Raw genomic sequence first — 115,343 nt, 5'->3', positions numbered from 1 at the left:
AGGGTCAGCCCGCCGCCCGGAGTGTCCTCGGCGGAGAGCTCGCCCTGCATCACCTCGGTCAGTCCGCGGGCCACGGCGAGCCCCAGCCCGACGCCGTCACCGCGCGGCACGTCACCGAGCCGCTGGAACGGCGCGAACAGCTTCTCCTTGCCCTCGCCCGGAACCCCGGGACCATGATCAACAATCCGCAACGACACCCACTCCCGCCCCGACTCGTCCTGGAACGGCGCGGCCGTGACGTCGATGGACGCCTCGGCCGGCGTGTAACGCAAGGCATTCTCCACGATGTTGGCCAGCACCCGGTCCAACAGCCCGGCGTCCGCCTCCGCCAGCGGCAGGTCGTCGCCGATCTTGACCGCGATCCGCTGCGCCTCCGGCAGCGACCGGGTCACCTGGTCCACTGCCGCGCCGAGATCGATCTCGGCCAGCAGCGGCTTGACCGTACCCATCTGCAGCCGGCTCATGTCGAGCAGGTTCCCGACCAGCGCGTCCAGCCGGTCCGCCGACTCCTCGATCGTCGCCAGCAGTTCGGCCTCGTCCTCGGGCGACCACTCGATGGTGCCGCGCAGGCTGCTGATCGACGCCTTGATCGCGGCCAGCGGGCTGCGCAGGTCGTGCGACACCGCGGCCAGCAGCGCGGTCCGGGTCCGGTTGCCCTCGGCCAGCCGGGCCCGCTGCCGGGAGCCCTCGGCGGCCCGCTGCCGTTCCCGGATCACGCCGAAGTGCGCGGCGTAGGCGGTCAGCAGGGTCCGGTCCGACGCGTCCAGCGGCCGGCCCGCCATGGCCAGGTCGACCTCGTCGTCGATCCGTACCGAGACGTCGGCCTGATCCAGCGACTCCGGGCCCTGGCCGCACTGGGCCGCGACCTGTTCGACCCCGCCGTCCCGCCGGATCAGCGACGCGCCGGTCATCCCGAACACCTCGCTGGCCTGCCGCAGCAGTTGATCTTGGTCCTCCCCGATGTGCATCAGCCGGTGGGACAGGACGGCGAGCGCGTTCGCCTCGGACCGGGCCCTGGTGGCCTCCTCGGTCCGCCGGCCGGCCAGGTCGACCACCGAGGCGACCGCGATCCCGGTGATCAAGAACATCAACAGGGCGAACGCGTTCTCCGGATCCGCGATGGTCACGGTCAGGGTCGGCGGTACGAAGAACACGTTCAGGCACATCCCGCTGACCAGCGCGCCGACGACGGCCGGCCACAGTCCGCCGACCAGGGCGGTGGCGACGACCAGCGCCATCATCAGCATCGCCTCGGTGGGAAGGCCGTGCAGCCACGTCGTCGCGTACAGCACCGCGGTCATGATCGCGGAACCGACGGTGGCCATCAGATAGCCGGCGACGACCCGGCGCCGATCAAGGTTGGTCCGGCGCCGGCGGAGCAGCGAGCGGGCCCGGGCGTAGTCGTGGGTGACGACGTGGATGTCGATGTCACCCGACTCCGCGATCACCACCTCCCCGATGCCGGGTCGCAGCGCGGTGGCCAGCCGGCTGCGGCGGCTGGCACCGACCAGGATCTGGCTCGCGTTGACGCCGCGGGCGAACTCCAGCAACCCTTCGGCCGTGTCGGTGGCGACCACAGCGTGGAAGCTGCCGGACAGCTCGGTCGCCTTCTGCCGCAGGCGTTCCAGCTGTTCGGCCGACACGCCCTTGAGGCCGTCGCTGCGGCTGACGTACACGGCGAGCCACTCGGCGCCGGCGGTCCGGGACGCGATCCGGGCCGCCCGCCGCATCAGCGCCGCCGACTCCTTGCCGCCGGACACCGCGACGACGATCCGCTCCCGGGTGGTCCAGGTCGTGGCGATGCCGTGCGCCTCGCGGTACCGCTCCAGGCCCTCGTCCACCCGGTCGGCCAGCCAGAGCAGCGCCAGCTCGCGCAACGCGGCCAGGTTGCCCTCGCGGAAGTAGCGCGACAGCGCGGTGTCGATCTTGGTCGCCGGATAGATGTTGCCGTGCGCCATCCGGCGGCGCAGCGCCTGCGGGCTCATGTCGACCAGCTCGACCGCGTCGGCCGCGCGGACCACCGCGTCCGGCACGGTCTCCTGCTGCCGGACCCCGGTGATCGACTCCACCACGTCGTTCAGCGACTCCAGGTGCTGCACGTTGAGCGTGGTGATCACGTCGATGCCGTGGTCGAGCAGCACCTCGACGTCCTGCCAGCGCTTCTCGTGCGCCGACGGGTCGTCCGGGTCGCGCACGTTGGTGTGCGCCAGCTCGTCGATCAGGGCGACCTGGGGCGCCCGGCGCAGCACCGCTGCAAGATCGAACTCGGACGCCTCCAGGCCGCGATAGCGCAGGTGCCGACGCGGGACCACCTCCAGGTCGCCGAGCTGGGCCTCGGTCCGCTCCCGGCCGTGGGTCTCGACCAGGCCCACCACCACGTCGGTACCGCGGTCGCGGCGCCGGCGGCCCTCGTTGAGCATGGCGAAGGTCTTGCCGACGCCCGGCGCCGCGCCGAGGTACACCCGGAGCTTCCCGCGATCCATGGGCCTAGTCTGCTCCCAGCGCCTGGTTCAGGGTGACCACGTTGACCCGCGGTTCGCCGAGAAAGCCCAGCATCCGCCCCTCGGTGTGCTCCGCGACCAGGCCTTCCACGTCGGCCACCGGCAGGTTCCGGGCCGTCGCGACCCGGCTCACCTGGATCGCCGCGTACGCCGGGGAGATGTATGGCTCCAGGCCCGATCCGCTGGCCGTGACCGCGTCCGGCGGCACCGCGGACTCGGGCACGCCGTTGGCCTTGGCCACCGCGGCCCGCCGCTCCTGGATCGCCGCCACCAGATCGGTGTCGTTCGGACCGGCGTTCGAACCGCCGCTGGCCTGTGCGTCGTAGTCACCGGCCGACGGGCGCGGCTGGAACCACTGGTCGCCCTCGAAGGTCTGGCCGATCAGGGCGGACCCGACCACCTGGCCGTTCACCGTCACCGGCGAGCCTGCGGCCCGGTTCGGCATCGTGAAGCCGAGCAGCCAGACCGCCACCGGGTAGGCGATGCCGAGGATCACGGTCAGCACCACGATGGTGCGCAGACCGGTCAGCAGCTGCCGGACGAAGTTGGGGAAATGTGCATCCATGATCTTCAGCCGATTCCTGGGATGAGAGAGACGAGCAGGTCGATGATCTTGATCCCGAGGAACGGCACGATGATGCCGCCGAGACCGTAGATCAACAGGTTGCGGCGCAGCGTCGCCGACGCGGTCGACGGCCGCGCCTTCACGCCGCGCAGGGCCAGCGGGATCAGCGCCACGATGATCAGGGCGTTGAAGATCACCGCGGACAGGATCGCCGAGGACGGCGACGAGAGCTGCATGATGTTCAGCGCCTGCAGCCCCGGGTAGGCGACCGCGAACATCGCGGGGATGATCGCGAAGTACTTCGCGATGTCGTTGGCGATCGAGAACGTGGTCAGCGCGCCGCGGGTGATCAACAACTGCTTGCCGATCTCCACGATGGAGATCAACTTCGTCGGGTCGGAGTCCAGGTCGACCATGTTGCCGGCCTCCTTCGCCGCCGCGGTGCCACTGTTCATGGCGACCCCGACGTCGGCCGCGGCCAGGGCCGGGGCGTCGTTCGTCCCGTCGCCGGTCATCGCGACCATCCGACCGCCGGCCTGCTCCGACTTGATCAAGGCCATCTTGTCCTCGGGCGTCGCCTCGGCCAGGTAGTCGTCCACCCCGGCCTCGTCGGCGATCGCCTTCGCGGTGCGCGGGTTGTCGCCGGTGATCATCACCGTCCGGATGCCCATCGCCCGGAGCTGGTCGAACCGCTCCCGCATGCCGGGCTTGACGATGTCCTTGAGGTAGACCACACCGAGGATCCGGGCCCGGTCGCCGATCTTGGTCGCCACCACCAGCGGCGTGCCGCCGGCCGAGGAGATCTCGTCGACAATCTCGGCCAGTCCGGGCGCGTCGGTCCCGGCCCAGGCCAGGATCGCCGAACCGGCGCCCTTGCGGATCTGTTCCCCGCCGTCTGGACCGGCCAGGTCGATCCCCGACATCCTGGTCTGGGCGGTGAACTCGACGAACGTCGCACCGTTCGGCAGGTCGTCGTCGCGGGACCCCTGACGCAGAGCCAACTCGACGATCGAGCGGCCCTCCGGCGTCTGGTCGGCCAGACTGGACCAGCGGGCCGCGTCACGCAGCTCCGCGTCGCCGACCCCGGCCAGCGGCCGGAACTCGGCCGCCTGCCGGTTGCCGTACGTGATCGTGCCGGTCTTGTCGAGCAGCAGGGTGCTGACGTCGCCCGCGGCCTCGACGGCCCGGCCCGACATCGCGAGCACGTTCGCCTGCACCAGCCGGTCCATCCCGGCGATGCCGATCGCGCTGAGCAGCGCGCCGATCGTGGTCGGGATCAGGCAGACCAGCAACGCCACCAGCACGGCCACCTGTTGCGGTGCGCCGGCGTACGTCGCCATCGGCTGCAGTGTCGCCACCGCCAGCACGAAGATGATCGTCAGGCTGGACAGCAGGATCGACAGCGAGATCTCGTTCGGCGTCTTGCGCCGGGTCGCACCCTCGACCAGCGCGATCATCTTGTCCAGAAAGGATTCCCCGGGCGCGGCGGTGATCTTGACCACGATCTCGTCGGACAGCACGGTGGTGCCGCCGGTCACCGCGGACCGGTCGCCGCCGGCCTCCCGGATCACCGGGGCGGACTCGCCGGTGATCGCCGACTCGTCCACGCTCGCGACACCCTCGACCACGTCGCCGTCGCCGGGAATGACCTGCCCGGCCACGACCCGGACCCGGTCGCCGATCTTGAGCTGGGTGCTCCGTACCTCGGTCACGGTGCCGTCGGCATCCAGCCGGTGCGCGACGGTATCGCTCCGGGTCGCACGCAGCGTGTCGGCCTGGGCCTTGCCGCGACTCTCCGCCACGGCCTCGGCCAGGTTGCCGAAGATCACCGTCAGCCAGAGCCAGATCGCGATGCCGGCGTTGAACAGGCTCGGCTGCACGATCGCCAGGATCGTGGTCAGGATCGAGCCCAGCCAGACGATGAACATCACCGGGGACCGGAACAGGTGCCGCGGGTCCATCTTGCGCAGCGCGTCCGGGAAGGCTTCCGCCAGTTGCCGGCCGAGGCTCGCGTGCACCACCTGCCGGCGTTTCTGCGGCGCCGGAGCCGGGGTTTCCAGGTCCGGCACCGCCTTCAGGGATGTCTTGTTCACAGCAGTGCCTCCGCGATGGGTCCGAGCGCGAGCGTCGGGAAGAAGGTGAGGCCGGTGATCAACAGCACTTCGCCGATCAGCAGGCCGATGAAGAGAGGGGTGTGGGTGGGCAGCGTCCCGGACGTCTTCGGTACGGTTCCGGCCCGGGCCACCGACCCGGCCAGCGCCAGCACCAGCACGATCGGCACGAACCGGCCGATCAGCATCGCCAGCCCGAGCGTGACCTGGAAGAACGTCGAGGTCACCGTGATGCCGGCGAACGCGCTGCCGTTGTTGTTACCGGCCGACGCGTAGGCGTACACCACCTCGGAGAAGCCGTGGATGCCGGAGTTCGCCATCGCGTCCGGGGTGCTCGGCAGCGACATCGCCACCGCCGTGCCGACCAGTACGCAGACCGGCATGATCAACACGAACAGGGCGACGTAGGTCATCTCCCGGGCGCCGATCTTCTTGCCCAGGAACTCCGGCGTCCGGCCGACCATCAGGCCGGCGATGAAGGTGGCCAGCACGGCCATCACCAGCATGCTGTACGCGCCACTGCCGACCCCGCCCGGCGACACCTCGCCGAGCAGCATGTTGAGCATCACCACGCCGCCGCCGGGGGCCGTGAAGGAGTCGTGCATCGAGTTGACCGCGCCGGTCGAGGTGCCGGTGGTGCTGGCGGCGAACAGGGCGCTGGCCCAGGTGCCGAAGCGGACCTCCTTGCCCTCCATCGCGGCTCCGGCCAGCTGCGGCGCGGCACCGATCCGGGACACCTCGGACCAGACGGTCAGAACGACCGAGGTCAGCCACAGGATGGCCATCGCGGCCAGGATCGCCAGGCCCTGCTTCTGGTTCCGCAGCATGGTGCCGAGGGTGCGCGGCAGGCTGAACGGGATGACCAGCAGCAGGAAGATCTCGAACAGATTGCTGAGCCCGTTCGGGTTCTCGAACGGATGCGACGAGTTGGCGTTGAAGAACCCGCCGCCGTTGGTGCCGAGTTCCTTGATCACCTCCTGGCTGGCCACCGGCCCGCCGGGCAGAGTCTGCTGACCGCCGGCGATCGTGGTGATCGTCTGGTCCGGCGCGAAGTTCTGCACCACGCCGGTGGCGATCAAGATCACCGCACCGACCACGGAGATCGGCAGCAGCAGCCGGAAGCAGATCCGGATCAGGTCGACCCAGAAGTTGCCGAGGATGTCGGACCGGACCGCGAGGAAGCCGCGGACCACGGCCGCGAAGACGGCGATGCCGGTCGCGGCGGAGACGAAGTTCTGCACCGCGAGCCCGGCCATCTGGGCGGTGTAGCCGAGGGTGGACTCCCCCGCGTACGACTGCCAGTTGGTGTTCGAGACGAACGAAGCCGCTGTGTTGAACGCCATGTCCCACGGCATTCCCGGCAGCTCGCGGCTGAACGGCAGCGCGCCCTGCCCGACCAGGATCAGGAACAGCACGACCAGGCCGGCCAGCGAGAAGCCCAGGACCGCCAGCAGGTAGCTTGCGGTGCTCTGCTGGTTGTCCGGGTTCACCCCGAGCAGCCGGTAGGTGGCCCGCTCGGCCCGGTTGTGCCGGGTCGGCGTGAGCACCGCGGCCAGGTAATCACCGAGCGGTACGTGGACCAGCGCGAGCAGGCCGATCAGCGCGACGATCGTCAAGACCCCCGAAAGTTCCGCCGTCATCAGAAGCGCTCCGGCAGGACCAGGGTGACGATCAGGTAGATGATCAGGCCGGCGACCAGAACGATCAAGCCGGCGGATTCAAGACTCATGATCACGATTCAACGCGCGCCCGGCCGGGACCGGTCACCCGTTGACGGCGTCCTCATCGATCTTGACGCCGTCTTAACTCCGGCTGGTCAGAGAAGGTTCAACGCGCCACCGGCAGCCGGTTGATCTTGCGGATCTGATGATCGAAGGTCGCTGCCGGGATGTACCGGCGCAGCAGCGAGACCTGTCGGGCCGAGGGACCGGCCGGGTTCCGCAGCCGCGGGCGGTTGCTGGTCGCCGCGGCGACGATGGCGGCGGCGACCAGGGCCGGGGCATCGCCGTTCGCCACTCCGTCGGCCGCGAGGCCGCGCGCCGCGACCCGGCGATCCTCGTACAGGGCCAGGGGTCGGTCCGGTTCCACGGCGTTGGCCTCGAAGGCCGTCCGGGTGTAGAACGGCTCGACCAGCAGGACCCGGACCCCGTGCTCCCGGACCTCGTGGTCGAGCGACTCGCTGTAGCCCTCGAGCGCATGCTTCGTCGCCGCGTACAACGCCATGAACGGGGCCGGCATCAGGCCGAGCACGGACGAGACGTTGATCACCCGCCCGGAGCCCTGCCGGCGCAGGTGCGGCAGCACGGCGTTGATCATCCGCATCGTGCCGAAGACGTTGACGTCGAAGATGTGCTGGGCCTGCTCGATCGAACTCTCCTCCGCCGCCCCGGCCGAGCCGATGCCGGCGTTGTTGACGAGGACGTCGATCCGGCCGTGGTCGGCGATGACGCCTTCGACGACTCGAGCCACGGACTCGTCGCTGGCGACATCGAGGTCGACCATGGTGACCCCCTCGACCGGGGTCGCTCGCGCGGCGTTGCGGCTCGTGCCGACGACCAGGAAGCCCTTCTCGGCGAGGGCCGCGGCGGTGGCCGCGCCGATCCCCGCGGCGGCTCCGGTGACGATGGCGACCGGTTGAACACTCATGATGGGCTCCTGGATCCGATTAGATTATGATCGTAATATAAAGTTAGCACGGCTTGGCGGAAGGGACGGCAGCGCGATGGCTCGGTATGACAGGGAACACAAGCAGCAGACTCGGCAACGCATCGTCGAGGCCGCCGGCCGGCGACTGAAGGCGGACGGCATCGACGGCTCGGGCGTCTCGACCCTGATGGCCGACGCCGGGCTGACCAACGGCGCCTTCTACGCCCACTTCGCCTCCAAGGAGGACCTCGTCGGCGAGGCTGTGACGGCCGAGTTGCGGCGCCAGACGGAGGACGTCCTGGGGAACGTCAACAATCGGGAGGAGCTGGAGCAGTTCGTCCGGAACTACCTCTCCCCCGAGCATCGGGACCATCGCGCCGACGGCTGCCCCTCGGCCGCCCTGCTCGACGAGCTGGGCCGCTGCGGCGACGCGACCCGACAGGCCTACACGGCGGCCGTCGTGGAGCTGCTCGGCCGGCTCGCGGCCGTGCTCGGCGAGGTCGGTCCCGAGACCCGGGTCCGCGTGTCCAGCGCGTACGCGCTGATGATCGGGACGATCCAGCTGTCCCGTTCGCTGACCGACACCGAACTCGCGGACGCCGTCCTCGAGGAGGGCGTCCGCAACGTCCTCGGCATCCTCGAGCTCCGTTAACCGGGCGCCACCGTGGGTACCTGACGGGCGTCAGCGAAAGGAGTTCCGATGAGTGACACCCTGCCCGGACCCCGTACCGTCGCCCACGCCGCCAGCCCGAGCTTTCGGGCGTCCCGGCCGCTGGCGGACCACCTGCAGCAGCTGCACGTGGACCTGATCGACCTGCACCTGCAGGGCAAGCAGGCGCACTGGAACGTCGTCGGCAAGAACTTCCGCGACCTGCACCTGCAGCTCGACGAGGTGGTCGCCGCGGCGCGTGACTTCTCCGACGACCTGGCCGAGCGGATGCGGGCGATCTACGTGACGCCGGACGGCCGCGCCGCGACGGTGGCCGACCGGTCCAGCCTCGGCGAGTTCCCCGCCGACGAGGTGGACACGGCCGAGACGGTCGACCTGATCACGACCGCGCTCTACGCGGTCGCCGCGACGGCCCGCCGGATCCACGACGCGGTCGACGCCGAGGACCCGACCACCGCGGATCTGCTGCACTCCATCCTGGAGCGGATCGAGCAGCTGGCCTGGATGACCGACGCCGAGAACCGGATCGCCAACCGCAGCATCCCGCGCCCGATCAACGAGTAGCCGGCACCCGGCTTGCCGCCCGTCCCGGCCGGACCGGGTCCTGCCAGGATGGGCGCCATGGTCGAGCCAGGAGGTGCCCAGCCGCCCGAGCAGCGTCCCGACGAGTGGCTTCCGCCCGGGAGCAGCCGACAGCCCGCGAACCCCCGGCCACCCGAACCTCGCCGGCCACCCGAACCCCGCCGGCCTGCCGAACCCGGCGGGATCACCGGCCGCTGGCCCGACCCGCCGACCTGGCCGGCCTGGCAGCCGCCCCGGACCGCCTCCGCGCCGTCCCGCACGCCCTGGTACGTGCCCGCCGTCGTGATCACGGTCGTCGTGGTGTTGCTGATCGCCTTCGCCGTCGTCGCCGGCCGGAGTGTCGCCGGACTGCTGGAACGCCCGCGGTACGTGGAGCGTCCGGAGCGCCCCGAGTTCCCGTCGCCGCGGCCCACCGCCCCCGGGGTCCCGGAGCGGCCGGTCACCGTCCCGTGGCGGCTCGAGCCCGCCGCGTTGCGGCCGGACCTGGGCGGCGCCGAGTTCGTCGGGCCGATCGACGGCGACTTCTCCGGCCCGTACGTGTCCGCCGTCGACCCGAAGGTCGCCGACGTCTGGGTGACCCTGACCGGCGACCGCGAGGAACGGTCGATGGCCGCGCACGGCATCGACCCGGCCACCGGACAGAAGCTCTGGGACCGCCCGATGGAGGGCGGCCTGTGCGCCGCCGAGGCGGACCGGCACGGGGTGGCCTGCGCCGAACTGCTGGATCGGGACCGGGATACCGGGCTCGGCCGGAAGTGGCGGCTGCACCTGCTCGACCCGCGTACCGGCGAGCCGCGGATCAGTCGCGACGTGGACGGCTGGTTCAGTGCCCTGCACCGGTCCGGCGACACCCTGGTGGTGCTGGAGCAACGGGAGCCGTACCCGCACGCCGCGCTCCGCGGGTTCGACCTCGCCACCCTGAAGCCGCTCTGGGAACTCGACCTCAGCAAGGTGCCCGGCCACGAGCACCTGTTCAGCGGGAACCGCATCATCGCGCGCAAGGACCCGGACCGGGAGGGCGTCGTCATGGACCGGCCGCGGTTCCGCGACGTCGGCTACGGGCCGAAGGCGGACCGGACCGGGGGCGACGGGCTGGTGGCGTTGTGGGCCGGCCAGCGGACCGCGTTCGTCCAGCCGCGCACCGGGAAGTTGATCATGATGCCGCAGTGTTCCCGGCTGGTCGACGACGGCCACCGGCTCTGGTGCAACGAGCCCGACGGTGCGCAGTCGTACTCCTATGCCGGCAAGGCGCTGCGCCGGGTCAGCGGGCCGCGGCTGGCCTTCCCGGGCGACGACGGCGTCGGGGTGGACCGGAACCGGCCGATCTTCATCGACCACAACGGCGCGCCGGTCGCGGTCGATCCGGACACCGGCAAGGTCGGCAAGCCGTACAGCGTCCCGGGCGCGGGTTCCGCCTTCGGCGAGACGACGATGCCCGGTGCCGAGAGCGTCGGCGAGCACACCTTCCTGGTCGGCGACGGCGGCGCGATGCTCGTCCATCCCGAGCAGGACAAGATCACCTGGATCAACAAGTACATCACCCACACCGACACCCCGATCCTGATCAAGGACGAGTTGCTGCTCGGCAGCTACCGGGCCGACGTGGTCGACCTGGCCACCGGCGAGCGGCGCGGCACGGCCAAGCTGGAAGGCCTCTACACGGTCGCCGTCGGCTCCCGGATCGCCGGAGTCGGCCCCGACCTGCTCTGCCTGCAGCAATTCGGCTGACCCTTGCTCTACCTTCGGACGGGGATTGCCAACAGATCACCAAGGAAAGGCCGGGTATGGGCGAGCCAGGGACCGTCGAGCGTGCCGTGGGGTCCGCGGACGGACTGACGGCCGCCGAGGTGGCCGAACGGGTCGCCGCCGGGGCGGTCAACCACGCACGGCGCCGCACCTCGCGCCCGTTCTCGCAGATCCTGCACGCCAACCTGGTCACGCCGCTGAACGCCGTGATCGGGGTGCTGGCCGTCATCGCCGTAACGTTCGGCGGCTGGAAGCAGGCGCTGTTCGCGCTGGTGATCGTGGCCAACATCCTGATCGGCACGCTGCAGGAGGTCCGGGCGAAACGGACGCTGGACAAGCTGTCCCTGCTCAACGCGACCACCGTGAAGGTGCGCCGCGACGGGCAGGTCGCCGAGCTGCCACCGGACCAACTGGTACGAGATGATCTTGTGCTGGTCGAGCCCGGTGACCGGATCGTGGTGGACGGACCGGTGATCGAGTCCCGCAACCTGGAGATCGACGAGTCCCTGCTGACCGGTGAGGCCGACCCGGTGCCGAAGGTCGCCGGCGACGGACTGCGGTCGGGTTCGTTCGTGGTCGCGGGGTCCGGGGTGTTCCGGGCCGAGCAGGTCGGCGCCGAGTCCTACGCCGCCAAGCTGGTCGAGGAGGCGAGCCGGTTCGCCCTGGCCCACTCCGATCTCCGCGAGGGCATCAACCGGTTCATCAAGTTGATCACCTGGCTGATCGTCCCGATCGCGATCCTGCTCGTGATCAGCCAGCTCGCCTACACCGCGGACTGGCGGGCGATCATCGTGTCCACCGTGGCCGGGATCGTGCCGATGATCCCCGAGGGCCTGGTGCTGCTGACCTCCGTCGCGTTCGCGGTCGGCGTGGTCCGGCTCGGCGCCCGCCGCTGCCTGGTCCAGGAACTGCCGGCGATCGAGGGGCTGGCCCGGACCGACGTGCTGTGCCTGGACAAGACCGGCACCCTCACCGAGGGCGGCATGGACGTCGACGAGCTTCGGCCGGTCGGTGACACGGACGAGCAGCGGGTACGGGAGGCGCTGGCCGCACTCGCCGCCGCCGACGAGACCCCGAACCCGACCATGCGGGCGGTCGCGGAGCATCTGGACGCCGCCGGGGTCACGAACTCCGGCTGGCTGGCGGAGGACGTGCTGCCGTTCTCCTCGGCGCGCAAGTGGAGCGGCGCCGCCTTCGCCGATCACGGCACCTGGCTGCTCGGCGCACCGGAGGTGCTACTGGACTCCGGCGACCCGGTCGGCACCGAGGCGGACCGGCTGGCCTCCAGGGGCCTCCGGGTGCTGGTGCTGGTGACCGCGGACTCGGCATCCACCGCCGGCGGCGCGGCCGGCGTCGTGCCCCGGGCGTTGGTGATCGTCCGGCAGCGGCTGCGATCGACCGCCGCCGCGACGCTGGCGTACTTCAAGGATCAGGGTGTCGCCGTCAAGATCATCTCCGGCGACGCCGCGATCTCCGTCGGCGCGGTGGCCCGCCAGCTCGGCATCGACGGTGCCGACGAGCCGGTGGACGCCCGGCACCTTCCGGCCGACCCCGACGAGTTGGCCGACCTGCTGGAACGGACCACGGTCTTCGGCCGGGTCCAGCCGCATCAGAAGCAGGCCTTCGTCAAGGCGTTGCAGTCCCGCGGTCACACGGTGGCGATGACCGGCGACGGCGTGAACGACGTGCTGGCGCTCAAGGATGCCGACCTGGGCATCGCCATGGGATCGGGCTCGGCGGCGTCCCGGTCGGTGGCCCAGGTGGTGCTGCTCGACGACGAGTTCGCGACGCTGCCGCACGTGGTCGCGGAGGGCCGGCGGGTGATCGGCAACATCGGCCGGGTCGCGGACCTGTTCCTCACCAAGACGACGTACGCGATCGGGCTGGCCCTGTTCATCGCGCTCGGCGCGACGTTCGCCTGGATCACCGGCCGGTCGCCGCTGCCGTACCCGTTCCTGCCGATCCACCAGTCCTTGATCAACGCGTTCACGATCGGGATCCCGGCGTTCCTGCTGGCGCTGGCGCCGACCTTCGACCGGGCCAAGCCGGACTTCGTCAAGCACGTCCTCCGGTTCGCCGTCCCGGCCGGGATCTGCTGCGCCGTACCGACCGGGATCGTCTATCTGGTGGCGCTGAACCACCACGGGACCGGCACCGTGCTGCCGCAGGTGACCGCCACGATCACGCTGTTCGGTCTCGCGGTCGTCGCGCTGGCGTTGGCGGCGAGGCCGTACGTGTGGTGGAAGTTGATCTTGGTCGGCGCCTGCGCGGCCGCGCTCGCGGTGGTGCTGGCAACCCCGCCGCTGGCCGACTTCTTCGAGCTCGAGGGCCCGACCCCGTGGAACCTCGCCGCCGCCGCGATCGCGATCGGCGCCGGCATGGCCGGTTACGCGGGCTTCTGGTTCGTCCGCCGCCGGGTCGGCGCGGCTCCCTTGAGGAACTGAGTCACCGCCGTCTCGATCAGGTCGTCCAGGCGGCCGGGCTCGACGAGCCCGTTGTTGACCAGGGTGGCCAGGCCGTTGACGGTCGCGTAGAGGATGAGGCCGATCCCCTCGACGGATCCCGCCTGCAGCACGCGGCTCTGCTGCCCTTCCTTGATCAACTCCACGAGCGGGGCGAAGGCGGCCTCGGCCGATCGCGTGACGGCGGACCGGCCCGACTGGTGCTTGGTCGCGTTCATCAACTCGAGCAGCGCCGGGTTCGCCACGGCGAAGTGGGCGAAGGCAGCCGTGGCCCGCCTGATCCGGGCGGCGAAGTCCGCGTCACCGTCGGCGACGGCGTCTCGGATCTCACCGCCGAGCCGGCTGAAGCCCGCCTCCGCCAGCGCGTCCAGCAGGTCCTGGCGTTCGGGGAAGTGCCGCCGCGGCGCGGCGTGACTGACGCCGACCTCGCGGGCGAGATCGCGCAGCGACAACTGCGCCGGCCCGCGTTCGCGCAGACTCTGCTCCGCAGCCGCCAGGAGTGCGCCGCGCAGTTCCCCGTGGTGGTAGCGGCGCGGCTCGGTCCGTTCGGTCATGGCTCCAGGATAGGTGCGACATGTAGCCGTTGACTACTTTTGTAGTCAGTGACTACATTGGCCTTCATTCACCACGACGGAGGATCACCACCATGACTCTCGAGAGCGACCGCGCCGACATCATCGAACTGTTCGGCCGCTACGCCGACATCGCCGACTCCAAGAACTTCGACGAGCTGCCCCCGCTGGTCCACACCGACCCGTTCACCCTGGACTTCGAATCGGTGAACGGGATGCCGCCCCTCACCACCCCGTTGGCCGACTACGGCCAGGCGCTGAGCGGCGCCTTCGCGGCGTTCGTCGCGACCCATCACGTGATCACCGGGCACGTGATCACGATCGACGGTGATCACGCGACCGCCCACGCCCACGTACGGGCCGAGCACTGGGTGCCGGACGAGGTCGCCGGCGACGGGCCGAACCGCTGGCTGGTCGTAGGCCGGTACGACAACGAGGCCGTCCGCACCGAACGCGGGTGGCGCTTCAGCAAGATCAAACTCACCGCCGGCTACCAGGAGAACACCCACCTCGTCGCCGCGGCACCGCGCTGATTCGACGCCGTACAAGACAAACGCCCTGCCCCCCTTTCGGGGACAGGGCGCTCGTCGAGGTCGATCAGGAACCGGCAAGCGAACGGAGCACGTACTGCATGATGCCGCCGTTGCGGTAGTAGTCCGCCTCGCCCGGGGTGTCGATCCGGACCACTGCGTCGAAGCTGACCGGATCGCCGGAGCCGGACGCGGTGACCCTGACCGTCTTCGGGGTCCGGCCCTCGTTCAGCTCGGTGATCCCGGTGATCTCGAAGGTCTCCTCACCGGTCAGGCCGAGGCTCTCCGCGTTCTGGCCCTCCGGGAACTGCAGCGGCAGCACCCCCATGCCGATCAGGTTGGACCGGTGGATCCGCTCGTACGATTCCGCGATCACGGCCCGGGCGCCGAGCAGGGCGGTGCCCTTCGCCGCCCAGTCCCGGGACGAGCCGGAGCCGTACTCCTTGCCGGCCAGGATCACCAGCGGCGTCCCGGCGGCCAGGTAGTGCTCGGACGCCTCGTAGACCGTCGTCACCGGGCCGTCGGCGACGGTGAAGTCGCGGGTGAAGCCACCCTCGGTGCCCGGCGCCAGCTGGTTGCGCAGCCGGATGTTGGCGAAGGTCCCCCGGATCATCACCTCGTGGTTGCCGCGCCGGGAACCGTAGGAGTTGAAGTCCCGCCGCTCGATCCCGTTCTCGGTCAGGTACGCACCGGCCGGGCTGTCCGCCTTGATCGAACCGGCCGGCGAGATGTGGTCGGTGGTGATCGAATCGCCCAGCTTGAGCAGCACCCGGGCACCGGCGATGTCGGTCACCGGCACCGGCTCGGCCGGCATGCCGTCGAAGTACGGCGGCTTCCGGACGTAGGTCGAGTCGGCGTCCCACTCGAAGGTCTGGCCCTCCGGCGTCGGCAGCGACTGCCACTGTTGATCACCGGCGAACACGTCCGAGTACGACTCGGTGAACATCTCGGCCCCGATCGAACTCGCGACGATCTCGTCGATCTCCGCCTCGGTCGGCCAGATGTCCTTCAGGTACACGGGATTCCCGGCCTCGTCGGTGCCGAGCGCGTCGTTCTGCAGGTCGATGTCCATCGTGCCGGCGAGGGCGTACGCGACCACCAGCGGCGGCGAGGCCAGGTAGTTCATCTTCACGTCCGGGTTGATCCGGCCCTCGAAGTTCCGGTTGCCCGACAGCACCGACACCACGGCAAGATCATTTTCGTTCACCGCCTCGCTGACCTCGGGGATCAGCGGGCCGGAGTTGCCGATGCAGGTGGTGCAGCCGTAGCCGACCAGGTTGAAGCCGAGCTTGTCCAGGTAGGAGGTGAGCCCAGACCGGTCGTAGTAGTCACTGACCACCTTGGAGCCCGGCGCCAGCGTGGTCTTCACCCACGGCTTGCGGTTCAGGCCCTTCTCCACGGCCTTCTTGGCCACCAGCGCGGCGCCGATCATGACGCTCGGGTTGGACGTGTTGGTGCAGGAGGTGATCGCGGCGATCACCACCGCACCATGATCGAGTTCGAAGCTGGAACCGTCGGCCAGGGTGACCGGCACCTTCTTGGCCGGCCGGCCGCCGTCGCCGTGCTCGCCGTACTCCTTCGGGGCGGCCGCGCCGTTGCCGCTGGCGTGGGACGGTGCGTCGGAGGCCGGGAACGACTCGGCGACGGCCTCGTCGTAGCCCTGCTCCTCCTCGCTCACGTAGTCCCGCAGCGCCTCCCGGAATCCCTCCCGGGCATGGGAGATCGAGACCCGGTCCTGCGGCCGCTTCGGCCCGGCGATGCTGGGCACCACGGTGCCGAGATCCAGTTCCAGGTATTCCGAGTAGGCGGCCTCGCGGTCATCGTCGTGCCAGATGCCCTGCTCCTTGGCGTACGCCTCGACCAGCGCCAGTTGATCTTCGTCGCGGCCGGTCAGCTTGAGGTAGTCGATCGTCTTGTCGTCGATCGGGAAGACCGCGATGGTGGAGCCGTACTCGGGGCTCATGTTGCCGATCGTGGCCCGGTTGGCCAGCGGCACCTCGGAGACGCCCGGCCCGTAGAACTCGACGAACTTGCCGACCGCGCCGTGCTTGCGCAGCATCTCGGTGATCGTCAGCACCAGGTCGGTCGCGGTGGCACCCTCGGGCAGCTTGCCGGACAGCTTGAAGCCGACCACCCGCGGGATCAGCATCGAGACGGGCTGGCCGAGCATGGCCGCCTCGGCCTCGATGCCGCCGACGCCCCAGCCCACCACGCCCAGGCCGTTGACCATGGTGGTGTGCGAATCCGTACCCACACAGGTATCGGGGTACGCGTAGGTCTTGCCGTCGATCTCCCGCGGGAAGATCACCCGGGCCAGGTGCTCGATGTTGACCTGGTGCACGATGCCGGTGCCGGGCGGCACCACCTTGAAGTCGTCGAACGCGGTTTGGCCCCAGCGCAGGAACTGGTAGCGCTCCTTGTTCCGGCCGTACTCGATCTCGACGTTACGGGTGAACGCGTCAGCGGTGCCGAACACGTCGGCGATCACCGAGTGGTCGATCACCAGCTCAGCCGGCGCCAGCGGATTGATCTTGGTCGGGTCGCCGCCGAGATCGGCCATCGCCTCCCGCATGGTGGCGAGGTCGACGATCGCGGGGACACCGGTGAAGTCCTGCATCACGACGCGGGCCGGGCTGAACTGGATCTCCTTGCTGGGCTCGGCCTTCGGGTCCCAGCCGGCCAGCGCGCGGATGTCGTCGGCCGTGATGTTGGCGCCGTCCTCGGTCCGCAGCAGGTTCTCCAGCAGGATCTTCAGGCTGTACGGCAGCTTGTCGGCACCATCGACGGCGGACAACCGGAAGATCTGGTACGAGCGGTCGCCGACCTCGAGGTCGCCGAGGGCCCCGAAGCTGTCGACGGGACGGAAGCTGTTGACGCTCATGAACACTCCGTGGGGGTCTAGTTGTCTTGATGTCAAGATATCATCTCCGCTGCAGCGCGGAGACGGTCCCCCTGGCGGGTGAGGGAAACCCGCTGGTCAGGGGATCTGCTCGGTGGTCGGCCGGCGCGAGGCTGGCCTCATGACAGCATCGCATGCCGTGGCCGAGGAGCCACGCAGGACCCGACGGGCCCTGATCGCCACCGGCGTCTGGTCCATCGCGTCCGTCGCGGTCGCCGCGACCTGGGCGATCGGAATGCCGTACTTCTTCCCGCTGCTCGACGACGACGGCGTGCCGCGCGTCGGCCCGGCGGCCGTGGCGCTGCTCGGCGGCATCGTCGTCGCCCTGTCGGTGCTCGCGGCCGGCGCCGTCTTCTCCGGCTTCGGGCTGCGCTCCCGGCAGCGGCCGCGTCCGGTGGCCCTGGCCGGCCTGACCGCCGGGCTGATCGCGGCCGTCGTCCAGGTGAGCACCCTGCCGCTCGGGCTGGTCGGAATCGTCGCGACCGGCCGGCTCGGCTCGCCCTTCGCGCTGCTCTGGCAGGCGGTCACCGTGGTCGTCGTGCTCGGCTTCGTCCGGTTGATCCGGATCGAGGCGCGCCGGGTCCGGGGACGCTGCCTGCACTGCGGCGGCCGGCACCGCTCCCCCGCCCGCCCGGTGCTGGACCGGCCGGAACCCGTGATGGCTCCGGCCGCCGTCTGTGTCGCCGCCGCGGTCAGCCTGGTCGCCGTGTTCCCGTGGGCGGTGGTGAAGCTCGGCTGGGGCTTCGGTGCGACCGTGCTCGGCGTCACCGCCGAGGAATGGCGCCGGGCCGGCGAGCTCACGGCGATGTCGCCGCCGGCCCGGTGGCTGGCCGCGACCGGAATCGACATCACGGTGCTGGCCGCCGGGGTCGGCATGATCATCGCCGTCCTGTTGCTGGCCCGGCTGCCGCGTTGGCTGCCGCCCGCGGTGCTGGTGCTGCCGGCCGGGCTGGCCGCGATCCCGTTGATCAGCTACGGCTACACGCTGTTGATCACCGGGCTGCTCGGCCTCTTCGGGGTGATCAGCCTGCCGGTCGATCCGGCGCTGCCCGGGCTCGACCTCCCGCTGATGGTGATCTTCGGCGGGCTCGCGTTCGGCGGCGTCGGCACCGCGCTCGCCGTCGGCGCCATCTCGCTGGTCCGGCGCAGCCGCCCGGTGTGCCGGCCCGGAACGTACGATCCGGCGACCCGGGTCGCGGTGATCGGCGGCGGGTTCGCCGGGCTGGCTGCGGTCAAGGAGCTGGCCCGGTCCGGTGCCGACGTGACCCTGATCGACCAGCGCACGTACGCCACCTTCCAGCCACTGCTGTATCAGGTCGCCACCGGCGGGCTCAACGCCGGCGACATCACGTACCCGATCCGCAACGTGCTGGCCCGGCGCGCCGGCGTCCGGTTCGTCTGCGACCGGGTCACCGGGATCGATCACGACGCGACCATGATCACGACGGCCGGCGGTGCGCAGCTCCGCTACGACTACCTGATCGTCGCCGGCGGCGCGGTTGCCAACGACTTCGGTGTTCCGGGCGTGGCCGAGAACGCGATCGGGATCTACACCCGGCCCGACGCGCTGGCCGTGCGGGACCGGTTGTTCGGGATCCTGGAGGACGCCGCCCGGTCCGGTGACGGCAGTGCCCGCTCGGTGATCATCGTCGGCGGCGGCGCGACCGGGATCGAATTGGCCGGCAATCTGGCCGAGCTGCGTGATCATGGTCTGGCCCGCAGTTATCCCGAGCTGGACCGGGACCAGGTCAAGATCATTCTTCTCGAGGCCGGTCCGCGGCTGCTCGGTCCGTTCGCGCCCGGGCTGCAGGACTACACGCTGGCCCAGCTGCGCCGGCGCGGCGTCGACGTCCGGCTGAACACGCCCATCGTCGAGGTCGGCCCGGAGGCGGTACGGCTGGCCGACGGCGGTGAGCTCGAGGCATCCCTGGTGGTCTGGACCGCCGGGGTCCGCGGCGCCGCCGAGCCGACCTGGGGCCTGGACCGGAACCGGGCCGGGCGGGTGCTGCTGGACCGCGAGCTCCGGGTGCCGGGCCGGCCCGAGGTGTTCGGCGCCGGCGATGCCGCGGTGATCCAGTCCTACCCGCTGCCCCAGCTGGCGCAGCCGGCCCTGCAGACCGGGAAGCACGCGGCCCGGCAGATCCTCCGGCTGGAACGGGATCAGCCGCTGCGCCCGTTCCGCTACTTCGACAAGGGCATCATGGCGACGATCGGCGAGGGGTCGGCCGTGGTCGAGCTGCCGATCGGCCCCAAGATCACCGGACCGCTCGCCTGGCTGACCTGGCTGGCGATCCACATCGTCTACCTGCTCGGCGGGCGGAACCGGCTGGTCACGGCCGCGAACCTCGCGGTCCGCTATCTGCGGCCGGGCTCGTTCGGGGTGATCGTGGGTGATCCGGTGCGAGCCACACCGGCAGCCGCCGCTCGGCAGCCGCAGTCAGCAGTCCGGTGACGATCATGGCGACCGCGATCAGCACGGCGGCGATCGCGACCGGCCCGGCTCCCTGGCTGCCGACGTCCAGGAACGGGTACGGATACCAGCCGCTGACCGCGCCCTGGACCAGGATCAGCACCATCCAGGCGACCGGCCAGATCAGGGCCAGCAGGCCGGTCCGCAGGTCGATCCGCGGCCGCGGGCCGAACGCGATCCAGCACAGCACCACCAGGATCGGCGTCACGACGTGGAGCAGATTGTCCGTCGCGTACGACCAGCCCTGCAGGTCGAGCAGCGGCCGGAGGAAGAACCAGTGCACCAGCCCAGTGATGATCATCCCGACCACGGCGTCCAGCCGGAGCACCCGCCAGAAGGCGCCGTTCCAATCCGGCTTGATCATCAACGAGACCGCGGCAACCGCGGCGAGCAGGTTGCACTGGATGGTGAAGTAGAGCACGAACCGGCGCAGCCGCTCGGCGAGCGAAGGCGGGTCGTCGGTGATCAACACCGATGCGCCCTCGATCACCAGCACCAACTGGGCGATCAGGGCGAAGATCCCGACCGCGGCGGTGAGGCCGTGCCCGATCCGGGCGATCAGCGGGTTCATTTCGTGATCACCGCCATCACGCCGGCCCGCCGCTGGAACCTGAAGTCGACCTCGCGCTGCTGCCAGGTGTGGCCCGCGGCCCGTACCGCTTCGGCGAGATCATCGAGATACGGGACCGGGTCGCCGGCGCCGCGCCGGACCAGCGGGTAGAGCCGGACCTCGCCGCGGCTGACCCGGATCAGTTCGGTGATCGCGGCCGTGTGCCAGTCCTGGTCCAGCGGCCCGTCCCAGGTGAACAGCAGATGCGAGCAGAGCACCAGGTCGAAGCTGTCGTCCGGGAACGGCAGCTCCGGCAGCGACGCCGCTCGGTAGCGGTCCGGCCGGGCCGCCCGGTCGGACAGGAACCGTTCCGCGGCGGCGATCCGCATCAGGTCCCGGCGCTCCGGCGAGCCGTACCAGTCCCAGACGAACTCGTCGTCGTGGTCGGCGGTCAGCTGGAAGCACTGCTCGCGGTCCGCGGACAGCACCGCGGCGAGCTCGCCCTGGGTCTGCGCGTAGGCGGGGTCGGTCGCGATCGCATCCGCCGCAGGGCCCAGTTCCGCGACGAAGCTCGACCCGCCGGCCGCGCAGTCGAGGATGGCGCCCGTCAGGTCGGCGTCGGTGAGGGCGAACATGGCCCGGTACTCCGCCAGTGACCGGGTGGAGATCAACATGGCGGAGACGCTACCGGTCCGGGCCCCTCAGCGATAGGAACGCGCCTGGAGCTCGTACATGTCGGCATAGTGCCCGCCGAGCTTGATCAGCGTGTCGTGATCGCCGACCTCGGTCACCCGGCCCCGGTCGCAGACGATCACCAGGTCCGCCATCCGTACCGTCGAGAAGCGGTGCGAGACCAGCACGGTGACGCCGCCGTTGATCTTGGCCGCCCGCCGCGCCGCCAGCGCCCAGCGCCGGAACAGCTCGTGCTCGACCTCCGCGTCCAGCGCCGACGCGGGTTCGTCGAGCAGGAGCAGCAGCGGCTCGGTGCGCATCATCGCCCGGGCCAGGGCGAGCCTCTGCCACTGGCCGCCGGACAGGTCGACGCCGCCGGGCCAGGCCGGGCCGAGCTGGGTGTCCGGCCCGGCCGGCAGCCCGGCCACGACGTCGGCGGCGCCGGCCCGCTCGATCGCGTCCCGGATCGCCGGGTCGGCCCGCTCCGGTACGGCGAGCGCGTCAAGATCACCGAGCCCGACCGCGGTCCGGACGGTGAACTCGAACCGGGCGTGATCTTGGAAGCAGGCCGAGGTGCGCCGCCGGAACGCGGCCGGGTCGACCGTGGCGAGATCGGTGCCGTCGAGCAGGATCCGCCCGCTGCTCGGCCGGTACAGCCCGGCCAGCAGCTTCACCAGGGTCGACTTCCCCGCCCCGTTGTCGCCGACCACGGCGACCGTGGTCCCGGCCGGCAGGGTCAGGTCGACCTCGGCCAGCGCGGCCCGGTCGGTGCCCGGGTAGCGGTAGGTCACCCGGTCGAGCCGGATCCCCTGCTCCAGCCGGTCCGGCACCGTGCCGGTTCCGGTCCCCCGGGCGCCGGCCTCGACGTCGGCCAGGTGGACCAGCCGGCCGGCCGCGACCAGGCTCTGGAAGGTGAGTTGCAGGGCGTCGGCGGCGCCGGTGACCAGGCCGAGCACCTGGCCCGCGAGGACGGCCGTCAGGACGGCATCGCCGAGGCTGGCCCGGCCGGCTGCCGCGAGCTGGACCACCAGCACCACCGCGCCGAGGTAGCCGGCCAGGAAGGTGAGCCGGCAGACCAGCCCGATCCCGACCGCGCGTAGCTGGAGCCGGTGGTGGATCCGGCGGACGCTGCGCTGCTCAGCGTCGAACCGGTCCAGCAGCACCCGGCCGATCCGGTACAGCCGGATCTCCTTGGCCGCGCCGGCGGTCGCGGTCAGCTCCAGCACGTGCTCGGCCCGCCGGGCCGGTTCCGCGGCTCGTTCCTGGCCCTCCCGGAACAGGCCGCCGGTCCACGGACTGACCGCGACCGCAGGCAGGCCGAACAGCGGCAGCAGCAGGAGGGCCGGATGCACGCCGGCCAGCAGGACGCCCATCGCGACCAGCCGGATCACCAGCGCCAGCAGCTCGACCAGCCGCGGCAGCACCGAGTACAGCTGATACTGCTCACGGCGCACCCCTTCCAGCTGGGTCAGGTGTTCCGGGGTCTCGTGCAGGTCGAGGGTCGGCACCCCGGCCGTGACCCTGAGCAGCCGGAGGTTGAGCCCGTACCGGAGTTCGCCGCTCAGTGTCGCCAGCACCCGCCCGCCGGCGTGCGACAGGGCACCCGTACCGGCGATCGAGGCGACCACGCCGGCCGCCCCGATGATCATGGCCGCCGGGTCGCCCGCGGCCGCCCCGTCCAGGACCAGCTTCAGCCAGAGGGCGAACAGGGTCTGCACCACGGCCTGGCCGCCCAGCAGCAGCACCGCGAGCAGGGTGCGCCGGCGGTCGGCCGACCAGGCGATCTTGATCACCATCGCGGCCGAACGTCGCCAGGTCGGGGTCGGTCGGTCACTCGGCATCGGCTGCTCCTTGCTGGTAGGCGGCCGCCTGGGTGGCGAACAGCCGGGCATAGCTGCCGCCGGCGGCGACCAGTTCGTCATGGCTGCCCTGCTCGGTGATCCGGCCGCCGTCCAGGACCACGATCCGGTCGGCCCGGCGGACCGTCGAGAAACGGTGACTGATCACGATCGTGGTGAGATCCCGGGTCAGGTCCAGGAACCGGTCGTACACGTCGGCCTCGGCGCGGACGTCGAGCTGGGCGGTCGGTTCGTCCAAGATCAACACCCGGGCGCCGTTCTCGACGGCGGCCAGCGCCCGGGCCAGCGCGATCCGCTGCCACTGGCCGCCGGAGAGGTCGACCCCGCCGCTGAACCGGCGGGACAGCGGCGTGTCCAGGCCGTGCGGCAGCGCGGCCAGCACCTCGTCGGCGCCGGTCCGGCCCGCCGACCGGCGGACCAGGTCGTCCAGCGCGGCCGGGTCCGCCAGCCGCTCGACGGCGCCGAACGCGATGTTGTCCCGGGCCGACAGCTGATAGTGCACGTAGTCCTGGAAGATGGCCGCGATCGTCCGCCGCCACTCGTCGTCGGGCAGCTCCGCGAGGTCGCGTCCGTCGACGGTGATCCGGCCCCGGTCCGGCCGCTCCAGGCCGGCCAGGAGTTTGATCAAGGTCGTCTTGCCGGCTCCGTTCAGGCCGACGATGCCGAGCGAGGTGCCGGCGCGGATGGTCAACGACAGCCGCTCGAACACCGGCCGGTCCGTCCCGGGATAGCCGAACGCCACGTCCTCGAACCGGATCTCCCGGACCGGTCCCCGACCCGGCGGCCGGCCGGCACCGGGCGACCGGATCGGCTCGACGGTGCCGGCGGCCCGCTCGAGTTCGATCATGGTCCGGACCTTCGGCGTCCCGAAGTCGATCAGTTGGTCGGCCATCGGATCGGCCAGGGCGGCCATGCCGAGCAGCCCGAGCAGCAGGACCGTCAGCTGAGCCGGGGTGAGCCCGCCGCCGACGCCGGTGGCCACCGCGCCGAGCACGACCGCGTGGCCGACGATGATCAACAACAACGCACCGATCGCGCGGCCGCGGCCGACCCGGCGGACCTTCGCGAGGCCCGCCAGGACACTCGCCCAGTGCCCGCCGAACCGGTCCGCGAGCCAGTCGATCAGGCCGAAGATCCGGACCTCCTTGGCCCACTCGGTCCGCTCCGCGATCCGGCCCAGATAGGACGCGCTACGCAGCTCCGAGGTCCACAGGTCGAAGTTGAGCCGGCGCATCGCCGCCATCAGCGTGAGCCCGGCGACCAGCCAGATCACGGCGAGCGGAACCGCCGCCAGCGGCCAGACCGTGGCCACCAGGACCGTGGCCGCAAGGCCCTCGGCCAGCCGTTGCCAGCGACAGCACCAGCCGTCGACCAGATCGCCCGGCTCGTCGCCGGCCATCCGGACGGCGCGGTCGGCGAGCTGGGCCAGCCGCGGGTTCTCGAACAGTTCGAGGCGCCGGGTGCCGACCGTCGCGTTGATCACGCGGGCCAGCAGGTAGTGCTCGTAGCGTCGGTAGAAGGCCCACTTCGCGAGCTCGTACGTGCTCGAGGCCAGGTCCTGGGCGACGAGCACCAGCGCGACCGCGGCCAGTAGGAGGATCAGCCGGTCACCGGCCGGGGTGCCGAGCCCACCGCCCCGGATCACCTCCGGCAGCAGACCGACCAGGAGTCCCAGCAGGGCTGAGAAGATCGCCGGCAGGGTGCCGGAGAGGGCAGCCAGGAACAGCTGCAGCGCGACCCGGCCGGGCAGTGCCCGGACCAGGAACCACAAGGCGACCCAGCGGCCGCCGGTCCGTTTCGGACTCTCAATTAACCCGCACTGTTAGAGCCTGAAGGACCCTTACCCTTCTGTCAAACCCTTCCCCGTAAGGGTTTCCGCCGGCTTGCGGGTCCGCGCCGCGGCGATCAGGGTCAGCACGCCGACGGCCAGCGGGATCCAGCCGCCGTCCAGCGGGCGGAGCAGGACGATGAAGACGCCGATCGCGACCAGGCCCCAGCCCGCCTCGGCCGGCACCCGGCCGGTCAGCCGGACCATCCGCAGGGTGACCAGGCCGAGGCAGAGGAAGGCCAGGCCGGCGCTCATGAACCAGAGCGTCGCCACCCGGTCGATGCTCTGGGCGGAGTTGATCACGCCGTCGGCCAGGATGCCGGGCCAGGGCGGGTCGAACAGTCCGAGGACGAGGTGCAGGATCGAGCAGCCGATCATCAGCCAGGGAATCCAACGGTGCATGGGACCTCACCTTCCGTACAGTCATGTATGGAAGACCCTACGCTACTGTACGGAAGGTGGCGCAACGTGATGGCAAACCCCTGCTCGGCCGAGACGACTGGACCGCGGCTGCGCTGCAGGCGCTGGCCGACGGCGGCCCGGCCGGGATCGCGGTCGACCGGCTGGCCAAGCAGCTCGGCGTCACCCGGGGCAGCTTCTACTGGCACTTCGCCGACCGGAACGAATTGATCACCGCGACCCTGGAGCGCTGGGAGCGGGAGAACACCACCGACCAGGTCGGCGAGGCGTTCGCCGTCGCCGATCCGGTCGAACGGCTGCGGCTGATCATCCGCCGCGTCTACCAGGGCCGGACCGATCCGGTCGAGCTGGCCCTGGCCGCACGCGCCGGCGACCCGGTCGTCGCCGGCGCCGTCGCCCGGGTCACCGAGACCCGGCTCGACCTGCTCCGCTCCGTCTTCCGCGACCTCGGCTTCACCCCGGCCGTCGCCCGCGACCGGGCCTGGCTGGCGTACGGGTTCTACGTCGGGCACCACCAGCTCGGCCAGAACGAGGCGATCCGGCAACGCCGCCCGCCCCGCCTCGACTACCTCGTCACCCTCCTCACCGCCTGACCCAACCCCGCCGACCGGGCACAAAAGCAGCCGTGGCGCCTGTCCTGAGCCTGTCGAAGGGGCGGCGTGTCGCTGCCGAACTGCCGAGTCGGCGAGAAGTTCCGATGGGGTGAGCGAGGTCCGGCGGCGCTCGCCGGTCAGTCGGTCTGGATTTCCGCCGCCTGCAACAGGTCCCGCAGCAGGTCGTCGTCGTACCGGGTGTTCTTGCGCGGGTTCGACTGCAGCCCGGCGAAGAAGTCGTTCATGAACTCGATCACCGGACGATGGCGGACCACCGCCTCGACCAGGGCCGGGTGGGCCAGCCCGTCGAGTCGCTCCGCGTGCCGGACCAGGTTCCGCCGCAGCATCGGCCCGGCGTCGGCGTCGGCCTCGATCACGGTGCCCGCCTGCTCCTGTTCGTCCGGCGGGAGCGCGCGGAACCAGCGTTCCAGCTGCGCCCCGAAGGCGGTCAGCAGCTCGCCGACGTCGTACAGCCGATGCCGGGCCAGGAACTCCCGCTCCCGTACGGACAGGGCGAACCGCGAGTCCAGCAACAGGCCGTAGTCGGCGAGATAGGCGGTCTCGCCGTCGGTCAGCAGATTGCCGAGATGAGCGTCGAAGTGGACGATTCCCTGCCCACGCAGGAATCCGACAGTTTCGATCAACTGGCCGATCAGGCGCGGCGCGTCCTCCGGCCGGCGGGCCAGCCAGTCCGTCAGCGAGTGCGGCAGCAACTCCAGGAAGATCAACGCCTCGTGCGTGCCGCCGGCCCGTTCGGCCAGGTAGCGCCCGATGCTCCGGCTCGAGTTCCAGTACCGGACATAGCCGTCGAGGTCGGGCGGGCCGGCGGTCCGCCCGGTCCGCCGGACGACCCGGGCGTGGTACGTGAGCGGGAACGCGGCGCTCGCGTCCGCGAGGACCCAGTTCGTCGTCGTCAGACAGGCGACGATCTCGCGCCAGGCGCCGAAGCCGGCGGACCCGACCCCGTACTGGTAGAAGGACGGCAGCCGGTAGTGGTTGCTGGTCGAGTGGGGCCGGGTCAGTTCCAGGTCGGTCAGCGGAATGATCTTGACGAAGACCCGCTCCCCCGCCAGCTCGACCGTCCGGACATCGCCCCAGCCGGTCGCTCCCGCCGAACCACCGACCAGCTCGCGCAGCCCGGCGTCGTCGAGGTGGGCGAGTTCGGTGCTGAGCTTCGCGTACCGGGCACGCCGGCGGGCCGGATCCATGCCCGTACCGTAATCGCGATCACGCCGCGGCAGGTCAGAATTCGCCGCGACAATGGCGTTCCCGGGCGTCCAGGGCCGCCCGGGTCGGGATCGCCGGCTGCAGCAGGTCGGGCCCGTGGTCGGACGCCGCCTCGCCCCGCCGGAACGCGGACCGCGCCCCGGTGACCACCGACCCGACCCGGCGCCCGGTTCGAGTCACGACGACGGTCTGGCCCAGGCTCAGGAAGCGGCGGTCCACCTCGATCGCGGCAACCTCGGACCACGGGATCCGGACCGTGCGGAACCAGCCGCGCACGGCAAGGCCCGCGGTCGAGACGACGAAGGACTGGCCGGTGCCGCGCCAGATGATCATGAGCAGGATCACCAGCGCCACCCCCGAGAAGATCGGTACCCAGTCCGGTCCGCGGTCGTTGACCAGCCAGTTCCGGATCGGAGCGCCGAACCCGACGACCGTCATCACGGCCAGGGCGCCGGCCAGGACACGCAGCCACGGGGCGAACGACGCCCGGTAGAGAATCCTCTCGTCGCGCCGGCTCTGCGGTTTCACGCTCCGGATCCTGCCATCCTCGCCTGGCCCACCCCGAATCCGGTGATCAGGTCAGCAGCGTCAGCAGCGCGGTGATCTTCGTGTCGACGGCCTCGGTTCCGCCGAGCCGGAGGTCGGGGTCGCGGGGCAGTTCGGCCAACCCCTGCCGGAAGGTCGCGGCGAGATGATCATGGCGGTCGGCGACGGCCGTACCCCAGCGGCGGTCACGGTCGGCGAGCCGACGGCGCTGCTCCTCCGGTTCCAGGTCCAACAGCACCAGTCGGTCGCAACGCGGGTGCGGCCGCATCCCGTCCAGCACCGCGACCGGAGCCGGAGCGATCGGCAGGCCGCCGTACGGGGCACGCCGGAGCATCGCCGGGAAGTCGCAGTCCGGCGTGCTCCGCTCCGGACCGGTCGCGGCCAGGGCCCGGTCGACGGCGTTCCAGTCGTACCCGAACGGCCGGGCCAGGTAGTCCGCCATCGACTCACCGGCGGGACGAGGCACGAAGAAGTAGTCGACCGGCACCCGGGCGAACCGATCCGGCCGGACCCGCTGCAACTCCTTGGCGAGCGTCGACTTCCCCGACCCGGCCGGCCCCATCAGGCAGATGATCACGGACCCACCTCACCAGCCCGCCGGCCACGGGGCACGCGATCCTGCCGCGTGTCCTCAAGACCGATCAGGCCTGCGCCGATCGAGACGTCAGTTCCGCAGCGACACGCCGCCCAGACGCCTGCTTTTGTGCCGGGTCGGCGGGGTTCTTTTACGGGTGCAGGATGGCGACGCACTCGATGTGGTGCGTCATCGGGAACAGGTCGAACGCGCGGAGGGACTTCAGCTGGAAGCCCTCCTTGGCGAGGTACCCGAGGTCGCGGGCCAGGGCCGCCGGATCGCAGGCGACGTAGGCGATCGCGCGCGGTCGGCGGCGGGCCAGGCCGGTGATCGCCTTGCGGCCGGCGCCGGTCCGGGGCGGGTCGAGGACGATCAGGTCGGTCCGGTCCGCGAGGCCGCCGCGGCGGGCGGGGCGGTCCAGCACGCGGTCGACCGAGCCGGCGACGAAGCGGACCCGGGAGCCCGCGTCGGCGAGGTTGCGGCGGGCGAGCTCGACGGCCGGCTTGTTGCCCTCGACGCCGGTGACCGCGCAGCCGCGGTCGTACAGTGCCGCCGCGAACAGGCCGACGCCACAGTAGAGGTCGAAGGCGGTCTCGCCCGCTTCCGGCGCCAGCCCGTCCAGGACCGCATCGGCGAGCACCCGGGGCGCGGCCGCGTGGGCCTGCCAGAACCCGCCGACGGCGACGGTGAACTCGCGACTGACCGCCCGCTCCCGTACGGTCCCGGCCGGATGATCACCGCCCGCCCAGACCACCTGATCGCCGGCGGCCACGCCGACCAGCTCGTCCTCCGGCACCGGCGGCGGCACCCGCAGCGGCGGCGCGGCGATCCGGCAACCGTCCGGCGGGAGTTCGATCACCCGGTCCGACCGGTGCGCGCGCAGGCCGACCCGGCCCGTACCCCCGTGTTGATCATGGACCGCGTGGTAGCGCATCCGGGTCCGCCAGCCCAGCCCGTCGCCGTCACCGACCGGCTCGACGACCCCGTCCCAGGTGAGGCCGGCCAGCCGTTCCAGTTGCTCGGCGACGACCCGCCGCTTCAGGTCCCGCTGGGTGGCAAGATCAACATGCTGGAAGTCACAGCCGCCACAGAGCCCCGGCCCGGCGATCGGGCACGGAGGCGTCACCCGGCCGGCCGCCGGTTCGATCACCTGGACCGCGTCGCCGCGCCAGAACCGGTCGTGGCTGCGGTCGGTGATCTCGATCATGACCCGCTCCCCCGGCAGCGTGTGCCGGACGAAGATCACCCGGCCCTCGTGCCGGGCCACGCAGTGCCCGCCGTGGGCGACCGGCCCGACGTCGACCGGGCCGACCAGGTCCGTGGGCATCAGCGCCGCCGTCGCGCGCCCTGCAGGTCGGACCGGGCGAGCCGCCGCTCGGCGACGTCCGACGAGGCCAGCAGGTACGGCACCGAGGTCACCATCACGCCCGGCGTGAACAGGAGCCGGGCCTTCAGCCGCAGCGCGCTCTGGTTGTGCAGGACCTGCTCCCACCAGTGCCCGACGACGTACTCGGGAATGAAGACGGTGACCACGTCCCGCGGGCTCTCCGACCTGATCGTCTTCACGTAGTCGAGGATCGGATTCGTCACCTCGCGGTACGGCGACGCGACCACCTTCAGCGGGATCTCGATGCCGGCCTCGTCCCAGGCCTGAACCAGCCGCTTGGTCTCGTCCTCGTCGACGTCGACGGTGATCGCCTCCAGCTGGCTCGGCCGGGAGGCCTTGGCGAACGCCAGCGCCCGCGCGGTCGGCTTGTGCAGCTTGCTGACCAGCACGATCGCGTGCACCCGGCTGGGCAGGGTCTTCGCCTCGCCCGGCACCAGCGTCGTCTCCCGGGCCACCGTGTCGTAGTGCCGCTTGATCAACTTCATCAGCACGAACAGCACCGCCATCGCGATGATCGCGATGTAGGCCCCCTGCAGGAACTTCGACAGCAGGACGATGATCAACACCGTGCCGGTCATGGTCAGGCCGATGCAGTTGATCACCCGGGACCGCTGCATCCGGGCCCGCACGTCCGGCCGGGTCTCCGACTTCAGCTCCCGGGTCCAGTGCCGGACCATGCCGGTCTGGCTGACCGTGAACGAGACGAACACACCGACCACGTACAACTGGATCAGAGCTGTCACGTTCGCGTCGAAGGCGAGGATCAGGATGATCGCCAGTGCGGCCAGCACGATGATCCCGTTGCTGTACGCGAGCCGGTCGCCCCGGGTGTGCAGCTGCCGCGGCAGGTAGCCGTCCCGGGCCAGGATCGAGCCCAGCACCGGGAAGCCGTTGAAGGCCGTGTTCGCGGCCAGGAACAGGATGACCATGGTCGCCGCGACGACGAAGTAGAAGCCGACCGGGAAGCCGGAGAAGATCGCCCGGGCCAGCTGGCCGATCGCCGTCTCCTCGGTGATGTCGACGCGCTGCCCGTTCAGCGTGTAGAAGGAGTGACCGGGATCGATCAGCCGCAGGCCGGTCAGGTTGGCCAGCGTGATCACGCCGATCAGCATGCTCACCGCGACGGTGCCCAGCAGCAGCAGCGTGGTCGCCGCGTTCTTGCTCTTCGGCTTGCGGAACGCCGGCACCCCGTTGGAGATCGCCTCGACCCCGGTCAGCGCCGCCGAACCGGACGAGAAGGCGCGCGCTATCAAGATCACGAACATCAGCCCGGTGAGCGAGGTGAAGGCGGGATCGCCCTCCACCTCGTACTGCGCGCTGTGGGCCCGGATCGGTTCCTGCATGACCAGGATCCGGAACAGTCCGACAGCCACCATGCCGATGATCCCGATCATGAAGCAGTAGGTCGGGATCGCGAACAGGGTGCCGGACTCCTTGACACCGCGCAGGTTCATCGCCATCAGCAGCGCCACCGCGGCGGCCGCGATCCAGCCCTCGTGGCCGTCGATGAACGGCAGCGCCGACTTCGCGTTCTGGACGCCGGAGCTGACCGACACCGCGACCGTCAGCACGTAGTCGACCAGCAGCGCGCTGGCCACCGTGGTGCCCGCGTTGCGGCCCAGGTTGACGGTCGCCACCTCGTAGTCGCCGCCACCGGACGGATAGGCGTGCACGTTCTGCCGGTACGAGGTGACCACGACGAGCATCACCACGGCGACCGCGATCGCGATCGGCCAGGAGAACGCGAAGCCGGCCATCCCGGCCAACGACAGCGTCAGCAGGATCTCGTCGGGTGCGTACGCCACCGAGGACAGCGCGTCCGAGGCGAAGACGGGGAGGGCGATGCGCTTCGGCAGCAGGGTCTCGCCGAGCTGCGTACTGCGTAATTTGCGCCCAACCAGCAGGCGCTTGCCGAGGTCGGACAAACTCACGTCCCGACACTCTAGACCCACGACTGGGTCCCGGGCCCAACCCGCGGTGGTCGTGTAGCGTCTTCGCTGTGCACATCGTGATCATGGGCTGCGGTCGCGTCGGGTCGACGCTCGCCAGGGCCCTGGAACGTCGCGGCCATACGGTCGCGGTGATCGACATGCAGCCGGACGCGTTCCGCCGGCTCGGCCCGGACTTCACCGGAACGACGGTGAAGGGGGTCGGCTTCGACCGCGAAGTGCTCACCGAGGCCCGGATCGGCGACGCGAGCGGGTTCGCCGCCGTGTCCAGCGGCGACAACTCCAACATCCTGGCCGCGCGGGTGGTCCGGGAGACGTTCGGGGTGGAGAACGTGGTCGCGCGGATCTACGATCCCGGCCGCGCCGAGGTGTACGAACGGCTCGGCATCCCCACCGTCGCGACCGTCCGCTGGACCGCGGACCAGGTGATCCGGCGGCTGCTGCCGGCCGGGTCGGAGCCGCAGTGGCGGGACCCGTCGGGCAGTGTGCGGCTGATGGAGGTGCACGTCGATCCGGCCTGGGTCGGCCACACGATCAGCCAGCTCGAACAGGCCAGCGGTGCCCGGATCCCCTTCCTGGCCAGGCTCGGCACCGGGCACATCCCGAAGCCGACGTCGGTGTTCCAGGACGGCGACCTGGTCTATGCGGCCGTCCAGGACTCCCGGCTGGCCGAGGTCGAGGCGATCTTCGCCGCGCCTCCGAAAGAGGACTGATCATGCGTGTTGCCATCGCCGGGGCCGGGAACGTCGGCCGTTCGATCGCGGCGGAGCTGGTCGAGAACGGGCACCAGGTGCTGCTGATCGACCGCGATCCCCGCTCGATCAAGACCGAGACCGTACCGGAGGCGGAGTGGCTGCTGGCCGACGCCTGCGAGTTGTCCTCTCTGGAGGAGGCGGAGATCGACAGCTGCGACGTCGCGATCGCTGCCACCGGTGACGACAAGGTCAACCTGGTCGTGTCGCTGCTGGCCAAGACCGAGTTCGGCGTGCCCCGTACGGTCGCGCGGGTGAACCACCCGAAGAACGAGTGGCTGTTCAACGAGGTCTGGGGCGTCGACGTCGCCGTGTCCACGCCGCGGCTGATGAGCGCCCTGGTCGAGGAGGCGGTCAGCGTCGGCGACCTGGTCCGGCTGCTCACCTTCCACGAGGGCGAGGCCAACCTGGTCGAGATGACGCTGCCGGACAGCAGCCCGCAGGTCGGGGTCCGGGTCGGCGACATCGACTGGCCGGGCGATGTGGTGCTGGTCGCCGTGATCCGGGACGGCCATGCGCGCCCGCCGGACCCGGACGGCACGCTCGAGACCGGCGACGAGTTGCTCTTCGTGACCGCGCAGGACTACGAGCAGGAGCTGGCCGAGGTGCTGTCCCCGCGCGGCGAGATCCGCAGCGCGCCCGGAGCAGGCGCCGTCCGCAGCTAGCCAGCCGGCTAGCGCTGCTGCTCTTCGACCGTCGGCTCGCCCTCGTCCTGCTTCCGCAGGGCGGCCTGGGCGAGCGGCGAGTCCTCGATCGGGGTCCGGCCGCGGGACAGCAGCAGGCCGATCACGGCGAGCGCGGCGATCAGCAGCGGCCAGCCGAGGGCGACCTTGGCGATGCCGAGCAGCAGCACCTGGTCGGCCAGGTAGAGCGGCAGCTGGACCACCACCCGGATCGTGTACGAGGCCGCCATCACCGCCGTCAGCTTGCTCATCATCCGGACCAGGCCCTTGTCACCGGCCCAGCTCAGCGCGTCGCCGAGGGCGGCGCCGATGACGAACCCGAACAGCGGCCGGCGGACCGCGATCGTGATGATCGCCACCGCCGCCAGAGCCGCGTTGTAGAGGATGCCGGGGACGAACGCGTCCTCGGCGCGGCCGGTCCGGGCGGCGACCACGACCGCGACCACGGTCGGCACCACGGCCTGCAGGACGTACCGGATCGGCTGGCGCTGGACCAGCCGGGCCACGGCCAGCACGACGGCGACCGCGACGGCCGCGATGATCGCCCGCAGCAGGTCCTGGCCGAACACCCAGGTCAGCGTGAACGCGACGAACGGGAGAGCGCCCTCGATCATGCCGCGCGGGCCGCCGAGTGCCTGGCCGACCTCGTGCCGGACCCACTCCTCGACGTAGCGGAACTGTCTCGGGCCCGTGGCCACGGAGGCGGTCGGGTCCGTCATCCGGCGTGCGAGCTCTGGATCAGTTCGTACCGCGGGTTGTACATGATCCGGCCTTCGCCGCCACAGCTGATCCGGCCGCTCACCTTGACCGACCGGCCGGCGTCGATACCGGCGATCTGCCGGCGGCCGAGCCAGACCAGGGTGACCGCTCCGGACCCGTCGCGCAGTTCCGCCTCGAGGGCCGGGTGCCCGCCGCGCGGGTTGATCGTCACGGCCGCGATGGTGCCGGCCAGATCGACGACCTCGCGGTCCTTGCACTGCTTGATCGGCCGTGCGCCGGAGTCGCGAACGGTCTGCTGCAGCTCCGCCGACTCGAGGTCCTCATTCGAGGACGTCAGCCGCTGCAACACCCGGGAGAAGAACTCGCCGGCCTTGCCCATGATCACCACATCCGATGTGAGGCGTGTACGACTCCATTATCCCGCACCTTCAACCTCCCCGGCATCGTCGTCACCGGGTTGTTGTACGGCTTCAGTACGGGGCAGCGTCAGCGGCAGCAGGTCGCCCGGGGCCCGGGCCTCGTCACCGCGCCGCACGATGGTGGCACGGAAGCAGGCCAGCAGCTCGGCGACCGGCGATTCCAGGCCGTCGACCAGCGCAGCCTGGCCGTAGACGATGCCGCGGAGCAGCCAGCGCGGCCCCTCGGCGACCCACATCCGGGACGGCTGGTAGCCCTGCTCGCCGTCCGGAGTCTGCACCGGCAACAGCCGCCGCAGCTCGACGCCGAACGGGCCCTCGACCACCGCGGCCGATCCGCCGGCGGCACCGGCTGCCTCGATCAGTTCCTCGCGCAGCTCGGACCACAGGCCGCCGCTGCGGGGCGCCGCGAACGCGCCCAGCTCCAGCGCCGAGTCCTTGCTGATCAACATCGCGGAGACGATCTGCTGGGTCTCGTCGGCCACCTGCAGCCGCAGCTCGGCATCCTCGATGCCGGTGATGATCATGCTGCCCAGGTCGATCCGGGGGCCCGCCTCCGGCTCGGTCTCGAGGTCGACCTCGGCCACGTCGTACGGGCCCTCGTCGCGCCATTCCCGGCCGTCGAGATCGTCGACGTCGAGGTCCGTACCGTCGGAATCCTCGGCCGCCTCGGTGTCCTCGGCGTCCGGGTCCTCGGAATCCTGCTCGCCGTCGGCCGCATCATCGTCCGCCGTGTCGTCGGCAGCCGCGTCGTCGGTGGCATCGTCGCCCGCGTCGCCGGAGTCCGGGGCCTCGGCGTCTTCGGAGTCGTCGTGATCCTCGGTCACCGCAGCGGCTTCGGCCTTCCCGGACTCGACATCGTCGGACTCGGGGGCCTCATCGTCAGCGGTGGTTTCGGGGGCCTCGTCGGCCGTCGCCGCTTCCGGTTCCTGATCGCGGCGCTTCCTCCGTCGAAAGATCACCTGCCGCACCTTAGCGTCATCGGGTCTGATCCGTATGCCCCGTGTCCACCAGGCTCGCGTGGCCTCCGGTGGAGCCGTACCCGCCGGCACCACGGACCGACTCCGGAAGCTCTTCCACCGCAACGAATTCGGCCCGGCTGACCCGCTGCACGACCAGCTGCGCGATCCGGTCGCCGCGGTTGATCGTGACCGAGGCGGACCGGTCGGTGTTGATCAAGCAGACCTTGATCTCGCCCCGGTAGCCGGCATCCACCGTGCCCGGCGCGTTGACGACGGTGATCCCGTGCTTGGCCGCCAGCCCGGACCGCGGATGGACGAACGCCGCGTACCCGTCCGGCAGGGCGATCGCGACTCCGGTGCCGAACACCCGCCGCTCCCCCGGCTCCAGCACGGCGGTCTCGCTGGACCGCAGGTCGGCGCCGGCGTCGCCGGGCCGGGCGTAGTCGGGAGGCTCCAGGCCGGGGTCGATCCGGAGCAGTTCGACGCGAACGGTCTCGGCCGCGGCCATCAGCGCGGCATGATCGAGCGGAGGCATCGGGTCAGGCTAGCCGCGTGCACCGGGCCGGGGCGCGACGGCGCGCAGCGCGTCGGCCAGGCGTTCCGGATGCCGGGAGGACACCAGCCAGTACGGCACCGGGTCGGCCGGATCGGCCAGCTCGATCTCCACGGCCTCGCGCAGGTACGGCCGCAGCACCAGATAGGCCCGGGCGTCGGCGGTCGGCCCGCGCCGGGACCTGGTCCGGTCCGCGTCCAGGGCCTGGCAGCCGGCCAGGTAGCGATGCTCGATCCAGGCCCGGCCCACCCGCAGCCCGTCGGCGTCGACGGTGATCATGATCGAACCGGCCAGCAGCATCCCGCCGATCACCGCGAACACGGCCACGGCGACGGCGAGCCCCCACCAGAACCCGACCGCGATCCCGACCACCGGCCACAGCACCACGGCGCCGAGCAGCGTGATCAACCACCACGACAGCGGCGGCAGCAGACGCTCCGAATACCCCACGCCGGTCACCCTATAGAGGGCGCCGAGGACGCTAGGGTGGCGGTGTGGAGCAGAAGCTGCTGTGGAAGGTGTACATCGGCGTGGTCGGCGCCGTCACGACGATCGCCGCGCAGAAGATCGTGACGACTGCCTGGAAGGTGGCCACCGGCGACGCGCCGCCAAGCCCGACCGACCCGGACACTCCGGTCAAGGTCGCGGTCAGCTGGGCGATCGCCAGCGGAGTCGGGGTCGGCGTCACGCAGTTGCTGGTGACGCGGCTCGCCGCCCGCCGCTGGTCCAACCAGACCGGCGCCGCGCCGAGCGCGATCCCCGGCATCAAGCTCAAGATCTAGCGCTTTCGCGTCGATCCCCGGACAAGCCGAGGCGCCGTCTCCAACTTCGGAGACGGCGCCTCGATTCTTCTGTGATTCTTGGTGAGCGGCTCTCGTTGAGTGAGTTACGCCCCCGTCGACCGATCTAGCACCGATCAATCTGGCAAGTGGCTCAGCCGGCGCAGTCGAAGCAGTAGGCGTCCCCGTTCGCCTTCTGCTCCGCGATCTGGCTGCGGTGTCGAACCAGGAAGCACCCGGCACAGGTGAATTCGTCGGACTGCCGTGGCAGCACCCGTACCGTCAGTTCCTCGTGCGACAGGTCCGCCCCCGGCAATTCGAAGCTCTCGGCAGCCTCCGCCTCGTCTTCGTCTACCGTCCCCGAGTTCTTGTCGTTGCGGCGGGTCTTGAGCTCCTCGATGCTGTCTTCGCTGAGTTCTTCTTCGGTCTTACGTGGGGCGTCGTAATCGGTCGCCATCGTTCCCTTCCTGGGGTTGTTCGCCCAGCCTGACTGCTGAAGTCGTGCGCATACTTATCACATCGTTCAAGTCGCTGTTCCCTCCCAACCCTCGTGTCGGGACCTTCAACGTATTCACCGCGGGAAAATTCCGGCTCCGAACCTCTTGTTCCGACATCTGCCGAGCACGCGTTGAGGGTCCGCACTCGACGGTCACGATCTGGTGTACGCTCCCTGACCGTTCGCCGAAGGAGGAAACGTAGCTGATGCCCCCAACCGTCCCGGACGCGGTCAAGACCTACTGGCAGCGGAAGTCTCCGCCCGTGCTCCGGAAGGCGGTTCGCACCGTACGGCAGGTCGTCCAAGATCGACCCAGCGCCCTGGTGACGGTGATCGTCCCCTTCTATCGCGTGGAACAGTACTTCGACGCGTGCCTGCGGTCGATCGAGCGGCAGACGCACCAGGACCTGCAGGTGCTCCTGATCGACGACGGCTCGCCGGACGGCTCGATCGACATCGCGAAGGCGTACGCACGGAAGGACCGGCGGTTCCGGGTCATCCGGCAGCACAACCAGGGCCTCGGCGCCGCCCGTAACACCGGGCTGCGACACGCCCGGGGCGCCTTCCTCACCTTCGCCGATTCCGACGACGAACTGCCGCCGGACGCGATCGAGACGCTGGTCAAGGCCTTGCGCCGGAGCGGCTCCGACTTCGCCATCGGCACCCCGCGCCGGATGACCGAGCAGCGTCGCTGGGTGCCGGACTGGGCCGGTCAGGTGCACGCCCGGGACAGGTACGGCGTCCGGGTCGGCGACTTCCCGGCGGTCCTCAAGGACGTCTTCGTCTGCAACAAGTTGTTCCGCACCGAGTTCTTCCAGCGGGTCGTGCAGCGGTTCCCGGTCGGCATCCGGTACGAGGACCAGGAGCCGACCGCCCGCGCCTTCACCGCCGGCACCTTCGACGTGCTCGCCGCCGTGACGTACGACTGGCGGGTCCGCGAGGACGGCTCCTCGATCACCCAGCAGAAGGCCAACCCGGACGACCTGGCCGACCGGCTCACCGTCAAGCACCGGGTCCGGCAGATCCTGCGCGAGCAGGCCGACCCGGCCACCTACGCGGCCTGGCTGGCGAAGGCGGTCGGCTTCGACCTGCGCTCCTACGTCGAGCAGGTGCCGCGGACCGACCTGGACTACTGGTCGACCCTGCAGCAGGCGACCGCGAAGCTGGCCGCCGACCTGGACACCGACGGCTGGAACCAAATCCCGATCATCGACCGGCTGGCCACCCTGGCGCTGGTCGCCGACCGGCGGGACACCGTGACCCGGTTGGTCACCCGGCGCAGCGAGTACGGCTGGCGGGTGCCGACCGTCGCCGACGCGGACGGGATCCGGCTCGACCCCGGCTACGACGAGGACCTGGCCGTGATCGCGCCGGATCCGTCGCGGCTCAAGCTCGCCGAGTCCGACCTCGGCTTCGTCACCCGGGTGGACCGGATCGACTGGGCGGGCCGGGTGCTCGAGGTGACCGGGCACGCCTATATCGCGGTCCTGCCCGGCGACCAGGTGACCGGGCTCCGGCTGCAGCTGGTCGGCGGCGACGCCGGTGACGCGGAGCCGGCGACGCTGACCGTACCGCTGGAGCGACGGACCGACGACGCCATCGACCAGGAGTCCGGCGACGCCTGGAACAGCTACGCCGAGACGGGGTTCGTCGGCCGGATCGACGCCGACCTGCTGGACGAGTTCCGGCAGCGACATCCGGAGCAGCGGGAGTGGCAGCTCCGGGTCGGGGTGGAGGCGCACGGCGAGCTGCGGGAGGGTCCGCTGAACCGGCGCGACCTGCGCGGCTCCGCGTCCCGGCTCCCGGTCTGCCCGCTGTCCGACCGCGGTCGCTGGGTGATCGAGTTCGCGGCCGATGCCGGGCTGATGCTGAAGCACGAGGAGCTTCCCGCGGTGACGCTCGAGTCGCTGCAGCTGGACGACCTGACCGTACGGCTCGTGGTCAGCGGCGCCCCGATCACGGCGCTGGAACTCTCCGCGCCGTCGCTCAAGCAGACCCTGACCACCCCGGGTCGTCGCGATCCCGCGCAGCCGGACCGGACCACCTTCGAGGTCACGCTGCCGGAACTCATCGACCGCAAGCAGCGCGCCGACGAGCACGTCTGGAACGTCCGGCTGATTCCCGGGGTCGACCGCAGGCTCCGGCTGATCTGGCCCGGCGGCACCGACGAGCTCGACCGGCTGTCGCCGACCCATCACCGGCTGCGCGCGATCTGCTCCCGGATCGGCACCGTCCGGCTGCTGCAGAACCACTGGTGGGCGGCCGTCGAGGACGTCGACCTGGACGGCGACGACCTGGTCGTCCGCGGATCCCTGTCGACGCCGCTGGCCCCGCAGTACCAACTTCGGATCGCCGGCTCGTCGGCGCCGACCACCTCGATCGTGGCCGACGTCGATCCGGTCAGCGGGACGTTCAGCGGGCGGATCCCGCTGCTCAGCGAGTACGGCCAGCGGCTGTCCGGTGGCGGGTTCAGCCTGCGGCTGGCGGCGGCCCAGCCGGACGGCGGCCAGGTGGAGCGCTGGGTCCGGGTCGAGGAACGGCTGCAGGCCCGGTTCCCGCTGGACCTGCAGAGCCGGACCAGCGCGGTCCGGCTGAGCCGTACCCCGCGGGCCGCGGCGCTCTGGGTGAAGCCGCGGAAGCCGTACCGGCCGGACGAACGGGGTCGGCTGGCGCAACGTCGGCTGCACACGATCTTCCTCGACGAACGTCCGGTGCGGCCGCTGGACGCGGTGCTCTTCGAGAGCTACAACGGGCGTTCGGTCGGCGACTCGGTGCTGGCGCTGCACCAGGAACTGCTCCGTCGTGATCTTGGTCTGCAGCTGTTCTGGTCGGTCGATGATCATGGCGTGCAACCGCCCGAGGGCGGCACCCCGCTGCTGATGCACTCGCGGGAGTGGATGGACGTGCTGACCCGCGCCCGCTACCTGGTGAACAACAACAACTTCCCGTTCTACTTCCGGAAGCGGCCGCACCAGACCTATCTGCAGACCTGGCACGGGACGCCGCTGAAGCGGATCGGCAACGACGTGCCATCGCAGAACCTGTCGCTCTCGTACCGCGGGCTGATGCAGCGTGAGGCCGAGTCCTGGGATCACCTGCTGGCCCAGAACGACTTCTCGGCCGAGGCGCTCCCCCGCGCCTTCGGCTACTCCGGCCCGGTGATCAACACCGGCTACCCGCGCAACGACGCCCTGCTCGGCGAGCCGGCGGAGCAGCGACGGCGGGCGATCCGGCGGCTGTTCGCGATCGGCGAGTCGGAGACGGCGGTGCTCTACGCGCCGACCTGGCGGGACAACGTGACCAAGAACAACCGGTACGCGCTGGTCAGCCATCTCGACTTCGGCCGGCTCGGCGGCGAGTTGCCGCGGAGCACCACCTTCCTGCTCCGCGGACACTCCAACACGGCGCAGTCGGAGATCACGCTGCCGAAGTCGGTGATCAACGTGACGAAGTACTCGGACCTGAACGACCTGATGCTCGCCGCGGACGTGTTGATCACCGACTACTCATCGGTGATGTTCGACTTCGCCGTCACCGGCAAGCCGATCCTGCTGCTGGCGCCGGACCTGGCCACGTACCGGGACACGACCCGCGGGTTCTACCTCGACTACGAGGACACCGTGCCCGGCCCGATCTGCCACGATCAGGACGCGGTGGTACGGGAGCTGCGGGCCCTGCCGACCTTCTTCGACCGGCACGGCGACCGCTACCGTACCTTTGTCGAACGGTTCACGCCGCGCGACGACGGCCACGCCACGGCCCGGGTGGTCGACCAGATCTGGGGGTCCAGCTCGCTCCCTGAGCTTGTCGAAGGGCAAGGCGCGGCCCGCCTCGGCACTTCGACAAGCTCAGTGCGCGATTGAGCTAGAGCGCGCTGCCGGTGTTGTAGGCGTCGTTGAAGTGGTTGTAGAACGCGTCGTACATCGCCTGGCTGTCGGTGACCTTGATCAACAACTCGTCGTTGTGCCGCAGTGCGGACAGGGTCAGGTTGTGCGAGCCGGCCAGGACGACGGTGCGGTCGGTGGTCGTGTCGCCGTACTTGCCGTAGATCAGGAACATCTTGTCGTGGATCGGTGACTTCCGGACCGGGATGCCGGCGCCCTTGAACGCGGCCAGCGCCTGCGGCTGGATGTTCTCGACGCCGACCCAGACGTGGCAGCCGCCCTGCTTCAGCTGGATCAGCTTGTTCACCACCGCGAGCCGGGTGTCGTTGATCGACGCCTGCATCACCCGGATCCGGCAGGCCGAGTCCGGGGTGAGGTAGTCGAGCCGGTTCACCACCAGGTCGGTGGTCTGCTCCGGCGACGCGTACACGGTGCTGTTGGAGTCGGCCGAGCCGAAGTAGCCGCGCGGCGTCGAGGCGACGTAGAAGTCGTTGCCCGGAAAGGTCTGCTCGTTCCACTGCGGCGTCCAGATCTGGTTGACGAAGCCGTCGTAGAGCGTCTGGTCGCCGTAGAAGGTGAAGGTGTTGTTGAACAGGGTGGCGCCCGACGCGAAGGTCATGTTGGCCGAGCTGACCCAGGTCACCCAGTCCCGCGCGGTGCCGGACGCGTCCTTCGTGCGGGAGAACAGGATGTACTTCATGTGCATCAGGCCGGTGTCGCTGTTGGACAGGCAGCCGCCGCCGTACGCGAGCGCACTGCTGCCGTGATCACACCAGTGGTGCCGGGAGCCGAGCAGGTTCGCCAGCGCCGGGGGCGAGTCGTCGGTCGACTTCTGATCTTCGCCGTTGTGCACCGCGTAGACGTTCACGCCGCGGTCGACCGCCCGCTTGATCGCGTCGCCGACGATGTTGGCGGTGATGCTGTAGAGCGCGATCCGGATCGTGGAGCCGGCCGGGGCGCCGTCGAAGAGGGAGATGATCTTGTGCAGCTGGGTACGGTCCTCGCCGCCGTTGGCCACCGGATCGTTGAAGACGAGGTCGACCCTGGTCTTGTCGATGGTGACCGTGACCGGCTGCTGGCTCGCCTGCGCGGTGCCGGGCAGCCCGGCCAGGCCGGCGGAGACCAGGGCCAGCAGCGCAGCCCAGAGAAGAAGCCGTCGAGGTCCCTGCCGCAGCGTCACCATGTGAGAAATGTTCACATGGCGACGAGGCTCGGGCAAGACCTTGACATGGTGTGCTAGGCGGGCGCCGACTCGGCAGTTGTGCAGCGACACGCCGACAGAACGCCTGCTTTTGTGCCCGGTCGGCGGGGTTGTTTGGGGTCAGGCCAGGTGGGGCGTGATGCGGGCGGCGGCGTCCGCGGCGGTGTCGGTGCCGGTGTCCACCTCGAGGTCGTACGTGACGTTGCGGTGCACCAGGTCGGCCTGTCGGCGGGCCATGCCGACGGTGCGGTCGCCGCGGGCCCGCTCCCGGGCCTCGGCCACGTCGGGGGCGCAGCGGACGCCGACCCAGAGCACGCCGGCGCCGGTCAGGGCGGACCGCCAGCGGCCCTGGGAATGATCACCGCCGAGGAACACGTCGTCGATGATGATCTTGGCGCCGGCCCGGGCCATCGCCCCGATCCCCTGCATCCACAGGGTTTCCTGCTCCATGAAGGCGGCGCCGACATCGACCGCGCCGTCGGTGCCGATGGAGATCCCGTCGCCGTCGCCGGTCAGCCGGCGCGGCAGGGCCTCGATGAAGTCGTCGACGCCGAAGGTCAGCCAGGGGTCCGGCAGTTGGTCCTGCAGGGCGCGTGCGAGCGAGCTCTTGCCGGAGCTGGAGCCGCCGTTCAGCACCACCGCGTTGATGATCATGGTTCCTCCGGGCCGGGGTTCAGCTGGGTCAGGACCGGGGCCAGCCGGTCGGCCAGGGCCGGATCCACCGCCGCAGCCTCGGCGGCGAGGCAGCCTAGCAGTGCCGTTGCGGACCGGCGCAGCTCGGCGGCGTCGACCGAGCCGGCCCGGGCCGCCGCCAGCGTCGCCAGGACCGGGCCGGGCAGCCGGTCGGCGCCACGGCCCTGGTGGGCCGGCAGGCCGTGCCGGAGGCAGGCGAGCTGGATCAGCTGATCACGCAACTGGTCGAGCATGATCACCGCCTGCCAGGTCCGGCCGCGGGCGAGCGCGGACCGGACGTGCAGCGCGTACAGCCAGCCCATGCCGATCAGGCGTTCCGGCTCCGGCGGGACCGGGTCCTCGCCGGGCAGGGCCTCGCCGAAGATCAGCCGGAACGCCGGGCCGTGCGGGCGGAACACGCCGGACGGCCAGAACGAGAGGTCGACCTGGAGCGACGAGCCGAGCAGGAAGACCCGGTAGAGCGCGCCGGCGGCGTGCACGTCCAGCCGGTCCACCGCCCCGTGTTCCATGATCATCGCCGTGGTCCAGCGCTGCACGACCTGATCGTGATCGGCCTCCGACCGGAGCCGCAGGGCCAGGTCGACGTCGGACCAGCGGTCCTCCTGGTCGAGCGCGCCGGAGCCCAGCACGGCGGCGGCGATCACGTCCGGATCCGCCTCGGCCTGCGCGATCAGGGCCGTCCGCAGGGCGTCCCGCTCCCCCGGCGTGAACACCGGCTCAGAGCTCGCCGAGGAGCTTCTCAACCTCGGCCCGGTTGTGGTCGAAGTCGAACTCCCAGCTGGAGTAGTAGGCCTCCTCCGACCAGCCGCCCGGCGGGTGGGCCACGTCGGACCGGCTCCAGAAGTAGTGCACCTCGCAGTCCAGCAGGGCCGAGATCAGGTGCTCGTTGCGGGCCGTGTACGACTCGTGGTTGAGGATGATCAACGTCTCGAGCTTCTCGGCGTGGATCGCGTTGAACAGCGCCGAACCGCCGAAGCCGGCGATCACCCGGGCGCCGGCGAAGACCCCGGCCTGCGCCCCCAGGTCGAGCGTCTCCGGATAGATGATCGTGAAGCCGCGGTCGGCGAACCAGCGCTCCACCTCGCGGGTGTTGCGGCAGACCCGGTTGGACAGCGTGTCCTTGCGGGAGATGAAGATCTGATCATGCGTCTCGACCGACCGGTCGACCAAGGTCTCGCCGATCCGCCGCCAGGTGTCGATCAGGCCGGGATGGACGTAGTGCGGGCGCTGGTTGTGGAACTGCGGCGTGGCGGCGACCAGCGACTCCACGTACACCGGATGGTCGGCCCAGACGATGTCGGCCTCGTCGATCCCGTGCGCGGTGAACAGGCGGCGTTCCAGCGCGGGGTCGCGCTCGTGCGGGAACCTGATCCGGAACAGCGCCTTCAGGTCCGGGATCTCCGCCTTGGCCGCGTCCCAGCCCCAGAGCCGGGAGATCACCTCGGTCATCAGGTGGCCGAAGTGGCCGGGATTCTCGCAGTCCAGCTGGTAGTAGTTCCCGGGCAGCGCATCCTTCGGCCGGAGGTCCTGCCGGATCCGGCCCCAGGCGGCCGAGATGCTGTTCACCCGGACGTTGCGCGGGGAGGCCTCGAGGTGGTGCCGGAACGAGTCCGGCAGGATCGTGGACTCGCCGTGCACCAGGGCGTTCGAGACGTACGCGATCTTGCCGGTGTAGTGCCGCAGGTGCAGTTCCGGGTAGGTCAGCGTGGTGTTCAGGTCCGGGATCGGCACCGTCGACTCGTGCGAGACGATCTTGGAACCGATGACCAACTCGCCGCCCTTCACGCTGGCCAGTTCCCGCATCCGCAGGTTCGGCTCCCGGCTCTCCAGCACCCGGTTCGTCTCCGCGTCGCGCAGCTTGAGGAAGTGCCAGCGCCGCTTCTTGATCACCAGCAGGTCGCGGCTGATGCTGACCTGCGCGGTGGACGCGCCGAGCTCCAGGTCGCGCGCGTTGGCCCCGACGTCCTCGGTGCCGCCGGCGGCGATCATGGTCTGCGCCCAGGCCGCGAAGGCTGCGGTAAAGGCCGACTGGCCCTGGCCGCGGCGATCGACCAGCCAGAGCCCGCCCGGGCGCAGGTGCAGGAACAGCCGCTGCCAGGTCAGCAGGTGGGTGGCGTCGTCCACCGGCAGCAGGTCGATCAGCACGTCGACCGGGCCGATCGGCTTCAGCAGCCAGTGGTACTGATCAAGGGTCTCGGCGCGATGGTGCGCGGCGCCGTGCCCGTCCAGGTCCCACTCCGGGTCCGCGTCGAGCGAGATCACGTGCAGCCGGTCACCGGCGAACTCGGTCAGCCACTCCACCACCGGGGTCCGGGTGTCGCCCTGGGTCAGGATGATCACCGACCGGTCGGCCCGGGGCGACGGCTCGATGCCGGCGTCGGCCAGCAGCCCGGGCCGCGCCTCGTCGGCGCTGCCGGGGTCATCGGCGGACGGGGCTTCGCCGCGCCGTCGCAGCGACCGCAGTCCCGCCCGTACCTTGTTCGTCAATGCTCGCTCAGACATGGAGAGCGTCACGCTACCTCACCTTTCCCGACTGGCTCACGACGCTACGGCCGGCCTGAAGATCTCGTCGTCATCGGCCGGCCGACGGCTGGCCCGGACCGCTTCGATCACGCGTTCACAGCAGCCGCCGTCCCGGTGCGGGAACGCGGCCCGCATCCGCTCCAGGTACGTCGGCTCGGCGGCGAAGTCCCGCGCCGCGGCGGCGCCGACCGCGGCCACCACGTCCGCGGCGGTGTCCAGCACCGGCCCGAACCGCAGCGCGTCCGGCACCTGACCCCCGGACCGGCCCAGGTGATCACCGCCGTAGAAGGCGTCCCGGTCGAACTGGTAGTGCAGCACCGGCCGCTCCAGGTAGCCGGCCTCGGCCGAGATCGAGGAGTAGTCGGTGATCAACAACGCGGCCCGGGCGATCACGTCCTGCAGGTCGGCGCCGGCGTAGTCGTACACCTCGACCCGGCCCGGCCACGGCACCACGCCGGTGAAGTACCGGCGCAGGTTCGGATGCGGTACGAAAACGAGGGGCAGACCGGCCGCGCGGGCGGTCTCGGCGAGTCCCGGATCGGTCACCAGCTCGGTCCACCGGCGGGCGTACTCGGTGTCCCAGAACCCTGCCACGGAAGGGCGGTCGTTGCCGTCCTCGGTGTCCGGGCCGAGCAGCCAGCGGCGCCAGGTCGGCATGATCACCAACGCCCGCCGGTCGGTGGTGCGCTGGGCCTTCGCGAGCAGGGCGTCGTGCCGGGGCATCCCGGTCAGCCGTACTTCCTTGGAGGTGAAGTTCCAGGCCGTACCGTCACCGGTGATCGCGGCGAACTCCGGCCGCGCCGAGGTGACGAAGGTCTGGATCGGCTTGCTGTTCAGCCACCGGGACAGGTCGTCCTGCATCACCCCGTGCTGGAGGAAGGTGAACCGCCAGCGCGGCTTGCCGTAGGTCTCGGTGTCCAGCGGCCGGGAGATGTAGTGGTCGGCCTGCGAGGACAGCAGGTGCCGGCAGTTCAGCAGCGCCAGGGTGTGCTCGTCGGAGCCGAAGTCGATCAGCCGGAAGCCCTCCGCGGCGAGCCGGTTCCAGTCCGGGCTGTCGGCGCGCAGTACGAACCAGGCGTTGATCTCCGGCCGGTGATCACGGACGTGCCGGTAGAGGTGCTCGGCGTTGTCCTGGGCCTGGACGTCGCGGTCCACGAAGAGCCAGCACTCGCCGTACCGGGCGACCGTCTCCTCCGCCACCGCCCGCCGCTTCAACTCGACGCTCGCGTCCTGAGCCTGTCGAACGACCGGTGCGGAGGTGCCTTGGCCCTTCGACAGGCTCAGGGAACGGAGGGCGACCCGGGCGAGCGCCTTGGCGTGCTTGATCGCCTCCCCGGGCCGCTCGGCGGGCTCCGGTGGCGGGGCGATCGGAACGGGCTGGGCGGCCTTGGCGATCCGCTTCCGGAGCTGAGCCGGGTCGGTCGTGTAGCGGTTGCGGTCCGGCGGGCCGAGCCGGATCGGCCGCGGCCGGCCGTCCAGGCTGAGTTCCAGCTCGCCGAGCAGCGGCACCCAGATCAGCCGCTCCCGGAGCAGGGTCCGATCCAGGTAGCTGACGGCCCGGACCTTGGCGTGCCGCGGCTCGATCGGCCGCCCGTTGTAGCGAAGCTCCTCGACCGGCTCCGCGCCGGTGAAGTAGTAGCGGACCAGGCCCATCCGCCGCTCGGCGTCCAGCCGCTGGATCCGTACCTCGTCCGGCCGGTACGGCTCCGCGCGGTAGCCGTGCAGCAGCGCCTGGCGCATCCGGTCCGAGGTCCAGGTGAGGTCGTACCCGTCGATCAGCCAGTCGTCCAGGTACGGGCGCAGCCGGCCGACCAGCGTGTGGAAGCGCTCGGTGACCGCGGCATCCAGCCGGCCGCTGGCCGCGTGCAGCCGCTCGTCCTCGCGGAAGGTGAAGAAGAGGTCGTAGAGCACCTGCAGCTGGGCCCACCGGGGCACCGCGCCGTGCCGCTCCGCGAGCTCCCGGACCACGGCCAGGTAGCCGTACTCGATCACGTCGGTGTACCGCCCGGCCTGACGCCAGGACGTCTGGACCAGGGAACTGCCGTCGGCCCGGCGCCGGTAGCGGTACTCGACGCCCGGCAGGAAGGCGATCACCGGGTCGGCCTCGGTCCACAGGTAGCGCGCGGTGAGCTGGCCATCCTCGTAGTTGGGCCGGACCCGGCCGTCGAACTCCAGCCCGGCCGACCGCAGCCGGTCCAGCCGGTAGCAGGCCGACGCCGCCTGCAGATGGATCCGGTCCGGCCGCTCCCGGGCGGACACCAGTTCCGGCTCGGAGCCGTCGCCGAACCGGTACCGGAGCGGGTGGCTGTCGGTCAGCTCGCCGGTCGCATCGTCCAAGATCAGCACCCGGGCGCAGACCAGCGCGACACCGGCGGCCGCCTCCGACCGGAGGAACCCGGTCAGCCGGGCGAGGTAGTCCTCCGCCAGCACGTCGTCCGGATCGGGGAAACTCACCCAGGTCCCGCCGGCCACCGCGAGACCGGCGTTCCGGGCCGCGGCGAGGCCGCCGTTGGGCTGCCGGATCAACCGCGCGGGCACCCCGTCATGATCATTGATCCAGTCCTCGATCAGCGCCGCGCCGCCGTCCGTCGAGCCGTCGTCGACGAAGATCAACTCCGCTGCGGAGTCGCGGAAATCCTGCTCTGACAGGGATTTCAGGAACTCCGGCAGATAGTCCGCGACGTTGTAACACGGAATGATCAACGAGACGTCCGCGCGCTCGACCATCCGCCCGAGTGTAGAGCAGCGGGGTCCGCCGCCGCCCGCGGGCCGCGACACGCCGCGCTGACCAGCAAGAACCCGCCGTGAACAGCGCGTGACGACGGGTTGTCGAGTCCGCAACCATCAGTAACAATTCTCCAGCGACGAACATCAAGGGAGAGTGGGCGTGACGAAGCGTCTGACAGCTCGGGTGCGACGGACGTCCTCGCGGCTGCTCGGCAGGCTGGCCGCCCGTGGCGCCGCGCACCGGACACCGGCACCGGCCGACGACCTGGACCGCTTCGTCGCGGCCAACCCCGTCGCCCGGCACCCGGCCGCCGGCGTCCGCGTGGTGCCGGTCCGCGGTGGCTGGCAGCTGGTCCAGGACGTGCCGGACCTGGACACCGGGGACGCGTACCGGCGCAACCGGGACCAGCTCGTCGAGCTCTGCGAACGGAACGGGATCGACTACTTCGCCCTGATCGATCCGTCCGAGGCGTCCGGGCGGATCGCGGTCGCCGACCCGGACTGGGCCCGGTTCGCCGACGCCGTCGCCGAGGCCGGGACCCGGATCCCGTTCTATGTCGAGACGTGGGCCGCCGACGGTCGCCGTACCCCGGCGTTGCCGACGGCCGACCCGGACGCCCGGGCCGCCCTGCTGGCCGCGCACCGGGTGCTCGTCTTCGTCCAGTACGCGCTGCCCGGCTCGGCGATCCGGCTCGGCCGTCCGTACGGCTGCCTGATCGAGCGCTGGTCGGTCGACCGCGACGGCGTCCTCCGGGCGCCGGTCGCGAACCGGGTCACCCAGGCCGTCGGCCCGGCCGGCCGGAGCCCGGCCGTGGTCCAGGACCGGGGCCGGGCCGTGACGACGCTGGCGCCGTTCACCGAGCCCAACGCCCTGACCATCGACTTCCCGATCGACGTGGTGGTGCCGTGGATCGACGACACCGATCCGACCTGGCTGGCCCGCCGGGCCCGGCATCTCGCCGACGCCGCGGAAGCCGAGACCGACGCGGTGCCGGTGCCGCGGGACGCGCTCGCCCCGACCCCGATCGGCGACCCGTCGCTGCTGCGGTTCACGCTGCGGTCGGTGGCGCACCACCTGCCCTGGGTCCGTACCATCCATCTGGTCGCCGACGGCCAGTACCCGGCCTGGCTGGATCCGTCGGCCACACGTGTCCGGGTCACCGACGTCGCCGACCTGCTGGAGTCCCGCGGCACACTGCCGACGTTCAACCCCGAGGCGGTCCGGTCGTCGCTGCACCACCTGGACGGGCTGGCCGGCCGCTACCTGGTGATCGAGCCCGGCACCGTGATCAACCGGCCGCTGCCGGCGGACCTGTTCTTCCACGCCAACGGCCTGCTCAAGCTCGGCTTCGACCGGGCGACGCTGCCGCTGGTCGACGCGGCCGCGGCGCCGATCGACGTGGCCGTCCGGCGCAACGTCGCGGACCTGCTCGAGCAGGCGTTCGGTCGCCGGCCGAGCCAGGCCTTCGCGCCCGGCCCGATCCCGCAGAACCGAGACCTGCTGCTGGAACTGCAGGCCCGGTTCCCCGAACTGTTCAAGCACAACTGGGGCAGCCAGATCCGGACCGCCGCGGGCTACGAGATCACCAGCTGGCTGCACCATTACTACGCCCACTTCACCGGCCGCGCCGCGCCGGGACGGGTCCGCGCCGAGTTCGTCGAGACGACCCAGGGCAACGTCCGGACCCGGCTGCGGAACGTCCTCCGCGACCGTGGCGTGGAGGTGACCACCCTCGGCAACGGCGCGTACGGCGACCCGGCCGCCGCGGCGGCGGTCCGGACCTCACTGTCCCGCTGGCTCCCGGCGCCGGCCCGGCACGAGCTGTACGCCGAGCAGCCGGTGACGCCGCGGAGGACCTGGAACTGATGGCGACCTCGACGAACGACGGCTATCTGCCGGACCTGCCCCGGCCCTCCCTCGCCGGCGCGGTACGGAAGCGGTCCCGGCTCGCCTTCCGTACCGTGGACCGGCTGGAGCGGGAGAACTACCGGCGGCTGCACCCGGCCGTGACCGCCGCGCAGGGCGTCCGGCTGGAACGCCGCCAGGGCCGGCTGTACCTGGTCCGGATCGTGCCCGGCATCGGGCCGGCGGACGCCGACCGGCTCAACCGCGACCTGGTCCTGGACGTCTGCGAGGGCCTGGACCTCGATCACTTCGCGATCCCGGAGCCGGTCGGGTCCCGGCATCGGATCGGCATCGCCGAGGAGCACTGGCACCGGTTCGTCGACCGGATCATCGAGCGTGGCACGGCCGAGCCGATCTACGTCGGGGTGCGGGCGGTGACCGGCAGCGGCGAGCAGCGCCGGTGGTCCGAGCTCAGCTCCGATCCGCGGATCCGGCGCGCCCTCCGCGAGCAGCCGTGGGTCGAGATCTTCGTCCCGATGGCCGCGGGCCGGTCCGCGACGCCGTGGCTCCGCGGCCACGGCTGCATCGTCGAGCGCTGGGCCCGGGACGCCGACCGCGGGCTCAGCGCGCCGAACCACAACCACGTGACGGACTACCTCGGCGCCGAGGCCCAGCGCGTCGTCCGGGTCGAGGCCGCGGAGCGGCCGGTCCGCAGCTACGCACCGCTGTCGACCGGGCACCTGTTCGATCCCGACTTTCCGATCGACGCGGTCTACCTGTGGGTCGACGGCTCCGACCCGGCCTGGCAGGAGCGCAAACTGCAGGCCCGGGAGCCGGACCCCGCGATCCCGGCCGAGGACCCGGCGGAGGCCGCCGCCCGGTTCAGCGACAACGGCGAGCTGCGCTACTCGTTCCGCTCGCTCGAGTTGTTCGCCCCGTGGATCCGGCACGTCTACCTGGTCACCGACGCCCAGGTGCCGGCCTGGCTCGACCTTGATCATCCGCGGGTCACCGTGGTCGACCACCACGACATCTTCCCGGCCGGCTCCCGGCTGCCGACATTCAACTCCCACGCGATCGGCGCCAACCTGCACCACATCGAGGGGCTGAGCGAGCACTACCTCTATCTCAACGACGACCTGTTCTTTGGCCGGCTGATCTCGCCCGAACTCTTCTTCCTCGGCAACGGCGTGACGAATTTCCATTTGTCGAAGGCGACCCTGCCGACCGGAATGGACCTGTCCGGGCTGGCCCACGAAGGGGCCCGCCGGAATTCCGCGGACCTGCTCCGGACGGAATTCGGCCGGATGGCCACCCGGGCCTTCTATCACGTACCGAATGCGCAACGCCGCAGCCTGCTGTACGAACTCGAGGAACGTTTCCCGGACGTGTTCCGGCAGAATTCCGGCAGCCCATTCCGGTCGGCCGACGACTACGAGGTCAATTCCTGGCTGTACCACTATTACGCGTTCTTCACCGAGCGCGCGGTACCCGGTTCGATCCGGTACGCCTATTTCGACGTGTCCCGCCCGGACACCGAGAGTCGGATGGACGAACTGCTCCGGCAGCGCGACGCCGACACCTTCTGCATCAACGACACGGTGGAGACCAGCGCCGAGCGGCGGCAGTGGATTCCCCGTTGGCTGCAACGGTATTTCCCGCAGCGTTCCTCGTTCGAGAAGGACGGATCATGATCGACGAACTGTCCTTTGCCGACGGCCGGGCGGCAGCGGTCGGCACGCCGGTGGAGATCATCCGCAAACTGCCGCGCCGGTCGTTCGAATTGCCGCGGCTGTTCGGCCGGGACGAATTCCCGCCCGCCGACACCGACCTGCCGACCGCGAATGCGTACCCGGATCTCCGGGTGGACGAACTCCACGACGTGGTGCTGCTGCCCCGGCACGTCATTCTCGACGGAACCTGCCGCCAGGTGTTGTCGCAGTCGTTCAAAAAGACGCCGCGGCAGCGCCATTTCGGCCTCGAGTTGATCGGCGACCGCGTTTATCGACCGCGTGGGAAATTCCACCAGCGCGACGAACGGCGCCTTGACGGTACGGTCTTCTATCTCGACTGCGAATTCCCCGACATCTACGGCCACCATCTGCTCGAGGTCTGGCTGCAGACCTGGGCGCTGGACCTGCTGGACCGCGACGACCTGCGGTTCGCGACGTCGATCCAGCTGCGCCCGTACGTGCTCGAGGTGCTGGCCCGGCTCGGCGTGCCGGAGCACCGGATCATCCCGATCACCGGGCCGCTGCGCTGCGCCCGGCTGTTCGTCGCCTCCCCGGCCGTGCTGGCCCGCCGCTACGTGCACCCGGCCGTCGGCCGGGTGATCGACCGGATCGCCGGGATGCGGTCCGACGCCCGGCCGGACCTCCCCGGCCCGCGGGTGTACGTGGCGCGGAGCCGAATCTCCGAGCGACCGCTGGTCAACGAGACCGAGCTCGAGCAGGTCGCGACCGAGGCCGGCTACGACGTGTTCCACGCCCAGGAGCACCCGGTCGCCGATCAGCTGGCGGTGTTCCACCGGGCCACGCACGTGATCGGGCCCGGTGGCTCCGGGATGCACAACGCGGTCTTCGCCCGGCCCGGGGCGAACGTGTTGATCCTCGGGTCGACGGGTTGGTTCACCGTGATCGACATCCTGCTCGCCCAGGGCCGCTACCACCTCGGCTACGTCTTCGGCGATCCCGTCGATCCGGAGCAGCGCGGCCGGCGGACCAAGGCGCCGTGGTCGCTCGATCCGGACCACCTCCGGCAGGCGCTCGCCGACCCCTGGTTCCAGCAGTGAAGGACTCGCCTCCATGAAAGGACAGGCAACGATGCCCCACCCCGTGATCAGCCTGATCGTCCCGGTCCGGAACCCGGGCGACGCGATCAACCGGCTGGTCGACTCGGCTGACGAGCAGTCGCTGCCGGCCGCCGCCTTCGAACTGGTGCTGGTCGACCACGGCTCGGACCGGGCGACGTTGGACCGGCTGGACCACCTCCGCCGGCGCCGGCCCAACGTCACGGTGGCGACGCTGCCGGCCGGCAGCACCCTGGCCGACGCGCTCAACCACGGCATCGAGCTCGCCGCGGGCACCTTCGTGCTGCCGCTCGGCCACGGTGAGCTGCTCTTCCCGGCTGCGTTGGAGAAGCTCACCGCGTTCGCGGCCGAACACGACTGCGACCTGGTCGTCGGCCGGGGTGTCGGGCCGGCCCGGCCGTCGATCGACCAGGCGCTGACCACGGCGGACGTGCCGCGGCTGGACCCGCACCTCCGGCTGGCCGCGACGAGTCACCCGTTCGTCGCGTACCGGCGGGAGTTCCTGCAACAGCACGGGCTCCGCTACCGGGCCGGCCGGGCACTGCTGGACCGGACCTTCCATGCCGAGGCGCTGGCCCACACCGACGCCGTCGGGGTCTTCGCCGGCTATCCGCTGGCCCGCGGCCACGGGCTGGCCGAGGCGTACCCGGTCCGCGACGCCGAGCCGAGCCGGGCCCAGTGGTGGGAGGACGTCGCCGGGGCACTGGACCGGACCACGGACGCCGGCGCGCGGGCCGTCTTCCTCGCCGCCGAGGTCGCCGTCGCGGTGCACTGGCTCGGCCTGGCGGGCGACGAGAAACTGCGGCCGGTGGTCCAGGACGCCGTACGGAACTCCTGCCCGGCCGAGCTGGACCGGCTGATCGCACCGGTCCCCCGGCTGGTCGTCGACGACTTCCGGGAGGGACGCTGGACCGAGGCCGGCCGGGTGCTGGCCGGCTTCAGCGGGCTGCGGGCGACCGCCGAGGCCGGCGCCGCGCGCTGGGTCGACGACGCGCTCCAGGTGGAGCTGACCGGCCGGATCGAGACGCCGGGATCGCTGGACCTGCGCAACGCCACGTACCAGCGGATGATCGCCGAGACCATGATCATCCTCGGTGTCCGGAACCGGCTCACCGCGCCGCTGCACTGCGTGCCGACCGAGGGGTTCTGGTCGGTCGACACCGAGTCGGACCGGCCGGGCCTCCGGTTCACCGCCCGGGCCCGGCTCGACCCCGACCGGATCCACCACGGCGGCCCGCTGCCCGGCGGGACCTGGCAGGTCGCCTGCTATGTCCCGGGCCTCAGCATCGACACCGCGCCGGTGCTCCCGGTACCGCTGGCCGGCACTCCGACGACGATCCGCGACCACCGGCTGATCGCCGTCGTCGGCGGCACCGACGAGACGCTGCACTTCGACATCGGCGGTACGACCTGCAGCGGCCTGTCCGGGCTACGGCCGGAGCACACCGAACTGGTCGAGACCCCGGCCGGTTCGCGGCTGACAATCACCCTGCCCGACGTCCGCGCCGACCGGCAGACCGTCCTGCAGGGTGCGATCCGGTTCGGCCGGCTCAGCTTCCCGGCCCGCCTGTCCGGCGGACCGGACGGCTCCCGCGTCGAATGCTTCGCCAGCGGCCTGTCCGGCGACTACCCGATCTCGATGACCTTCGGCGACGGCCGCCCCACCCCGACCGGCCTGACCCTACGGATCGAGCACGCCGGCGCCATGATCATCATCCCCGCCTGACCTCCACCTCCCCCAACCGCCGACGACCGGGCACAAGAGCAGCGCTTTTGGCGGCGTGTCGCTGCTTTGGTGCCCTGTCGATGGGGGCGGGGTGATGTGGTTGCGGACCGGGCATGCGGGTCGCAGGACCGGGTGAGGCGGATCGCAGGAGACCGGGTGAGCCGGTCGCAGAACCGCGCGAAACGCGTGGCAGGACCGGGGAGGCGGGTCGAGGCGGGGCGCAGGACCCGACGAAACGCCCGGCACGACCGGGTGAGCCGGATCGAAGGAGACCGGGTGAGCCGACGCGAGACGCATGGCACGACCGAGGAAGCGGATCGAGGCGGGGCGCAGGACCCGACGAAACGCCCGGCACGACCGAGAGAGCCGGATCGAAGGAGACCGGGTGAGCCAGCGCGAGACGCATGGCACGACCGAGGAAGCGGATCGAAGCGGGGCGCAGGACCCGACGAAACGCCCGGCACGACCGAGAGAGCCGGATCGAAGGAGACCGGGTGAGCCGACACGAGACACGTGGCACGACCGAGGAAGCGGATCGAAGCGGGGCGCAGGACCCGACGAAACGCCCGGCACGACCGGACGAAACGGGTCGCAGAACCGGACGAGACGCGGCGAAAAACCGGACGAACCGAGTGGAAGCGTTCCGGGCGCCGCTGAGTGGACGGCAATGGCACGGATTCCTGGCCGGATCAGCCATTTGGGTCCACTCGACGGGTTCGCGAGCGCGTCGGGACGGTCCTGCTATGCGACGAGCCAGGACCGCCGCCGGTAGGCGGGCAACCGCCTGCTACGGCGACATCGCGCAGATCGCGTGCGGCCAGCGGGTCGTCCAGCCGGGCAAGCTACTGGTGCTGCGGCCGTTGCCGGGCACCTCGACCGAACCCAGCGTGCGCGAGATGATCTTGGGCAGCGAGGGCCGGCTCGGCGTGATCACCGAGCCTCGACCGTGTGTCACACGGTCGAGGCGCCAGGACACGGTCGTGGTCCCGGCCGGTCCGCGGTTGACGATCACCCTGCCCGATGTCCGCACCTACCGGCAGACCGTGCTGCAGGGCGCGATCGGTTCGACCGGCTCGGCTTCCCGCCCGCCTGACCGGACGGATCGCGCGTCGAATGCTTGCCAGCAGCCGGTCCGGCGACGACTCGATCTCGATGACCTTCGCCACGGCCGGCCGATCCCGACCGAGCGTTTCCTGCCGCACGGAGATCCGGGAGCTGAACCCGATCGCACCGGTGCGCGCCGGCGGCTGCGGCACCGATCGCGACCTGAGTGAAGCCGGCCTGACCCTGCGGAGCGAACACACCGGCGCCATGATCATCATCCCCGCCTGAACCCACCTCCCAACCGCCGACCGCCGACCGCCGACCGGGCACAAGAGCAGCGCTTTTGGCGGCGTGTCGCTGCTGAGGTGCCCTGTCGATGTGGGCGGAGTGATGGGGGCTAGCTCCGGCGAGCCGCGACGTCGTCAACAACCCCGCGACCTTTACCGGATCTGAGGTGGGAACGTCGACAACCCCACCACCTCCACCGGGACCGAGGTGGGAACGTCGACAACCCCACCACCCTCGCCGAATCTGAGGTGGGAAAGTCGACAACCGCACGCTGCTGGGCGGACGGGTCAGCGGGCGGGGGCGGGTTGGTGGGCGAACTGGGTGCCCCAGTCGCGGCGGACCCGGTCTGCCAGCTGCTCGCGTACCTCGGCGGCGGTCAGGGCGGGGTCGAGGCCGGCCAGTAGGTCAAGCACGTCGGACTCCAGGACCCGGTGCGGCGGGAAGACTCCGAAGCGGTCCATCAGTTCCTGCGGCACCGGCTGCGGGTCCGGCCTGCGGTACTCGGCGAGGATCTCGTCGTAATGATCATGAAGGGTGGTGTCGGCGGGGTCCAGCCCGAACACCAATAGCAGGCCGGTCGGGCGGGTCGCCACGGGTACCACGATCAGGTCGGGCCGGTAGCGTTCCAGGACGGCCAGGATCGGGTAGACGTCGCCGGTCCAGGAACCTCGCTGCAGGTTCCTGGAGGCGGCTTCCGGCGTCTTCGGCAGGATGTCGTCCAGCACGATCAGCGAGTGCGGCGTCGCGTGCCGTTCCACGTTCATGAAGTCCCGCAGCGCGAACTCGAACAGGTGCAGGCCGTCGATGAAGGCCAGGTCGATCCGCTGCCCGCCGGTCGGCCGCAGCGGGTCGGGGCGGGCGAAGTAGTCGTCGCTCGAGGTACGGAACAGGGCGACCGAGTGATCAAGTTCGGCGGTGATCGCGTAGTCGGGGTCGATCCCGACGGCGCGGCACCGGGCCAGCGCCAGGCTGGTGCCGCTGCGGACCCCGATCTCCAGGTAGGTCTCCGGGTGCAGCCGCTGGTGCAGTTCAGCCAGGAACGACAGGTAGTGCATGGGCGGGGTTCTCCTTGATCAGCTTCATCGCTCGAAGGAAGACGGCGTCGGGAAGTAGCTTTCCAGGAAGGCGCCGACCAGCCGGTCGACCTCCTCCTCACGTTCGTCGGTGACACCGACGTCGTTGATGCAGAAGGTCTGGTAGCGGCGGGTCCGCAGCACGCCGGCCAGTTGGGCCGCGATCTGCGGCTTCCACAGCGCCAGGTAGCGATTGCCGATGCCGGCCGGCATGGCACGGCCGGTGGCGAAGCCGTAGTGGTGGCCGAAGAACGCGATCGGCCGCAGGTCCTGCCGGGACCGGAACCGGCTGGCGGCACAGGCGGCGAACTGCTCGCCGTACTTCTCCTCCAGCTCGTAGAGCACGGACCGCCGGGCCGGGTGAGGCGTGTGCATCATGCCCTGGTGGACGGTCTTGCCGAACTCGGCCTCCAGCAGCCGGATCGCGTTCCGGTCGGCGATCAGGTATTCCTCGGCCTGATCATGGATCAGGTTGGCCGAGATCGCGTGGTTGGCCGGGAAGAACTTCGTCGCACCGCCGGCCCAGAAGAAGTCCCGCCAGGAGCAGGGCCGGCCCAGGAACACGTCGTCGTTGAAGTACACGAAGTGTTCGGCCAGCCCGTCGATGTGGTGCAGCTGGGTCTCGATCGAGCTGGAGTTGAAGGTCGGCAGCGCGGCCCGGTCGGCGTAGATGTCGGAGTGCGACACCACGGTCAGCTGCGGATGATCAAGGTTCAGCCAGTCCGGCGTCTGGTCCATGGTGACCAGGTAGATGTTGCGGACGAACGGCGCGAACATCTCGATCGACCGCAGCGAATAGCGCAGCTCGTCCCGGTTCCGGAACCGTTCGGCATGATCGGCCCGGCCCTCGCCGATGGTGATCTTGGAACCGTCCGGCAGGTAGTCGTTCTTGATCATCCGCCAGGACGGATCCTGATCATCGACCCAGGTGTAGACGATGTCGATCGGGAAGTCCCGGGCGTGCAGGTCGGGCAGCGGGTCGACGTCGGCCAGGTCGGGCGCCCGGGTCGCCGGATCGGTCACGCCGAGTACCTGGTCCAGTTCGCGCCACCGCATCGAGGTCGCGACCTGGTTGGGCCGCGGTGCCACCGCGTACGGCTCGGACCGGAACGACCGCTCCGGGGAGTCCCAGAAGTCGATCTCGATCACCGTGAACAGCCCCTCGGGCCGCTTCCCGCCCGGCTCGCCGGTCGACTGCTCGAGCAGCCACAGATCGAACCGGTTGAACCGGCGGCGCCGGTGGCTCTTCGTGATCATGGACAGCGGCAGGTACGGCTGATGCCCCTCCTGGAACAGCACCGGCGTGTCCGGCGCGGCCTGTTCGAGCAGCGCCACCAGCGCGTCCGCGTCCTGCTCCCGCAGGTGCAGCCGGTGCCGCCAGTCGCGGTCGCTCCCCCCACTGGTGTACGGAATCCGGCTCTCGGTCAGCAGGTCCAGCAGTGCCGCCCAGAACGCGTCCCGGCGCGGCCCGGACACCACCTCGATCTCGGCCGGGGTGGCCCGCGGCGTGCTGAACAGCTCGCCGTCCATCACCCGGCGGTGCAACTTCCGTACCGCACGGTAGGCGGTCGGGTAAACCCGCTGAGTCCGCACCTCGGCCAGCAGCCGAGTCAGCTGGGACACCGGCCGACGCTCCTTCCGCACCCGTTCACGCACCCGTCATCACCTTGTGGTCGCGTGGACATCGCCCGCGATCCGCGCGCCATGATAGTGCCGATCCGACCCCCGCGCCGGGATCGTCGGAATGCGCGCGTCAGGGGTTTCAGACGGTGACCGAACGGCCCGTCCGGGCCGCCTCCAGAACGGCCTCGGCGGCGGCCACCACTCGGGCTCCCTCGGCCAGCGTGACCACGTCGGTGCCCTCGCCCGCGACCGCGGCGCGGAACGCCTCCAGCTCGACCGCGAGCGGCTCGAGCCGGTCGGTCTCCAGCTCGGTGCGCTCCCCGCCCTCGCCGTGCCGGGTCAGCCGGCCGGTCAGCGTGTCGGCCACGTACGCGCCGTTGGTCCCGGTGATCACGGTGCAGCGTTCCTTCAGCGGCGACAGCCAGCTGACCAGGTGGCTGGTCACGGTGCCGTCGGCCAGCCGGCCGGCGATCGTGACCAGGTCCTCGTGCTCCCGGCCGCCGGGCCGGGACGACCGCGCGCTCAGCTCGGCGAACGGCCGGCCGGTCAGCCACGCGGTCAGGTGCAGATCGTGGGTGGCCAGGTCCAGCACCACGCCGACGTCGGAGATCCGGTTCGGGAACGGCCCGATCCGCCGGCTGGCCACCGAAAACAGGTCGCCGACCTCGCCGTCCGCGAGGCGCTGCCGCAGCGCCCGGGTGGCCGGGTTGTAGCGCTCGATGTGACCGACGCAGCCGAGCAGGCCGCGGGAGTCGAACGTCTCGGCCAGCTCGCGCGCCTCGGTCGCCGTACCGGCCAGCGGCTTCTCGATCAGGGCCGGGACACCCGCGTCGGCCAGTTCGCGGCCGAGGGTGAGGTGGGTGCTGGTCGGCGCGGCGATCACCGCCAGGTCGAGCCCGTACGACAGCGCCTCGGCGACCGAACCGACCACCGGCGCGGGCGCCGAACCGGGATCGCCGGACGGCCGCACGATCGCGACCAGGTCGACACCGCCCAGCCCGGCGAGCACCCGGGCGTGGTTGCGGCCCATCGCGCCGTAGCCGATCACCGCGGCGCGCAACGAGGCGGTCACTGCGCCGCCTCCTGGGTGGAACGCTGACAGAGGGCCGGCCGGTCCGGCTCCCGCAGGTTGCGGCAGCAGTCCACCGGGCACTCGTACCAGCCGGGATGTCCGGCGGCCACCGGCCGGTCCGGGTCCTCGCCCCGAGCCGCGGCGGCGCGTTCCACCATCAGGTCGACCAGCCCGGACACGAACGCGGCGTGCACCCCGGCGGTCCCGGCCCGGACGAAGCCCAGGCCCAGCTTCTCGGCGGTCGCGGCGGCCTCGGTGTCCAGGTCGTAGATCACCTCCATGTGATCGGAGATGAACCCGATCGGCACCGCCACCACGGAGGTCACGCCCTCGCCGGCCAGCTCGGCCAATCGGTCGTTGATGTCGGGTTCCAGCCAGGGCTGGCTGGGCGGCCCGGACCGGGAGCAGTAGGTCAGCTCGCCGGTGAACGACCGGCCGGTCCGCTGCTCGACCCGCCGGGTCACCTCGGCCAGCACGGTCCGGTGCCACTCCTCGTACCCGCCGTCGCCGCTGGGCTCGGCCATCGCGGTCGGGATCGAGTGGGTGACGAAGATCAACCGCGGTTCCGCCGCGTCGTCGAGCCGGCCCAGCGCCTCGATCACCGCGTCCACCGACGCCTCGACGAAGCCCGGATGGTTGGCGTAGTGGCGCAGCCGGTCCACCGTGATCTTGGTGTCGGCCGCGGCGTCGTAGAGGTTCTCCCGGTACTGCCGGCAGGACGAGTAGGACGGGTAGGCGCTGGTGATCACGGCCAGCACCCGCCGATGCCCGGCCGCTTCGAGTTCGGCGACCGCATCCTTGAGGTACGGATCCCAGTTGCGGTTGCCCCAGGCGAGAGGCAGGCTGATCCCGCGCCGGTCGAACTCGGCCGACAGCGCGGCGAGCAAGGCCCGGCACTGATCATTGATCGGGCTGCGACCGCCGAACAGGGAGTAATGCTCGCCGACCTCGGCCAGCCGTTCATCCGGAATGCCCCGGCCACGGGTCACGTTCCGCAGGAACGGTACGACGTCGGCGGCGGCTTCCGGCCCGCCGAACGACACCAGCAGGACGGCGTCGTACGGACTCAGGTCGGGGACTGCGGCAGAACCACTCACCTGCTGATCTTTGCAAACCGGCCGGCGGCCGGGCGAGGGAGGGACGTGTGACGTCGGCGACGACGGGACCGGACGCACCGGTGCGGACGGGGTTCGGCGGCTACCGGACGCTGCTGTCGGACCGGGCTGCGCTCGCGTTCACGGTGGCCGGTTTCGTGGCCCGGCTGCCGGTGTCGATGACCGGGCTGAGCATCGTGCTGTTGATCTCGCTGATGACCGGCTCGTACGGGCAGGCCGGCATCGTGACCGCCTGCGCCACCCTGGTCGGTGCCGTCGCGGCCCCGTGGTGGGGCCGCCGGATCGACCGGATCGGGCAGGCCCGGGCGCTGGTGATCGCCGCGCTGATCTGCAACCTCAGCCTGGCCCTGTTGTTGATCACCGTCATGCTCCGGCTGCCGCTGCCGGTCACCTGCCTGGCCGCGGTCGGGGTCGGCCTCGGCTATCCGTCGGCCGGCTCGGCGGTCCGCGCCCGCTGGTCGTACCGGCTGCAGAAGTCGCCGCTGCTCAGTACGGCGTTCGCCTTCGAGGCCGTGGTCGACGAGGTGGTCTTCATCGTCGGGCCGGTGCTGGCGACGTTCCTGGCCACGTCCGTCCATCCGGCGCTCGGCCTGATCGCGTGTGTCGTGCTCGGCCTGGTCGGCGCGATCGCCCTGGCCGTGCAGCGCGGCACCGAGCCACCAGTCGCCGACCCGTCCGAGCAGGCCGGTCCGCGGCCCCGGCTGTCCGCCGCCCGGCTGGTGCCGGTGGTGCTCGGCTGCGCGGCGCTCGGCATGCTGTTCGGCGGCATGGAGGTGCTGATCGTCGCGTTCGCGGAGGCGGCCGGGGTGCTGTCGTTCGCCGGGTTGATCATGATGGCCTGGTCGTCCGGCTCGCTGATCTCGGGCGTGATCACCGGGACCATCGTCTGGCGGATCAGCCCGGCCCGCCGGTTCCGGATCGGTGCCGTCCTGCTCGCCGCGTCGATGGTGCCGTTGATCTTCGTCCAGCAGCCGCTCGCCGTCGCATTGCTGCTGGTACTGAGCGGCCTGGCCATCGCGCCGACCTTGATCGCGACGGTCGCGGTCACCCAGGAGGCGGTGCCGGCCAGCCGGCTCACCGAGGCGTTGGGCTGGACCTCGACCGGGATCGCCGCCGGCATCGCGGCGGGCGCCGCCGGGCTGGGTCAGCTGATCGACCACTTCGGGGCGCCGGCCGGTTTCTGGGGCGCCGTGGGGATCGGCGTGCTGCTGGTGCTGTCGGCCCTCTTCGTCCGGGACTTCAGCGCCCCGACCGAGGCCACCATGATCAAAGACGCCGAGATCAACGAGACCAGCGCAGCTCCGGATCCCAACGCAACTGAACCCCGGCCTGACTCAGCCGACCCTGCAGAGCGGTGACCCGGGCCGGGTCGTCGACGACCTGGTGCGGCTCCAGCCGTTCGTCCAGGCAGTACGCGATCGTCTCGCCGGCCGCCTCGCCGACACTCCATTCGACCGGGTGCAGCCGGTAGCAGCCGTTGGTGATCTGGGTGGTGCCGAGGTTCTTCGCCGCGGCCAGCAGGTTGCGCACCCGGCGCGGCACCAGGGCGCCGAGCGGGATCTCGAACGGCTGCGGCAATCCGCCGGGATAGTGGTGGCCGCCGGTGGTCGGGTGCCGGTCGATCCAGAAGTAGTGGCCGACCCCGACCGAGTCCGGATAGTTCGCCGCGCCGCGGTCCCCGCGCAACGCCACCGAGACGTCCTGCTCGACGATGGTGGTCCGGGCCAGCAGCCGCCGAGACTCCCGGATGTACGGATACTGGGCGAACCCGTCCTCGGTGCCGGCGACGTCCGGCCGCAGCCGCAGCCCCGGGAAGCCGGTCCCGCCGTCGGTCCGCGGCGCCTCGGTCTGCAGCCAGTAGAGCAGCGACCGGCTGAGTTCCTTGCAGTCGCGCCAGTTGTCGGCGGCGTCCGGCACCCCGAACAGCGGGCCACCGGTGTAGTCGTTGGCCGGCCAGTTCACGATCACCAGGTCGCTGTCCAGGAAGCCCGGCCGGAACTGGTTCCGGGCGGCGATCCGCCGGTACGTCCACAGTTCCGGCGCCGGCGGCATGTTCCGGTGATCAAGATCAACTGCGGCCGGATCGTCGTCCGGGTTGGGAATCAGCCGGTTCGTCGGGCGCGGCCGGCCCCCGTCGTCGAGCATCCTGGCGAAGGTCAGGATCGGCTGGCCACCACCGGAGTGATCCGGCAGCGCCCTGATCCGGTCGTAGTCGGCGGGCCGGTCGATCGTGTGGTCCTCGCCGTCCCGATGATCAAGAACGAAGCACCAGGTGGCGCCCTGCATGTCGGTCGGATCCGCGGTCTCGGCGGCGCCCGGTTCGCCCGTCTGGGCCCGCGACTCGCGGCCGGACACGTGCTCCACGCCGCCGAGGGCGAGCAGGTCGCCGAGCTCGGTCGCGTCCAGCACGTACGGGGCGCTCAGGTCCAGCCGGCGATCCCCGGCCACCTCCTGGACGGTGACGCCATCGATCCGGTCCCCGGTGCTGCTCACCGCGACCGGCTCGTACCCGTGCAGCACGGTCAGCCGGCCCGCCGTCCGGTACGGCTGCAGCAGCGACTCGATCACGGCGACCGCCACCCGCGGCTCGACGCTGACCGGGGACACCCAGGCCGCGCCCGGGTTGAGGTACGGATCGGCCCGGGCCCGCTCGGTCAGCGGGTAGTGCCGCCGGTAGTAGTCCCGCAGCCCGTCCCTGAGCTCGCGGTAGCTGCGGTTCGCTCCCGTACGTTCGATGAACAGGTGCTCGTCCAGCGGCACCAGCTGACTGGTCAGCTGGCCGCCGAGCCACCGGGTCGGTTCGGTCAGGATCACCCGCAGGCCGCGCCGCAGCGCCGCCAGGGCCGCGGACACTCCCCCGAGCCCGCCTCCGATGATCAACAGGTCAGCGCCGGCCTCGCCCATGGTTCCCCTTGAAATCTTCGAAACACATATCAAGAACTTTCGGAGATACTATCGGGAAAGACAGTCAGTCAAGCAAGGAGATCACGATGCCGAACCCGGGTCGACGCCGTCGAGGACCATCGCTCGCCGAGGTCGCCGAACTCGCCGGAGTCTCCATCTCCACCGTCTCCAAGGTTGCGAACAACAGTCCCGACGTCGCCGACCAGACCCGAACCAAGGTTGCCGAGATCCTGTCCGAGCAACGCTACGTCGCACCCCGGCAGCGGCGCACCGGCGGCCCGCGGATCGGCCTGCTGGTCCGATCGATGCGGCTGCCCAACACCGCCGAGCCGCTGCGCGGCGCGATGGAGCGGGCGGCAGGCGCCGGGATGCCGCTGGAGGTGCTGCTGTACCGGCAGCAGCCGGACTGGATCGAAGAACTCCGGGCGCACGACATCCGGGGACTGGTGGCGATCAGTTCGGTGCTCGATCCCGAGGAGCGGGAGCAGCTCACCGACGCCGGCATCGCGCTGGTCGTGGTGAACCCGCTCGGGCCGCCGCACGTCGGCCACCACAGCGTCGGCGCCACCGACTGGGCCGGCGGGTACGCGGCTGCGGATCACCTGCTGGGATTGGGACATCGGCGGTTCGGCATCCTGCGTGGTGACGACCGCTCGATGGTGTCGCAGTCACGCGCGTCGGGCAACCTGGCCGCCCTGACGGCCGCCGGGATCACGTCGGATTCGATCATGACCGAGCCCGGCGACTTCACCTTCGAGGCCGGCCTGGAGGCCGCGCTCCGGCTGCTCGCCCGACCGGACCGGCCGACCGCGCTCTGCGCCGCGAGCGACTTCCAGGCCCTCGGCGTGATCGAGGCCGCCCGCCGGCTCGGCCTCCGGGTGCCGGACGACCTCAGCGTGATCGGCTTCGACGACCTGATCCTGGCCTCGATGAGCAGTCCCCCGCTGACCACGATCCGGCAGCCGCTGGACCAGCTCGGCGCCGTCGCGGTCGGCATGCTGGCCGACCTGATCGCCGGCGTCGAACCGGAGTCGCACCACCTCGAGCTGGCCACCTCACTGGTGGTCCGCGACTCGACGGCCGCACCGTCCAAGGACCGAAAGCGCAACTAGAATTCTCTAGACATTCCCGAGAATTTTGACTTAGGCTCGGTTCCGCGGGCGGGCGATGTCGCCCCCACTTCCTCCCCGCTTCTTCGAACCTGGAGATGCGATGAAGCACGCAATGATGCGGAACCTGCTCGTGGCGGGCGCCCTCGCGACCGTGACGCTGGCCGCCGCTTGCACCGACCAGCAGCCGGAGGCGTCCGGCCCGGTCCCGTTGCGGATGGCCATCTGGAGCGCCAACGAGGGACACCTCGACCTGTTCGAGTCGATCGCCGCCGGCTACGTGGCCGAGCACGGCGACCAGGTCTCCGGCGTCACGTTCGAGACCCTCACCGGCACCAGCTACATCAGCGCCCTGACCACCCAGATCGCCGGCGGCAATTCGCCGGACCTGGCCTGGGTGCAGGAGACCAACGCCGGCGAGTTCGTCGGCGGCGGTGTCCTGCACGACCTCGCCCCCACCCTGGCCGAGACGCCCGGCTACGACCTGCCCGACGTACTGCCGGCCTCACTCGACCTGTGGCGCAACGGCGACGCGATCTACGCCTATCCCTTCTCCCACAGCCCGTTCGGGATGTACGTCAACCTCGATCTGATCAAGGCAGCCGGCCAGCCGACGCCCGAGACGTTGATCAAGTCCGGCGACTGGACCTGGGACAAGGTCGCCGAGATCGCCGCCGCCACGGCGAAGCAGACCGGCAAGGGCGGGTTGACCGTGCCCTGGGAGACCTGGGACCAGCTGGCCCCGTGGTGGGCCGGCTGGGGCGCCGCCGGCTGGAGCGCCGACGGGGCCACCTGCACCTTCACCTCGCCCGAGATGAAGGAGTTCTTCGGCTGGCTGCACCGCGGCACCTACCAGACCGGGGCCATGATCAAACCCGGCGACAGCCTGCCCTTCGCGGGCGGGGAGGCCGCCTTCTCGGTCGGCCAGCTCAGCCTGTCCGGCAGCCTGGACGGCTTCAGCTGGGATTTCGTCCCGCTGCCGGCGGGGCCGAAGGCGACCGTGAACATGGTCGGCCAGGCCGGCGTGGGGGTGATCGCCCGCGGGCCGAACCCCGAACGGGCGGCGGACTTCCTCGCCTACTTCACCGACCAGACCCAGGGCGCGGAGCTGGCCACCTTCTTCCCACCGCCCCGGACCTCGCTGCTGACCGTCGACACGTTCAAGAAGGCGGCGCCGAAGCTCTCCGAGGAGCAGATCCAGCGAACCATCCTGGACGTGGTGCCGAAGGCCACGACCAAGCCCGGCCACCCGCGGTTCAGCCAGTTCACCGACCTGGTCAAGAAGGACCTGGACGTCGCCTTCGCGCCCGACGGCGACCTCGGCGCCGCACTGGATCAGGTCTGCGCCGACCTCCAGCCGCTGCTGCAGACCAACTGAGCTGAAGGGCGGAGACCTCCGTGAGGGACAAGGCCGATCGGGTGATCGGATTGATCTTCGTCGCGCCGCCGGTACTCGGCGCGGTGATCTTGGGATTCGTCCCGTTCGGGCTGGTGCTCTGGTACAGCCTGCACGAGTGGAGCCCGCTGATCGGGACCTTCGACTTCGTCGGCCCGGCCAACTTCGTCCGGCTGGCCCAGGACCGGGTGGTCATGAGCTCACTCGGCGTCACCGCGGCGTTCGCGGTGATGTTGCTGGTGCTCAACGTGACGATCGCCCTGACTCTGGCCAACCTGCTGAACACGAAGTTGACCGGGATCGTCGTCTTCCGCACCCTCTACTTCTCGCCGGTGGTTGTCTCGATCGTGGCCTGGACGATCGTCTGGCAGTTCCTGCTGGCCGGCAACGGCGGCATCAACGGCGTGCTGGCCATGATCGGGATCGAGGGACCGAACTGGCTCCGACACCCGGTGCTGGCCCTGGTCTCGGTTGTCGTCGTGCAGGTCTTCAAGGGGGTCGGGATGAACATGATCTTGTTCCTGGCCGCCCTGCAGAACGTGCCGTCCGAGCTCAAGGAGGCCGCCCGCCTGGATGGTGCCGGCCGCTGGCGGGTGTTCCGTCACGTCACGCTGCCGCTGCTCACGCCGACCCTGCTGATGGTCGGGATCATCACCATGACCGGCGCCTTGGACGTGTTCGCGCCGATCCAGATCCTCACCGACGGCGGACCCGGTACGTCGACCACGGTGATCTCCTACTACGTCTACCAGGTGGCGTTCGGCCGGCAGCAGTTCGGCTACGCCAGCGCGATCGGCATCGTGCTGTTCCTGATCACGCTCGGACTGACCGTGCTGCAATGGACCAGCCGGAAGCGGTTGGGTCGTCGATGAAGTCTGAGCGTCGCCGCCGCCGGCGGACCCGGCGGATCCTGACCCACGCCGTCCTGTACGGGCTGATGGCGCTGCTCGCGGTGCCGTTCGTCTATCCGACCCTGTGGATGATCTTCTCGGCGTTCAAGCCGGCGCCGGAGATCTTCGCCTCTCCCCCGCGACTACTGCCGGAGGTCTGGACCCTGGACGGCGTCGGCAGGATCTTCACCGCCAATCCGTTCGCCCGGCAGTACCTCAACTCGCTCTACCTGTCGATCGTGATCACCGTCAGCACCGTGATCATCGGCTCTGCCGCCGGCTACGCCTTCGCCCGGATCCGCTTCCCGCTGGCCAATCCGCTGTTCCTGATCTTGATCGCGACGATCTTCCTGCCCGGCGAGGTGACGATCATCCCGATCTTCCGCTGGGTCAACCAACTCGGTCTGATGGACCATCACCTTCCGTTGATCATCCTGCCCGTCTTCGGCCCCGGCAGCGTGCTGGCCACGTTCATCTTCCGCCAGTTCTTCCTCAGCCTTCCGGTGGAACTGGAGGAGGCCGGCCGGCTGGACGGACTGGGCCGGATCGCCCTCTATCGGCTGATCGCCCTGCCTCTGGCCGGTCCGGCGATCGCCGCGGTGTCGATCATGACCTTCCTCAACTCGTTCAACATGTACTTCGTCCCGTTGATCTTCCTCCGGACGCCGGAGCTGTTCCCGGTCGGGCTCGGGCTGACCCGCTACCAGGACGGGTACGGCGAGCCGCTCTACAACACCCAGCTCGGCGCCACCACGCTCGCCGTACTGCCGGTGCTGATCGTCTTTCTGTTCGCCCAACGGCAGTTCGTCGAAGGGCTCTCCCGGACCGCGCTCAAGGGCTGACCGCACGTTTCCCCGTACCCCTGTAAGGAGTCGATGATGACCAACCTCCCACTACCTCCGCTCACCCGCCGGGTTGTCCTCGGTGCCGGCGTCCTCGCCGCCACCGGCCTCGCGCTGGGCCCGGCCCCCGCCTTCGCCACCTCCGCCGGCACCGTGCTGCCGCTGGTCGACCCGCTGCCGGCCGGCGCCCCGGACCGGAGCACGTTCGCGCCCGACGAGCAGATCATGGGCACCTACCTGGTGCTGGTCGCGCCGCTGGCCAACAGCATCGTCGACGACGACCCGGAGCGGTACGGCTGGATGGAGGACGGCTGGTGGCGGACGCCCGTCGAGCCGTTCAACGCCCGGATCATGGAGCACGTCGCCACCCTGGCCTGGTTCCACGCGACCGAGCGGCCGTGGAATCCGTACCGCGGTGACGCGAAGCTGCTGGCCCGGCTCGACGCGGCGCTCGGCTTCTACCTCGGACTGCAGCACGACGACGGTGCCTGGCCCGAGTACTCCTGGACCGAGCACGGGCTGGCCCCGACCTCGTTCGGCACCGTCGCCCTCAGCGCCACCCTGCGGGACCTCCGCAGCGCCGGCGTGCTGCCCGAGCGGCAGGCCGAGATCGAGACCGCACTGCGGAAGGCGGCGAGCTGGCTGGTCGACCTGACCCGGCCGCACTGGCGGACGCCGACGCCGTACACCAATCAGGTGATCGCCGGGCTGGCCGGCGTCTCCGACGCGGCGATCGTGCTGGACGACCCGGCCATCGCCGCGCCGCTGAACGACCGGCTCGAGTTCCTCTGGCAGCACAGCCACGCGCCCGCCGGGCACACCCTGGAACCGCTCGGCTACGACTTCGGCTACACCTTCACCGTCGCCCTGCCGGACTTCGCCGACGTCGCCCTGAAGACCGACTCGCCGGTGCCGCTGCGGTTCGCCGAGGCGCTGGCCGACTTCTACCAGTACGCGGTCGTCTGGGAACCGGACGGCACCGGCGGGCTGCACTACTCCGGCCTGTGCGTCCGCAACGGGGCCGCCGACCAGCGGCCGACGATCGCCGACACCGCCGACCGGTCATCCCTGGGCCGGGTCTTCCTGGACCGGGTGCCCGCGCTCGCCGCGTTCCACCCGACCGCTGCCGAGAAGGACGCCGAGCGGTCCGCCTGGGCGGCGTCGGCCGAGCCGGTACCGGTGCCGGCCAAGGGCAACACCTCGCCGCGGACCTGGATGCACGTGCCGCGTTCGCCCGAGGGACCGACCGCCGATCAGCGCGCGGCGGCGATCGCGCGCTGGCGTACCGTCGCCGAGGACGCGTTCACCGAGCTCCGATTCGGCGAACCGTCGTTGGGCCAGCACTATCTCTTCGTCCGGCGGCCCGGCTACTACCTCGGCGCGCTGCACGGCAACCGGGTCAGCGGCTACTCGCGGCAGCGGTTCGGCAACGGTCTGCTCTGGCACCCGGCCGCCGGCACCCTGCTCTGGTCGGTGAACGACTGGGCCCAGGCGTCCTGGACCTCCCGGCTGACCGCCGCGCCGGACCAGCCCGCCTCGCACTCCGCGTACGGCAGCCTGCCCGCCACCTACCACGACGGTACGGATCCGGCCGCGCCCGCGATCCCGGCCGAGCAGCTGACCGGGCACGCCGGCGTCTTCACCGCGGCCGCCGCCGCGACCAGCAGCTCCGGCGACCCGGCCTTCCGCAGCGCCACCACGTTCTGGCCCGACGGCATCGTGCAGCAGCTGACCGCCGGCGGCGAGGCCGAGCAGGCGGTCCCACTGGTGCTCCGGCCGGATGACCGGGTCGCCTTCGCCGACGGCACCCCGTACGTCTTCGGCAGTTCGGTCGGCCGGACCGCGGGCGGGCTGCGCGTCGTTCGCGGCGAGGTCACGCTGTGGCTGACCTGGGACGCCGACCGGCCGGTCACCCTGGCGCCGACCACGCAACAGCTGCTCGGCGGCACCCGGACCCAGCACGTGCTCAAGATCATCCACCCGGGTTCGCTGCGGTTGGAGGCAACTCTGTCCGAGCAGCCGGTCGATCCGGCGCGGCCGTACACCGTGGCGGCGGAGCTGACCGGCCGCCGGCTCGCCGTACACGTCCTGAACCAGGCCGACCGGGCCGCCGACATCCTGATCGCCGCCGACGGGATCGAGGAGGAATGGCAGCGCGGGGTCGGCGCCGGCCGCGGCGTCTACCGGCTGATCGACCTGCCCGCCGGCACCGAGCCGCCGAAGCTGGTCACTGTCGCGCACCGGGTCGGGCGGCTGACCTCGACCAGCCAGGTGCGGCTGCGCTGACCCGTTCCCGGGTCCGTGGAACGTGCCGTTCGACACGTCTGTGTCCGTTGTGCCTGCGGTGTGCAGGTCCCTCGCTAGAGTGGCGCGCATGTCGCGACCCGGCGGCGATGCCCGGACCTGGACGTCGGTCGTGGTGCACGCCCGTACCACGGCCGTCCGCGGCACGGTCCGGGCTCTGCGGCGGACCCGACTCAACCTGCAGCACAAGCTCGCGCTCGCCATCGCGCTGGTCCAGCGGACCCGGCACCGGTCGGCGCTCCGGGACTCCGCCGCGGCCAACGCACCCGCGATGGTGATCGACCGCGGCCATCCGGTGCCGGCGGCGAAGGTGGACGGTCTGCTGTTCGATCCGCACCGGCTGCGGCTGGCCGAGGACCTGGTCGGCGCGCTGCGCCGGGCCGGTGCCCGGCCGACCACCCGGAACGCCCGCTGGGACCAGCCGATCACGATCACCGTGGACGAGGCCGACCGGGACCGGATCCTGACGGCCGTCCGGTCGCTGACCGACCGGCACCCCGGTCTGGTCGTCCAGCGCTACGACCAGACGCTCGACCGGACCGGAGCGTCGGACCGGACGCTGGCCGGGTTCGTGCTCGGCCCGGCGATCCGGACCACCCTGCTGCGGGACCGGGCGCTCGGCCGGCCCTGGTCCCCCGGTGACGCTCGGCCGGCCGAGCTGTCCGGCACCACCTGGCAGGTCACCGAGCACGCGGTCGACACCGGCACCGGCCGGCACCTGGGCGGCCCGGCCGCGATCCGGATCACGGTCGACGAGCCCGACCCGGCCGCCGAGCCGGAGTTGATCACCGAGCCGATCGACGTGGTCTACACCTGGGTCGACGCCTCGGATCCCGCCTGGCAGCAGCAGTTCGCGGGCGCTCGGCCGGGTGGCCGGCAGACCCAGGCCGCAACCGTGGCGGCCCGGTTCCGGCAGTACGACGAGCTGCGCTACAGCCTCCGGTCGATCGCCGAGTTCGCCCCCTGGGCCCGCCGGATCTGGGTCGTCACCAACGGCCAGGTGCCGCACTGGTACGCCGGTGATCATGATCGGATCCGGATCGTGTCGCACGCCGAACTGTGGCGGGGCGAGCCGGGACTGCCGACGTTCAACTCGCAGGCGATCGAGGCGTGCCTGCACCGGATCGAGGGCCTGTCCGAACGGTTCCTCTACTTCAACGACGACTTCTTCCTGGGCCGGCCGGTGGCGCCCGAGACGTTCTTCCACGGCCGGACCGGCCGGCCGATCGTGTTCCCGAGCAACCAGTCCATCCCGCCCGGCCCGCCGGAGCCGCGTGACCTGGCGCCGGACGCGTCCGGCAAGAACAACCGGATGCTGATCGCCGCGGCGACCGGCGCGATGGTCGACCACAAATACCTGCACGTGCCGCAGTCGCTGAGCCGGTCGGTCCTGGTCGAGCTGGAGTCGATGTTCCCGGCCGCGTTCGCGCAGACCCGGCAGGCGACCTTCCGGTCGCTGTCGGACCTGGCCGCCTGCAGCCTGCACCACGGGTACGGGCTGGCCACCGGCCGGGCCGTGGCGGGCCGGATCACCCAGCGCTACGTCGATGTGGAGAGCCGGGCCTGCGCCCGCGACCTGGCCGACATCGCCCGCTACCGCTGCTACGACGCGTTCTGCCTGAACGCGATCCGGGAGGACGGCGACGAACAGTTGATCAAGGACTTCCTGCGCCGCTACTACCCGGTGCCCGCGCCCTGGGAGAACGATCAAGATCACGATCGGGACCAGGAGCGGGCCGGGTGACCGGCCGGCGTGGGTTGCTCCGGGACGCGCTGGGCGAGCTGGTCCGGTTGCGCCGGCGGTTCGCCTCCGGCCGCGCCGTGCTGGGCCGGCCCGGCGGTCTGGCGTACCGGAGGGCCAAGATCGACGGCCTCTGGGTGCTGGCCCGTTCCCAGCCCGAGCTCCGGCTGCCCGAGCACACGGCCGCGGTCACCGACCGGCTGCGGCGGCTCCTTCATGATCACGGCATCGAGCACTGGCAGCTGCCGGTCCGGCCCGGCCGCCGCACGACCTTCGGGGTACGGGAGCGGGACCGGACCGAGCTGCTGAAGTTGATCACCGCCCTTGGCCCGGCCTGGTACGCCGAACCGCTGCGCCGCAACGGCGACCGGACCGGGCGGGTCAGCCGGCCGGCCTGCGGGCCGTTGCCGCCGGCCGCCCGCGGCTTCGCCCTCTGGGAGTGCTGCGTGGACTCCGAGGCCCCGGACTTCGGCACCGGCGAGGACCACCGGGTCGAGGTGCACTTCTGGCGCGAGGGACCGGACGGCGCGCTGACCACCCAGGTCGGCAACGAGATCGTCGACCGGCTGCGGCCGTCCGACCTCGGCCCGGCCGGTTCGGTGCCGCCGGCGCTGGCCGGCCGACCGGTCCACGCGGTCAGCTTCCCGATCGACCTCGTCTACACCTGGGTGGACGGCGCCGACCCCGACTGGCACCGGAAGCGGGCCGCCGCCGGTGCCGTGGACCCCGCCCGATCGACCGAACGCGCCGACGACCCGGCCCGGTTCACCGACCACGACGAGCTGCGGCACAGCCTGCGCTCGGTCGAGCAGTTCGCGCCGTGGATCAACCACATCTGGATCGTCACCAACGGGCAGCGCCCGCACTGGCTGCGGCCGGACGACGACTGGGTCACCGTGGTCGCGCATGATCAACTGTGGCCGGACCGGGACGGCCTGCCCACCTTCAACTCGCACGCGATCGAGGCCTGTCTGCACCGGATCCCCGGGCTGGCCGAGCACTACCTCTATCTCAACGACGACATGATCATCGGCCGGCCGGTGCCGCCCGAGCTGTTCTTCCATCCGAACGGGATCGGGAAGTTCTTCGCCTCCCGGCTGACCGTCGACCTCGATCCCCCGGCCGCCGGCGAGATCGCCTCCACGACCGCCGCCAAGAACGCCCGCCGGCTGCTCGCCGACCGGTTCGGCGTGATCACCTTCGGCAAGTACGCCCACGCCGCCGTGGCCACCCGCAAGTCGGTGATCACCGCACTGGAGGCGGAGTTCCCGGACGTCTTCGCGGCCACCCGGCGATCACCGTTCCGGACCACGGCCGACGTCGCCGCCGCCGGCTCCTTCTACCTCGGCTACGCCTACGCCACCGGCGCGGCGGTCCCCGGCCCGATCGGGTACGAATACGTCGACCCGTCCACCGCCGACGGCGCCGCAGCCCTGGAGCGGCTCCTCCGCTCCCGTACCGCGGACGCAATCTGCCTCAACGACGGCCACACCGCCGGCGCCGACCCGGCCCGGACGGACCTGGTGATCAAGAACTTCCTGCGCCGCTACCTCCCGGTCCCCGGCCGCTTCGAAAAGGACTGACTGCGTCCGGGGTCTCAGTCCCGGCGATCACCTATTCCGGACGGCAGGTTCTCGAGTTTATGATCATGCTCATCTCTCGCCGCCCTGGAGGCATCATGAAGCGACTGCGCGGTGCTCTAGCCCTGATGATCATGATCGCCGCGCTGGCCGTGTCCGGGCCGGTCCCGGCCCAGGCGGCCAGCGCCATCCTCTACGGGCCGACCAGGCTCACCGGGATCGCCGCCCCCGGAGGCGTGACGATCCACCTGATCGACACGATCACTTCCGGCACCATGCAGGCCGGTCAGAGCGCCTACATCTACGCCTCCATGAACGCCTACGATGCAACGCAGGTCACACTGGTGGACAACGAAGTGATCTGCACCGGTGCTGCCGCCGGCAGCTTCGTCATGGGAGAGAATATCGACCCGGCCAACAGCGCCAACGAGGACCGACACAACATCACGATCCTCACCCGATTCCTCGTGTCCGCGACGACCACCGGCACCACGACGTGCAAGCTCTACTACCGCGGTCATTCTCTGGTCAGTGGCACCACCTCGGCGCTCACAGTCAGGGGCGAGTTCAAGTTTGCCGACGAAGCGGTCGGCGAGAGCGCCGGCGGTGCCGCCATGCAGACCTCGCTCCCGAACGGCAACACCAACCTGACCACGAAGACGTACATCCCGCTTCTCGACACCACGCTCGCCACTTCTCAGACCGCGGTCGATGTCATCGCCGATGTGGAGTTCATGTCGTGCGCACTCACCGGCGGCTGCCCCAACTCCTGGGACACGTCGAGTGCAAAGTTCACGCTGGTGGTCGAGCAGATGGACGGGTCCACCGTCTGCGCGACCGCGCCTGCGGCACAGCTCTCGGTCACCGTGCTCAGGCAGACGCACCACAAGGCCGTTCCGCTCTACACCAAGCTCAATCTGGTGCCAGGATGCCGAAGGTTGTACGCCTACGTCCGCGGCGAGTACACCGGCGGAGCCGTCGGCGCGATTCAGGGAACCTCCGTCAACCTGCCCGATGCGGACGGCTCCGGTTCCCACGAATCGGTGATGACGCACCTGTTCGCCCTGCCCCGTTGAGGCTCGTCACCGGAGGGTGTTCTTCCCCGAAGAAGATCCTTCCTCCCAGGGGTTGATCAATTCCACGCCTATGCCCTCGAAATCGCCTGTATTCCTGGTCGCACAAGCCATTCCGGCGGTGAGACAGATCGCCGCGATCTGCGCGTCCTCGGTGCTGATCGGTCGACCGCGGGCCTCGCGGGTGGCTACCAATCGCCCGTAACCCCGTCCGGCGGCAAAGTCGAAGGGCAGAATGAACTCGGCGAAATCCTCGAAGAGGTCTTCCGCAGTCTCTTCGAGATGGCGGCGTCGGCGCCCCGCAGGCAGTCGCTCCAGTCCGTAGAAGACCTCGGCAACCGTGATCGTCGTGACGTAGAACTGCCGCTGCTCCCGACGAACCCACTCGGCGACGCCAAGGTCCGGTATCGGCTTCATCAATTCGGACACGACGTTCGTGTCAAGAATGATCATTCGTCGAACGAAGCCGCCCGTGGCGTTCCGTCACGGCGCTTCGCCGGAAGCTCTGCGACGCCGCCCGCCTCGCCGAAACGCTCCAGGAACGCGGTGCCCAGGTTGCGACTTCGCCTGCGTACCGCGTCGCGGATGATCGCTCGCGCCTCGGCCTCCATGGACCGGCCATGCGCAGCCGCAAGTTCGACCAGACCGGACTTGACCTCATCATCAAGATCGCGAACCACGATGGTTGCCATGCCGATCACCCCCTCCCGGCAGATGCTAGCAAAATGATAGCAGACCGGTCAGGGCTGCATCCCCGCCAAGGTCGCCAGGTAGGCGGCCAAGGCCTGATCGCCGTCGGGGAGGGTGAGGCCGGCGGCCTTGGCCTTGGTCAGGTCGAGGGCGCTGTGCCGGGGGCGCGGGGCGAGGTCCTTGTCGCGGCCGTACTCCTCGGTGGTCACCCGGGTCACGTCGTCGGCCGAGCGGCCGCGCGCGACGTAGACCGCCGCGGCGAGGTCGGCCCAGCTGCGCACCGGGCCGTCGCAGGACACGTTGTAGGTGCCGTACGGCTTCGCGCCGGTGAGCAGGTCGACGGCGGCCTTGGCCAGATCCGCGGCGAAGGTGAGCCGGCCGTGTTGATCATCGATCACGGACGGGGCGATGCCGCGGTCGGCCAGCGAGGCCATGGTGCGGACGAAGTTCTTGCCGTCGCCGACCACCCAGCTGGTCCGCAGCAGATAGTGCCGCGGCCAGGACTGGACCAGCGCGTCGCCGGCCGCCTTGGTCTGGCCGTAGACGCCGAGCGGGGCGAAGGACTCGTCCTCGTCGTGCAGTTCGCGGGTGCCGTCGAAGACGTAGTCGGACGAGACGTGCACCAGCGGCAGGCGATGCTCGCGGGCCTTCTCGACCAGCCGGCCGACCGCGTGCACGTTGACCTGCCAGGCCTGCCGGCGGCCCTCCTCGGTCTCCGCCGTGTCCACGGCCGTGTACGCCGCCGCGTTGATCACCGCGCCCACCGAACGCCAGTCGATCTTCTCCAGCGCCTCCGGGTCGGCCAGGTCGCACTCGGCCCGGGTCAGCGCGATCGCGTCCGGCAGCAGCGTCTGCAGGGCCCGGCCGAGCTGACCGCCGGCGCCGATGATCAAGGTCCGCTGGGCCGGCACCGGGCGCACGTCGGCCAGCGCCGGATGGTTCCGGTCGGCCTCGGACAGCTCCCCCTCGGCCAGCGGGATCGGCCAGGCGACCGCGAGGGTCGGGTCGGCCAGGTTGACGAACGTGTACGAGTCCTTCGCGGCCGGGCTCCAGTGATCATTGACCAGGTACGAGTACGCGGTGCCGCCCTCCAGCACCTGGAACGCGTTGCCGACCCCGCTCGGCACGAACACGGCCCGCTCCGGCCCGTGCTCGACCGTGACCACGGTGCCGAACGCCGGGCCCTCCCGCAGGTCGACCCAGGCGCCGAAGATCCGGCCGGCGGCGACGGAGATCAACTTGTCCCAGGGCTCGGCGTGGAAACCACGGGTGACGCCGCGGGTCGCGTTGAAGGACACGTTGTTCTGCACCGGACCGAAGTCGGGCAGCCCGAGGTCGATCATCTTCTGCCGCTGCCAGTTCTCCTTGAACCAGCCGCGGTTGTCGCCCCGGACGTCCAGGTCGATGATCAACAACCCGGGGATGGCGGTCTTCTCGATCTTCAGCTCTGCCATCGTGACCTCACTGACCGACGGCGGCGTACTTGGCCTCGGTCGCGGCCTTCTTCGGCCGCCACCAGGACTCGTGCGTGCGGTACCAGTCGATGGTCTGGGCCAGGCCGGCGGCGAAGTCGCGGTACTGCGGCTGCCAGTCCAGTTCCCGGCGCAGCCGGGTCCAGTCGATCCCGTACCGCAGGTCGTGTCCGGCCCGGTCGTTCACGTGGTCGTAGTCGTCCCGGGAGCGCCCCATCAGTTCCAAGATCGTTTCGACGACCTCGCGGTTGTTCTTCTCGCCGTCGGCGCCGATCAGGTACGTCTCGCCGATCCGGCCGCGCTCGATGATCCGGAGCACCGCGCTGGAGTGATCATCGACGTGGATCCAGTCCCGGACGTTCAGGCCGTTCCCGTACAGCTTCGGGCGCTCGCCGTCGATCACGTTAGTGATCTGCCGCGGGATGAACTTCTCCACGTGCTGGTACGGGCCGTAGTTGTTGGAGCAGTTACTCAGCGTCGCCTGCAGCCCGAACGAGCGCACCCAGGCCCGGACCAGGAGGTCGGAACCGGCCTTGCTGGCCGAGTACGGGCTGGACGGGTTGTACGGGGTCTGCTCGGTGAACCGCTCCGGGTCGTCCAGCTTCAGGTCTCCGTACACCTCGTCGGTGGAGATGTGGTGGTAGCGGGCCTCGTGCCGGCGCGCGGCCTCGATCAACGTGTAGGTGCCGACCAGGTTGGTCTGGATGAACGGCGACGGATCGGACAGCGAATTGTCGTTGTGCGACTCGGCGGCGAAGTGGACCACGACATCGTGGTCGCGGACCAGCTCGTCCACCAGGTGCGCGTCACAGACATCGCCCTCGACGAACCGCATCCGCTCTGCCGGCAGCCCGTCCAGAGTGGTCAGGTCACCCGCATAGGTGAGCTTGTCCAGCACCGACACGGTGTGATCGGTGTGCTCGATCAGATATCGGACGAAGTTCGACCCGATGAACCCTGCGCCACCGGTAACCAGCAGTTTCGACATGGCTGACACCCTAATACTGAGCCGACGTCGGGGCCGTCCATCACTACGATGGGCCCTATGGTCAGCCGGAGCCGCATCACCTTCGGCGCACTTCCCGGCCGGGTGCGTCGCCGGCTGCTGCGCGCCGCCGGCGAATCGCGCCGCGCGATCGCCGCCGCACCCGCCTCCGTGTCCGAATCGGTGGTGTCGTTCGTCCGTCGGCACCGCCCGGTCCGGATCCCGGCCCGGCAGCTGCGGCCGCTGCTGGCCGAACAGCCGGCCCGGATCGTGATCATGACCGACGCCCCGATCGAGCTGGCCGACACGCTGGACCGGTTCCCGGCCGCCGAGATCCTGCTGGTGCTGATCACCGGCAAGGGTCCCCGCCCGGTACTGCGGCTGGTCTCCGCCCAGGCCGGGTTGCCGGACCGGGTGCAGGTCGAGGCGGTGACCGAGGCGACCGAGGTGGCCGCGCTGCTGCGCGATCTCACCCCGTTGCCGGCGATCATCGACGCGACGGTCCGGACCCGGGTGAAGAAGTACGCGCTGCGCCGGTTCCCGTACTACCTCGCCGACGACGGCAACTACCTGATCACCGGCCTCGAGGAGGACCAGGACCAACCGGCCGGTTCGGGCAAGGGTTCCCGGGCCACCTCGCGGGACCTGTCGGCGCTGATCGCGGCCGAGCCGCTGCTGGCCGAGTATCTCGAGATCACCGACGTCACCGACCGGTCGATCATGATCACCAAGCGCGGCCGGCACCTGATCAAGCTGTACGACGCGGAGGTCGAACCGGCCCTCAGCGCGCGGCTCGGCGACCGCTGGGGCGGCGAGCTGACCCGGCGGCCCGGCTTCACGTACGCGGCCCGGAACCGGCTCGCGGTGAACGATCCGCAGTACGCGTTCCGACTGCCGGAGCGCTGGCCGGTGCCGGACCGGGTGCTCCGGCTGCACCACGGCGTGGTCTGCGGCCCGCGCCAGCTGGCCGTACTGGACGGCGCGATCCTGCCCTGGTCGTTCCACCATCCGCTGGCCAACAAGCGGCACGCCCGCGGGACCACGTACATCAACAACACGGTGGCGGCGCTGGCCGAGGACTTCGTACCGGCCCGCGAGCTGGCCGGCACCTATTTCCATCTGGATTCGGAGTTCCCCGGCCACTTCGGGCACTTCGTCACCGAGGACCTGTCCCGGCTCTGGGGCTGGCGGCTGGCCAAGGAGCGGTTCCCGGACTGCCGGCTGCTGATCTCCGTGCCGCGCGGCGCGGACGGCCTGAAACCCTTCCAGACAACGCTGTTGGCCGCCCTCGGGATCGGGCCGGAGGACATCTGCACGTTCGCCGAGCCGGTCCGGGTGGAGACCTTGATCGGCGCCACGCCGCAGTTCCACAACCGGCGCTACGTCGATCCGGACCTGAGCCGGATCTGGGACCAGCTGCGCGCCATGATCCGTCCGGACGCCTCGGTCGACCGGGTGCCCCGGATCTTCGTACCGCGGCCGCCGGACGGCACCCGGCAGTGCCGCAACGGCGACGAGGTCGAGCAGATCTTCCTGGACAACGGGTTCCAGGTGGTCCGGCCGGAACTGCTGCCGATCCCCGACCAGGTGGCGATCTTCGCCACCGCGCAGGTGGTCGCGGGCTACGGCGGCTCGGCGATGTTCAGCATGATCTACAGCGACCGGCCGGGCGTCCGGATCGTCATCGGATCGGACCGCTACACCGCCTCCAACGAGTACCTGATCTCCGCCGTGAAGGGCGACAGCTATCACCACTTCTGGTGCCCCGCCCTGATCCAGGCACCGGACGGCGAGTTCAACGCGGACGCGTTCCACTCCGACTTCGTGTTCGACACGGCCAGGGACGGCGATAACCTGCGCAGGCTGCTCGAAGGCTTGTAATATCGGCGCCTTCACCGCCAGCGAGAGGAGCCGTGGATGCGCGGCATCATCCTGGCCGGGGGCTCAGGAACGCGCCTGCACCCGGTCACGATCGGGATCAGCAAGCAGCTCGTTCCCGTGTACGACAAGCCGATGATCTACTACCCGTTGTCGACGCTGATCTTCGCTGGCATCCGGGACATCCTGGTGATCACCACGCCGCACGACGCGCCCGGCTTCGAACGGCTGCTCGGCGACGGCTCGCAGTTCGGCATCTCGATCACGTACGCGCAGCAGGAGACGCCGAACGGGCTGGCCCAGGCGTTCGTGATCGGTGCGGACTTCATCGGCGACGACCGGGTCGCGCTGGTGCTCGGTGACAACATCTTCTACGGGCCGGGCGTGGGCACCAGCCTGAGCCGGTTCCATGATCTTGACGGCGGGGCCGTCTTCGCCTACTGGGTGGCCGATCCGACCGCGTACGGCGTGATCGAGTTCGACGCGAGCGGCAAGGCGATCTCGCTCGAGGAGAAGCCGGCCAAGCCGAAGTCGAACTACGCCGTGCCCGGCCTCTACTTCTACGACAACGAGGTCGTCACGATCGCCCGCGAACTGAAGCCGTCGGCCCGCGGCGAGTACGAGATCACCGACGTGAACCGGCACTACCTGGAGGCCGGCAAGCTGCAGGTGGCGGTGCTCCCCCGTGGCGCGGCCTGGCTGGACACCGGAACCTTCGAGTCGCTGAACGACGCGAACAACTTCGTCCGCACCCTGGAGGCCCGGCAGGGCCTGAAGGTGAGCGCCCCCGAGGAAGCCGCCTGGCGCCAGGGCTTCCTCTCCGACGCCGAACTCGAGCAGCGCGCCGAGAAGCTGGCCAAGTCCGGCTACGGCGACTACCTGCTCGGCCTGTTGGAGCAGTCGCGGGCCTGACCCAGCTTCTGTCGGTTTTTCACGTTACGTGAAAAACTGTCGCTTCCCGTCAGATATATCTCGCGGGAAGTGACAGGAAAGTGGGTGAGGTGTGACGAACTACCCGATTCTGATGCACACCGTCCTCGACGCCCGGGACTGCCGCGGGTTGGCCGAGTTCTACCGGCAGCTGCTCGGGCTGCGCTACCGGGCCGGCGAGGAGCCGCCGCCGGCGGGCGAACCGGACCAGGCCGACTGGCTCGTGCTTCTTGATGATCAAGGTCGGCGGGTGCTGACAGTGCAGGAGAAGCTGGACACCACGCCGCCGGACTGGCCGTCAGAGACCGTACCGATCCAGATGCACATGGACTTCCGGGTGGAGTCCCGCGAAGATCTCGAGCGGCATCGGGCCCGGGCCGAGGAACTCGGCGCCCGGCTGCTGCTCGACCGGACCGCGGACGACGGCGAGCCGCTGTACGTGCTGGCCGATCCGGCCGGCCACCCCTTCTGTCTGCTCCACCAGTAGTTGTTGATCAAGCTCAGCTGATCGTGGCGGTCACATCGATCACCACGTGGGCCTTCTTGGACGAGTAGACCTTGATCTGTCGCGCGGCCGACACCGTCACCGTGAGTTCGTTGACGATCGTGTCCGCCGTCGAGTAGTTCACCGACGAGGCGGCCGGGAGGGCCGAGGCCGCCGAGAACACCTTGAGGTGGCCGGAGGCCTCGGTGGCGGTGGCGATCACGTTGGCCTTGATGCCGGCGACGCCGGGCTGGATGAGCGAGCTGGGCAGGGTGATCGTCCGGGTCTCGCCGGCGGCGAACTTGGTGCCGGAGCGGGAGTCGTACACCCTGATCGGAGTCGGCAGCAGGCCCAGCTGTCCCCCGCCCTGGCTGAAGCCGACGCGGCAGCCGTTGATCTGAATCGAGCCGTCGGTGGCGCTGTAGATCCCGAGCGTGAGCCTGGTGCTCAGCGGGTACGGGCCGCGGGTGGTGCTGGGTACGACGACCCGGGTCGCCGTGATCGAACTCGAGGTCGGGATGCTGGTGTCGGCCACGACGGCGTACAGGTTCCCGATGCCGGCCACCCAGAGCCGGATCATCGCGTTGGCGGGGTTCGCGCTGGTGTTCCGCACGTACCACTCGATGTCACGGACCAGCGAACCGGCCGGGATCTCGACACTGGCCCAGAGAACCGATGGCGAGTTCGCCGTGTACGTCCCGTGGCCGCCCCAGGCTCGTTGCGACGGGGCGCCCTCCGGGGTGAAGTCGAACATGCTCACCGTCTTGTACGTGAAGCCGTGCTGCGGGCCGGAACCGAGCGAGGTGGTCACCGGAGAGGCGAGCACCGACGGGTTCCTCGGGTCACCGGCGGCGGACTTGCCGTCGCCGGGTTCGGCGGCGGCCGGCTGGGCTCCGGTCAGTGCGGAGCCGAGGACGGCGGCCGCCGCGCCGGCGCCGAGCATCAACCCGCGGCGGGACAGCGGTCCCGGTGCTTCTTCGCTCATGGGAGTGCCCTTCTTCTGTTGTCAGGAACGAATGTGGGTCCTCGCGTTCTCGAACTGCGGTTCAGTCGCGGCCACGGTGCCGCTCGTCGGTTCAGGCGTTCGCTATGGGGTCAGTGTGGGGCCGGATTCTCTGTCTGGTGGCGAATCCGGTGAGATCGGGCGCACCGTCCGGTTGTCGTAGGCGTCGGCCTGGATCCGGTACAGCTCGGCGTAGCGCCCGCCGAGGCGGAGCAGGGCTTCATGATCACCTTGCTCGATCACCCGGCCGCGGTCGAGCACGATGATGTGGTCGGCGGCCCGTACGGTCGAGAAGCGGTGCGAGACGAGCAGGGTGATTCCGCCGGCGAGGCTGCGGTCCCGGGCCGACTCCGCGTAGCGGGTGAACAGCGCGTCCTCGGTGTGGGCGTCGAGGGCGGCCGTCGGTTCATCGAGCACGGTGAGCAGCGGCTGTTCGCGGATCAGGCCGCGGGCGAGCGCGATCTGCTGCCCTTGCCCGCCGGACAATGCGATGCCGCCCGGCCAGGTGGTGCCCAGCTGGGTGTCCAGACCGTCCGGCAGGGTACGAAGCAGGCCGGTGGCTCCGGCCGCGGCCAGGGCCCGGTGCACCGCGTCGTCGTCGGCGGCCCGGTCCAGGTCGCCGAGGGTCACCGCTTCCCGTACCGTCAGCTCGAACTGGGCATGATCTTGGAAGGCTCCGCTGCACCGGCGGCGCCAGGCAGCGAGGTCGAGTCGATCAAGGTCGACACCGTCGATCAGGACGGCGCCGCACTCGGGCCGGTACAGGCCGCAGAGCAGTTTGATCAAGGTCGACTTGCCGGCCCCGTTCTCGCCGACCACGGCGATCACGCCGCCCGCCGGCAACTCCACGGACAGGTCGTCGAAGATCAACCGCTCCGTCCCCGGGTAGCGGAAACTCAAGCCGCGAAGGGAGATCCCCGACGTCAACCGCTCCGGTACGGGGAGCCGCGGGTGATCCGGGCGCCGCTCCCGCTCGGCGCGATCATGCAGCCAGAGGAACCTGCTGCCGACGGCCAGGCAGCCGACCAGCCACTGCGTCATGTCCACCACCATGCCGAGGTTGCCGCTCATGGTCGCCGCCAGGACGACCGCGAGGGCAAGATCACCGGCGGTCGCCTGCCCGGTCGCGACCCCGAAGCCGACCAGCAGCAGGGTGCCGCCGAAGCCGGCGGCCATGATCAACGTCGCGGCGGCCTTCCGTCCGGCCGAGACCCAGGCGACCCGGGTCCGGTCCCGGTGCTCGGTCCGCCAGGCCGCCCGGCTCAGGTCGAACAGGGCCGGACCGAGCCCGAACACGCGGAGTTCCTTGCCCGGTGAGGATCCGGACCCGAGCTGCACCAGGTGGCGCTGCCGGCGCCGCTGCTCCCCGGTCCGTTCCTGCGCGGTCTGCTCGTCCCGGGCGGCGCCCCGGGCCACCAGCACGGCCGGCAGGCCGAACAGCGGCAGCAGCAGGAGCGCCGGATGGACCGAGGCGAGCAGCACCAGGGTCAGCGTGGTCTGGGCGAAGGCCCCGACGGTCTCGGCCAGCGCCTCGAAGGTCCAGTGCACGATCCAGGCTTCCTTGCGCAGCGGGTCCAGCCGGTCCAGCTGGTCCGGACGTTCCAGGTGCTCGATCCCCTCCAGGCCGGCCGAGGTCTCGATCAGGCGCTGCTCCAGCACCAGGCCCGCCTTGTCCTGGAAGGTCTGGTTGATCCGGCCGCCGATCGCACCGCTGGCCCAGCCGATCACGCTGGTCAACGCCAACAGGCTGACCGCGATCACGACGGCGCCGGCCAGCCCGCCGACCGCCCCGTCGACAAGCTGCTTCAGCCAGAGCGCCTGCAGGCTGCCGAGCGCCCAGGCGGCCGGCACCAGCAGCAGGGTGCCGAGGGTGAGACCCGGGTGCGAGCGGGCCGCGATCCGGAACGTGAAGGCCAGCGTGCGGACCGCTCCGGGCAGTTCTTGATCATGCATCGTGGACTCCTTCGTCGTGGACTCCTTCGTCGAACCGCCGGGCCTGCAGCCGGTACATCCGGCGATAGGGGCCGTCGGTCGCCATCAGTTCCGGATGGGTTCCGTGCTGGGCGATCCGGCCCTGGTCCAGCACGGCGATCCGGTCGACGTGCCGGACGCTGGACAACCGGTGGGTGACCAGCACGGTCGTGGTCCCCGCGGTCAGTTCCAGGAACCGCTCGAACAACGCCGCCTCGGCCCGGACGTCGAGGGCGGCGGTCGGCTCGTCGAGCACCAGCAGCCGGGCTCCCGCGTCGGCCGCCCGCAACGCGCGGGCCAGCGCGATCCGCTGCCACTGGCCGCCGGACAGGTCGACGCCGCCGCGGTAGTGCCGGGACAGTACGGTCTCCCACCCGTCGGGCAGTTCCTTGATCAACTCCAGCGCGCCTGCCCGCCGCGCCGCCTGCCGGGCCGGCTCCAGATCGCCCGCCTCCCGGACCCGGCCGAAGCCGACGTTCTGCTGCGCCGTGAGTTCGTACCGGATGAAGTCCTGGAAGATCACCGCGAGCTGCTGCCGCCAGCTCGCCAGGTCAAGATCACGAAGGTCGGTGCCGTCGATCCGTACCGCGCCCTCGTCGGGGTCGTAGAACCGGGCCAGCAGCTTCAGCAGGGTCGTCTTGCCCTCGCCGTTGCGGCCGACGATCGCCAGCGAGCTCCCGGCCGGGATGGCCAGGTCGACGCCGTCGAGCACCGGCCGGCCCCGCCCCGGGTAGCCGAACCGGACCCCGGCCAGCCGCAGCTCGCGCCGCGGCATCCCGACCGCCGGGGCCGAACCCCGGTCCCGCAGGCTCAGCCGCCCGGTGCGCTCCGCGAGTCCCTGCAGATGCGGGAGCGCCGCCGCGCCCTGCCGGACCCACCAGGTGGCGAGCAGCGGATGGCCGAGCCCCTGCAGGGCGATCAGCGCCTGGACGTACACCGTCAGTTCGGCCGCACCGAGTTGCCCGGCGACCGCCGACGCGGCCAGGGCCGCCAGGACGGCTCCGTTGGCGACGGCGACGGTGCCGAGGGTCAGCAGGACCGGCCGCAGGTTGGCCCGGCGGGCCCGCCAGACGTGCCGGAGGAAGGCGGTCCGGTGCTGCCTTGTCCGCCCGGCCAGCAGCCCGGCCAGCCCGAACAACCGGACCTCCTTGGCGGCGGGCGGATCCAGCGCAAGATCACGGAAGTAGTCGGCCCGGCGCTGCTCGCCGGCATGCTCCTCGTGCTGTTCGACGATCTCGTGCTCGTTGCGCGCCATCCAGACGTGCGTGCCCAGCGCGGCCAAGATCAACAACAGCGGGGCCCACCAGGCGAACCCGGCGAGCAGGACGGCCGCTCCGGCGCCGCTCACCACGGTCTTCATCGCAGACCCGAGCTGCTGGACGATCCGGGTCAGCGGCGCCAGGTCGGCCCACTCGTACTCGCCGGCGCGCCGGATCTCCTCCGCCGTCTCCGGGTCCTCGAGGTGGGCCAGTCCGGGCGGCCCGACCGTCGCCGTGAGCAGCTGCTCCCGCATCCGCTGCGCCACCCGCGAGCCGAGCGACGTCGCCACCGCATCCCGGATCGGCGTGATCAGCTGGCCGGCGGCGAAGGCCAGGCCGGCCAGCCCGATCGCGGCCGCGAGGGCGTACGCCTGGTCGGAGTCGAGGCCGGCGGCGAAGGCCGGTTGGGCCCGCGCCACGGCCAGGCCGCTGGCGGCGATCGCCAGCGGAGCGAGCAGGCCCTCGACGACGACCAGCAGGACGAAGCCGGCGAACCGCAGCCGGGAGGTGGAGGCGACGTAGCCGACCAGCAGGCGCAGGGCGACCGGAAAGGGGGTGGTGACGGTGGACACCGGAGTTCTCCTCGAGCAGGAAGCGGTGGCCGCAGCTGCTCCAGAGGGAGCAGGCGGCGAGGACGATCTTCTGCGCGGCGGCCCGGCGGACGTCAAAGACGTCGGCGTTGCCCACCCTAGGGCGGAGGACGCGGATGGCGCACCGGATTATTCGCGGCGGTTTGTCGCGGATGTCCCTCGGTGTGGCCGGTCAGTGCCGTTTTCGGGCCGGATCCTCCAGAGCGAGGGACATCCGCGACAGCGCCCCGCGCCCGATCAGGCCGGTTGGGCGAACGCCGCCAGCAGCTCGGTCCGGAACAGCTCCGGCCGGTCGTACCACGGGCTGTGACCGCACCGCTCCAGAACCCGGAGCCCGAGCGACGGATGCGCTGCGCAGATCGACCGCCAGGTGTCGAGACCCAGGTCCGCGTAGTCGGAGTCGCCCATGATCACCGTCACCGGATGTGGGTGGGAGACCAGGTCCACCGTGTAGTCGAACGTCTCCGGGCACCCACGATCGCCCAGGTGCGCGACGTCTTGGCGATTCCAGGACCGTCCCGGCCAGCGGAGGGTCAGCCAGGCGTCTTCGGCGACGGCGTTGAATGCCGCGAAGCCGATCCGCCACCGGAGCTGCGACTCGCGGGCGGACAGGTCGTCCCGGTCGAGCCCGAGCTCCGCGATCCTGGCCGCGGCCAGGCCACCACGCTCGGCGTTCCAGCGGTCACGTCCCGCCAGGTTGAATCCGGTCGCCGGGATGGCGCCGGTCAGGACGATGGACCGGAACAGCTCTGGTCGCCGCCGCAGGGCCGTCATCATGATCAACGTCCCGTAGGAGTGGGCGACGACCGACGCCGGTCCCACCTCCTCCGCCAGGCGGATCAGGTCACCGACGTGGGCGTCGAAGGTGATCGACTCCAATTGATCAAGGTCCGAGTACGGCGAGCGGATCGAGCCGCGCTGGTCGTACCAGAGCACGCGATGCCGTTCGGTCAGCGGCAGCAGAGGCTCGACGAGCTCGCTGTGCTCGACGCCCGGTCCGCCGTGCACGGCGATCACCGGCGGACCGGATCCGATCTCCCGCACGTAGAGGTCGAAGCCATCGCTCGGCAGGAACCATTGGTCGACCGTGTCCAGGCCCCGCTGCAAGTCGGTCACCCGACCGATCGTAGACACTCAGACGGCTCCCCACGGCGACAGCGGGGAAGATCAAGGGCACCAGACGCGGCGGAACATTCCACGCTGATGCCGGGACCGGGTCAGGGAATCACGATCGAGCAGCGGCGAGCTTGCTGCGCAGCCGGAACAACTCCTTGCGGGCGGCCTTCGCGATCTTCTTGTCCGGATACCAGTCACCGATCAGATCCAGCGTCGCCTCGGAACTCGGACACGGGAATCGCCCGGCGACCTTGATCAACTCGAAGGCTCGGTCCGCTCCTGCCCCGGCCAAGGATTCCATGGCCTCCTCGGGACCGTCGAGGCCAGTGAGGCCGATCATGGTCACCAGAAGTTGATCACGCAGGTCTTCGGACATACCGTCGACCAGCCCCGGATCGACAGCGGCCAGGGTGGTCAGTGCCGCGGCGGTGGGCGGGTCTTGCGGCGTGCCCTGGTCGGCGATCCGCCGCAGGACGTTGAGAAATGACGGCCGGAGCTCCTCCGGTGCCGTTTCCTCGAGCATGAGCAGGGTCGTCGGCACTGCCTTCAGCGCGTCGGCGGCTTCGGTGCTGTCAAGGGCGCGGCCCGGTCCGTCGCCGAGCCAGGCGCCGACCAACTGCCACCATTCCCTCGGCAGCACGTCTTCGCGGCCGATCATCGCCACCAGGTCGTCGAAGGTCGTCGACGCAAGGTCGGCCAGCGTCGTGACCTCGACCCCCTGCCGCCGCAGCTCGTCCATCAGGGCGACCACGCCGAGCGGGGTGATCGCGATCTTGCCGCCGACGGTGCGGTCGGACCCGATCTCGGATCGCTCGGTCTCCAGCTCCGACTGCTCGATCACACCGGCGCGTTCGAGCAGACCAAGAACCCGGGACAGGGTCATCGAGAGGATGGGTGTGGACAGATACGGCACGTCCTCCGACTCCGCCACTTCCTCGAACTGATCGACGAGCTCGGCGAATTCGAGTGGGCCGGGCATCGTCAGCAACGGGCTGAGCAGCATCGCGATCGCCTGATCCAGCAGGTAGGGCAGCTGGGTCAGGCTTCGGGCCTGGAACGTACTGCCGGCTCCGAAGGACAGCAGCGCCGCGGCGGCCTTCCTCGCTTCTGCCGCCGGATCGTCGCGGACCCGTTTCTCCCATGCCTTGACCGGAACCAGACGTCCCCGCACCAGCCGGACCGCTCCAGCCTCCATCGCCCACCAGTGCCAGTGATCGAGGTGCGGCAGGTCCCGAGCCGAGCGCTTCTGATAGGTCAGGTCGCCGATCTCCAGCTCGAACTTCTCACCGGTGCCGAGTCGTTCGACCAGTGCCCGGGCATCGGCGAGCTTCAGTGCCCCGGTCTTGGTGAGCGTCTTTCCGTCCGGCCCCAGATAGTCGGCGATCTCCCGGAATCCGTGCAGCACCGGTGCCTTCTCGGCGCTGGCGCGCAGGGCCTCGGCGCTCGGTTCGACAACCGGTCCGATCACCACTGGCTCCCGGGCGAACTCCTGCCGAGCGATGTCGGTGATCGCGGTGCGCTGATCTTGGGGCAGCCAATTGAATTCGTCGATGGCGCGTTGCAGGTCTTCCGGACTCATGGCTGCAGGGTCGGTCAGGCCGATGCTCGCGAAGAGGCTCTTGGCCATGCCGAAGTTCGCCGGGTCGTCCATCGCCTCGACGAAGGCCGTGGCCAGGCGTCGGGCGTGGTCGGCGAGTTGGGCCCGCGAGTCGCCCGACCGCAGGATCCCTTCCTCGGAAAGGAATTGAACACCCGAGGCGATGGTGTACGGGAGGTCGGCGACCTCGGCCCCGGCGGCTGACAGCTTCCGCGGGCACCAGCCGAGCAGAAACTCCTCGAGCTCGTCCCGGGTCAATCGGTCCAGGTGCCCGTCGCCGTACGACCACTTCCAGTCCAGCAGCAGGCCAAGTTCTGGTGCCGTCGCTTCCGAGCCCTTCGCGCCGAGCCATCGGTCGAAAGCCCGGCAGGTCTCGTCGCGGAAGCTCTGATACTCGTCGTCCGTTGCCGGAAGGATGACCGCCATGGTTCGAAACTATCGACAGGATCTCCCGCGGCGCGACCGCAGATAGTCCGAGACGACGTACTCCCCCAGCCGGTCCGTGTCCGGGGTGAAGACACGGCCGCCGCAGCGCCGGGCGATGGCGTCGACGAAGCGGGCCAGGCCGGGATCGTCGCCGAGCATGAAGGTGTTGATCACCGCACCGTGGCGGGCCAGTTCGTCGACCTCGGCGACGGTCGCCCGGACGGTCTGCGGAGTGGTCGGATAGTGGAAGACCGCGTCGCCGCCGCCGGTCAGGTGCGCGGTCGGCTCGCCGTCGGTGATCACCAGGACCACCGGTTCGGCCTCGGGATGGCGCCGGACGTGCCGGCCGGCCAGCATCAGCGCGTGCTGCAGGTTGGTGCCCTGGATCCATTCCGGTTCGATCTCCGCCAGCTCGACGCCGGACAGCTGCCGGGCGTGCCGGTTGAAGCCGATCACCTGCAGCGCGTCCTGCCGGAACCGGGTCTCGATCAGCTGGGTCAGGGCCAGCGCGGTCTGCTTCATCGGGGCCCAACGCCCGTCCTGGAGCATCGAGAAGGACAGATCGACGCACAGGGCGACCGCCGCCGCGGTGCGCCGTTCGGTCTCGGCGACCTCGAAGTCGGCGACGTCGAGCCGGAGCGGCCGGCGCACCACGCGCGTTTCCGACGAGGTCCGGCGGTACGCGTTCGCGACCGTCCGCGGTACGTCGATCGGCAGCTCGTCGCCGAACGCCCAGGGCCGGGTCGAGCCGATCAGTTCGTCGGCGGAGCCGGTCCGGTGATCATCATGATCACCGAGGCCGGAGGCCGCCAGCTGCTGGAACACCCGGCGCAGCGCCGTCTGCCCCATCCGCCGCACCGCCCGCGGGGTCAGCCGCAGGCCGTTCTCGTCACGGCGCAGGAAGCCCTGCCGTTCCAGTTCCCGTTCAAGATCACGCAGCGCGTCCAGATCGGCCACGGCGTCCCGGCCCAGATGCCGTTCCAGGGCGTCGACGTCGATGTCGTCCAGCGTCGCGCCGGGATAGGACTGGGACAGCTGGGCCCCGAGATCCTCCAACTCGGCCAGTTCCTCCACCGCCTGCACGGCCTCCGAATACCCGAGCGACTCACCACCCGGCCGCATGCCGACCCGGGACTCGCGGTCCAGGCCGGGCCGCAGCGCGCGCAGGTTGTCCGACAGCTGGGCCATCTCCGAGGCCAGGTCCGCATCGGCCATGGCCTGGTTGATCAACTGGCCGAGTTGATCACGCTGCTCCGGGCTGAGCGAGTTCAGCATCCGTTGCGCGGCGGCCTGGCGCCGGGCCAGCGCGTCGATCAACTCCTCGACGTTCTGCGGGTTCTCCGGGAAGAACTGGCCGTGCTTGGCCATGAACTCCCGGAACTGCTCGGTGGTGTCCTCGGACCGGGCGTGCGCGGCGAGCAGCGCGTTCAGGTCGGCCAGCATGTCCTTCACGGCCGCCATCGCCGCGGGGTCGGGCGACTCCATCGCCTGCTTCAGCCCGGCGAACTGGGCGTCCAGCACCTCCCGCCGCAGCTGCTGGGCGATCGAGTCGAAGATCTCCTTGGCCTCCGGCGAAGTCCACTGGTAGTCGGCCAGGGCCCGGATCGCGCCGGCCGCGTTGTCGGGCAGCGTGGCCAGTTCCATCTCGGCCAGCCGGGCGTCCGGGCTGTCCGATCGGGCCAGCGCATCCCGCTCGGTGGCCAGGGCCTGGTCCAGCGCTGCCCGTACCTGATCAAGGGTGCCGCCGAGATCGCCGCGCCGGCGGGCCAGTTCCCGCATCCGGCGCAGCCGTTCGGACAGCCGGTCCAGGCCGGACTGGCCGTCCAGCCCTTGCCGGAGCAGGTCTCGCAGGGCGTCCTCGATGCTGGACGAGGCGAGGACGTCCTCGCCGATCCGGTCCATCGCGGCGCGTACGTCGAACGGCGGCGCGAGCGGGTCCGGCCCGCCGCGCCACGGGCCGTACCGGAAGCGGCTCATTCGGGTTCTCCTCGGTCGGCCGAGCCGTAGACGGTGCGGCCGTCGATGGTGTCCTTGTCGATCCGCCGGGTCAGGTGCAGTCCCTCCAGCACGAACTCGACGGCGTCGGCGGCCTGGCTGCGGCTGGCGCCATCGTGGTAGCCGAGCCGGTCCAGCACCCGGGCCAGCCCCGGCACCGGGCCGACCTGGCCGAGCAGCCCTTCAGCGGTGGTGCCGTCGCCGGTCTCGACCAGGCCGCCGTCGGCGAACACCGTGGTGAAGCCGGCCAGGTCCTCGCCGGCCAGCCGTTCCCGGAACGTCACGGCCACCGCGAGCCGCAGCAGATGCTCCAGCAGCGCCCGCTCCCGGCCCTCCTCGCCCAGCTCGAATTCGATCTTGCCCAGCAGGGTCGGCAGCACCGGAGCAAGATCACCGACGCGGGCCACGGCCGGGTCCTCGCCGAGCCGCGCCGACCGGCGCAGCGCCGCCGCGGCCACCGACTCCGCGGCCGCGATGGCGAACCGGGCCGAGACGCCGGACCGCTGGTCGATCGAGGTGGATTCGCGCAGGTTCGCGGTGAACCGGGCGATCACCTCCAGCAGATGATCACCGACGTCGGCGACCAGCCGCGCCTCCTGCCGGAGCAGTCCGATCTCGTCGGACACCTCGGTCAGGTAGTGGGTACGGATCTCGGCGCCGAACCGGTCCTTCAGCGGCGTGATGATCCGGCCCCGGTTCGTGTAGTCCTCCGGGTTCGCGGTCGCGATCAGGAACAGGTCCAGCGGCAGCCGCAGCGAATAGCCGCGGACCTGGATGTCCCGCTCCTCCAGCACGTTGAACAGCGCCACCTGGATCCGTTCGGCCAGGTCGGGCAGCTCGTTCAGCCCGAAGATGCCCCGGTTGCCGCGCGGCACCAGGCCGTAGTGCACGGTCTCCGGGTCGCCCAGCGTGCGGCCCTCGGCGACCTTGACCGGGTCCACGTCACCGATCAGGTCGCCGACCGAAGTGTCCGGAGTGGCCAGCTTCTCGGCGTACCGGTCGTCCCGGTGCCGCCAGGCGACCGGCAGGTCGTCGCCGCGTTCGGCGGCCAGCCGGCGGCATCGTACGCACACCGGGGCCAGCGGGTCGTCGTTGATCTCACACCCGGCGATCACCGGGCTCCATTCGTCCAGCAGCCCGGCGACGGTCCGCATCAGCCGGGTCTTGCCCTGGCCCCGCTCGCCGAGCAGGACCAGGTCGTGGCCCGCCAGCAGGGCCGTCTCCAGGTCGGGCAGCACCGTGTCGCCGAAGCCGACGATGCCGGGGAACGCCTCCTCGCCGGCGCGCAGCCGCTGCAGCAGGTTCGCTCTGAGTTCTTCCTTGACCGTACGGGATTCGTAGCCGGAGGCCCGGAGTTCGCCAAGACTGGCCGGCCGGGCATGATCATGCAGGCTCATGAATCGACCCTACGACCGGTCCGCAAGCGGATACTCGGATCATGACCCGAGTTCTCACCCTGGCCGGCGGCGTTGCCGGTCTCGTGCTGGTCTGTGCCGCCTGCTCGGCGATCACAGGCCCCGGCCAACCGGCCGTACCTCCGCCGACCGGTTCGTCCGGGCTGGTGACCACCGGGCATCCGGTCACGGTGATCGACGACGGTTCCGGCGCCGAGCTGTGCCTGGGCGGGGTGGCGGAGTCGCTGCCGCCCCAGTGCGGCGGGCCCAAGTTGGCCGGCTGGGACTGGTCGGACTGGACCGGGAAGTTCGAGGCGTCCCAGGGAGTCCGCTGGGGCGAGTTCATCGTGACCGGCAGCTACGACCCGGCATCGGAGGAGTTCACCGTGACCGAGGCACGGTCCGGCGAGGGCTACGTCTGGCCCGATCGCGACGACGAGACCTGGACCTCTGCGTGCCCCGAGCCCGCCGGCGGCTGGCGGGTGACGGACAAGTCCAAGGTCTCGGCCAGGGACCAGGACGCCGCCCTCAGCCTGGCCACATCCTTCCAGGACTACTCGACCGCCTGGGTCGACCAGAGTCCCAACCCGGCGGTCGGAAAGGACCTCCCACCCGAGGAGCAGGGACGCCGACTCAACGACCCGCTCTACACGGTGATCAACATCGCCGTCACCGGTGACGTCGCCGCGGCCGAGGCCAAGCTGCGCGAGGTGTGGAGCGGCATGCTCTGCGTCTCCCAGGGCAAGCGAACCGAAGCCGAACTTCAGATCGTTCAAGATCAACTGCAACGCGAGGTCCGGGGACTGCTGACCAGCTACACCGACCCGAGGGCCGGCGTCGTGATGGTCCAGGTCAGCTACGACGACGGCTCGGTCCAGCGCGCGTTGGACCAGAAGTTCGGCAAAGGTCTGATCGTCGTCGATTCGGCCCTGAAGCCGGTCTGAGCGACGTAGGCGTCAGTGCCCGAAAGCGAGGTACGGCGCGATGCCCAGCATCATGATCACCAGCGCATACCGGAGCACTTTCGTCGGCAGGGCGTGCGCAATCCGCCAGCCGATCAGCACGCCGGCCAGTTCCGGCAGCCCGATGATCAAGGCCAGCCACCAGTCCACGGCACCCTGCGCCAGGTAGCCGATCGTGCCGACGCCGGAGATGATCACGGACTGCACCTGGGCCGCCGCCAGCGACTCCAGGATCTCGGTCCCGGCCGCCACCAGCAGCGGGACCGACAGCATCGGCCCGCCGATCCCGATCACGCCGGCCGCGACACCGACCAGCAGGCCGAGGCCGGCGACGACGGGCAGCGGCGGGTGGCTCGGGTCCGCAGGTTCGCGCCGCAACTGCCGGATCAGCACCAGCAGCGCCGCCGCCAGGACCAGGAATCCCAGCGACACCCCGAACCAGCGCGGCGACAGCACGGAGTTGATCATGATGCCCACCGGCGTCCCGAGCAGCGCGGTGCCGGCCAGCCAGCCGGCGGTCCGCCGGGTGGCCGGCCGGCGGAGTTGCCCGGACCGGAGGTAGGCGGCGGTCCCGGCCAGGCCGGTCGCGACGTGGGTGACGATCGCGGTGCCGGCGATCGCGCTCGGCGACAGGTCGGTCAGGGCGAACAGGCCGATCGTGGGCAGCACCCCGCCCGGTCCGACGGCGGTGATGCCGATGCCGCCGGCCACGCCGATCAGGCCGAGCAGGACGGCGACCGGGATCGAGATGTCGATCATCGCGGTGCCGCGCCGCGGCGCAGGGTGGCGTGCAGCGACAGCCGGTCGGCCCGGACCCGGAGCACCTCGTCGTCGACCGGCCGGCCGTCGGCGAGCCGGGTCAGCCGCTCGATGGTGAAGATCGCGTCCCCCGGCTCGATGCCCAGCGCCGCCGCGACGGCCGCCGACGCGTTGCTGGCGTGCACGGTGACCTCGGCCAGCCCCAGCCGGTGCCCACCGGCCTCGATCAGAGCGAACACATCGGTGCCTTCCAGGTCGGCGTCCAGTAGCGGCCGCCCGACGTCGACCGGCAGGTAGCTCAGGTCGAGCGACAAGGGTTCGCCGTTGATCAGCCGGAGCCGTTCCAGGCGGACGACCGGTTCGCCGTCGCCGAGCCCGAGCCGGTCCGCCCCGGGCTCCGGGTGGCCGGCGAGTTCCTCGGCCGCCAGCACCCGGTTGCGGACGGAGCCCCGGTCGGCGAGTGCCTCGGCCAGCCCGGCCAGCCGGTCCAGGCCGTGGCCGAACTTCGCCGGAAGCACCCGGGTGCCGGCGCCCCGGCGGCGTTCGATCAGGCCCTCGGCGCGGAGCAGGTCCAGCGCCTCCCGGACGGCGTTGCGGGAAGCCCCGAACTCGGTCGCCAGGGATGCCTCGTCCAGCCGGTCGCCGGGCGGCAGTGCGCCGGACCCGATGCGGCCGCGGAGTTCCTCCGCCAGCCGATCGGCGCGGTCCCGGCGCGGCTGCGCCGAGGTCTGGTCGGCGGGGATCCGCCGCGCCGCGCGGCGGTCGGCTGAACGGCTCATTGGGCCAATCCAACCAGTTCCGCCAGAGTTACGCCACCCAGCGCCCACCCGCTAGGCTGCCTTCGCACTGAAACATTTCAACCATGGAGGGCCTCCCATGGACGGGACCCGTTCGATGCCGATCTGGGCCGCCGGTGATCCGGTGCCCGACTGGTGCTTCCTGCGGTACGACTTCGCCGCCGGCCCGGGCCCGGTGACACGCGCGACGCTGGCGATCACCGCGAGCTCGACCCGGCCCGCCCTCCAGTACGTCTATCGCGCCCACCTCAACGGCACCGTGCTCGGCGTCGGGCCGACCCGGCCGCTCGGCGACGAGTCCCGCTACGACACGTACGACCTGACCGGGCTGCTGCGGCCGGGCCCGAACACAGTCGGTGCCGTGCTCTACACGACGGACGATCACCGGTGCCAGGCCATGATCACGATCGAGTACGCCGACGGCACCGTGGACCGGTTCGGCAGCGGCCCCGACTGGCAGGCGGTCTCGGCGGCCGACGCGTACCCGGAAGCGGGCAGCATCGGGACCGCCGTCTTCGCCGCCCCGGTGGAGAACCTGGACGCCCGGAGCTATCCGCACGGGTTCGACTCCCCCGGCTTCGCTGCCGACTGGCCGGCCGCCGCCGTTCGTGACCCCTTCGCCGGACTGGAGCCGTCGCCCGTGCCGCCGGTCGCACGGCACGAAGAACCGCCGGTCCAGGTGCTGGTCCGCGAGCCCGACCGGCTGGTCCTCGACTTCGGCCGGACCTGGGCCGGCGGTGCGCTGATCCGGGCCCGGGCCACCGCCGGCGACCGGATCGAACTCCGCTTCGGCGAGGTCCTCGATCCCACCGCGGACCGGCTGGCGGTCCGCCACGAGCTCAGCACGGGCAACGTCTATCGCGACGTCTGGACCCTGACCGACGGTGACCAGGAGCTCGCGACCTGGGGCCTGCGGGTGTTCCGCTACCTGGAGGTACGGATCCTCGACGGCACCCCGGACCTGACCGAGGTGCTCGCGGCCGCCTACCGCTCCCCGTACGACCCGGAGGCCGCGGCCTTCTCGTCCAGCGAGCCGGACCTGGACCGCGTCTGGCGCCTCTCGGCGGAGACGATCGAGGCGCTGAACCTCAACCTCTACGTCGACTCCTGGACCCGGGAACGGCTCCCGTACGAGGCGGACGCCTATCTCCAGCAGCGGGCCCATCTCTGCCTGGACCGGGATCCGGCACTGGCCCGCTACTCGGTCGACTTCACGCTGGCGCACCGGACCTGGCCGACCGAGTGGCCGCTGTTCGGGCTGCTGGCGGTGCACGACCTGTGGTGGACCACGGGCGATGAGACCCAGGTCCGCGCGCAATATCACCGGCTGCCGGACCTGCTGCCGCTGCGCTGGATCGATCCCGGCACCGGCCTGATCCGCAAGCCGAGCGACGGCGGCGCCGCGGGCGACCTGGATCGCGGCGGGTTCGACCGGGACCTGGTCGACTGGCCGCCGAGCGAGCGGGACGGGTACCTGTTCGGCGAGGTCAACACCGTGATCAACGCGCTCGGGTACCGCTGCTTCCGGGCCGCCGCCGACCTGGCCCGGGCCGTCGGCGAGCCCGCCGACGCCGACCGCTACACGGCGGTCGCCGACCGGCTGCGCGACGCCATCGAGCGGCACCTGTTCGATCCCGACCGGCAGGCCTATGCCGACGGGCTCGACGCCGAGGGCCGCCGGCTCGACCACCACGCGATCCACGCGCAGGCGTTCCCGCTCTGGGCCGGAGCGGTGCCCGCGGACCGGGTCGACGCCATCGTCGGCGACCTGGCCGGCCGGGGCATGGCCTGCAGCGTCTACGCCGCGGCGTTCCTGCTCGAGGGGCTGTTCGAGCAGGCGGCCGCCGCGGTCGCGCTGCCCCTGATCACGGCGCCCGGCCGGCGCAGCTGGCGGCACATGCTGGACCTCGGCGCCGGCGCGACGATGGAGGCCTGGGACGTCGAGTTCAAGCCGAACCTCAGCCACTCGCACCCATGGGCGGCATCGCCGGCATTCCTGCTGCCGCAGGGGCTGTTCGGGCTGCGGCCGCTCGAGCCGGGCTACCGGTCGTTCGCGATCCGGCCGCAGCCGGGCCCGCTCGACCATGCGGAGGTACGGCTGCCGGTGCCGGCCGGGACCATCGCGGCGGCGGTCCGCCGATCCGGCGACCGGCACGACCTGCTGCTCCAGGTGCCGCCGGACTGCACCGGCCGGCTCTCCCTGCCGGCCCGGTCCACGCCCGAGCTCGAACTCGAACTCGACGGAACGGCCGTACGACTCCGCCCGGACGGACGCTGGCTCACCGCCGACAGCCCTCTCGAACCCGGCGAGCACCGGGTGCGCTGGACAAGTCCGGACCTCAGGTAGACGTCGAACTTTTCCGGACACTCCGGCCGAAACTGCGCGCCCCGGCTCCGCCTACCACGGCGCCACCAGGGCCCGGAGTAGGTTAACCAGGAACGAACACCACGGGGAGGATCGGCTGAGGCGATGCGCACGGCGCGGCTGGTGGGACTGAGTCAGGATGGCCAGTCCCTCGTTGTTGCGACGGACGACGGAGAGGAGTACGCGCTTCCGGTCGACGAACGTTTGCGAGCGGTGTTGCGTGGTGATCGCCCCCGACTCGGACAACTGGAGATCGAGATGGAGAGCGTACTGAGCCCACGCGATATTCAGGCACGGATCCGGTCCGGGGCGACATTGGAGGAGGTCGCCCGGGTCTCCGGAATGCCCGCCGACCGGGTCGAGCGATTCGCCGGTCCGGTGCTGCTGGAGCGCGAGCACATGGCCGGCCAGGCCATGGCGTCGTCGGTCCGCAGACGCGGCGAGACCTCCGGCCACCGCAACCTCCGGCTGGCCGTGACGGAACGGCTGGCCGACCGCGGCATCGACCCCGACACGGTCGACTGGGACGCCCGCCGGCTGGACGACGGCCGCTGGGCGGTGACCGCCGAGTACAAGTCCGGCGAGTCCGCCCGCACCGCGGAGTTCCACTTCGATCCGCGCGGCCGCTACTCCCTGGCCGGCAACGACGAGGCCCGCTGGGTGCTCGGTGAGGCCACCCCGGCCAAGACCCCGCAGCCCGCCCGCCGGCGCCCGCAGCGCCCGGAACAGCACCTGCGCCCGGTGCGCAACGAGCCGGTCCGCGAAGAGCGCTTCGAGGATTACGACGAGGCGGCCGAGCCGACCCTCGACCTGAACGACGAGCTGGCCCTGGTCCGGGCGGTCCAGGTCGACGAGCCCCGTACCGAAGCGGACCGGGAGCCGGACGACGACGAGCCGGGTATCCCGGACGACCATCGGCCGGCCGCCTACGAGGAGGCCGACTACGAGAGTTCGGCGGCCGACGGCGGCATGACCACGCTGTACGGCATGCTCGGCGGCGACGGCTACGCCGAGGACTCGGTCGCCGTCTATCCCGGCCTGCGTGACCAGCCTTCCGAGCCGGTCGGCTGGGAGCCGGAGATCGTGGTCAACCACCCGCCCGAGCCGGAGCACCGGCCCGAACCGGAGCCGGAGTTGGAGCCCGAACTCGAGCTCGAGCCGGACCCGGAACCCGACGCGCTGATCCCGGCCCCGGAGCCGGAGCCGGAACCGGCCAAGCCGAAGCGGACCAAGAAGAAGCGGGCCTCGATCCCGAGCTGGGACGAGATCATGTTCGGCGGCCCGCCCCGCAAGGACTGAGCGCCCCGCTCACTGATCCGGCGCCGCGGCCTTCTTGATCCGCCGGCTGAAGCTCCACCAGCAGACGCCGTGGGCGATCACGCCCAGGCCGACGCCGATCCCGGACATCAGCAGCGCCTGACCGGGCACCTCGCCCGTCGCCGCCGCCCAGCTGGTGCCGTGCACCTCGACCCGGTCGCCCTCGCTGAACCGGCCGCCGCCCTCGATCTTGCCCTCGCCGCGTCCCGTGCCGAGCGGCCAGCTGCCGTAACAGGTGGTCTCGTAGCTCGTCGTGCCCTCGTTGTTCGTCGTCACGTTGACCTCGCAGCGCTCGACGGTCGCCGTGGTGGGACTGCCGAGCACGTACGCGAGCAGGCCGGGCAGCACCACGAGGCACCAGCCGACGAGCAGGCCGCCCCACACCACGAACGGCGTGATCCGCAGTGCCGTCCGGGCTGTTTCCGCATCCACGGCGGCGACTCTAGCGTCGTGTCGCCCAAGGAGGTCAGGGGCGCCCCGGTGCCCGGTAGCTCCAGCCCGCCGCGCGCCACCGGACCGGGTCCAGCACGTTGCGGCCGTCGATGACGCGGCGGTGCCGGACCAGCCCGGCCAGGTCGGCCGGCCCGAGCTCGCGGTACTCCCGCCACTCGGTGAGCAGCAGCACCGCGTCGGCGTCCTCGGCCGCCTCGGCCACGGTGTCGACGACGGTCAGGTCGGCGCTCCGCTTGCGCGCGTTGTCGGCCGCCTGCGGATCGGTGACCCGGACGTGCGCGCCGCGGCTCTGCAACTCCCGGGCCACGGCGAGCGCCGGCGAGTCCCGTACGTCGTCACTGTCCGGTTTGAACGAGGCCCCGAGCACGGCGATCCGCGCGCCGACCAGGTCGCCCGCGCAGGCGTCGGCGGTCAGCTCGACCAGCCGGTCCCGGCGGGCCAGGTTGATCCGGTCGACCCGGTCCAGCAGGTCGGCCACCCGGTGTACGCCCAGCTCGGCCGCCCGTGCCCCGAAGGCCCGGATGTCCTTCGGCAGGCAGCCGCCGCCGAAGCCGAGCCCGGCGTTGAGGAACTGGCGGCCGATCCGGGCGTCCCGGCCGATCGCGTCGGCGAGCACGGTGACGTCGGCACCGGCCGCCTCGCACATCTCGGCCATCGCGTTGATGAAGGAGATCTTGGTGGCCAGGAACGAGTTCGCGGCCACCTTGACCAGTTCGGCCGTGGCCAGGTCGGCGTTGATCACCGGGGTGCCGGCCGCGATCACCGGTGCGTAGACCTCGTTCAGGATCGCCACCGCGCGCTCGTCGCCGGGTGCGCTGCCGTAGACCAGCCGGTCCGGGCGGAGGGTGTCCGCCACCGCGTGCCCCTCCCGCAGGAACTCCGGGTTCCAGGCGACGGTCGCGGCGGAGCCGGCCGCCGCGAGCCGCTCGGCCACCCGCGCGGCGGTGCCCACCGGCACGGTCGACTTGCCGACCACGAGTTCCCCGCCGTTCAGGTACGGCAACAGCGCGCCGACGGCCGAGTCCAGGGCGGACAGGTCCGCTCCCGGCCGGTCCGGCAGTTGCGGCGTGCCGACGCAGACGAAGTGCACGGCCGCGCCGGCCGCCGCGGCCGGATCGCCGGTGAACCGGAGCCGGCCGGTGGCCAGCGTCGCCGCCAGCAGGGGCTCGAACTCCGGCTCGTAGAAGGACGGCCGGCCGGCGTCCAGGCGGGCGGCCAGCTCCCGGTCGGAGTCGATGCCGACGACCGTGTGTCCGAGGTGGGCGAGACAGGTGGCGTGGACTGCGCCGAGGTAGCCGCAGCCGATGACGGAGATCAACATGATCATGAGCCTGGTGGATCGAGTTGATCAATGCCACCTTGATGAAAGCATCCTCATCCACGGCTCATCACGGGTTAACGAACCATGATCAAAGTGTGAACGAGTCGAGCTGAGGAGTTGATCATGCGCCCGTTGCGCGTCGCGCTGTATTCCCATGACACGGTCGGGTTGGGCCACACCCGCCGCAACCTGACCATCGCGGCGGCGTTGTCCCGGCGGGACGCCGATCTGCTGATGATCACCGGTAATCCGGAGGCGACCAGGTTGCCGCTGCCGCGGCGGACGGACGTGATCACCATGCCGACGATCGGCAAGGACCCGGCCGGCGACTATCGGTCCCGGGTGCTCTCGCTGTCGTACCCGGAGGTGATCAATCTCCGCCGGGCCCTGCTCGGTTCGGTGCTCGGCGAGTTCCGGCCGGACCTGTTGATCGTCGACAAGGTGCCGCGCGGGGCCGGTGGCGAACTCGAGCCGGCGCTACGGCAGGTCGCCCGGGCCGGCGGCCGGGCCGTGCTCGGGCTGCGGGAGGTGCTGGACGACCCGGCCAGCACCGCCGCGCAGTGGCGGGCCGACCGGACGGCGCAGGCCATCGACGAGTTCTACGACGCGGTCTGGGTGTACGGCGACCCGCGGGTCTACGATCCGCGGACCGAGTACCGGCTGCCCGCCTCGGTGGCGGACAAGCTCGAGTTCACCGGCTACCTGAGCCGGGGCCGGACCAGCGGGCTGACCGGCGGCCGGGCGGGCGACCTCGATCCGGCCCGTCCTTACGTCGCCTGTCTGGTCGGCGGCGGTCAGGACGGTGACGCGCTGGCCCTGGCGTTCGCCGAGGCCGCCTTTCCCGAAGATCATCTCGGGGTGATCGTCTGCGGCCCGTACCTCGGGGCCGAGCAGCGGGCCCGGCTCCGGCAGCTCGCCGGCCAGCGCGGCGACCTGGTCCTGCTCGACGTGGTGCCGGGCGCCGACGCGCTGATCGACCGGGCCGCCGCCGTGGTCTCGATGGCCGGGTACAACACCGTCTGCGAGATCCTCGCCACCGCGACGCCCGCGCTGCTGGTGCCGCGGATCCGGCCCCGGGCCGAACAGCTGATCCGGGCCGAGCGGTTCGCCGGTCGCGGACTGGTCGACCTGCTGCCGCCGGACCGGCTCTCCCCCGCTCGGCTGGCCGACTGGCTCGCCTCGGCGGTCGCCGGTTCCGCCCAGGCCACCCTGCGGTCGTCCACCGCGGTCCGGCTGGACGGACTGGCCCGCATCCCCGAGCTCGCCGACGCGCTGCTGGGGGTGACCGAGGATGCGGCCTGACCCCAGCCCGGCGCCGCGGATCGGCTACGTCGTCAAGATGTACCCGCGGTTCTCCGAGACCTTCATCGTCACCGAACTGCTCGAACTGGAGCGGCTCCGGCTCGACCTCACCGTCTTCTCGTTGCGGCTGCCCAACGACGGACGGTTCCATCCCGCCCTGGCCGAGGTACGCGCTCCGGTGCACTACCTGCGCCACTCGGGAATCCGGGCCGACGACCTGTGGCAGACGGTCGCCGCCGGCGCCGGGCTGCCCGGCTTCACCGCGGCCCTGCCCGACCTGTTCCGGCTGGACGCGTCGGCCGCCCACCAGGCGGTCGAGCTCGCGGTCGCCGTACGGGAGCAGCGGATCACCCACCTGCACGCCCACTTCGCCTCGATCTCGGCCGCGGTGGCCCGGGTCGCGGCCAGGCTCGCCGGCATCGGCTACAGCCTGACCGCCCACGCCAAGGACATCTTCCACGCCGAGGTCGACCATGATCGACTTCGGGAACGGCTGGCCGACGCAACCCGGGTGATCACGGTGAGCGACTTCAACCATGATCATCTGCGGCGGACCTTCGGGGCGGCGGCCGACCGGGTGCAGCGGGTCTACAACGGGATCGACCTGCGCCGGTTCCGGTTCACCGACCCCGCCGAGCGGCCCGGCGACCCGCCGGTGATCGCTGCGGTCGGCCGGCTGGTGGAGAAGAAGGGTTTCGCCGACCTGATCGAGGCCGCCGCCCTGCTGCGCGACTCCGGCCACCGGTTCCGGGTTGATCTGGCCGGCACCGGGCCACTGGCGGCCGACCTGCAGGAGCGGATCGACCGGCACCGACTCGGCGACCGGGTCCGGCTGCTCGGCGCGCTGCCGCAGTCCGAGGTGGCCCGGCTGGTCGGCGGCGCCGCCGTGTTCGCCGCGCCCTGTGTGGTCGGCGCCGACGGCAACCGGGACGGGCTGCCGACGGTCGTCCTGGAGGCGATGGCGCTGGGCACGCCGGTGGTCGCCACCGACGTCACCGGGCTGCCCGAGATCGTCGAGGACGGCCGGACCGGACTGATGATCATGCAGCACGACCCGGCCGGCCTGGCCGCCGCGCTGGCCCGGCTGCTGGACCGGCCGGAGCTCGGCAGCGGGCTGGCCAAGGCGGCCCGGGACCTGATCGAGGTCGAGTTCGACGCCGCCCGCCAGGCCGCAAAGCTTGCCGCCGGCTTCCGTACCCAGGAGGGACGTTGATCATGAAGATCGCCTATGTCTGCACGGATCCCGGGATCGAGATCTTCGGCACCAAGGGTGCCGCGATCCACGTCCGCGCGGTGATCACCGAGTTGCTCCGGCGCGGGCACGACGTGCACGTGATCACGCCGCGACCCGGTGACCGGCCGACCCTGCCGGTGCCGGTGCACCGGCTGCCGGCGGTCCGCGGCGAGGCGCCGGCCGACCGGGAACGGTCCGCCCAGGCAAGCGACGCCGCCGTCGCTGCCGTGCTGGACATGCTTCGGCCCGACCTCGTCTACGAGCGGTACGCCCTCTGGGGCCGGACCGCGACCGGCTGGGCCGCGCGCCACGGCGTACCGAGCCTGCTCGAGGTGAACGCGCCGCTGACCACCGAGCAGGCAAAGTTCCGCAGCCTCGACGACGCCGCCGGCGCGGACCGGGTCGCGGCCGCCGCGATCGGCCGCGCGACCGCGGTCGTCTGCGTCAGCGCCGGCGTCGCCGACTGGGCGCGCACGCTGACCCGGCGACCGGCCCGGATCGCGGTGATCGGCAACGGGGTCGACCCGGGCCGGGTCACGCCGTCGGCGCGCCCGGTCGCCCCGGCCGACAGCGACGGCTTCACGGTCGGCTTCGTCGGCTCGCTGAAGGCCTGGCACGGCGTCGACACCCTGATCCGGGCGCTGTCCCGGCTGCGCGGCGACCGCCACCCGTGGCGCGGGCTGATCGTCGGCGATGGTCCGATGCGGGCCGACCTGGAACGGCTCGCGGCCGAGCTCGGCGTCGCCGACGCGGTCGAGTTCACCGGGGCCATGGGCGCCGACCGGGTCGTCGCCCAGCTGCACCGGATGGATGTCGCCTGCGCCCCGTACCCGGCGTTGGGGCGGTTCTACTTCTCGCCGCTGAAGGTGTACGAATACCTGGCCGCCGGGCTGCCGGTGATCGGCAGCGCGATCGGCGAGATCCCCGCCGTTCTCGATCATGGCCGGCTGGGCCGGCTGACCCCGCCCGGGGATCCGGCCGCGCTGGCCGACGCACTGGTGCTGCTCCGGCGTGATCATGGAGAACGACTCCGGCTGCGCGACGCCGGCCGCCGCGCCGCCGTCACCCGGCACAGCTGGGCCGGGGTGGTGGACCGCTCGCTCGCCCTGATCGACCGCCAGGCGGTCGCCTGATGGGCCGGACCGCGAAGCCCGGGCTGTCCGCGGCACTGCCCGGGCTGCGCCGCACCCTGCACCGGTTCCGGCACCAGGTCGCCGCCGAGCGGAAGTTGATCATGCTCGGCCTGCTGGCCCTGATCGCCGAGGTCGGGCTCCGGCTGCTGGAGCCCTGGCCGCTGGCGTACGTGATCGACGCGATCGTCGCCGCCACGGGAGCCGACCTGGCCACCCGCGGCGCGCCCGTCCCGGGTGTGCCCGGCGTCGCCGACCTGACCGTGCTGTTGATCTCCTGTGCCGCCGCCCTGGTGGGCGTGGTCGCGCTCCGGGCCGGCGCAGCGTACGCGATGACGGTCTGTTTCGCCCTGGCCGGCAACCGGGTGCTGACCCGGGTCCGGACCGAGCTGTACGCCCACCTGAACCGGCTGTCGCTGCGGTTCCACGAGTCGAGGCGGACCGGCGACCTGGTGACCCGGGTGACCGGCGACATCGGCCGGCTCCAGGAAGCCACCGTCACGGCCGCGATCCCGCTGGCCGGCAACGTGATCACGCTGGCCGGGATGTTCGTGGTGATCGTGATCATGGACTGGCAGCTGGCCCTGGCCGTTGCTGTCGTGTTCCCGCTGTTCCTGCTGATCGGCGGCCGGCTCACCCGCAAGATCAACGCGGTGTCCCGCGGCCAGCGGGAGGCCGAGGGTGCGCTCGCCTCGCTGGCCACCGAGTCGCTCGGTGCGATGCCGGTGGTGCAGAGCTATGCGCTGGAAACGCGGCTGGAGCAGCGGTTCGGCGGCAGCAACGAGCGGACCCTGACGGACGGGGTCCGGGCCAAGCGGCTGTCGGCCGGGCTGGAACGCAAGACCGACGTCCTGGTCGGGCTGGCCACCGGCGTCGTGCTGCTGCTCGGCGGCCACCGGGTGCTGGCCGGGGCGCTGACGCCGGGCGAGCTGACCGTGTTCCTCACCTATCTGAAGACGGCATTCCGACCGCTCCGTGACATCGCGAAGTACACCGGGCGGCTCGCGAAGGCCGCCGCGTCCGGCGAGCGGATCGTCGACCTGCTGGACACCCGCCCGGAGATCGTGGATGCGCCGTGGGCCCGGCCGGCGCCACGGTCCCGCGGCCTGATCGAGTTCCGCGACGTCGTGTTCGGCTACCGGCCCGGCCGGCCGGTGCTGAAGGGCCTGAACCTGATCATCCCGCCCGGCCGCCGGGTCGCCCTGGTCGGGCCGTCCGGTGCCGGCAAGTCGTCGATCGCCGGGCTGCTCAGCCGGTTGCGGGATCCCGAGGCCGGCCAGGTGCTGGTCGACGGCCGGGACCTGCGCGACCTGACCCTCGATTCGGTCCGGTCCCAGGTCGCGGTGGTGCTGCAGGAGAGCGTGCTGTTCGCCGACACGATCCGGGCCAACATCGCGTTCGGCGCGCCCGACGCGGGCGACGGCCGGCCGGTGAGTGAGGAGTGGATCCGGTGGGCCGCCCGGCTGGCCGGCGCCGACGAGTTCATCCGGGCGCTGCCGCAGGGCTACGACACCGTGATCGGCGAACGCGGCGCGACCCTGTCCGGCGGCCAGCGGCAGCGGATCGCGATCGCCCGGGCGGCGATCCGGAACGCGCCGATCGTGATCTTGGACGAGGCGATGACCGGGCTGGACCCGGGCACCGAGGCCGAGGTCGCGGCCGCGCTGCGAAGGCTCACCGAGGGCCGGACCACGCTGGTGATCACGCACGACCTCGACGCCGCCCGGGACGCCGACCTGGTGTTCTGGATCGACGACGGCCGCCTGGTCCGCGCCGGCACACCGGAAGCCGTCCTCGACCGCCCGGCCAACCCACGCGCCCTGAGCCTGCCGAAGGGCAGAGCCCGGTGATCATCGACCGACCCGACCCAACGCGCCCCGAGCCCGTCGAAAGGGCAAGCCTCATGATCACCGACCAACCCGACTCAACGCGCCCTGAGCCTGTCGAAGGGCAAGCCCGATGATCACCGACCGACCGGACCCAACGCGCCCTGAGCCTGTCGAAGGGCCAGGCCCGATGATCACCGACCCCGCCCTGCCCGGGCTCGCCACCCTGCTCGGGCTGCCCGGCCTGACCCAGCTGCGCTACAAGCCGGGCACCAGCTGCGTCGCCGCGATCACCCACCCGGACGGCGACGCCTTCGGGTACGTGGTGTCGGCGGCGGCCCGGCCCAAGCTCGACAAGCTGATCAGGAAGGCACCGCCGGGCACGATCATCGACCATGATCGGGACCGGAACCTGATCATCGCCCGGGCCGCGGCCGACCGGGATCTGCCGGCCCTCGCCGACCCGGCCGCCGCGACCGCGGCGCTGCTGCCCGGACCGGCGCCGGAGTTCCGTACCCTCGCCTACAAGCCGCAGCGCCGCTGGGTCGCCCTGGCCTCCCGCGGCAGCGGCGAGCCGGTGCTGGTCCGCGCCTACCGCCGGACCACGGTCGCCGACGCGCAGGACCGGCTCGCCTGGTTCGGCCGGCTCACCGGGACCCGGCGCTCGCTGGGCTGGGACGCCGAGCGGGCGGTGATCATCACCGGGTACGAGCCGGGCGTCAGCCTGGCCGACCTGATCGGGACCGGTGCCGCCACCGACGCGATGCTGACCGGCTGCGGCGTGGCCCTGGCCCGGCTCCATGATCAACCGCCGGTGCCCGGCCCGGCGGTCCGGCAGGCCGACCCGGCCGCCACCGTCGCCCTGATCCGGATCCTGCTACCCGGCCAGGCCGCCCGGGCTGAGGCGATCCTGGACCGGCTCCGGGCCAGCGCCCCGGCCGCGGTGCCGCCGGTCCCCTGCCACGGCGACTTCTCCGTCGACCAGGTGATCATCCCGCCGACCGGTGCGGCGCACCCGGAGCCGACCTTGATCGACTTCGACCGGTCCGGGCTGGGCGATCCGGCCGCCGACCTGGCCGGGCTCCAGGCCGCCGGGCTCGGGCCGGCCGCCGTCGACCGGGTACTGGCCGGCTACCGGACCGTCCGGCCGGTGCCGGCCGGGCTGGACTGGCACCGGGCCCGGGCCCTGCTGCTCCGGGCGGCCGAGCCGTTCCGTACCGCGCTGCCGGACTGGCCGGACCGGATCCCCGTACTGCTGGCCCGGATCGAGGAGACCCTCCCATGATCAACAACGTCCTGATCAACCCCGGCCTGGCGTCGCTCGCCGGCGACCTGGCCGAGCTGGGCCTGCGCCTGGTCCGGTCCTGGCCGCGCGGCGCCGACCGGCTGCTGCTGGACCTCGTCGACCATGATCATCGCCGGCTGGCCGGCCAGTGGCTGGCGACGCCGCGCCGGGCCGCCGGCATCGCCGCCGCGACCCCGGGGTCACGGGCGGTCGGCCCCTTCGTGCTGCAGCCCGCCGGCGCCGATCGCCGGCTGCCGGCCGTGGTCCGCCGCCTGCAGTGGCCGGGCGCGACCCTGCTCGGCCATCGGCCGGAGCGCCGCGCCGTGCTCCGCGAGGCCGACGGCAGCTTCACCAAGATCGTCCGCCCGGACCGCTGGCGGCGGCTGGTCGACACGACCCGGCTGGCCGAGTCGCTGCCGCTGGCCACCCCGGCCGTGCTCGGTGCCGACCGGGCCGAGGCGTCGGTGACCACGGCGGCACTGCCCGGCCGCGCCCTCACCGAGCTGCTGAACGATCCCGCGGCCGCCGAGGCCTGCCGGGCCACCGGCCGTACCCTCGCCGCCCTGCACCGGCTCGACCCTGCGACGACGACGGCCGGCCGGGCCGCTCCGGCGGCCCACGACCTGTCCGCGGAACGGGCGGTCACCGCGCACTGGCAGCGGCTCGCCGACGACTACGCGGCGCCGCGACCGGACTGGCGACCGCGCCGGCTGCCCCGCGGCACCCTCGCCGAGCCGACGACCCGGCTCGCGCTGATCCACCGGGACCTGCACGACGGCCAGATCCTGATCAACGATCACGGCGAGGCCGGCTTGATCGACTTCGACCTGATCGCCGTCGGCGACCCGGCCCTCGACCTGGCCAACCTGATCGCGCATCTCGAGCTCCGCGCGGACCAGGGCGTGATCATCGATCCCGAGCCGCTGATCGAGGCGGTCCTGAACGGGTACCGGCCGAGCCCGGCGCTCCGGACCCGGCTGCCGGGCTACCTCGCGCTGGCCCGGGACCGGCTCGACGCGGTCTACGCGTTCCGCCCGTCAGGAGTGTCGAGCCTCGTTCCCTGAGCTTGTCGAAGCATGTCCTGAGCCTGTCGAAGGGGGCAAGCCACGATCCGGCCTGGCACTTCGACAAGCTCAGTGCACGGACTGGCGCGCTAGGCGGGCTCGGTGAGCGTCTCCCGGGCCACGGCCCGGGTCATCCGGCGCCGGTGATGGGACCGGCAGAGCGTCTCGTACCCGACGTTCTCCGAGGGTTCCTGCTCGGTGTCACCGACGACGACCTGGGCGCCCTCGGTGATCATCCGGCCGTCCACGGTACGGGCGTTGTGGGTGGCCCGGGCGCCGCACCAGCAGAGCGGCTGCACCTGGAGCAGTTCGATCCGGTCGCACAGCTCGACCAGCCGCTGTGAGCCGGGGAACAGGGTGGTCCGGAAGTCGGTGAGGATCCCGAACGCGTACACGTCGATCTGGAGTTCGTCGGTGATCCGGGCCAGATCGTCGATCTGCTCGGTCAGGTAGAACTGCGTCTCGTCGCAGATCAGGTAGTCGATCCGGCTGCCCTGGGTCAGCTGCTCGACCACGTACCGCCAGAAACTGAAGTCCTCGACCACCTCGATCGCGGGCCGTTCCAGGCCCAGCCGCGACGAGATCGTCGCCTCCCCCGCCCGGTCCTGACTGGTGAACAGCCGGCCGGCACGGCCACCGGTCGAGTGGGTGTGATCAAACTGGAGCGCAAGGGTCGACTTCCCGCAATCCATCGGCCCGGTGAAGTACACGAACTCGGCCACCGACGCAGTGTGCCAAACATCGACCGCTCCGCTGGACAGGTCGCGCGGCGAGTTGAGAATTTCCTGAACGGAGGGCGTGTGTCCTTGCGCGGAGCGGAGCGGGGGTCCAAGGGGGTCGTCCCCCTTGCTTAATAGAGTGGCGTCGTGCCCGCAGAAGTCCAACACTTGCCCTCGGAAAGCCTGCCAAGCTTGTCCGCCCGGTTCGCGACCGTCAAGCCGTCCGTCGTACGGGAGCTGCTCGCGCTCACCCAGCGGCCCGGCGTCATCTCCTTCGCCGGCGGGCTGCCCGCGCCGGAGTTCTTCGACCTCGACGGCGCGCTGGCCGCGGTCCAGGAGGCGCTCGGCTCCCCCGCCGCGCTGCAGTACTCGCCGTCCGAGGGCAACGCCGAGCTGCGGGCCCGGATCGCCGAGCGGTACGGGGCGCTGGGCCTGACCACCGATCCCGAGCAGATCGTGATCACCACCGGCTCGCAGCAGGGCATCAGCCTGCTCGCCTCCACCCTGGTCGACCCGGGCGACGTGGTGCTGGTCGAGCGGCCCAGCTATCTCGCGGCACTGCAGTGCTTCAGCCTGGCCGGGGCCCGGCTGGTCGGCGTGCCCGGCGCCGGCGACGAGGTCGACCTGGACGCGCTGGCCGAGCTGGCCGCCGAGCACCGGCCGAAGGCGTTCTACACGGTGCCGAACTTCCACAACCCGACCGGACGGACGCTGACCCCGGACAACCGGGCCGGGATCGTCGCCGTCGCCGAGCGGTACGGGTTCCGGGTGATCGAGGACGACCCGTACCGGGAACTGAGCTTCGGCGACCCGGCGCCCGCGTCGCTGGCGATCGGTGCCGAGCCCGGCCGGGTGGTCAGCACCGGCAGCTTCTCCAAGATCCTGGCCCCCGGGCTGCGGCTCGGCTGGGTCCGGACCGACCCGTCGATCAAGTCGGCGGTGGTGATCGCCAAGCAGGCGGCCGACCTGCACACCTCGACGCTGGACCAGGCCGCCGCCGCCCGCTATCTGGCCTCCGGCCGGCTCGATGCCGCCGTCGAGCGGTCCCGCGCCGGCTATGCCGAACGGCGTGACGCGATGCTCGCCGGGCTGGCCGCGGCCCTGCCCGAGGGCAGCAGCTGGAACCGGCCCGCCGGCGGCATGTTCGTCTGGGCCACCCTGCCCGAGACGTACGACACGGCCGCCCTGCTCGGTGCCGCGATCGACCGCGACGTGGCCTTCGTCCCGGGCGCACCGTTCTTCACCGAGCCGGCCCCGGCCAACACGATGCGGCTGTCCTTCGTCACGTACCCGCCGGAACAGATCGCCGAGGGCCTCCGCCGCCTCGCCGCAGTCTTCGCCTAGGCACACCGCCCTTTCGAACAGGCTCAGCGCACGACGGCTCCGTCGCCGAAGGCCCACCGGACCATCAGCGGGAACTCGGTCCGCCAGAAGTCGCCGCCGTGCTCGCCAGGACGTTCCTGCATGATCACGTCCGCCCCGGCGACCCGGAGCGCGTCGGCCCAGCGGGTCGCGTTCTCCAGGAACCAGGGCTCCTCCGTCCCGCCGAGCAGGTACGTCCTCGGATAGCTGCTCGGCAGGTCGGCGGGCGGATGGATCCCGCCCGGCGAGGCGCAGAAGACGGCGCCGTAGACGTCCGGGTGTCGCAGCCCCAGGACCAGCGCCAGCTCCCCGCTCGCCGAGGCCCCGCAGACGGCGGTCCGCTCGGCCGGCAGGTCGAGCTCGAAGCGCGTCCGTACCCAGGCCCGGACCTCCTCGACGAAGAACCGTTCGTGCGCGGCGAAGATCTCCTCGTCGAACTGGGGCGAATACTCCTTGATCCGGGCCATCTCGTCCGGGTCGTCGGTCCGGTGCACGCCGACCACCATCGTCGGCGGCACGTCGGCCGCCTCCAGGTCCGGGCCCCACTGCGAGATCCCCTGGCCGTCGCCCGCGTACACAATCGCCTCGGGCGGCCGCCGCGGCACATAGACGGTGACCTGCCGGCCGCCGTCGTAGCCGAAGTCCTCGGTGACGAACTCACCGGCTGCGTTCATGATCATGCTCCTCTGCTGCTCAGTGGCGGCGCGCGCCGCGGCGGTAGGGCGTGAAGGTGGCCGGCTCCTCGTTGCCGACCCAGTCGCCGTCGCCGAGCCGGCGCAGGCTGCTCTCCAGGTCGAAGGTGAGCCAGCCGGACAGCTGCGGGTGGGTCGGATGCTGCCAGAGTCCGTACGGTCCGCGCAGTGATTCGAGGTGGCCGACCAGCGCCCGGACCCGCCGGTCCGCCGCCGAGACGCCGCAGCGCGACGCGAGGTCGAGCAGGAAGGCGAGGTCGAAGGTCGCGTAGAAGGTGACCTGCCCCAGGGCCCGTTCCAGCCCGACCAGCCGCGCCACCTCCCAGCCGAGGGTGGCGTCGTCGCGGGTCTCCCGGGCCAGCAGGTGGTCGACGCCGATCCGGGCCTCGTCGGAGCGGCGCCGTTCCGGGTGCAGCGCCAGGCAGGCGACGGCCCCGGTGGTCGCCGACCGGCAGCCGAGCCCGCGGGTCAGCCGGCGGTACTCCATCTCCGGCGTGACCGCCCGGTTCCCCTTGCCGAGGTCGCCCTTCGGACCGGCCGGCCAGGAGCCGTCCGGCAGCCGGACCCCTAGCAGCCAGGCGTAGGCCCGTTCGGCGCGCGGGTCGGTGGCGTACCCGGCGGCGGCGAGCCCGCGCAACGGCAGCACGGTCTGCATCGTGACGAAGCGCGGGCCGTCGTCGCCGGGCGGCGCGTCCGACCAGGAGCCGTCGCCGCGTTGCCGGGCGAAGATCATGTCGGCTCCGTCGGCCAGCGCCGGTCCGCGATAGCCCAGGTACGCCAGCCGGCAGAGCAGGTAGCCGGCCTTCCGGACGTCCGCCCCGGCCGCCTCCAGCCCGGTGATCAAGTCGCCGATCTCCTCGCCGTGATCACGTTCGGCGCGCCACGCCGCGACCTCGGCGTCGTCCTCGTCGGCGCCGTCCAGCTCGACCGCCGTACGCCAACGCAGCGCCGGGGACGGGTCGCCGAGCAGCAACGCGTTCATGATCATCTGAGCACCTCCGCGAGGTAGGGCGCGGTCGGGGTCCCGGCGGTGGCCAGGCGTTCCGGCGGGCCCTCGAAGATGATCATGCCGCCATCCGGCCCGGCGCCCGGTCCGAGTTCGATCAACCAGTCGCAGGCGGCCAGCAGCAGTGGATCGTGCTCGACGACGAGCACGCTGTTCCCGGCGTCGACGATCGTGTCGAGGGCCCGGACCAGGGCGGCGACGTCGGTGGCCTGCAGCCCGACGGTCGGTTCGTCGAGCAGGTAGAGGGTGCCCGTCTTGGCCGGCCGGGCGAGTTCCTTGGCCAGCTTCAGCCGCTGCGCCTCGCCGCCGGACAGGCTCCAGCCCGGCTGCCGTACGACGAGATAGCCCAGGCCGAGCTCCAGCGCCGCGCCACCGGCCCGGCCCACGGCGGGCAGATCGCCCCACTCCTCGACCAGTTCGGCCAGGGTCAGGGCCTCGAACTCCGCGAGGGTACGTCCTCGTTCGACTAGCGCGGCGATCTCGCGGCGGTAGCCGGAGCCGGCGCAGGCGTCGCAACGCTGGGTCACGGACGGCAGGAAGGCCAGGCCCTCCGTCCACACGCCGCGCCCCTTGCAGGCGTCGCAGCCGTACTTGAGGTCCTTGGCCCTGAGCCCGTCCTCGACGGCCGCTTCGCTTGCGGCGAAGGCCTTCCGGACCGCTCCGACGAGGCCGAGGAACATCCCCGGCGAGGCGATTTCGGCGTGCGACTGGTCGGCGACCACGGTCCGCGGCGGCGGGTCGGCGATGGTGTCGTGCGCACCGGGCTGGACCCGGATCACGCCCCGGCCCGGCACCCCGGTCTTCGGCCGGTCCAGGCCGAGCGCGATCGTGTCGACGACGAGCGAGGACTTGCCCGAGCCGGACACTCCGCAGACGCCGACCAGGACGCCGAGCGGAACGTCGACGTCCAGGGCGCGCAGGTTGTTCTCGCGGGCACCGGTGACCCGCATCCGGCCGGCCGGCTCGCGCCGCCGGTCGCGGCCCGGGATGGTGAACCGGCCGTCGAGCACCGGCCGGGTGACCGATTCGTCGCTGTCGAGGTCGACGATCCGGCCGCCCGCCCGGCCCGGCCCCGGCCCGACCTCGACGATCTCGTCGGCCGCCCGGATCATCGCCGGGTCGTGCTCGACGGCGATCACGGTGTTGCCGGCGTCCCGCAGTTCGGCGAGCGAGCGCACCACCGCACCCACCTCCGAGGGGTGCAGCCCGCGGGACGGCTCGTCGAGCAGCACGGTCATGCCGACCAGCCCGGCGCCGAGGACCGCCGCCAGCTTGATCCGCTGCGCCTCCCCGGCCGACAGCGTCCAGGCCGCCCGATCCAGCTGCAAGTAGCCGAGCCCGACCGCGCGCAGGAACCGGAGCCGGTGCAGCGCCACGGACCGGGCCTCCGCCGCCGGCCGGTCGTCCGGCTCGTCCAGCGAGTCGAGCAGTTCGGCGAGCTCGCCGATCGATGCCGAGAACAGGTCGTGCCGGTCGCGGCCGGCCAACCGCAGCGTCAGGTACGGGGCGCGCAGCCGTCGGCCGTCGCACTCGGGACAAGGGCTGGCCGTGGTCTCCGCGCCGCCGAGGTCGCTCTGGGCCCAGTGGTTCATCCCGATCCAGGCGTCCAGCGAGAACTCGCTGGTGGACGACGGTTCGCCGAACAGGAAGGCCTGCCGGGTCTCCTCGCGCAACGCCGACCACGGCGTGGTCTCGAGGTCGAACCCGTGCCGGTCGGCGAACGCTCGCAACGAGGCGTTGCCGCCGGTGCTCGGCTTGCAGAAGTAGCTGAACAGGGCCAGCGAGGCCGATGTCATCGCCGACGGTCCGCCGCTGGTGCCGCGGAAGCAGCCGGCGCAGATGCCTTCGTCCGGCCGGACCACCCAGCGGTCGAAGTGGAATCGCCGGATCACGCCGCGCCCCAGGCAGTGCGGACAGAGCGTGGCCGGTGACCCGACCAGGTGCCGCGGTTCGATCGGCACGGCGTCGGCACCGCAGTCGCGGCAGGTCCAGGCGGCGCCGGCGGCCGGCGAGGTACGGCCGACGTCGGTGCCGCCGCAGTCGAGGCAGGTCCGCTCCCCGCTGCGGGCGAGCAGCACGGCGATCAGTCGGTCCAGGTCGCCGGCCTGCGCGACCGTGCCGCGGGCGGCGTCGCGTCCGTCGGTCGACCACCAGGGCGCATTCGTCCCGCCGGCGTCGATGATCATGGTCGGGCCGAGCCCGGTGAGCGAGTCGACCGGCGCCTCCGGCCCCTCGCGGACGGACTGGCGTTCGTAGACCGACAGGCATTCGAGCAGCCGCCGGTTGGCCTCGGCCGCGACGACGTCGCGGACCAGCGACGTCTTGCCCGACCCCGAAACGCCCGTCACCACGGTGTAGCGCCCCTTGGCGAAGTCGACGTCGACGCCCTGCAGGTTGTGCGACCGGGCGCCGCGGATCCGGAGCAGGTCGCTCGACCGCCGGCCCGATCGCGGCGCGGCCCGTGGTCGGGGTCGGGGCCGCCGTTCGGGTTCGGGCGGGCCGCAGTGCTGCAGCCGGCCGCCGTCCGGCCCGCCGCCCGGGCCGAGCTCGATCCGCCAGTCGGCGGCGTTGATCACGTCGGGCTGATGCTCGACGACCACGACCGTGCAGCCCCGGTCGGTCAGCCGGTGCAGTACGGCGAGCAGCCGGTCCAGGTCCGCCGGGTGCAGGCCGGTCGTCGGCTCGTCGAGCAGCACCAGGTCGCCGGCCTTGGCCTTGGTCAGTTCACGCGCCAGCCGGACCCGCTGCGCCTCGCCGCCGGACAGGCTCGGCGACGGCTGGCCGAGGGTGACGTAGCCGAGGCCGACCTCGATCAGGGTGTCCAGCACCCGGGCGACCGCCGGGTGCTCGGCGAATACGGCCCGGGCGTCGTCGACGCTCGCCGCCAGCACGTCGGCGATCGACAGCCCGGACCAGGTCGCCGCCAGCACCTCCGGCCGGAACCGCAGGCCCTCGCACTCCTCGCAGGGCACCCAGACCGGCGCGACGTCGCGCAGGCTGAGTTCGACGGCGCCCATCCCCTCGCAGGCCGGGCAGGCGCCCTCGGACCGATTGAAGGTGAACTCTGTCGCCGACCGGCCGGTCCCGGCCGCGAACACGTCCCGGATCCGGTCGAACACCTTCGTGTACGTGGCCGGGTTCGACCGCGGATTGTTGCCCAGCGGCGCCTGGTCGACGGCGAGCGACCGGATCACCGGCGCCTCGAAGGTCCCGCACCCGACCGGGCCGCCCTCGCGCAGCGACGCGAGCAGCACCTCGCGGGCCAGGGTCGTCTTGCCGGCCCCGGACGGTCCGGTGATCACCGTGAGTGCGCCGACCGGAAGTTCGCAGTCGACGTCGCGGAGATTGTGTACGTGAGCGCCGCCGATCCGGATCCGGGCGTCGGGCACCGGCCGGCGACGCTGCGCGGGCCGGCGGGTCCGGGCGGAGAAGCCGACCCCGGAGGCGGTGTCGGCCCGCCACAGTTCGGCCGGCGGACCCTGGAACACCAGCCGGCCGCCGGCCGCGCCGCCGGCCGGTCCGATCTCGACGACGTCGTCGGCCAGCGCGATCGCCGCCGGGTCGTGCTCGACCATCAGCACCGGCCCGGGCAGCTCGACGATGGCGTCGAGCAGCCGCCGCAGGTCGCTGTGGTGCAGGCCGATGGTCGGCTCGTCGAGCACGTGCAGCAGGTCCTCGAGGCGACCCGAGAGGACGACGGCGAGCCGGGTGCGCTGCGCCTCGCCGCGGGACAGCGTCGGCATCGGGCGGTCCAGCGCGAGGTGGCCGAGGCCCAG

91 protein-coding genes and 1 pseudogene (2 of these 92 cut by a window edge) are annotated in these 115,343 nt (G+C 71.2%); 38 read left to right on the top strand and 54 right to left on the bottom strand.

Annotation, left to right across the window (positions count from 1 at the left end):
- The 6 genes from ACFQU4_RS16610 to ACFQU4_RS16585 form a co-directional block, all read right to left on the bottom strand.
- On the bottom strand, window positions 1–2,483 hold the 5' portion of the coding sequence (locus ACFQU4_RS16610; protein ID WP_377493791.1) for a DUF4118 domain-containing protein. The gene continues 40 nt to the left of window position 1, outside the view; only the first 2,483 of its 2,523 coding nucleotides appear in the window; the start codon lies at window positions 2,481–2,483; its stop codon lies off the left edge, out of view.
- Window positions 2,484–2,487: 4 nt separating this feature from the next.
- A complete protein-coding gene (kdpC, locus tag ACFQU4_RS16605; protein ID WP_377493789.1) occupies window positions 2,488–3,066 on the bottom strand; it encodes a potassium-transporting ATPase subunit KdpC in 579 nt (192 codons plus the stop codon).
- 5 nt (window positions 3,067–3,071) lie between these two features.
- Window positions 3,072–5,087 (bottom strand): potassium-transporting ATPase subunit KdpB, encoded by a 2,016-nt coding sequence (gene kdpB / locus ACFQU4_RS16600; RefSeq protein ID WP_377494251.1) that lies wholly within the window; start codon window positions 5,085–5,087, stop codon window positions 3,072–3,074.
- A gap of 68 nt (window positions 5,088–5,155) precedes the next feature.
- The gene (gene kdpA / locus ACFQU4_RS16595; protein WP_377493787.1) at window positions 5,156–6,817 is read right to left on the bottom strand and encodes a potassium-transporting ATPase subunit KdpA; all 1,662 of its coding nucleotides are present in this window, start codon (window positions 6,815–6,817) and stop codon (window positions 5,156–5,158) included.
- Window positions 6,817–6,906, bottom strand: coding sequence for a potassium-transporting ATPase subunit F (locus ACFQU4_RS16590; RefSeq protein WP_377493785.1), 90 nt, complete (start codon window positions 6,904–6,906; stop codon window positions 6,817–6,819). The genes kdpA and ACFQU4_RS16590 overlap by 1 nt, the downstream gene beginning before the upstream one ends.
- Before the next feature lie 98 nt (window positions 6,907–7,004).
- Window positions 7,005–7,823: an oxidoreductase gene (locus tag ACFQU4_RS16585; RefSeq protein ID WP_377493783.1), complete on the bottom strand. Its 819-nt coding sequence runs from the start codon at window positions 7,821–7,823 to the stop codon at window positions 7,005–7,007.
- A 76-nt stretch (window positions 7,824–7,899) separates the two neighbouring features.
- Between ACFQU4_RS16585 and ACFQU4_RS16580 the strand changes: the two genes are divergently transcribed.
- The 4 genes from ACFQU4_RS16580 to ACFQU4_RS16565 are packed head-to-tail and all read left to right on the top strand — an operon-like array spanning window position 7,900 to window position 13,265.
- A complete protein-coding gene (locus ACFQU4_RS16580; RefSeq protein WP_377493781.1) occupies window positions 7,900–8,475 on the top strand; it encodes a TetR/AcrR family transcriptional regulator in 576 nt (191 codons plus the stop codon).
- Window positions 8,476–8,523: 48 nt separating this feature from the next.
- Window positions 8,524–9,057 (top strand): Dps family protein, encoded by a 534-nt coding sequence (locus ACFQU4_RS16575; RefSeq protein ID WP_377493779.1) that lies wholly within the window; start codon window positions 8,524–8,526, stop codon window positions 9,055–9,057.
- 57 nt (window positions 9,058–9,114) lie between these two features.
- Window positions 9,115–10,803: a PQQ-binding-like beta-propeller repeat protein gene (locus tag ACFQU4_RS16570; protein ID WP_377493777.1), complete on the top strand. Its 1,689-nt coding sequence runs from the start codon at window positions 9,115–9,117 to the stop codon at window positions 10,801–10,803.
- 56 nt (window positions 10,804–10,859) lie between these two features.
- Window positions 10,860–13,265, top strand: coding sequence for an HAD-IC family P-type ATPase (locus tag ACFQU4_RS16565; protein WP_377493775.1), 2,406 nt, complete (start codon window positions 10,860–10,862; stop codon window positions 13,263–13,265).
- Here the strand turns inward: ACFQU4_RS16565 and ACFQU4_RS16560 are convergent.
- Window positions 13,208–13,837, bottom strand: coding sequence for a TetR/AcrR family transcriptional regulator (locus tag ACFQU4_RS16560; RefSeq protein WP_377493773.1), 630 nt, complete (start codon window positions 13,835–13,837; stop codon window positions 13,208–13,210). The two genes, ACFQU4_RS16565 and ACFQU4_RS16560, sit on opposite strands and share 58 nt — an antisense overlap.
- A 92-nt stretch (window positions 13,838–13,929) precedes the next feature.
- Here ACFQU4_RS16560 and ACFQU4_RS16555 point away from each other — a divergent pair, with 92 nt between their 5' ends.
- Entirely contained in the window at window positions 13,930–14,388 is a 459-nt protein-coding gene (locus ACFQU4_RS16555) for a nuclear transport factor 2 family protein (protein WP_377493771.1), read from the top strand.
- A gap of 64 nt (window positions 14,389–14,452) precedes the next feature.
- Here ACFQU4_RS16555 and acnA read toward each other — a convergent pair whose 3' ends face one another.
- Complete coding sequence (gene acnA, locus ACFQU4_RS16550) at window positions 14,453–17,266, bottom strand: aconitate hydratase AcnA (RefSeq protein WP_377493769.1); 2,814 nt, start codon at window positions 17,264–17,266, stop codon at window positions 14,453–14,455.
- 139 nt (window positions 17,267–17,405) lie between these two features.
- On the opposite strand from acnA, the pseudogene ACFQU4_RS16545 reads away from it, so the two are divergent.
- Window positions 17,406–19,394, top strand: a pseudogene (locus ACFQU4_RS16545) (FAD-dependent oxidoreductase); the annotation flags it as partial.
- 220 nt (window positions 19,395–19,614) lie between these two features.
- Here ACFQU4_RS16545 and ACFQU4_RS16540 read toward each other — a convergent pair.
- The 5 genes from ACFQU4_RS16540 to ACFQU4_RS16520 form a co-directional block, all read right to left on the bottom strand.
- The gene (locus tag ACFQU4_RS16540; protein WP_377493767.1) at window positions 19,615–20,325 is read right to left on the bottom strand and encodes a Pr6Pr family membrane protein; all 711 of its coding nucleotides are present in this window, start codon (window positions 20,323–20,325) and stop codon (window positions 19,615–19,617) included.
- On the bottom strand, window positions 20,322–20,978 hold the full coding sequence (locus ACFQU4_RS16535; RefSeq protein WP_377493765.1) for a class I SAM-dependent methyltransferase: 657 nt from the start codon (window positions 20,976–20,978) through the stop codon (window positions 20,322–20,324). Before ACFQU4_RS16535 ends, ACFQU4_RS16540 begins: the two co-directional genes overlap by 4 nt.
- A gap of 27 nt (window positions 20,979–21,005) precedes the next feature.
- The gene (locus ACFQU4_RS16530; RefSeq protein WP_377493763.1) at window positions 21,006–22,817 is read right to left on the bottom strand and encodes an ABC transporter ATP-binding protein; all 1,812 of its coding nucleotides are present in this window, start codon (window positions 22,815–22,817) and stop codon (window positions 21,006–21,008) included.
- On the bottom strand, window positions 22,807–24,606 hold the full coding sequence (locus ACFQU4_RS16525) for an ABC transporter ATP-binding protein (protein ID WP_377493761.1): 1,800 nt from the start codon (window positions 24,604–24,606) through the stop codon (window positions 22,807–22,809). The genes ACFQU4_RS16530 and ACFQU4_RS16525 overlap by 11 nt, the downstream gene beginning before the upstream one ends.
- 69 nt (window positions 24,607–24,675) lie before the next feature.
- Complete coding sequence (locus tag ACFQU4_RS16520) at window positions 24,676–25,065, bottom strand: DUF6463 family protein (RefSeq protein WP_377493759.1); 390 nt, start codon at window positions 25,063–25,065, stop codon at window positions 24,676–24,678.
- Between the two features lie 56 nt (window positions 25,066–25,121).
- On the opposite strand from ACFQU4_RS16520, the gene ACFQU4_RS16515 reads away from it, so the two are divergent.
- Complete coding sequence (locus ACFQU4_RS16515) at window positions 25,122–25,676, top strand: TetR/AcrR family transcriptional regulator (protein ID WP_377493757.1); 555 nt, start codon at window positions 25,122–25,124, stop codon at window positions 25,674–25,676.
- 137 nt (window positions 25,677–25,813) lie between these two features.
- On the opposite strand, the gene ACFQU4_RS16510 is transcribed toward ACFQU4_RS16515, so the two are convergent.
- From ACFQU4_RS16510 to ACFQU4_RS16490, 5 genes are all read right to left on the bottom strand, one after another.
- Window positions 25,814–26,884 carry a hypothetical protein gene (locus tag ACFQU4_RS16510; RefSeq protein ID WP_377493755.1) on the bottom strand — a complete coding sequence of 357 codons (1,071 nt, stop codon included), beginning with the start codon at window positions 26,882–26,884 and terminating at the stop codon, window positions 25,814–25,816.
- A gap of 34 nt (window positions 26,885–26,918) precedes the next feature.
- Window positions 26,919–27,431 (bottom strand): PH domain-containing protein, encoded by a 513-nt coding sequence (locus ACFQU4_RS16505; RefSeq protein WP_377493753.1) that lies wholly within the window; start codon window positions 27,429–27,431, stop codon window positions 26,919–26,921.
- A 46-nt stretch (window positions 27,432–27,477) separates the two neighbouring features.
- Window positions 27,478–28,026: a hypothetical protein gene (locus tag ACFQU4_RS16500; RefSeq protein ID WP_377493751.1), complete on the bottom strand. Its 549-nt coding sequence runs from the start codon at window positions 28,024–28,026 to the stop codon at window positions 27,478–27,480.
- Between the two features lie 148 nt (window positions 28,027–28,174).
- Window positions 28,175–29,350: a class I SAM-dependent RNA methyltransferase gene (locus ACFQU4_RS16495; protein ID WP_377493749.1), complete on the bottom strand. Its 1,176-nt coding sequence runs from the start codon at window positions 29,348–29,350 to the stop codon at window positions 28,175–28,177.
- On the bottom strand, window positions 29,350–31,341 hold the full coding sequence (locus tag ACFQU4_RS16490) for an APC family permease (RefSeq protein ID WP_377493747.1): 1,992 nt from the start codon (window positions 31,339–31,341) through the stop codon (window positions 29,350–29,352). The genes ACFQU4_RS16495 and ACFQU4_RS16490 overlap by 1 nt, the downstream gene beginning before the upstream one ends.
- Window positions 31,342–31,424: 83 nt before the next feature.
- Here ACFQU4_RS16490 and ACFQU4_RS16485 point away from each other — a divergent pair, with 83 nt between their 5' ends.
- On the top strand, window positions 31,425–32,072 hold the full coding sequence (locus ACFQU4_RS16485; RefSeq protein ID WP_377494249.1) for a potassium channel family protein: 648 nt from the start codon (window positions 31,425–31,427) through the stop codon (window positions 32,070–32,072).
- Between the two features lie 2 nt (window positions 32,073–32,074).
- Entirely contained in the window at window positions 32,075–32,776 is a 702-nt protein-coding gene (locus ACFQU4_RS16480; RefSeq protein WP_377493745.1) for a potassium channel family protein, read from the top strand.
- An 8-nt stretch (window positions 32,777–32,784) separates the two neighbouring features.
- Here ACFQU4_RS16480 and ACFQU4_RS16475 read toward each other — a convergent pair whose 3' ends face one another.
- From ACFQU4_RS16475 to ACFQU4_RS16455, 5 genes are read right to left on the bottom strand one after another with little or no spacing between them, the layout of a single operon-like run.
- Entirely contained in the window at window positions 32,785–33,513 is a 729-nt protein-coding gene (locus ACFQU4_RS16475; protein WP_377493743.1) for a DUF3159 domain-containing protein, read from the bottom strand.
- Complete coding sequence (locus ACFQU4_RS16470; protein WP_377494247.1) at window positions 33,510–33,893, bottom strand: OB-fold nucleic acid binding domain-containing protein; 384 nt, start codon at window positions 33,891–33,893, stop codon at window positions 33,510–33,512. Before ACFQU4_RS16470 ends, ACFQU4_RS16475 begins: the two co-directional genes overlap by 4 nt.
- A 36-nt stretch (window positions 33,894–33,929) precedes the next feature.
- Window positions 33,930–34,892 carry a DUF3710 domain-containing protein gene (locus ACFQU4_RS16465; RefSeq protein ID WP_377493741.1) on the bottom strand — a complete coding sequence of 321 codons (963 nt, stop codon included), beginning with the start codon at window positions 34,890–34,892 and terminating at the stop codon, window positions 33,930–33,932.
- Window positions 34,893–34,908: 16 nt separating this feature from the next.
- The gene (gene dut, locus ACFQU4_RS16460; protein WP_377493739.1) at window positions 34,909–35,427 is read right to left on the bottom strand and encodes a dUTP diphosphatase; all 519 of its coding nucleotides are present in this window, start codon (window positions 35,425–35,427) and stop codon (window positions 34,909–34,911) included.
- A 9-nt stretch (window positions 35,428–35,436) separates the two neighbouring features.
- Window positions 35,437–35,895 (bottom strand): DUF3093 domain-containing protein, encoded by a 459-nt coding sequence (locus ACFQU4_RS16455; RefSeq protein ID WP_377493737.1) that lies wholly within the window; start codon window positions 35,893–35,895, stop codon window positions 35,437–35,439.
- A 44-nt stretch (window positions 35,896–35,939) separates the two neighbouring features.
- Between ACFQU4_RS16455 and ACFQU4_RS16450 the strand changes: the two genes are divergently transcribed.
- Window positions 35,940–36,227 (top strand): DUF4235 domain-containing protein, encoded by a 288-nt coding sequence (locus ACFQU4_RS16450; RefSeq protein ID WP_377493735.1) that lies wholly within the window; start codon window positions 35,940–35,942, stop codon window positions 36,225–36,227.
- Window positions 36,228–36,378: 151 nt separating this feature from the next.
- Here the strand turns inward: ACFQU4_RS16450 and ACFQU4_RS16445 are convergent, their stop codons facing one another.
- Window positions 36,379–36,681 carry a DUF4193 domain-containing protein gene (locus ACFQU4_RS16445; RefSeq protein WP_152364081.1) on the bottom strand — a complete coding sequence of 101 codons (303 nt, stop codon included), beginning with the start codon at window positions 36,679–36,681 and terminating at the stop codon, window positions 36,379–36,381.
- Between the two features lie 245 nt (window positions 36,682–36,926).
- On the opposite strand from ACFQU4_RS16445, the gene ACFQU4_RS16440 reads away from it, so the two are divergent.
- On the top strand, window positions 36,927–40,583 hold the full coding sequence (locus tag ACFQU4_RS16440) for a CDP-glycerol glycerophosphotransferase family protein (RefSeq protein ID WP_377493732.1): 3,657 nt from the start codon (window positions 36,927–36,929) through the stop codon (window positions 40,581–40,583).
- A gap of 1 nt (window position 40,584) precedes the next feature.
- Here the strand turns inward: ACFQU4_RS16440 and ACFQU4_RS16435 are convergent, their stop codons facing one another.
- From ACFQU4_RS16435 to ACFQU4_RS16415, 5 genes are all read right to left on the bottom strand, one after another.
- Window positions 40,585–41,787: a phospholipase D-like domain-containing protein gene (locus ACFQU4_RS16435; RefSeq protein WP_377493730.1), complete on the bottom strand. Its 1,203-nt coding sequence runs from the start codon at window positions 41,785–41,787 to the stop codon at window positions 40,585–40,587.
- Window positions 41,788–41,925: 138 nt separating this feature from the next.
- Complete coding sequence (locus ACFQU4_RS16430; RefSeq protein ID WP_377493728.1) at window positions 41,926–42,459, bottom strand: chloramphenicol phosphotransferase CPT family protein; 534 nt, start codon at window positions 42,457–42,459, stop codon at window positions 41,926–41,928.
- Window positions 42,456–43,211, bottom strand: coding sequence for a nucleotidyltransferase domain-containing protein (locus ACFQU4_RS16425; protein ID WP_377493726.1), 756 nt, complete (start codon window positions 43,209–43,211; stop codon window positions 42,456–42,458). The genes ACFQU4_RS16430 and ACFQU4_RS16425 overlap by 4 nt, the downstream gene beginning before the upstream one ends.
- 4 nt (window positions 43,212–43,215) lie before the next feature.
- Window positions 43,216–45,000 carry a glycosyltransferase family 61 protein gene (locus ACFQU4_RS16420; RefSeq protein WP_377493724.1) on the bottom strand — a complete coding sequence of 595 codons (1,785 nt, stop codon included), beginning with the start codon at window positions 44,998–45,000 and terminating at the stop codon, window positions 43,216–43,218.
- A gap of 36 nt (window positions 45,001–45,036) precedes the next feature.
- Window positions 45,037–47,748, bottom strand: a complete 2,712-nt coding sequence (locus ACFQU4_RS16415; RefSeq protein ID WP_377493722.1) for a glycosyltransferase — start codon at window positions 47,746–47,748, stop codon at window positions 45,037–45,039.
- A gap of 160 nt (window positions 47,749–47,908) precedes the next feature.
- Between ACFQU4_RS16415 and ACFQU4_RS16410 the strand changes: the two genes are divergently transcribed.
- From ACFQU4_RS16410 to ACFQU4_RS16395, 4 genes are read left to right on the top strand one after another with little or no spacing between them, the layout of a single operon-like run.
- Complete coding sequence (locus ACFQU4_RS16410; protein WP_377493720.1) at window positions 47,909–49,615, top strand: stealth conserved region 3 domain-containing protein; 1,707 nt, start codon at window positions 47,909–47,911, stop codon at window positions 49,613–49,615.
- Window positions 49,615–51,288 (top strand): Stealth CR1 domain-containing protein, encoded by a 1,674-nt coding sequence (locus ACFQU4_RS16405; protein WP_377493718.1) that lies wholly within the window; start codon window positions 49,615–49,617, stop codon window positions 51,286–51,288. Before ACFQU4_RS16410 ends, ACFQU4_RS16405 begins: the two co-directional genes overlap by 1 nt.
- On the top strand, window positions 51,285–52,385 hold the full coding sequence (locus tag ACFQU4_RS16400; RefSeq protein WP_377493716.1) for a glycosyltransferase family 61 protein: 1,101 nt from the start codon (window positions 51,285–51,287) through the stop codon (window positions 52,383–52,385). The genes ACFQU4_RS16405 and ACFQU4_RS16400 overlap by 4 nt, the downstream gene beginning before the upstream one ends.
- A gap of 31 nt (window positions 52,386–52,416) precedes the next feature.
- Window positions 52,417–54,129, top strand: coding sequence for a glycosyltransferase (locus tag ACFQU4_RS16395; RefSeq protein ID WP_377493715.1), 1,713 nt, complete (start codon window positions 52,417–52,419; stop codon window positions 54,127–54,129).
- A gap of 787 nt (window positions 54,130–54,916) precedes the next feature.
- Here ACFQU4_RS16395 and ACFQU4_RS16390 read toward each other — a convergent pair.
- Complete coding sequence (locus ACFQU4_RS16390; RefSeq protein WP_377493713.1) at window positions 54,917–55,063, bottom strand: hypothetical protein; 147 nt, start codon at window positions 55,061–55,063, stop codon at window positions 54,917–54,919.
- 179 nt (window positions 55,064–55,242) lie between these two features.
- Between ACFQU4_RS16390 and ACFQU4_RS16385 the strand changes: the two genes are divergently transcribed.
- Entirely contained in the window at window positions 55,243–55,461 is a 219-nt protein-coding gene (locus ACFQU4_RS16385; protein ID WP_377493712.1) for a hypothetical protein, read from the top strand.
- A gap of 287 nt (window positions 55,462–55,748) precedes the next feature.
- Here ACFQU4_RS16385 and ACFQU4_RS16380 read toward each other — a convergent pair whose 3' ends face one another.
- From ACFQU4_RS16380 to ACFQU4_RS16365, 4 genes are all read right to left on the bottom strand, one after another.
- The gene (locus ACFQU4_RS16380) at window positions 55,749–56,516 is read right to left on the bottom strand and encodes a class I SAM-dependent methyltransferase (RefSeq protein ID WP_377493711.1); all 768 of its coding nucleotides are present in this window, start codon (window positions 56,514–56,516) and stop codon (window positions 55,749–55,751) included.
- A 24-nt stretch (window positions 56,517–56,540) separates the two neighbouring features.
- On the bottom strand, window positions 56,541–58,190 hold the full coding sequence (locus ACFQU4_RS16375) for a stealth family protein (RefSeq protein ID WP_377493709.1): 1,650 nt from the start codon (window positions 58,188–58,190) through the stop codon (window positions 56,541–56,543).
- 106 nt (window positions 58,191–58,296) lie between these two features.
- Entirely contained in the window at window positions 58,297–59,229 is a 933-nt protein-coding gene (locus ACFQU4_RS16370) for a Gfo/Idh/MocA family protein (protein WP_377493707.1), read from the bottom strand.
- On the bottom strand, window positions 59,226–60,326 hold the full coding sequence (locus ACFQU4_RS16365) for a ferrochelatase (protein ID WP_377493705.1): 1,101 nt from the start codon (window positions 60,324–60,326) through the stop codon (window positions 59,226–59,228). Before ACFQU4_RS16365 ends, ACFQU4_RS16370 begins: the two co-directional genes overlap by 4 nt.
- A 47-nt stretch (window positions 60,327–60,373) precedes the next feature.
- Here ACFQU4_RS16365 and ACFQU4_RS16360 point away from each other — a divergent pair, with 47 nt between their 5' ends.
- Window positions 60,374–61,702: an MFS transporter gene (locus ACFQU4_RS16360; protein ID WP_377493703.1), complete on the top strand. Its 1,329-nt coding sequence runs from the start codon at window positions 60,374–60,376 to the stop codon at window positions 61,700–61,702.
- On the opposite strand, the gene ACFQU4_RS16355 is transcribed toward ACFQU4_RS16360, so the two are convergent.
- The gene (locus ACFQU4_RS16355) at window positions 61,626–63,248 is read right to left on the bottom strand and encodes an FAD-dependent oxidoreductase (RefSeq protein ID WP_377493701.1); all 1,623 of its coding nucleotides are present in this window, start codon (window positions 63,246–63,248) and stop codon (window positions 61,626–61,628) included. The genes ACFQU4_RS16360 and ACFQU4_RS16355 overlap by 77 nt on opposite strands.
- Before the next feature lie 86 nt (window positions 63,249–63,334).
- Between ACFQU4_RS16355 and ACFQU4_RS16350 the strand changes: the two genes are divergently transcribed.
- The 8 genes from ACFQU4_RS16350 (at window position 63,335) to ACFQU4_RS16315 (ending at window position 74,186) form a co-directional block, all read left to right on the top strand.
- Entirely contained in the window at window positions 63,335–64,360 is a 1,026-nt protein-coding gene (locus ACFQU4_RS16350) for a LacI family DNA-binding transcriptional regulator (RefSeq protein ID WP_377493699.1), read from the top strand.
- Between the two features lie 100 nt (window positions 64,361–64,460).
- A complete protein-coding gene (locus ACFQU4_RS16345) occupies window positions 64,461–65,735 on the top strand; it encodes an ABC transporter substrate-binding protein (RefSeq protein WP_377493697.1) in 1,275 nt (424 codons plus the stop codon).
- 20 nt (window positions 65,736–65,755) lie between these two features.
- Window positions 65,756–66,625, top strand: a complete 870-nt coding sequence (locus tag ACFQU4_RS16340; RefSeq protein ID WP_377493695.1) for a carbohydrate ABC transporter permease — start codon at window positions 65,756–65,758, stop codon at window positions 66,623–66,625.
- Window positions 66,622–67,485 (top strand): carbohydrate ABC transporter permease, encoded by an 864-nt coding sequence (locus ACFQU4_RS16335; RefSeq protein WP_377493693.1) that lies wholly within the window; start codon window positions 66,622–66,624, stop codon window positions 67,483–67,485. Before ACFQU4_RS16340 ends, ACFQU4_RS16335 begins: the two co-directional genes overlap by 4 nt.
- Window positions 67,486–67,521: 36 nt before the next feature.
- Window positions 67,522–69,771 (top strand): hypothetical protein, encoded by a 2,250-nt coding sequence (locus ACFQU4_RS16330; RefSeq protein ID WP_377493691.1) that lies wholly within the window; start codon window positions 67,522–67,524, stop codon window positions 69,769–69,771.
- An 88-nt stretch (window positions 69,772–69,859) separates the two neighbouring features.
- The gene (locus tag ACFQU4_RS16325; RefSeq protein WP_377493689.1) at window positions 69,860–71,533 is read left to right on the top strand and encodes a stealth conserved region 3 domain-containing protein; all 1,674 of its coding nucleotides are present in this window, start codon (window positions 69,860–69,862) and stop codon (window positions 71,531–71,533) included.
- On the top strand, window positions 71,530–73,113 hold the full coding sequence (locus ACFQU4_RS16320; protein WP_377493687.1) for a Stealth CR1 domain-containing protein: 1,584 nt from the start codon (window positions 71,530–71,532) through the stop codon (window positions 73,111–73,113). Before ACFQU4_RS16325 ends, ACFQU4_RS16320 begins: the two co-directional genes overlap by 4 nt.
- A gap of 59 nt (window positions 73,114–73,172) precedes the next feature.
- On the top strand, window positions 73,173–74,186 hold the full coding sequence (locus ACFQU4_RS16315) for a hypothetical protein (RefSeq protein WP_377493685.1): 1,014 nt from the start codon (window positions 73,173–73,175) through the stop codon (window positions 74,184–74,186).
- Between the two features lie 6 nt (window positions 74,187–74,192).
- On the opposite strand, the gene ACFQU4_RS16310 is transcribed toward ACFQU4_RS16315, so the two are convergent.
- The 4 genes from ACFQU4_RS16310 to rfbB are packed head-to-tail and all read right to left on the bottom strand — an operon-like array spanning window position 74,193 to window position 77,333.
- Entirely contained in the window at window positions 74,193–74,636 is a 444-nt protein-coding gene (locus ACFQU4_RS16310) for a type II toxin-antitoxin system VapC family toxin (protein WP_377493683.1), read from the bottom strand.
- Entirely contained in the window at window positions 74,633–74,875 is a 243-nt protein-coding gene (locus ACFQU4_RS16305; protein ID WP_377493681.1) for a hypothetical protein, read from the bottom strand. Before ACFQU4_RS16305 ends, ACFQU4_RS16310 begins: the two co-directional genes overlap by 4 nt.
- Before the next feature lie 48 nt (window positions 74,876–74,923).
- Window positions 74,924–76,327: a sugar nucleotide-binding protein gene (locus tag ACFQU4_RS16300; RefSeq protein ID WP_377493679.1), complete on the bottom strand. Its 1,404-nt coding sequence runs from the start codon at window positions 76,325–76,327 to the stop codon at window positions 74,924–74,926.
- A 7-nt stretch (window positions 76,328–76,334) separates the two neighbouring features.
- Entirely contained in the window at window positions 76,335–77,333 is a 999-nt protein-coding gene (gene rfbB / locus ACFQU4_RS16295; RefSeq protein WP_377493677.1) for a dTDP-glucose 4,6-dehydratase, read from the bottom strand.
- A gap of 57 nt (window positions 77,334–77,390) precedes the next feature.
- Between rfbB and ACFQU4_RS16290 the strand changes: the two genes are divergently transcribed.
- The 3 genes from ACFQU4_RS16290 (at window position 77,391) to ACFQU4_RS16280 (ending at window position 80,625) form a co-directional block, all read left to right on the top strand.
- Window positions 77,391–79,211 carry a glycosyltransferase family 61 protein gene (locus ACFQU4_RS16290; RefSeq protein ID WP_377493675.1) on the top strand — a complete coding sequence of 607 codons (1,821 nt, stop codon included), beginning with the start codon at window positions 77,391–77,393 and terminating at the stop codon, window positions 79,209–79,211.
- 36 nt (window positions 79,212–79,247) lie between these two features.
- Window positions 79,248–80,120: a glucose-1-phosphate thymidylyltransferase RfbA gene (rfbA, locus tag ACFQU4_RS16285; RefSeq protein WP_377493673.1), complete on the top strand. Its 873-nt coding sequence runs from the start codon at window positions 79,248–79,250 to the stop codon at window positions 80,118–80,120.
- 91 nt (window positions 80,121–80,211) lie between these two features.
- A complete protein-coding gene (locus tag ACFQU4_RS16280; protein WP_377493671.1) occupies window positions 80,212–80,625 on the top strand; it encodes a VOC family protein in 414 nt (137 codons plus the stop codon).
- A gap of 13 nt (window positions 80,626–80,638) precedes the next feature.
- On the opposite strand, the gene ACFQU4_RS16275 is transcribed toward ACFQU4_RS16280, so the two are convergent.
- The 7 genes from ACFQU4_RS16275 to ACFQU4_RS16245 form a co-directional block, all read right to left on the bottom strand.
- A complete protein-coding gene (locus ACFQU4_RS16275) occupies window positions 80,639–81,607 on the bottom strand; it encodes a hypothetical protein (protein ID WP_377493669.1) in 969 nt (322 codons plus the stop codon).
- A gap of 102 nt (window positions 81,608–81,709) precedes the next feature.
- Window positions 81,710–83,578 carry an ABC transporter ATP-binding protein gene (locus tag ACFQU4_RS16270; protein ID WP_377493667.1) on the bottom strand — a complete coding sequence of 623 codons (1,869 nt, stop codon included), beginning with the start codon at window positions 83,576–83,578 and terminating at the stop codon, window positions 81,710–81,712.
- A complete protein-coding gene (locus ACFQU4_RS16265; RefSeq protein WP_377493665.1) occupies window positions 83,571–85,427 on the bottom strand; it encodes an ATP-binding cassette domain-containing protein in 1,857 nt (618 codons plus the stop codon). Before ACFQU4_RS16265 ends, ACFQU4_RS16270 begins: the two co-directional genes overlap by 8 nt.
- Before the next feature lie 255 nt (window positions 85,428–85,682).
- On the bottom strand, window positions 85,683–86,561 hold the full coding sequence (locus tag ACFQU4_RS16260; protein WP_377493663.1) for an alpha/beta fold hydrolase: 879 nt from the start codon (window positions 86,559–86,561) through the stop codon (window positions 85,683–85,685).
- Between the two features lie 109 nt (window positions 86,562–86,670).
- On the bottom strand, window positions 86,671–88,584 hold the full coding sequence (locus ACFQU4_RS16255) for a hypothetical protein (protein WP_377493661.1): 1,914 nt from the start codon (window positions 88,582–88,584) through the stop codon (window positions 86,671–86,673).
- Window positions 88,585–88,593: 9 nt separating this feature from the next.
- Complete coding sequence (locus tag ACFQU4_RS16250) at window positions 88,594–90,561, bottom strand: VWA domain-containing protein (RefSeq protein WP_377493659.1); 1,968 nt, start codon at window positions 90,559–90,561, stop codon at window positions 88,594–88,596.
- Complete coding sequence (locus ACFQU4_RS16245) at window positions 90,558–91,976, bottom strand: magnesium chelatase (RefSeq protein WP_377493657.1); 1,419 nt, start codon at window positions 91,974–91,976, stop codon at window positions 90,558–90,560. The genes ACFQU4_RS16250 and ACFQU4_RS16245 overlap by 4 nt, the downstream gene beginning before the upstream one ends.
- Before the next feature lie 41 nt (window positions 91,977–92,017).
- Here ACFQU4_RS16245 and ACFQU4_RS16240 point away from each other — a divergent pair, with 41 nt between their 5' ends.
- Complete coding sequence (locus tag ACFQU4_RS16240; protein ID WP_377493655.1) at window positions 92,018–92,917, top strand: hypothetical protein; 900 nt, start codon at window positions 92,018–92,020, stop codon at window positions 92,915–92,917.
- 12 nt (window positions 92,918–92,929) lie between these two features.
- On the opposite strand, the gene ACFQU4_RS16235 is transcribed toward ACFQU4_RS16240, so the two are convergent.
- Together ACFQU4_RS16235 and ACFQU4_RS16230 are read right to left on the bottom strand one after the other, a co-directional pair.
- Complete coding sequence (locus ACFQU4_RS16235; RefSeq protein WP_377493653.1) at window positions 92,930–93,694, bottom strand: sulfite exporter TauE/SafE family protein; 765 nt, start codon at window positions 93,692–93,694, stop codon at window positions 92,930–92,932.
- The gene (locus ACFQU4_RS16230; RefSeq protein ID WP_377493651.1) at window positions 93,691–94,473 is read right to left on the bottom strand and encodes a GntR family transcriptional regulator; all 783 of its coding nucleotides are present in this window, start codon (window positions 94,471–94,473) and stop codon (window positions 93,691–93,693) included. Before ACFQU4_RS16230 ends, ACFQU4_RS16235 begins: the two co-directional genes overlap by 4 nt.
- A 97-nt stretch (window positions 94,474–94,570) precedes the next feature.
- Between ACFQU4_RS16230 and ACFQU4_RS16225 the strand changes: the two genes are divergently transcribed.
- Complete coding sequence (locus ACFQU4_RS16225) at window positions 94,571–96,838, top strand: family 78 glycoside hydrolase catalytic domain (protein WP_377493649.1); 2,268 nt, start codon at window positions 94,571–94,573, stop codon at window positions 96,836–96,838.
- A gap of 123 nt (window positions 96,839–96,961) precedes the next feature.
- Window positions 96,962–98,155 carry a septation protein SepH gene (gene sepH / locus ACFQU4_RS16220; protein WP_377493647.1) on the top strand — a complete coding sequence of 398 codons (1,194 nt, stop codon included), beginning with the start codon at window positions 96,962–96,964 and terminating at the stop codon, window positions 98,153–98,155.
- A gap of 9 nt (window positions 98,156–98,164) precedes the next feature.
- Here sepH and ACFQU4_RS16215 read toward each other — a convergent pair whose 3' ends face one another.
- Both ACFQU4_RS16215 and ACFQU4_RS16210 read right to left on the bottom strand, forming a co-directional pair.
- Window positions 98,165–98,605, bottom strand: coding sequence for a hypothetical protein (locus ACFQU4_RS16215; protein ID WP_377493645.1), 441 nt, complete (start codon window positions 98,603–98,605; stop codon window positions 98,165–98,167).
- A gap of 34 nt (window positions 98,606–98,639) precedes the next feature.
- On the bottom strand, window positions 98,640–99,947 hold the full coding sequence (locus ACFQU4_RS16210) for a UDP-glucose dehydrogenase family protein (RefSeq protein WP_377493642.1): 1,308 nt from the start codon (window positions 99,945–99,947) through the stop codon (window positions 98,640–98,642).
- A gap of 123 nt (window positions 99,948–100,070) precedes the next feature.
- On the opposite strand from ACFQU4_RS16210, the gene ACFQU4_RS16205 reads away from it, so the two are divergent.
- The 6 genes from ACFQU4_RS16205 (at window position 100,071) to ACFQU4_RS16180 (ending at window position 107,788) form a co-directional block, all read left to right on the top strand.
- A complete protein-coding gene (locus ACFQU4_RS16205; protein ID WP_377493640.1) occupies window positions 100,071–101,249 on the top strand; it encodes a glycosyltransferase family protein in 1,179 nt (392 codons plus the stop codon).
- Window positions 101,239–102,462 carry a glycosyltransferase family 4 protein gene (locus tag ACFQU4_RS16200; RefSeq protein WP_377493638.1) on the top strand — a complete coding sequence of 408 codons (1,224 nt, stop codon included), beginning with the start codon at window positions 101,239–101,241 and terminating at the stop codon, window positions 102,460–102,462. The genes ACFQU4_RS16205 and ACFQU4_RS16200 overlap by 11 nt, the downstream gene beginning before the upstream one ends.
- 2 nt (window positions 102,463–102,464) lie before the next feature.
- Window positions 102,465–103,616 (top strand): glycosyltransferase family 4 protein, encoded by a 1,152-nt coding sequence (locus ACFQU4_RS16195; RefSeq protein WP_377494245.1) that lies wholly within the window; start codon window positions 102,465–102,467, stop codon window positions 103,614–103,616.
- Entirely contained in the window at window positions 103,616–105,463 is a 1,848-nt protein-coding gene (locus ACFQU4_RS16190) for an ABC transporter ATP-binding protein (protein ID WP_377493636.1), read from the top strand. The genes ACFQU4_RS16195 and ACFQU4_RS16190 overlap by 1 nt, the downstream gene beginning before the upstream one ends.
- Window positions 105,464–105,629: 166 nt before the next feature.
- The gene (locus ACFQU4_RS16185; protein WP_377493633.1) at window positions 105,630–106,724 is read left to right on the top strand and encodes a phosphotransferase family protein; all 1,095 of its coding nucleotides are present in this window, start codon (window positions 105,630–105,632) and stop codon (window positions 106,722–106,724) included.
- Entirely contained in the window at window positions 106,721–107,788 is a 1,068-nt protein-coding gene (locus ACFQU4_RS16180) for a phosphotransferase family protein (RefSeq protein WP_377493631.1), read from the top strand. The genes ACFQU4_RS16185 and ACFQU4_RS16180 overlap by 4 nt, the downstream gene beginning before the upstream one ends.
- Window positions 107,789–107,877: 89 nt before the next feature.
- Here the strand turns inward: ACFQU4_RS16180 and ACFQU4_RS16175 are convergent, their stop codons facing one another.
- A complete protein-coding gene (locus tag ACFQU4_RS16175) occupies window positions 107,878–108,510 on the bottom strand; it encodes a thymidine kinase (protein ID WP_377493629.1) in 633 nt (210 codons plus the stop codon).
- A gap of 189 nt (window positions 108,511–108,699) precedes the next feature.
- Here ACFQU4_RS16175 and ACFQU4_RS16170 point away from each other — a divergent pair, with 189 nt between their 5' ends.
- A complete protein-coding gene (locus tag ACFQU4_RS16170) occupies window positions 108,700–109,851 on the top strand; it encodes a PLP-dependent aminotransferase family protein (protein WP_377493627.1) in 1,152 nt (383 codons plus the stop codon).
- A gap of 23 nt (window positions 109,852–109,874) precedes the next feature.
- On the opposite strand, the gene ACFQU4_RS16165 is transcribed toward ACFQU4_RS16170, so the two are convergent.
- The 3 genes in view from ACFQU4_RS16165 to ACFQU4_RS16155 are tightly spaced (at most 13 nt apart) and all read right to left on the bottom strand, a layout consistent with a single transcriptional unit that may run on beyond the window.
- The gene (locus tag ACFQU4_RS16165) at window positions 109,875–110,549 is read right to left on the bottom strand and encodes an alpha/beta hydrolase (protein ID WP_377493625.1); all 675 of its coding nucleotides are present in this window, start codon (window positions 110,547–110,549) and stop codon (window positions 109,875–109,877) included.
- A gap of 13 nt (window positions 110,550–110,562) precedes the next feature.
- A complete protein-coding gene (locus ACFQU4_RS16160; RefSeq protein WP_377493623.1) occupies window positions 110,563–111,549 on the bottom strand; it encodes a hypothetical protein in 987 nt (328 codons plus the stop codon).
- Window positions 111,546–115,343, bottom strand: partial view of a hypothetical protein gene (locus ACFQU4_RS16155; protein ID WP_377493621.1) — the 3' portion only. It continues 951 nt past the right edge of the window; 3,798 of the gene's 4,749 nt are visible here — the last part of the coding sequence; its start codon lies off the right edge, out of view; it ends in the stop codon at window positions 111,546–111,548. The genes ACFQU4_RS16160 and ACFQU4_RS16155 overlap by 4 nt, the downstream gene beginning before the upstream one ends.

This window comes from Microlunatus sp. GCM10028923, assembly GCF_042666975.1.
Taxonomy (GTDB): Bacteria; Actinomycetota; Actinomycetes; order Propionibacteriales; family Propionibacteriaceae; genus Microlunatus.
This window is presented reverse-complemented; position numbering and strand designations above follow the sequence as displayed.

Coding starts and splice junctions, on each gene's coding strand:
- kdpC (WP_377493789.1), bottom strand. CDS start 3,066: ATGGATGCACATTTCCCCAACTTCGTCCGGCAGCTGCTGACCGGTCTG.
- kdpA (WP_377493787.1), bottom strand. CDS start 6,817: ATGACGGCGGAACTTTCGGGGGTCTTGACGATCGTCGCGCTGATCGGC.
- ACFQU4_RS16590 (WP_377493785.1), bottom strand. CDS start 6,906: ATGAGTCTTGAATCCGCCGGCTTGATCGTTCTGGTCGCCGGCCTGATC.
- ACFQU4_RS16585 (WP_377493783.1), bottom strand. CDS start 7,823: ATGAGTGTTCAACCGGTCGCCATCGTCACCGGAGCCGCCGCGGGGATC.
- ACFQU4_RS16580 (WP_377493781.1), top strand. CDS start 7,900: ATGGCTCGGTATGACAGGGAACACAAGCAGCAGACTCGGCAACGCATC.
- ACFQU4_RS16575 (WP_377493779.1), top strand. CDS start 8,524: ATGAGTGACACCCTGCCCGGACCCCGTACCGTCGCCCACGCCGCCAGC.
- ACFQU4_RS16570 (WP_377493777.1), top strand. CDS start 9,115: ATGGTCGAGCCAGGAGGTGCCCAGCCGCCCGAGCAGCGTCCCGACGAG.
- ACFQU4_RS16565 (WP_377493775.1), top strand. CDS start 10,860: ATGGGCGAGCCAGGGACCGTCGAGCGTGCCGTGGGGTCCGCGGACGGA.
- ACFQU4_RS16560 (WP_377493773.1), bottom strand. CDS start 13,837: ATGACCGAACGGACCGAGCCGCGCCGCTACCACCACGGGGAACTGCGC.
- ACFQU4_RS16555 (WP_377493771.1), top strand. CDS start 13,930: ATGACTCTCGAGAGCGACCGCGCCGACATCATCGAACTGTTCGGCCGC.
- acnA (WP_377493769.1), bottom strand. CDS start 17,266: ATGAGCGTCAACAGCTTCCGTCCCGTCGACAGCTTCGGGGCCCTCGGC.
- ACFQU4_RS16540 (WP_377493767.1), bottom strand. CDS start 20,325: ATGAACCCGCTGATCGCCCGGATCGGGCACGGCCTCACCGCCGCGGTC.
- ACFQU4_RS16535 (WP_377493765.1), bottom strand. CDS start 20,978: ATGTTGATCTCCACCCGGTCACTGGCGGAGTACCGGGCCATGTTCGCC.
- ACFQU4_RS16530 (WP_377493763.1), bottom strand. CDS start 22,817: ATGCCGAGTGACCGACCGACCCCGACCTGGCGACGTTCGGCCGCGATG.
- ACFQU4_RS16520 (WP_377493759.1), bottom strand. CDS start 25,065: ATGCACCGTTGGATTCCCTGGCTGATGATCGGCTGCTCGATCCTGCAC.
- ACFQU4_RS16510 (WP_377493755.1), bottom strand. CDS start 26,884: ATGGATCCGGCCCGCCGGCGTGCCCGGTACGCGAAGCTCAGCACCGAA.
- ACFQU4_RS16495 (WP_377493749.1), bottom strand. CDS start 29,350: ATGCCCACGGACCTGGTCGGCCCGGTCGACGTCGGGCCGGTCGCCCAC.
- ACFQU4_RS16485 (WP_377494249.1), top strand. CDS start 31,425: ATGGGCTGCGGTCGCGTCGGGTCGACGCTCGCCAGGGCCCTGGAACGT.
- ACFQU4_RS16480 (WP_377493745.1), top strand. CDS start 32,075: ATGCGTGTTGCCATCGCCGGGGCCGGGAACGTCGGCCGTTCGATCGCG.
- ACFQU4_RS16475 (WP_377493743.1), bottom strand. CDS start 33,513: ATGACGGACCCGACCGCCTCCGTGGCCACGGGCCCGAGACAGTTCCGC.
- ACFQU4_RS16470 (WP_377494247.1), bottom strand. CDS start 33,893: ATGGGCAAGGCCGGCGAGTTCTTCTCCCGGGTGTTGCAGCGGCTGACG.
- dut (WP_377493739.1), bottom strand. CDS start 35,427: ATGCCTCCGCTCGATCATGCCGCGCTGATGGCCGCGGCCGAGACCGTT.
- ACFQU4_RS16445 (WP_152364081.1), bottom strand. CDS start 36,681: ATGGCGACCGATTACGACGCCCCACGTAAGACCGAAGAAGAACTCAGC.
- ACFQU4_RS16440 (WP_377493732.1), top strand. CDS start 36,927: ATGCCCCCAACCGTCCCGGACGCGGTCAAGACCTACTGGCAGCGGAAG.
- ACFQU4_RS16435 (WP_377493730.1), bottom strand. CDS start 41,787: ATGGTGACGCTGCGGCAGGGACCTCGACGGCTTCTTCTCTGGGCTGCG.
- ACFQU4_RS16430 (WP_377493728.1), bottom strand. CDS start 42,459: ATGATCATCAACGCGGTGGTGCTGAACGGCGGCTCCAGCTCCGGCAAG.
- ACFQU4_RS16420 (WP_377493724.1), bottom strand. CDS start 45,000: ATGTCTGAGCGAGCATTGACGAACAAGGTACGGGCGGGACTGCGGTCG.
- ACFQU4_RS16415 (WP_377493722.1), bottom strand. CDS start 47,748: ATGGTCGAGCGCGCGGACGTCTCGTTGATCATTCCGTGTTACAACGTC.
- ACFQU4_RS16405 (WP_377493718.1), top strand. CDS start 49,615: ATGGCGACCTCGACGAACGACGGCTATCTGCCGGACCTGCCCCGGCCC.
- ACFQU4_RS16400 (WP_377493716.1), top strand. CDS start 51,285: ATGATCGACGAACTGTCCTTTGCCGACGGCCGGGCGGCAGCGGTCGGC.
- ACFQU4_RS16395 (WP_377493715.1), top strand. CDS start 52,417: ATGCCCCACCCCGTGATCAGCCTGATCGTCCCGGTCCGGAACCCGGGC.
- ACFQU4_RS16385 (WP_377493712.1), top strand. CDS start 55,243: ATGCTTGCCAGCAGCCGGTCCGGCGACGACTCGATCTCGATGACCTTC.
- ACFQU4_RS16380 (WP_377493711.1), bottom strand. CDS start 56,516: ATGCACTACCTGTCGTTCCTGGCTGAACTGCACCAGCGGCTGCACCCG.
- ACFQU4_RS16355 (WP_377493701.1), bottom strand. CDS start 63,248: ATGGGCGAGGCCGGCGCTGACCTGTTGATCATCGGAGGCGGGCTCGGG.
- ACFQU4_RS16350 (WP_377493699.1), top strand. CDS start 63,335: ATGCCGAACCCGGGTCGACGCCGTCGAGGACCATCGCTCGCCGAGGTC.
- ACFQU4_RS16345 (WP_377493697.1), top strand. CDS start 64,461: ATGAAGCACGCAATGATGCGGAACCTGCTCGTGGCGGGCGCCCTCGCG.
- ACFQU4_RS16335 (WP_377493693.1), top strand. CDS start 66,622: ATGAAGTCTGAGCGTCGCCGCCGCCGGCGGACCCGGCGGATCCTGACC.
- ACFQU4_RS16330 (WP_377493691.1), top strand. CDS start 67,522: ATGACCAACCTCCCACTACCTCCGCTCACCCGCCGGGTTGTCCTCGGT.
- ACFQU4_RS16325 (WP_377493689.1), top strand. CDS start 69,860: ATGTCGCGACCCGGCGGCGATGCCCGGACCTGGACGTCGGTCGTGGTG.
- ACFQU4_RS16315 (WP_377493685.1), top strand. CDS start 73,173: ATGATCATGCTCATCTCTCGCCGCCCTGGAGGCATCATGAAGCGACTG.
- ACFQU4_RS16310 (WP_377493683.1), bottom strand. CDS start 74,636: ATGATCATTCTTGACACGAACGTCGTGTCCGAATTGATGAAGCCGATA.
- ACFQU4_RS16305 (WP_377493681.1), bottom strand. CDS start 74,875: ATGGCAACCATCGTGGTTCGCGATCTTGATGATGAGGTCAAGTCCGGT.
- ACFQU4_RS16300 (WP_377493679.1), bottom strand. CDS start 76,327: ATGGCAGAGCTGAAGATCGAGAAGACCGCCATCCCCGGGTTGTTGATC.
- rfbB (WP_377493677.1), bottom strand. CDS start 77,333: ATGTCGAAACTGCTGGTTACCGGTGGCGCAGGGTTCATCGGGTCGAAC.
- ACFQU4_RS16290 (WP_377493675.1), top strand. CDS start 77,391: ATGGTCAGCCGGAGCCGCATCACCTTCGGCGCACTTCCCGGCCGGGTG.
- rfbA (WP_377493673.1), top strand. CDS start 79,248: ATGCGCGGCATCATCCTGGCCGGGGGCTCAGGAACGCGCCTGCACCCG.
- ACFQU4_RS16275 (WP_377493669.1), bottom strand. CDS start 81,607: ATGAGCGAAGAAGCACCGGGACCGCTGTCCCGCCGCGGGTTGATGCTC.
- ACFQU4_RS16270 (WP_377493667.1), bottom strand. CDS start 83,578: ATGCATGATCAAGAACTGCCCGGAGCGGTCCGCACGCTGGCCTTCACG.
- ACFQU4_RS16255 (WP_377493661.1), bottom strand. CDS start 88,584: ATGGCGGTCATCCTTCCGGCAACGGACGACGAGTATCAGAGCTTCCGC.
- ACFQU4_RS16250 (WP_377493659.1), bottom strand. CDS start 90,561: ATGAGCCGCTTCCGGTACGGCCCGTGGCGCGGCGGGCCGGACCCGCTC.
- ACFQU4_RS16245 (WP_377493657.1), bottom strand. CDS start 91,976: ATGAGCCTGCATGATCATGCCCGGCCGGCCAGTCTTGGCGAACTCCGG.
- ACFQU4_RS16240 (WP_377493655.1), top strand. CDS start 92,018: ATGACCCGAGTTCTCACCCTGGCCGGCGGCGTTGCCGGTCTCGTGCTG.
- ACFQU4_RS16235 (WP_377493653.1), bottom strand. CDS start 93,694: ATGATCGACATCTCGATCCCGGTCGCCGTCCTGCTCGGCCTGATCGGC.
- ACFQU4_RS16230 (WP_377493651.1), bottom strand. CDS start 94,473: ATGAGCCGTTCAGCCGACCGCCGCGCGGCGCGGCGGATCCCCGCCGAC.
- ACFQU4_RS16225 (WP_377493649.1), top strand. CDS start 94,571: ATGGACGGGACCCGTTCGATGCCGATCTGGGCCGCCGGTGATCCGGTG.
- sepH (WP_377493647.1), top strand. CDS start 96,962: ATGCGCACGGCGCGGCTGGTGGGACTGAGTCAGGATGGCCAGTCCCTC.
- ACFQU4_RS16210 (WP_377493642.1), bottom strand. CDS start 99,947: ATGTTGATCTCCGTCATCGGCTGCGGCTACCTCGGCGCAGTCCACGCC.
- ACFQU4_RS16205 (WP_377493640.1), top strand. CDS start 100,071: ATGCGCCCGTTGCGCGTCGCGCTGTATTCCCATGACACGGTCGGGTTG.
- ACFQU4_RS16200 (WP_377493638.1), top strand. CDS start 101,239: ATGCGGCCTGACCCCAGCCCGGCGCCGCGGATCGGCTACGTCGTCAAG.
- ACFQU4_RS16195 (WP_377494245.1), top strand. CDS start 102,465: ATGAAGATCGCCTATGTCTGCACGGATCCCGGGATCGAGATCTTCGGC.
- ACFQU4_RS16190 (WP_377493636.1), top strand. CDS start 103,616: ATGGGCCGGACCGCGAAGCCCGGGCTGTCCGCGGCACTGCCCGGGCTG.
- ACFQU4_RS16185 (WP_377493633.1), top strand. CDS start 105,630: ATGATCACCGACCCCGCCCTGCCCGGGCTCGCCACCCTGCTCGGGCTG.
- ACFQU4_RS16180 (WP_377493631.1), top strand. CDS start 106,721: ATGATCAACAACGTCCTGATCAACCCCGGCCTGGCGTCGCTCGCCGGC.
- ACFQU4_RS16165 (WP_377493625.1), bottom strand. CDS start 110,549: ATGATCATGAACGCAGCCGGTGAGTTCGTCACCGAGGACTTCGGCTAC.
- ACFQU4_RS16160 (WP_377493623.1), bottom strand. CDS start 111,549: ATGATCATGAACGCGTTGCTGCTCGGCGACCCGTCCCCGGCGCTGCGT.